The sequence below is a fragment of the Amycolatopsis sp. Poz14 genome, assembly GCF_006704225.1.
In the GTDB taxonomy this organism is placed as follows: Bacteria; Actinomycetota; Actinomycetes; order Mycobacteriales; family Pseudonocardiaceae; genus Amycolatopsis; species Amycolatopsis nivea.
In genome coordinates, this window is the sequence record NZ_JACLHD010000001.1 from 7,674,175 (window position 1) to 7,788,870 (window position 114,696).

Annotated in this window: 102 protein-coding genes (2 of these 102 cut by a window edge); 36 read left to right on the plus strand and 66 right to left on the minus strand. The window is 68.5% G+C overall.

The window, feature by feature from the left end; all coding sequences use genetic code 11:
- The 4 genes from FKO37_RS35610 to FKO37_RS35625 all read right to left on the minus strand — a co-directional run.
- A protein-coding gene (locus FKO37_RS35610; RefSeq protein WP_374204426.1) for a S8 family serine peptidase crosses the window boundary here: on the minus strand, positions 1-412 show its 5' end (the start). Its footprint begins 2,393 nt before the window's first position; 412 of the gene's 2,805 nt are visible here — the first part of the coding sequence; the start codon lies at positions 410-412; its stop codon lies beyond the left edge, outside the window.
- 264 nt (positions 413-676) lie between these two features.
- Positions 677-1,336: a barstar family protein gene (locus FKO37_RS35615; protein ID WP_238607367.1), complete on the minus strand. Its 660-nt coding sequence runs from the start codon at positions 1,334-1,336 to the stop codon at positions 677-679.
- A gap of 60 nt (positions 1,337-1,396) precedes the next feature.
- Positions 1,397-1,888 carry a GNAT family N-acetyltransferase gene (locus FKO37_RS35620; RefSeq protein WP_238607368.1) on the minus strand — a complete coding sequence of 164 codons (492 nt, stop codon included), beginning with the start codon at positions 1,886-1,888 and terminating at the stop codon, positions 1,397-1,399.
- Between the two features lie 40 nt (positions 1,889-1,928).
- Positions 1,929-3,491 (minus strand): deoxyguanosinetriphosphate triphosphohydrolase family protein, encoded by a 1,563-nt coding sequence (locus tag FKO37_RS35625; RefSeq protein WP_037814706.1) that lies wholly within the window; start codon positions 3,489-3,491, stop codon positions 1,929-1,931.
- 38 nt (positions 3,492-3,529) lie between these two features.
- Here FKO37_RS35625 and FKO37_RS35630 point away from each other — a divergent pair, with 38 nt between their 5' ends.
- Together FKO37_RS35630 and FKO37_RS35635 are read left to right on the plus strand one after the other, a co-directional pair.
- Positions 3,530-4,636 carry a lycopene cyclase family protein gene (locus tag FKO37_RS35630; RefSeq protein ID WP_238607369.1) on the plus strand — a complete coding sequence of 369 codons (1,107 nt, stop codon included), beginning with the start codon at positions 3,530-3,532 and terminating at the stop codon, positions 4,634-4,636.
- Positions 4,637-4,781: 145 nt separating this feature from the next.
- Positions 4,782-6,461: a GGDEF domain-containing protein gene (locus tag FKO37_RS35635; RefSeq protein WP_043833253.1), complete on the plus strand. Its 1,680-nt coding sequence runs from the start codon at positions 4,782-4,784 to the stop codon at positions 6,459-6,461.
- Here FKO37_RS35635 and FKO37_RS35640 read toward each other — a convergent pair.
- Positions 6,445-7,089, minus strand: a complete 645-nt coding sequence (locus tag FKO37_RS35640) for a response regulator transcription factor (RefSeq protein WP_238607370.1) — start codon at positions 7,087-7,089, stop codon at positions 6,445-6,447. The genes FKO37_RS35635 and FKO37_RS35640 overlap by 17 nt on opposite strands.
- Positions 7,086-8,285, minus strand: a complete 1,200-nt coding sequence (locus tag FKO37_RS35645) for a sensor histidine kinase (protein ID WP_238607371.1) — start codon at positions 8,283-8,285, stop codon at positions 7,086-7,088. The genes FKO37_RS35640 and FKO37_RS35645 overlap by 4 nt, the downstream gene beginning before the upstream one ends.
- A gap of 83 nt (positions 8,286-8,368) precedes the next feature.
- Here FKO37_RS35645 and FKO37_RS35650 point away from each other — a divergent pair, with 83 nt between their 5' ends.
- A complete protein-coding gene (locus tag FKO37_RS35650; RefSeq protein ID WP_238607372.1) occupies positions 8,369-9,094 on the plus strand; it encodes a class I SAM-dependent methyltransferase in 726 nt (241 codons plus the stop codon).
- 245 nt (positions 9,095-9,339) lie between these two features.
- On the opposite strand, the gene FKO37_RS35655 is transcribed toward FKO37_RS35650, so the two are convergent.
- The 19 genes from FKO37_RS35655 to FKO37_RS35745 form a co-directional block, all read right to left on the minus strand.
- Positions 9,340-9,852 (minus strand): toll/interleukin-1 receptor domain-containing protein, encoded by a 513-nt coding sequence (locus FKO37_RS35655; protein WP_238607373.1) that lies wholly within the window; start codon positions 9,850-9,852, stop codon positions 9,340-9,342.
- A 571-nt stretch (positions 9,853-10,423) separates the two neighbouring features.
- The gene (locus FKO37_RS35660) at positions 10,424-10,828 is read right to left on the minus strand and encodes a hypothetical protein (protein ID WP_238607374.1); all 405 of its coding nucleotides are present in this window, start codon (positions 10,826-10,828) and stop codon (positions 10,424-10,426) included.
- A gap of 155 nt (positions 10,829-10,983) precedes the next feature.
- Positions 10,984-11,313 carry a hypothetical protein gene (locus FKO37_RS35665; RefSeq protein WP_238607375.1) on the minus strand — a complete coding sequence of 110 codons (330 nt, stop codon included), beginning with the start codon at positions 11,311-11,313 and terminating at the stop codon, positions 10,984-10,986.
- Between the two features lie 149 nt (positions 11,314-11,462).
- Positions 11,463-12,020 carry a hypothetical protein gene (locus FKO37_RS35670; protein WP_238607376.1) on the minus strand — a complete coding sequence of 186 codons (558 nt, stop codon included), beginning with the start codon at positions 12,018-12,020 and terminating at the stop codon, positions 11,463-11,465.
- Between the two features lie 987 nt (positions 12,021-13,007).
- On the minus strand, positions 13,008-15,938 hold the full coding sequence (locus FKO37_RS35675) for a LysM peptidoglycan-binding domain-containing protein (protein ID WP_238607377.1): 2,931 nt from the start codon (positions 15,936-15,938) through the stop codon (positions 13,008-13,010).
- Positions 15,935-16,348: a hypothetical protein gene (locus tag FKO37_RS35680; RefSeq protein WP_238607378.1), complete on the minus strand. Its 414-nt coding sequence runs from the start codon at positions 16,346-16,348 to the stop codon at positions 15,935-15,937. Before FKO37_RS35680 ends, FKO37_RS35675 begins: the two co-directional genes overlap by 4 nt.
- Positions 16,345-16,797: a TadE family protein gene (locus FKO37_RS35685; RefSeq protein WP_238607379.1), complete on the minus strand. Its 453-nt coding sequence runs from the start codon at positions 16,795-16,797 to the stop codon at positions 16,345-16,347. The genes FKO37_RS35680 and FKO37_RS35685 overlap by 4 nt, the downstream gene beginning before the upstream one ends.
- Entirely contained in the window at positions 16,794-17,270 is a 477-nt protein-coding gene (locus FKO37_RS35690) for a TadE/TadG family type IV pilus assembly protein (RefSeq protein ID WP_238607380.1), read from the minus strand. Before FKO37_RS35690 ends, FKO37_RS35685 begins: the two co-directional genes overlap by 4 nt.
- Positions 17,270-17,704, minus strand: a complete 435-nt coding sequence (locus FKO37_RS35695; RefSeq protein ID WP_238607381.1) for a hypothetical protein — start codon at positions 17,702-17,704, stop codon at positions 17,270-17,272. Before FKO37_RS35695 ends, FKO37_RS35690 begins: the two co-directional genes overlap by 1 nt.
- A 19-nt stretch (positions 17,705-17,723) precedes the next feature.
- Positions 17,724-17,981, minus strand: a complete 258-nt coding sequence (locus FKO37_RS35700; RefSeq protein ID WP_238607382.1) for a hypothetical protein — start codon at positions 17,979-17,981, stop codon at positions 17,724-17,726.
- Between the two features lie 64 nt (positions 17,982-18,045).
- Entirely contained in the window at positions 18,046-18,951 is a 906-nt protein-coding gene (locus FKO37_RS35705) for a pilus assembly protein TadB (protein WP_238607383.1), read from the minus strand.
- Positions 18,948-19,880 (minus strand): type II secretion system F family protein, encoded by a 933-nt coding sequence (locus FKO37_RS35710; RefSeq protein ID WP_238607384.1) that lies wholly within the window; start codon positions 19,878-19,880, stop codon positions 18,948-18,950. Before FKO37_RS35710 ends, FKO37_RS35705 begins: the two co-directional genes overlap by 4 nt.
- Positions 19,877-21,364: a CpaF family protein gene (locus tag FKO37_RS35715; RefSeq protein ID WP_238607385.1), complete on the minus strand. Its 1,488-nt coding sequence runs from the start codon at positions 21,362-21,364 to the stop codon at positions 19,877-19,879. The genes FKO37_RS35710 and FKO37_RS35715 overlap by 4 nt, the downstream gene beginning before the upstream one ends.
- Positions 21,361-22,188 (minus strand): hypothetical protein, encoded by an 828-nt coding sequence (locus tag FKO37_RS35720; RefSeq protein WP_238607386.1) that lies wholly within the window; start codon positions 22,186-22,188, stop codon positions 21,361-21,363. Before FKO37_RS35720 ends, FKO37_RS35715 begins: the two co-directional genes overlap by 4 nt.
- A gap of 40 nt (positions 22,189-22,228) precedes the next feature.
- Positions 22,229-22,927, minus strand: a complete 699-nt coding sequence (locus FKO37_RS35725) for an SAF domain-containing protein (protein ID WP_238607387.1) — start codon at positions 22,925-22,927, stop codon at positions 22,229-22,231.
- A gap of 75 nt (positions 22,928-23,002) precedes the next feature.
- Positions 23,003-23,515 (minus strand): hypothetical protein, encoded by a 513-nt coding sequence (locus FKO37_RS35730; protein WP_238607388.1) that lies wholly within the window; start codon positions 23,513-23,515, stop codon positions 23,003-23,005.
- Between the two features lie 461 nt (positions 23,516-23,976).
- Positions 23,977-24,540: a hypothetical protein gene (locus FKO37_RS35735; RefSeq protein ID WP_238607389.1), complete on the minus strand. Its 564-nt coding sequence runs from the start codon at positions 24,538-24,540 to the stop codon at positions 23,977-23,979.
- Positions 24,541-24,608: 68 nt separating this feature from the next.
- Positions 24,609-25,313, minus strand: a complete 705-nt coding sequence (locus tag FKO37_RS35740; RefSeq protein ID WP_238607390.1) for a methyltransferase — start codon at positions 25,311-25,313, stop codon at positions 24,609-24,611.
- A 108-nt stretch (positions 25,314-25,421) separates the two neighbouring features.
- Entirely contained in the window at positions 25,422-26,282 is an 861-nt protein-coding gene (locus FKO37_RS35745) for a hypothetical protein (RefSeq protein ID WP_238607391.1), read from the minus strand.
- A gap of 407 nt (positions 26,283-26,689) precedes the next feature.
- Here FKO37_RS35745 and FKO37_RS35750 point away from each other — a divergent pair, with 407 nt between their 5' ends.
- Entirely contained in the window at positions 26,690-27,079 is a 390-nt protein-coding gene (locus FKO37_RS35750; RefSeq protein ID WP_238607392.1) for a helix-turn-helix domain-containing protein, read from the plus strand.
- Here FKO37_RS35750 and FKO37_RS35755 read toward each other — a convergent pair.
- From FKO37_RS35755 to FKO37_RS35765, 3 genes are all read right to left on the minus strand, one after another.
- A complete protein-coding gene (locus FKO37_RS35755; RefSeq protein WP_238607393.1) occupies positions 27,072-28,241 on the minus strand; it encodes a GGDEF domain-containing protein in 1,170 nt (389 codons plus the stop codon). The genes FKO37_RS35750 and FKO37_RS35755 overlap by 8 nt on opposite strands.
- A gap of 83 nt (positions 28,242-28,324) precedes the next feature.
- Positions 28,325-29,698, minus strand: coding sequence for an MFS transporter (locus tag FKO37_RS35760; protein ID WP_238607394.1), 1,374 nt, complete (start codon positions 29,696-29,698; stop codon positions 28,325-28,327).
- A gap of 241 nt (positions 29,699-29,939) precedes the next feature.
- A complete protein-coding gene (locus FKO37_RS35765) occupies positions 29,940-30,509 on the minus strand; it encodes a hypothetical protein (protein ID WP_238607395.1) in 570 nt (189 codons plus the stop codon).
- Between the two features lie 276 nt (positions 30,510-30,785).
- On the opposite strand from FKO37_RS35765, the gene FKO37_RS35770 reads away from it, so the two are divergent.
- Entirely contained in the window at positions 30,786-31,835 is a 1,050-nt protein-coding gene (locus FKO37_RS35770) for an NAD-dependent epimerase/dehydratase family protein (protein ID WP_238607396.1), read from the plus strand.
- A gap of 16 nt (positions 31,836-31,851) precedes the next feature.
- On the opposite strand, the gene FKO37_RS35775 is transcribed toward FKO37_RS35770, so the two are convergent.
- Positions 31,852-33,156, minus strand: a complete 1,305-nt coding sequence (locus FKO37_RS35775; protein WP_238607397.1) for a hypothetical protein — start codon at positions 33,154-33,156, stop codon at positions 31,852-31,854.
- A gap of 1,856 nt (positions 33,157-35,012) precedes the next feature.
- Here FKO37_RS35775 and FKO37_RS47815 point away from each other — a divergent pair.
- The 7 genes from FKO37_RS47815 to FKO37_RS35805 all read left to right on the plus strand — a co-directional run bounded on the left by FKO37_RS47815 (position 35,013) and on the right by FKO37_RS35805 (position 43,331).
- Positions 35,013-35,165 carry an FxLD family lanthipeptide gene (locus FKO37_RS47815; protein ID WP_374204427.1) on the plus strand — a complete coding sequence of 51 codons (153 nt, stop codon included), beginning with the start codon at positions 35,013-35,015 and terminating at the stop codon, positions 35,163-35,165.
- A 207-nt stretch (positions 35,166-35,372) separates the two neighbouring features.
- A complete protein-coding gene (locus FKO37_RS35780; RefSeq protein ID WP_238608385.1) occupies positions 35,373-38,228 on the plus strand; it encodes a lantibiotic dehydratase in 2,856 nt (951 codons plus the stop codon).
- Positions 38,225-39,316, plus strand: coding sequence for a lanthionine synthetase C family protein (locus tag FKO37_RS35785; protein WP_238607398.1), 1,092 nt, complete (start codon positions 38,225-38,227; stop codon positions 39,314-39,316). Before FKO37_RS35780 ends, FKO37_RS35785 begins: the two co-directional genes overlap by 4 nt.
- Positions 39,317-39,325: 9 nt before the next feature.
- Entirely contained in the window at positions 39,326-40,543 is a 1,218-nt protein-coding gene (fxlM, locus tag FKO37_RS35790; protein WP_238607399.1) for a methyltransferase, FxLD system, read from the plus strand.
- A gap of 169 nt (positions 40,544-40,712) precedes the next feature.
- Complete coding sequence (locus FKO37_RS35795; protein ID WP_238607400.1) at positions 40,713-41,645, plus strand: helix-turn-helix transcriptional regulator; 933 nt, start codon at positions 40,713-40,715, stop codon at positions 41,643-41,645.
- A 91-nt stretch (positions 41,646-41,736) separates the two neighbouring features.
- Complete coding sequence (locus tag FKO37_RS35800) at positions 41,737-42,618, plus strand: Scr1 family TA system antitoxin-like transcriptional regulator (protein ID WP_238607401.1); 882 nt, start codon at positions 41,737-41,739, stop codon at positions 42,616-42,618.
- A 413-nt stretch (positions 42,619-43,031) separates the two neighbouring features.
- Positions 43,032-43,331, plus strand: a complete 300-nt coding sequence (locus FKO37_RS35805) for a hypothetical protein (protein ID WP_238607402.1) — start codon at positions 43,032-43,034, stop codon at positions 43,329-43,331.
- A gap of 152 nt (positions 43,332-43,483) precedes the next feature.
- Here FKO37_RS35805 and FKO37_RS35810 read toward each other — a convergent pair whose 3' ends face one another.
- The 5 genes from FKO37_RS35810 to FKO37_RS35830 form a co-directional block, all read right to left on the minus strand.
- Positions 43,484-44,464, minus strand: a complete 981-nt coding sequence (locus tag FKO37_RS35810; RefSeq protein WP_238607403.1) for a hypothetical protein — start codon at positions 44,462-44,464, stop codon at positions 43,484-43,486.
- A gap of 707 nt (positions 44,465-45,171) precedes the next feature.
- Positions 45,172-46,152: a peptidoglycan DD-metalloendopeptidase family protein gene (locus FKO37_RS35815; protein ID WP_238607404.1), complete on the minus strand. Its 981-nt coding sequence runs from the start codon at positions 46,150-46,152 to the stop codon at positions 45,172-45,174.
- A gap of 36 nt (positions 46,153-46,188) precedes the next feature.
- Positions 46,189-47,136, minus strand: a complete 948-nt coding sequence (locus FKO37_RS35820; protein WP_238607405.1) for a replication-relaxation family protein — start codon at positions 47,134-47,136, stop codon at positions 46,189-46,191.
- Between the two features lie 55 nt (positions 47,137-47,191).
- The gene (locus FKO37_RS35825; RefSeq protein WP_238607406.1) at positions 47,192-48,454 is read right to left on the minus strand and encodes a type IV secretory system conjugative DNA transfer family protein; all 1,263 of its coding nucleotides are present in this window, start codon (positions 48,452-48,454) and stop codon (positions 47,192-47,194) included.
- A 183-nt stretch (positions 48,455-48,637) separates the two neighbouring features.
- Positions 48,638-49,870: a hypothetical protein gene (locus FKO37_RS35830; RefSeq protein ID WP_238607407.1), complete on the minus strand. Its 1,233-nt coding sequence runs from the start codon at positions 49,868-49,870 to the stop codon at positions 48,638-48,640.
- 238 nt (positions 49,871-50,108) lie between these two features.
- On the opposite strand from FKO37_RS35830, the gene FKO37_RS35835 reads away from it, so the two are divergent.
- From FKO37_RS35835 to FKO37_RS35845, 3 genes are read left to right on the plus strand one after another with little or no spacing between them, the layout of a single operon-like run.
- Complete coding sequence (locus FKO37_RS35835) at positions 50,109-51,194, plus strand: tyrosine-type recombinase/integrase (RefSeq protein ID WP_101434546.1); 1,086 nt, start codon at positions 50,109-50,111, stop codon at positions 51,192-51,194.
- Between the two features lie 4 nt (positions 51,195-51,198).
- Entirely contained in the window at positions 51,199-51,510 is a 312-nt protein-coding gene (locus tag FKO37_RS35840; RefSeq protein WP_101434545.1) for a helix-turn-helix transcriptional regulator, read from the plus strand.
- A complete protein-coding gene (locus tag FKO37_RS35845) occupies positions 51,507-53,282 on the plus strand; it encodes a hypothetical protein (protein ID WP_101434544.1) in 1,776 nt (591 codons plus the stop codon). Before FKO37_RS35840 ends, FKO37_RS35845 begins: the two co-directional genes overlap by 4 nt.
- Positions 53,283-53,310: 28 nt before the next feature.
- On the opposite strand, the gene FKO37_RS35850 is transcribed toward FKO37_RS35845, so the two are convergent.
- The 5 genes from FKO37_RS35850 to FKO37_RS35870 form a co-directional block, all read right to left on the minus strand.
- Positions 53,311-55,191 carry a VirB4 family type IV secretion system protein gene (locus tag FKO37_RS35850; protein WP_238608386.1) on the minus strand — a complete coding sequence of 627 codons (1,881 nt, stop codon included), beginning with the start codon at positions 55,189-55,191 and terminating at the stop codon, positions 53,311-53,313.
- Between the two features lie 12 nt (positions 55,192-55,203).
- Positions 55,204-56,199: a PrgI family protein gene (locus tag FKO37_RS35855; protein ID WP_238607408.1), complete on the minus strand. Its 996-nt coding sequence runs from the start codon at positions 56,197-56,199 to the stop codon at positions 55,204-55,206.
- Complete coding sequence (locus FKO37_RS35860) at positions 56,199-58,199, minus strand: hypothetical protein (protein ID WP_238607409.1); 2,001 nt, start codon at positions 58,197-58,199, stop codon at positions 56,199-56,201. The genes FKO37_RS35855 and FKO37_RS35860 overlap by 1 nt, the downstream gene beginning before the upstream one ends.
- 113 nt (positions 58,200-58,312) lie before the next feature.
- Positions 58,313-58,684 carry a pilin gene (locus FKO37_RS35865; protein ID WP_238607410.1) on the minus strand — a complete coding sequence of 124 codons (372 nt, stop codon included), beginning with the start codon at positions 58,682-58,684 and terminating at the stop codon, positions 58,313-58,315.
- A gap of 168 nt (positions 58,685-58,852) precedes the next feature.
- Positions 58,853-59,683 (minus strand): hypothetical protein, encoded by an 831-nt coding sequence (locus tag FKO37_RS35870; RefSeq protein WP_238607411.1) that lies wholly within the window; start codon positions 59,681-59,683, stop codon positions 58,853-58,855.
- A gap of 1,106 nt (positions 59,684-60,789) precedes the next feature.
- Here FKO37_RS35870 and FKO37_RS35875 point away from each other — a divergent pair.
- Both FKO37_RS35875 and FKO37_RS35880 read left to right on the plus strand, forming a co-directional pair.
- A complete protein-coding gene (locus FKO37_RS35875; RefSeq protein WP_238607412.1) occupies positions 60,790-61,590 on the plus strand; it encodes a hypothetical protein in 801 nt (266 codons plus the stop codon).
- Complete coding sequence (locus FKO37_RS35880; RefSeq protein WP_238607413.1) at positions 61,587-61,913, plus strand: hypothetical protein; 327 nt, start codon at positions 61,587-61,589, stop codon at positions 61,911-61,913. Before FKO37_RS35875 ends, FKO37_RS35880 begins: the two co-directional genes overlap by 4 nt.
- Before the next feature lie 247 nt (positions 61,914-62,160).
- Here FKO37_RS35880 and FKO37_RS35885 read toward each other — a convergent pair whose 3' ends face one another.
- Both FKO37_RS35885 and FKO37_RS35890 read right to left on the minus strand, forming a co-directional pair.
- Entirely contained in the window at positions 62,161-63,084 is a 924-nt protein-coding gene (locus FKO37_RS35885) for a hypothetical protein (RefSeq protein ID WP_238607414.1), read from the minus strand.
- Positions 63,085-65,025: 1,941 nt separating this feature from the next.
- Positions 65,026-65,352 carry a hypothetical protein gene (locus tag FKO37_RS35890; protein ID WP_238607415.1) on the minus strand — a complete coding sequence of 109 codons (327 nt, stop codon included), beginning with the start codon at positions 65,350-65,352 and terminating at the stop codon, positions 65,026-65,028.
- Positions 65,353-66,157: 805 nt separating this feature from the next.
- Here FKO37_RS35890 and FKO37_RS35895 point away from each other — a divergent pair.
- Together FKO37_RS35895 and FKO37_RS35900 are read left to right on the plus strand one after the other, a co-directional pair.
- Positions 66,158-68,035 (plus strand): ATP-binding protein, encoded by a 1,878-nt coding sequence (locus FKO37_RS35895; RefSeq protein WP_238607416.1) that lies wholly within the window; start codon positions 66,158-66,160, stop codon positions 68,033-68,035.
- A 385-nt stretch (positions 68,036-68,420) separates the two neighbouring features.
- Complete coding sequence (locus FKO37_RS35900; RefSeq protein WP_238607417.1) at positions 68,421-68,822, plus strand: hypothetical protein; 402 nt, start codon at positions 68,421-68,423, stop codon at positions 68,820-68,822.
- 48 nt (positions 68,823-68,870) lie between these two features.
- Here FKO37_RS35900 and FKO37_RS35905 read toward each other — a convergent pair whose 3' ends face one another.
- The 3 genes from FKO37_RS35905 to FKO37_RS35915 all read right to left on the minus strand — a co-directional run bounded on the left by FKO37_RS35905 (position 68,871) and on the right by FKO37_RS35915 (position 71,572).
- Positions 68,871-69,353, minus strand: a complete 483-nt coding sequence (locus tag FKO37_RS35905) for a hypothetical protein (protein ID WP_238607418.1) — start codon at positions 69,351-69,353, stop codon at positions 68,871-68,873.
- 49 nt (positions 69,354-69,402) lie between these two features.
- The gene (locus tag FKO37_RS35910; RefSeq protein ID WP_238607419.1) at positions 69,403-70,968 is read right to left on the minus strand and encodes a recombinase family protein; all 1,566 of its coding nucleotides are present in this window, start codon (positions 70,966-70,968) and stop codon (positions 69,403-69,405) included.
- Between the two features lie 61 nt (positions 70,969-71,029).
- The gene (locus tag FKO37_RS35915) at positions 71,030-71,572 is read right to left on the minus strand and encodes a snapalysin family zinc-dependent metalloprotease (protein WP_043833247.1); all 543 of its coding nucleotides are present in this window, start codon (positions 71,570-71,572) and stop codon (positions 71,030-71,032) included.
- 173 nt (positions 71,573-71,745) lie between these two features.
- Here FKO37_RS35915 and FKO37_RS35920 point away from each other — a divergent pair, with 173 nt between their 5' ends.
- Complete coding sequence (locus FKO37_RS35920) at positions 71,746-73,665, plus strand: AarF/ABC1/UbiB kinase family protein (protein ID WP_238607421.1); 1,920 nt, start codon at positions 71,746-71,748, stop codon at positions 73,663-73,665.
- 409 nt (positions 73,666-74,074) lie between these two features.
- On the opposite strand, the gene FKO37_RS35925 is transcribed toward FKO37_RS35920, so the two are convergent.
- The 9 genes from FKO37_RS35925 to FKO37_RS35965 all read right to left on the minus strand — a co-directional run bounded on the left by FKO37_RS35925 (position 74,075) and on the right by FKO37_RS35965 (position 81,378).
- Positions 74,075-74,296 (minus strand): hypothetical protein, encoded by a 222-nt coding sequence (locus FKO37_RS35925; RefSeq protein WP_238607422.1) that lies wholly within the window; start codon positions 74,294-74,296, stop codon positions 74,075-74,077.
- A gap of 117 nt (positions 74,297-74,413) precedes the next feature.
- The gene (locus tag FKO37_RS35930) at positions 74,414-74,839 is read right to left on the minus strand and encodes a hypothetical protein (protein WP_134730905.1); all 426 of its coding nucleotides are present in this window, start codon (positions 74,837-74,839) and stop codon (positions 74,414-74,416) included.
- A 58-nt stretch (positions 74,840-74,897) separates the two neighbouring features.
- A complete protein-coding gene (locus tag FKO37_RS35935; RefSeq protein ID WP_037814682.1) occupies positions 74,898-75,296 on the minus strand; it encodes a metal-sulfur cluster assembly factor in 399 nt (132 codons plus the stop codon).
- Complete coding sequence (gene sufU, locus FKO37_RS35940) at positions 75,293-75,742, minus strand: Fe-S cluster assembly sulfur transfer protein SufU (RefSeq protein ID WP_037814681.1); 450 nt, start codon at positions 75,740-75,742, stop codon at positions 75,293-75,295. The genes FKO37_RS35935 and sufU overlap by 4 nt, the downstream gene beginning before the upstream one ends.
- Complete coding sequence (locus FKO37_RS35945; protein WP_037814680.1) at positions 75,739-77,055, minus strand: cysteine desulfurase; 1,317 nt, start codon at positions 77,053-77,055, stop codon at positions 75,739-75,741. The genes sufU and FKO37_RS35945 overlap by 4 nt, the downstream gene beginning before the upstream one ends.
- A 50-nt stretch (positions 77,056-77,105) precedes the next feature.
- The gene (gene sufC, locus FKO37_RS35950; protein ID WP_037814678.1) at positions 77,106-77,876 is read right to left on the minus strand and encodes a Fe-S cluster assembly ATPase SufC; all 771 of its coding nucleotides are present in this window, start codon (positions 77,874-77,876) and stop codon (positions 77,106-77,108) included.
- A gap of 32 nt (positions 77,877-77,908) precedes the next feature.
- Entirely contained in the window at positions 77,909-79,081 is a 1,173-nt protein-coding gene (gene sufD, locus FKO37_RS35955) for a Fe-S cluster assembly protein SufD (protein ID WP_037814677.1), read from the minus strand.
- On the minus strand, positions 79,082-80,530 hold the full coding sequence (sufB, locus tag FKO37_RS35960; RefSeq protein WP_037814676.1) for a Fe-S cluster assembly protein SufB: 1,449 nt from the start codon (positions 80,528-80,530) through the stop codon (positions 79,082-79,084).
- The gene (locus FKO37_RS35965; protein WP_037814675.1) at positions 80,527-81,378 is read right to left on the minus strand and encodes a metalloregulator ArsR/SmtB family transcription factor; all 852 of its coding nucleotides are present in this window, start codon (positions 81,376-81,378) and stop codon (positions 80,527-80,529) included. Before FKO37_RS35965 ends, sufB begins: the two co-directional genes overlap by 4 nt.
- Before the next feature lie 398 nt (positions 81,379-81,776).
- On the opposite strand from FKO37_RS35965, the gene mptB reads away from it, so the two are divergent.
- The 5 genes from mptB to FKO37_RS35990 all read left to right on the plus strand — a co-directional run bounded on the left by mptB (position 81,777) and on the right by FKO37_RS35990 (position 87,202).
- On the plus strand, positions 81,777-83,345 hold the full coding sequence (mptB, locus tag FKO37_RS35970; RefSeq protein ID WP_235146566.1) for a polyprenol phosphomannose-dependent alpha 1,6 mannosyltransferase MptB: 1,569 nt from the start codon (positions 81,777-81,779) through the stop codon (positions 83,343-83,345).
- A 6-nt stretch (positions 83,346-83,351) separates the two neighbouring features.
- Positions 83,352-84,278 (plus strand): ABC transporter ATP-binding protein, encoded by a 927-nt coding sequence (locus FKO37_RS35975; RefSeq protein WP_238607423.1) that lies wholly within the window; start codon positions 83,352-83,354, stop codon positions 84,276-84,278.
- Complete coding sequence (locus FKO37_RS35980; protein ID WP_037814673.1) at positions 84,275-85,063, plus strand: ABC transporter permease; 789 nt, start codon at positions 84,275-84,277, stop codon at positions 85,061-85,063. The genes FKO37_RS35975 and FKO37_RS35980 overlap by 4 nt, the downstream gene beginning before the upstream one ends.
- Before the next feature lie 142 nt (positions 85,064-85,205).
- Positions 85,206-86,177 carry a heme A synthase gene (locus FKO37_RS35985; RefSeq protein WP_037814671.1) on the plus strand — a complete coding sequence of 324 codons (972 nt, stop codon included), beginning with the start codon at positions 85,206-85,208 and terminating at the stop codon, positions 86,175-86,177.
- A gap of 95 nt (positions 86,178-86,272) precedes the next feature.
- Positions 86,273-87,202 (plus strand): acyl-CoA desaturase, encoded by a 930-nt coding sequence (locus tag FKO37_RS35990; RefSeq protein WP_037814670.1) that lies wholly within the window; start codon positions 86,273-86,275, stop codon positions 87,200-87,202.
- 129 nt (positions 87,203-87,331) lie between these two features.
- Here the strand turns inward: FKO37_RS35990 and FKO37_RS35995 are convergent, their stop codons facing one another.
- Together FKO37_RS35995 and FKO37_RS36000 are read right to left on the minus strand one after the other, a co-directional pair.
- Positions 87,332-88,195 carry a RimK family alpha-L-glutamate ligase gene (locus tag FKO37_RS35995; protein ID WP_238607424.1) on the minus strand — a complete coding sequence of 288 codons (864 nt, stop codon included), beginning with the start codon at positions 88,193-88,195 and terminating at the stop codon, positions 87,332-87,334.
- Positions 88,192-88,509: a hypothetical protein gene (locus tag FKO37_RS36000; protein WP_009075903.1), complete on the minus strand. Its 318-nt coding sequence runs from the start codon at positions 88,507-88,509 to the stop codon at positions 88,192-88,194. Before FKO37_RS36000 ends, FKO37_RS35995 begins: the two co-directional genes overlap by 4 nt.
- 92 nt (positions 88,510-88,601) lie before the next feature.
- Between FKO37_RS36000 and FKO37_RS36005 the strand changes: the two genes are divergently transcribed.
- Positions 88,602-89,573, plus strand: a complete 972-nt coding sequence (locus FKO37_RS36005; protein ID WP_134730911.1) for a quinone oxidoreductase — start codon at positions 88,602-88,604, stop codon at positions 89,571-89,573.
- A 1-nt stretch (position 89,574) separates the two neighbouring features.
- Here the strand turns inward: FKO37_RS36005 and FKO37_RS36010 are convergent, their stop codons facing one another.
- The 3 genes from FKO37_RS36010 to FKO37_RS36020 form a co-directional block, all read right to left on the minus strand.
- The gene (locus FKO37_RS36010) at positions 89,575-90,090 is read right to left on the minus strand and encodes an FKBP-type peptidyl-prolyl cis-trans isomerase (RefSeq protein ID WP_238607425.1); all 516 of its coding nucleotides are present in this window, start codon (positions 90,088-90,090) and stop codon (positions 89,575-89,577) included.
- Between the two features lie 63 nt (positions 90,091-90,153).
- Positions 90,154-92,403 (minus strand): AAA family ATPase, encoded by a 2,250-nt coding sequence (locus FKO37_RS36015; protein ID WP_238607426.1) that lies wholly within the window; start codon positions 92,401-92,403, stop codon positions 90,154-90,156.
- A gap of 103 nt (positions 92,404-92,506) precedes the next feature.
- The gene (locus FKO37_RS36020) at positions 92,507-93,487 is read right to left on the minus strand and encodes a heme o synthase (RefSeq protein ID WP_238607427.1); all 981 of its coding nucleotides are present in this window, start codon (positions 93,485-93,487) and stop codon (positions 92,507-92,509) included.
- 439 nt (positions 93,488-93,926) lie between these two features.
- Between FKO37_RS36020 and tkt the strand changes: the two genes are divergently transcribed.
- Genes tkt through pgl form a run of 6 tightly spaced genes read left to right on the plus strand, consistent with a single transcriptional unit; the run spans position 93,927 to position 102,079 of the window.
- Positions 93,927-96,026, plus strand: a complete 2,100-nt coding sequence (gene tkt, locus FKO37_RS36025) for a transketolase (protein WP_134669669.1) — start codon at positions 93,927-93,929, stop codon at positions 96,024-96,026.
- A gap of 13 nt (positions 96,027-96,039) precedes the next feature.
- Entirely contained in the window at positions 96,040-97,152 is a 1,113-nt protein-coding gene (tal, locus tag FKO37_RS36030) for a transaldolase (RefSeq protein ID WP_037814657.1), read from the plus strand.
- 10 nt (positions 97,153-97,162) lie between these two features.
- A complete protein-coding gene (locus tag FKO37_RS36035; protein ID WP_238607428.1) occupies positions 97,163-98,782 on the plus strand; it encodes a glucose-6-phosphate isomerase in 1,620 nt (539 codons plus the stop codon).
- A complete protein-coding gene (gene zwf / locus FKO37_RS36040) occupies positions 98,779-100,308 on the plus strand; it encodes a glucose-6-phosphate dehydrogenase (protein WP_037814653.1) in 1,530 nt (509 codons plus the stop codon). The genes FKO37_RS36035 and zwf overlap by 4 nt, the downstream gene beginning before the upstream one ends.
- A complete protein-coding gene (gene opcA, locus FKO37_RS36045; protein WP_238607429.1) occupies positions 100,305-101,309 on the plus strand; it encodes a glucose-6-phosphate dehydrogenase assembly protein OpcA in 1,005 nt (334 codons plus the stop codon). Before zwf ends, opcA begins: the two co-directional genes overlap by 4 nt.
- Positions 101,306-102,079 (plus strand): 6-phosphogluconolactonase, encoded by a 774-nt coding sequence (pgl, locus tag FKO37_RS36050; protein WP_037814650.1) that lies wholly within the window; start codon positions 101,306-101,308, stop codon positions 102,077-102,079. The genes opcA and pgl overlap by 4 nt, the downstream gene beginning before the upstream one ends.
- Before the next feature lie 312 nt (positions 102,080-102,391).
- Here the strand turns inward: pgl and FKO37_RS36055 are convergent, their stop codons facing one another.
- Positions 102,392-103,051 (minus strand): GntR family transcriptional regulator, encoded by a 660-nt coding sequence (locus FKO37_RS36055; RefSeq protein WP_238608387.1) that lies wholly within the window; start codon positions 103,049-103,051, stop codon positions 102,392-102,394.
- 90 nt (positions 103,052-103,141) lie between these two features.
- Here FKO37_RS36055 and FKO37_RS36060 point away from each other — a divergent pair, with 90 nt between their 5' ends.
- Together FKO37_RS36060 and FKO37_RS36065 are read left to right on the plus strand one after the other, a co-directional pair.
- Positions 103,142-103,681, plus strand: a complete 540-nt coding sequence (locus tag FKO37_RS36060) for a YbhB/YbcL family Raf kinase inhibitor-like protein (protein WP_238607430.1) — start codon at positions 103,142-103,144, stop codon at positions 103,679-103,681.
- Positions 103,682-104,116: 435 nt separating this feature from the next.
- Positions 104,117-105,319 carry a sensor histidine kinase gene (locus FKO37_RS36065; RefSeq protein WP_199817742.1) on the plus strand — a complete coding sequence of 401 codons (1,203 nt, stop codon included), beginning with the start codon at positions 104,117-104,119 and terminating at the stop codon, positions 105,317-105,319.
- 513 nt (positions 105,320-105,832) lie between these two features.
- On the opposite strand, the gene FKO37_RS36070 is transcribed toward FKO37_RS36065, so the two are convergent.
- From FKO37_RS36070 to gap, 5 genes are all read right to left on the minus strand, one after another.
- The gene (locus FKO37_RS36070; protein WP_009075886.1) at positions 105,833-106,177 is read right to left on the minus strand and encodes an RNA polymerase-binding protein RbpA; all 345 of its coding nucleotides are present in this window, start codon (positions 106,175-106,177) and stop codon (positions 105,833-105,835) included.
- A gap of 76 nt (positions 106,178-106,253) precedes the next feature.
- Positions 106,254-106,484, minus strand: coding sequence for a preprotein translocase subunit SecG (gene secG / locus FKO37_RS36075; RefSeq protein ID WP_033292761.1), 231 nt, complete (start codon positions 106,482-106,484; stop codon positions 106,254-106,256).
- A 136-nt stretch (positions 106,485-106,620) separates the two neighbouring features.
- Positions 106,621-107,406 (minus strand): triose-phosphate isomerase, encoded by a 786-nt coding sequence (tpiA, locus tag FKO37_RS36080; protein ID WP_037814643.1) that lies wholly within the window; start codon positions 107,404-107,406, stop codon positions 106,621-106,623.
- Positions 107,407-108,621, minus strand: coding sequence for a phosphoglycerate kinase (pgk, locus tag FKO37_RS36085; protein ID WP_037814642.1), 1,215 nt, complete (start codon positions 108,619-108,621; stop codon positions 107,407-107,409).
- Positions 108,622-108,626: 5 nt separating this feature from the next.
- The gene (gene gap / locus FKO37_RS36090) at positions 108,627-109,628 is read right to left on the minus strand and encodes a type I glyceraldehyde-3-phosphate dehydrogenase (protein WP_037814640.1); all 1,002 of its coding nucleotides are present in this window, start codon (positions 109,626-109,628) and stop codon (positions 108,627-108,629) included.
- Between the two features lie 817 nt (positions 109,629-110,445).
- Between gap and FKO37_RS36095 the strand changes: the two genes are divergently transcribed.
- On the plus strand, positions 110,446-111,132 hold the full coding sequence (locus FKO37_RS36095) for a hypothetical protein (protein WP_037814639.1): 687 nt from the start codon (positions 110,446-110,448) through the stop codon (positions 111,130-111,132).
- A gap of 562 nt (positions 111,133-111,694) precedes the next feature.
- Here the strand turns inward: FKO37_RS36095 and FKO37_RS36100 are convergent.
- The gene (locus FKO37_RS36100; RefSeq protein WP_238608388.1) at positions 111,695-113,137 is read right to left on the minus strand and encodes a winged helix DNA-binding domain-containing protein; all 1,443 of its coding nucleotides are present in this window, start codon (positions 113,135-113,137) and stop codon (positions 111,695-111,697) included.
- Positions 113,138-113,191: 54 nt separating this feature from the next.
- Positions 113,192-114,082, minus strand: coding sequence for a LysR family transcriptional regulator (locus FKO37_RS36105; protein ID WP_238607431.1), 891 nt, complete (start codon positions 114,080-114,082; stop codon positions 113,192-113,194).
- Positions 114,083-114,197: 115 nt separating this feature from the next.
- Between FKO37_RS36105 and FKO37_RS36110 the strand changes: the two genes are divergently transcribed.
- Positions 114,198-114,696 carry the 5' portion of a YncE family protein gene (locus tag FKO37_RS36110; protein WP_238607432.1) on the plus strand. The gene runs 482 nt beyond the window's last position, so the window shows 499 of its 981 coding nt (coding positions 1-499); the start codon lies at positions 114,198-114,200; its stop codon lies off the right edge, out of view.

The window sequence follows — 114,696 nt, forward strand, 5'->3', positions numbered from 1 at the left end:
CCGCGGTTTCGACGTGCTTCACGTCGCCGCGCTTCGCGATCTCCGGCAATGCGGCCAACGGCACGTCGGCCCGGATGCTCGCCGCCGTGCTCGACACCGCACGCACCTCGGCCCCGGCCTTGCGCAGGTCGTTGACGAGCCCGTCGCTGACCTTCGTGACCCGGATGTCGACCAGTGCCTTGTCGGCGGTCTTGCCGATTCCGGGCAACGCGGCCGCGCTCAGGCTCCGCGTGCGCATCTTCTCCTGGACGAGCAGTTTGCTGTCTATTTTGGACTCAGTCGCGGTCTGTCCTGCTTTCACCGCTTGCAATGCGGCGATCTGACTGTTCGCAGTGGAGTCCACAGTAGACTCCTGCGCATCGGCCAAGGGCGGTGTCACCAGCCCGGCGGCAAGCACCGCCGCGGCGACCACGCCCGTCCGTCTTCTTGTCGAGGCTCCAGGTGAACGGGTACGACGCACGTGCGCCCTCCGATCTCGCACCGCGTGCCCCGACTCACGCTGGCCAACGCCGGTGATCACCGGCTGGATCCAGCTAAGTACCACTTCTGTCCGGGAAAAACGGCCGTTGGAGTGACGTTGGTGAGGCAATATCCGTTGCCCGCCGGACGTCGTAGGCCGTTCGGCGGAGCTGCTGCCGCCTCGGTTGTCCTGGCGAGGCTTTACTGGACAGCGGATTCACCGCTCGTGCAGTTCGATGCGGTGGTCGGCGAACACTTCCGCGACCGCCTCCACGAACGCATCGCCCAAGGTTCGGCGGGATTCCGCCGCGGCGTTCCAGACCACCGGATAGGGCGGAGTTGAAGCGGGTTCGCTGCGGAGACAGTCGTCGAGTGCGTCCAAGTTGCTGCCGAAGTAACCTCCCGGCCCGTTCGCCGCCTCGCCGAGGGCGCAATAGAACGAGTCCTCGGAGGACAAGCCCTGCCCGGCGATGACGATGTCGCCCGTGTTGTAGCGCATCGCGCGCTTCCCGGAGGTGAACCACGCGTTTTGCACGACGTGCAGCCAGTCGCCGTGCTGGGCCGCGGGATAACGCGTCCACTCGCCCGGCAGGATCGAGCCGCGGCGCCATCGCGACCAGATCGCCTGCGCGTGCGGATAAGGCCAACCGTCGGGAAACGAAACTTCGAGGCGCACCGATCCGTCCGGCATCCGGACAAGGTTCTTCGGCCGCAATTCCAGGCGGCCGAACCAGTAGTGGCCGATAGCCTTGCCAGCGCCGTCGACCACCTCGATTTCCGCGTCCTCGACAGTCACCGGTATCGCCTCAGCCGCGCCGACCACGTTTTCGAGAGTTACCAGCCCAGCAGCCCGGCCCTCGCTGAGGAAGCCGGACATCGATTCGAAGGCCAGCGCAAACCCCGGACGGTCCGCTTCGGACAGAAGCCGATACAACGCTCACAACTCCAGCCACATGATCCGCAACCCGACCCGCCCCTCGACCGGATGTTGAAACGCCCCCGGTGCGATCCCCAATGTCACGAACCCCAAACTCTCATACAACCGAACCGCATGAACATTGGTCTCCACCACCGCATTGAACTGAATCGCCGCGAACCCCGTCCGCCGGGCCCAAGCGATCAAGTCCACCACCAAGGCCCGCCCGACGCCGTGGCCTCGGGCGTCCCTGGACACCATCAAGCTTCCCGAAGCGACATGACTGCCCGGGCCCGGCCGGTTGGCGTACATGTTCGCCGTGCCCAGCACCCGATCCCCGTCGACTGCGACGACGACCCGCGCCGGGGCTGCGACCAGCCACTGCTGGCGGGCTTCGGATTCGCTCATCGCCGGGTCGTAGGGGAACGTCTGCTGCTCGGTCACCACGTCCCGGATGATCGGCCAGATCCCCGGCCAATCGTCGGCACCAGCGTCCCGGATCGTCAACGGCATCTGCCTACCGTCCTGACCAGCCCCGGCGAACGCAACCTATTTACAGCACAAAGGAATCCGACCAAGGCTGGCTCGACCGGCCTGACAGAGCGTCCAGCAGGGTCACCGCCTGCTTGTCGGTCAGCGAAGCCACGAAGTCCACGACCGCGCGTCCCCGGGCCAGTCCGCGCACCGCGTCCGCGCCCTCGATTCGTTCGCCCGTCGCGCCCACTAGCAGTTCCGGCGCGACCCGGGCGAGGTCCGAGTACTCGCCGTGCGCCAGTTCCATCAGGTCGTGCAGCCGGCGCGGCAAGCGGGAAGCCTCGTCGCGGTCCAGGAGCCACGCGTCCAAGGCGTCGACCAGCGTCGTGACCAGACTGGCCTGGCCGCGCTGGTGCAGGGCGAGATCGGGGCGCAGCAACACAAACCGCCGGTGGACGAACTTCAGGACCTGCACCTCGTGCCACTGCGCGGGACGCAGCGAGACGTGCCCGGACCGGGTCGGGGGCGACGACAGGACGAACACCCCGTCCACCAGCCGTGCCATCCAGTTCGCCGAGAAGGCGGCCGTCGCTTGTTCGGCTTCGGTCGAGCCGTCGAAGCCGTCCGCGAGGAGGCCGTCGACCAGTTCTCGCTGGACTCGCGCGACGGCCGCGGCGAAGGCGTCGTCGTCCACGATCCAGCTGTCCTTCAGGTGCATGCGGCGGCGCATCCGCTCCAGGGAACGGCCTGGGCGGCGAATCTCCGCGGTCAGCCGGGCATCGTCCAAAGAGGCCAGCTCGACCGCGTGCGCCAGCCACTCCCCCAGTTCAGCGGCGACGGGGGCGTGCTGCAGGACGCCGATGCGGTGGAAATCCTGCAGATCGTGGATCGCGTACGCGATGTCGTCGGCAGTGTCCATAACGGACGCTTCGACGGTCTGCTGCCACGGCTCGATTCGCCCGGCGAACGGGGCGCGCGACTGCTCGAAGTCGTCCAGTTCCGTGACATACGCGGAAAACTTGCTCGCGCCGGTGCCGGGAGCGTCGTCTGGCTCGGCAGCGCCGCGGGGAGGCAGCGGCATCGCGGTCGGATGCGGCTGCGGGTAATGCAGCCGCGCCCACGGGTACTTCAGGACCGCGGCGCGGACCGCGGTCGTCAGGTCCAGCCCGATGGCGGACGGGCCGCGCACGTCGGTCGTCGTGACGATGCGGAACGACTGCGCGTTGCCCTCGAAACCGTCGGCCAGGCCGAACCGGTGCCGGGCGATCCGGTCCAGGATCTGCTCGCCGAGGTGCCCGAACGGCGGGTGCCCGAGGTCGTGCGCCAGCGCGGCGGCCTCGCACGCGTCCGGATCGCAGCCGCCGAGTTTCGCCGCGAGTTCGGCTGACTCGCTCGATCCGGTGATCCGCTCCGCGATCCCGCGCGCGACCTGCGCGACCTTCAGACTGTGCGTCAGCCGGTTGTGCAGCAGCCCGGCGCCGCCGGCGCTGACCACCTGGGTGACCCCGCCGAGCCGCGCGAAGAACGGCGACGCGGTGATCCGGTCGCGGTCGACGCGGAACGGGCTGGTCGCCAGATCGGTGAACCCGCCGGTTCCGTCCTGCGGGTCCCGCCGCGCTGCCCTCGGATCGGTCTCGTCCATGTGTCCCACCGTATCCGGCCGTCCGGCAGGATTGCGGGATGACCGACGTGCTGGTGGCGGGCGGCGGCCCGGCCGGACGGGCGCTGGCGGCCGCGTGCGCCCGGCGGGGACTGGAAACGGCCGTGCTCGACCCGGATCCGTACCGAAAGTGGCCGAACACTTACGGACTGTGGGCAGACGAAGTGCCGGAGCTGCCGGATAAAGCGATCGCCGCGGCTCCGGCGACGACGCTCGCGTTCGGGACCCGCGAGCACCGCGTCGACCGGGCTTACCGGGTGCTCGACAACGCCGGGCTGCGCGAGTGGCTCACCGAACCGAAGGTCGAGGTCATCACGGGCAAGGTGACCGGCGCGGAACACGGTCCGCACGGTTCGACGGTCCTGCTCACCGACGGTCGACGGCTCGCAGCCGCTGTGTTCGTCGACGCGTCCGGTGCGCCCAAGCTCCGGGCTCCGCGCGCCGAGCAGACCGCGTACGGGCTCGTGCTGCCTGCGGACCAGGCCGAGCGACTCGCCCCACCCGACACTGCTGTCTTCATGGACTGGCGCGACGGCACCGACAGCTTCCGCTACCTGCTGCCCCTCGGCGACGGCTCCGTGCTGGTCGAGGAGACCTCGCTGGCCCGCAAACCCGGGCTCCCGGTGTCCGAACTGGCCCAGCGGCTGCACGCGCGGCTCAAAGCGGCGGGAATCCGTCCGGCGGGCCGGGTCGAACAGGTGCGGATCGTGCTCGACGTCCCGCTGCCGAAGCGCGGCCAGGCGGTGCCGTTCGGGGTCGCGGGCGCGCTCGTGCACCCGGCGACCGGTTTCAGCCTCGCGACCGCACTGCAGCTCGCGGCTCGCGTCGCGGAGGCTCTCGCAGACGCGTTCGACGCAGGTCCGGCGGCCGCGGCCGGCGCTGCCCGGAAGGCATTGTGGCCGCCGGAAGCCCGTGCTGTGCATGCCTTGCGCCGCCACGGACTCCGTGCATTGTGCGGAATGTCACCCGCTCAGTCAGCGCAATTTTTCGACCTGTTCTTCGAGCTCCCGATCCCGGCACAGCGCGCGTTCACCTCGGGCCGCGCCGACCTGCCCGGCACCGCCTCGACCATGGCAAACCTGTTCCGCGCCGCCCCCGCCCGGCTGCGCCGGCGGCTGCTCGGCTGAGTCCGTGCCGGGATTTTTGCCTTGCCCGATCGAGCGAACGGGAAAAGCATTTTGTTACTCCGATCCGGTGGCCGAAGTGCCGCGCCGGTGAACATCAGCTGACAACGGTTTCGCGGCCCCCTTCGGCGGTGCGAGTATCGCGTCCGTGACGACGCTGCGTGCGGTCCGATTCGCCTTCCAGCCGATGTACAGCTTGCACACCGGCGGGGTCGTCGCGTACGAAGCGCTGGCCCGGCCGGGCCGGGGCACGGCGCACGAACTGCTCGCCGAGGCCCGCCGCGCGGGCAAGCTAACCGAGGTCGACCTGGGGCTGGCCGCCGCCGCGGTGCGCCAGGAGGCCGAGCGGCCCAGCGCGCTCCCGCTGCACCTCAACGTCTCCGCCCGCACGCTCGCGTCGCCGCTGGAGGCGTTCGACGAGCTGATCGCCGAACTCGGCGCGGCCGGACGGCGCACCCGCGACGTGGTGCTGGAGGTCGGACCGCCGTTCACGCACCTGCCCACCGGCCGTCTGCTCGACGGCATGCGCGCGCTCACCGAACAGGGCTTCCGGCTCGCGCTCGACGGCCTCGGCCGCGGCGACCTGCCGCTGGCGCTGCTCGCGCAGTCGCCGGTGGACCTGGTGAAACTCGACCGCAGCGTGCTGCGCGGCCTGCCCGGCGACCCGGCGTCGACGGCGGTCGTCGAGGCGCTGCTGCACTTCACGACGCGCACGAACATCCGGCTGGTCGCGACCGGCATCGAAACCGAGTCGCAGCTGGACGCGGCGCAGAGCCTCGGCGTCCGGATCGCGCAGGGCAACCTGCTCGCGCCGCCCGCCGCGCACCGGTCCGCGCCCGCATCCGGCGCGGTCATCCCGGAGGACCGGCGCACGCCCGCGCCGCCGCAGGCCCCGCGCGTCGGAGACTTCCTGCGCCCGGCCACGACCCTGCCGGTCGACGCGACCTGCGACGACGTCCGCGAGGTGCTCGCCGCCGCGGACGCGCCGAGCGGCGTGGTCGGCGTCGACGCGGACAACCGTCCACAGTGGTCAGTCGACCGGACCCGGTTCCTCGTCACCATCACCGGTCCGTACGGACACGCCTTGCACGCGAAGCGGCCCGCCGCCCGGCTGGCGGACAAACCGCACCTGATCGAGGCGGGCGCGAGCGCGCTGGAATTCCTCGAACTGGTCACCGACGCCGACTGGGGCCGCACCGGCGACGACGTCGTAGTGGTCGACGCGTCCGGGCACTGTCTCGGCGTGGTGCTGGTGACCGAGGTCGTGCGCGGGGTCGCCGAGGCGAAGGTCGAGGAGGCGGTCACGCTCAGCCCGCTCACCCGGCTGCCGGGCAGTGAAGCGGCGGCGCGCGACGTGGAACGCCGGATCGCGAGCGGCGAGCAGTTCGTGGCTGCGTGGCTGGACGTCGACGCCTTTAAATCGGTCAACGACAACGCCGGTTTCGCCGCGGGCGACGACCTGATCCGCGCCCTGGGCGAAACGCTCACCGACCTCGCCCGGCGGCTGCCGCGGATGCGCGTGAGCCACGTGGGCGGCGACGACTTCCTGATCGTGTGCGACGTGGACGAGATCGGCACGGTCGCCGCGGCTTTGCTGGACACGCACTGGTCCGCCGAGGGCATGCCGGTCACGGTTTCCCTGGCGACGCTCGTGTGCGGCAGCGGCGCCATTCCGTCCTATCGGGACGCTTCCCGGCTCCTCGCACCGCTGAAGAAACGCGCCAAAGCGGTTCCGGGTTCGAGCTGGGTCCTCAGCCGCCCCGGCAGCGACCGCGTCGAAGTCCTGCGCGGCATCGGCCGGGACGTCGCGATCAGCCGGTCGGCCTGACGAATCCCGACTCGTAGGCCCGGATCACCGCCTGCGTCCGGTCCCGCGCGCCCAGTTTCGACAGCACATTCCCGACGTGCGTTTTCACCGTCTGCAGCCCCAGATACAGCTCCGCCGCGATCTCCCCATTGGACAGTCCCGCCGCCATCAGCCGCAGCACGTCGCGTTCCCGTTCGGTCAGGAAGTCCAGCGGGGCGGCGGCACCCGGCGCGCGGCGAGCCGCCATGCCCCGGATCGCGGCCGGGAACAACAGCGAATCCCCTGCCAGCACCGTGCGGATCCCGGCGACGATCTCCTCCGGGCGCGCGCGTTTCAGCAGGAATCCGCTCGCCCCGGCGAGCAGCGCGTCGTACACGTAGTCGTCGTTTTCGAAGGTGGTCACCACGATCACCTTCGGCGGATCCTCCACAGTGGACAGCAGATGCTCCGTCGCGCGGATCCCGTCCACCGCGGGCATCCGCACGTCCATCAGCACGACGTCCGGCCGCAGCTGCCCGACAAGACCCGGCACCTCCGCGCCGTCGGACGCCTCGCCGACCACGGTCAGGTCCGGTTCGCTGTCCACGATCGCGCGCAGCCCGACCCGGATCAGCCGTTCGTCGTCCACCAGCAGGACTCGCACGCTCACCGGTTCCCCCACGGCACCGTCACCACGACCTCCCAGTTATCGCCGACCGGTCCCGCGGACAGCTTGCCACCCACCAGTTCCGCCCGCTCCGCCATGCCCCGCAGACCGCGTCCGCCGCGGGCGCGCGACGGCCGGGCCGAGCCGAGCGGATTCGCGACCGCCGCCCGCAGCTGCCCGTCCGCGACCGCCAGCGCGACGGTGACCGGCACCTTGCCCGCGTACCGCACCGCGTTGGTGAGGCATTCCTGCAGGATCCGGTACACCTCGCGGGAAACCACCGCCGGCACCGCGGCGATGTCGCCGTGCACCTCGTAGCGGCACTCCGTCCCGGACTGCTGCGTCACGGTGATCAGCGCGGGCAGATTGGCGAGGCCCGCGTGCGGCGTCCGGTCGCGTGCTTCGTCGCGGAGCAGGCCGAGCACGTGGTCGAGGTCGTCGAGCGCGGTGCGGGCGGATTCCTCGATCGCGGTGAGCGCTTCCTCGGTGAAACCGGGGTCGGTGTGCAACGTCCGCCGCGCGGCCCCGGCTTGCAGCGTGACCACCGAAAGCGCGTGGCCGACGGAATCGTGGAGTTCGCGCGCGAGCCGGGTGCGTTCGGCGAGCTGGTCGGTGCGGCGTTCGAGCTGTGCGATGCGTTCGGCGGCGGACCAGCCGAGCAACCGGGCGGCCACGCGGCGCAGCACTCCGCCGAGGCCCCACACGACGTAGATCAGCACGACGAAAGCCGCCACGAACGCCGCGGGCAGCCACGCCGAAGCCCAGCCGCGCGGAACCGTCAGGTGGAAATCCGGCGTGTCGACAAGCCGACCGGTGAAGACGGCGTTGATCGCGAACCCGAACCCGGCAGGCACCGCGAGCGTCGCGAGACCGGTGCACAGACCGGTCACGACGTGCAGCACGAACATCGTCGCGCACCGCAGCCGTCCGCGTCCCGGCGCGGGCTGGGCGAGCAGTTCCCGAACCGCCGCCGCCTCCAGGACGCGCACCGCGGGCAGGAACGCGGTCGCGGCCAGCACCACGAGCATCACGACGAACCCGGCGAGGCTCGCCCACCCCATCGTCGTGGCGAACGGCACCAGCGCGGGCATCGCGACCATGGCGAGCAGCAGGTACGGCACGCTGAGCGCGGCGCCGAGGATCAAGTACACCCACCGGCGATAGGTGACCCCGCTGACCAGCGGACGGAAGAAACGCACCCGCCAATCCTGACAGGCGGCGCCAGCGGACGCCTCCCTCCAGGGCGGGACCCGGCGGCCGATTTTCTGGCACCGTGGACCGCATGCCGCCTGAAGAGAGCACCGTCGTCAACGACTACGACCTGCTGGCCGACACCTACACCCGATGGTCGGACACCGAAATCCAGAACGCCTACTACGAGCGGCCCGCCGTGCTGGCGCTGGCCGGGGACGTGGCCGGGCGGCGGATTCTCGACGCGGGCTGCGGCGCCGGGCCGTTGACCGTCGCGCTGCGCGATCGCGGCGCGGAAGTCTCCGGTTTCGACCTCAGCAGCGGCATGCTCGACATCGCCCGCGAGCGGCTAGGACCGGATGTGGACCTGCGCGTCGCCGACGTGGCCGAGCCGCTCCCCTACGCGGACAACGCGTTCGATGACGTCGTCGCCTCACTGGTGCTGCACTACCTCGAAGACTGGGGCCCGACGCTCGGCGAGTTCCACCGCATCCTCAAGCCCGGCGGACGGCTGATCGTGGTGGTCGACCATCCGTTTGCCATTCACCTGCTGCAGCGGCAAGCCGGGCAGCAGACCGACTACTCGGCCACCTACGAGTGGACCGAGACCTGGGAAATCGACGGCCGCACCATGCCGATGAGCTTCTGGAACCGGCCGGTGCACGCGATGACCGACGCGTTCACGGCGGCCGGGTTCCGGATTGCGGTGCTCAGCGAGCCGAAACCGGTTCCGGAGGCGGAGAAGCTGTTCCCGGAGGACTACCGGATGCTGTGCGTCAGCCCGAGCTGCCTGTTCTTCGTGCTGCACGCGGAGTAGGGGCATCGTGAGTGCTGGCACCGGTTCTAACCGGCGCCAGCACTCACGAGGTCCGGCTAGGACTTCCCGGCGCGGGCCCGGGTGCGCTGGGGTGTCGTGAGTGTTTATGCCGGTTAGAGCCGAACCTCAATTGGTTACCTACTTGTGACCTGCGAATTTGCTTCGCTTCGCAGCTGTCGGGCGGCGCGCTGGTCCCCCGCCTGCAGCCTCGATCCGCCGCTGCTAGCGGCACTGCGAGGCAATCCTCAGATGTTCGCAACGGTGACCGGATCATCCTCAACAGTGATCAGCTCGGCGATCTTGGTGGCAATGACTGCCATCGAATCCTCCGCTGTATCCAGCCCGTGTCGGGAGCCAAGCAGGGGGCTTGCCTCCCGAACGTTGTCCCAGGTCGTCTCGTGCACGACAGGGATCAACTGGTCGCGCGCCAAGAGCGCTGAGAGCTCCTTATCAGAGACCCCCCGGTTGTCGACGCGCTTCAACAGGGCGGGAGTGACAAGGACGAGACCCGCGCGCGACTTCGCCAAACCTCTGTCGATCTCTCGCATGAACGGCTGGCCGAGCACGATGTCCTTCTCGCTGAACCAGACCGACACACCCTCGGCTTCGAGGAGGTCGCTCAGCTCCCTAGCCGCACCGCGCCGATCGTCCCACGCATGGCAGAGGAAGAGATCGCATAGCTCAGGTTGCTGACCTCGCAACTCAACCGTACGGCGATAGGGACTCAGTGCTCGCACCTGGTCAGGCGTGTAGGTCACGGCCGAGCTGCTCGGCGACCACCTCGGCCGCGTCGTGCCGCCGGACCGGCTTCCACTGCTGAAACTGCCCCCGCCGCTGCTGCGCGGCGTGTAAGCCGAAGACGAGTACCTGTAGCTTCGTCGGCTGCATGCAGGGCAAGCCGCTGCTGCACTGGCGGTTCGATGGCCCCGAACCGGAGCTGTGCACTGACTCATGGCCAGATTGTAGTCACCACGGACGCTCAGTAGCTCCAGGTCAAAAGGCACTTCGCCGCGCAATCTCGAGATTGTGCGTCGGATCGTGATGTGTACAGGCACCGCGGAACGCGGGCCACGCGGACGAGGCGCTCACAAGTGCGGCGACCGGATCTCGCTGCTCGCGTCGCGTCTCCAGGACGAGGGCTCGCGCGCTGGCGTAAGTGGGCGTGATCCGGGGCGAGTTCCTCGGTCGCGCGCCGCCTGACGGCCCCGAACGGCGCGTTTGCGCCCCCGAGTCAGCGCGCAGCACCTGCTGACCAAGGTCCCAAGGATTCCCCCTGGTCAGGGGTCTAGCGAGACCGAAATTCGGCAGCTACCACGCTTGGCGCTAGGTTCAGTGAATCGGCTGGGCGTCCGGGTCGCGGCCGTAGCCGCGCTGTTTGTGGAGGTCCGCCAGGAATTCGTACTCGCTCGTCGTGGGTACACGTGCCAGCATCTTGTCCGTTTTGATCCGTTCGCGCATCGTGTGCGCGTTCACCAAGTCCGGTTTGCCGTCCGGACCGCCTTGGCATACTTCCAGGACCACGCGGGCCGTCGGCGTCGTGGGTTCCTCGACCAGCCGCACGTACCAGCTGGCGATCATCCCCCGATTGATGTAGCCGGACCAGCATCGCAGCTTACGAGCCCGCCGGAGTTCCCGGTATGAGCCGACCTTCGCCATTCCCCGGCCAATCCAGCCGGCCAGTCCGCCACCGCCAACCAAACCCACGACCCACACGGCATCCTGCAGCGCGCTCATCGGCACATTCTGCCGTCTGTCGGCACCATCCTCGACAACGGGGCGTGCTCGGCGTCTGCAGGCAAGAGAACCCGGCTGCCGTCACGGCGACTGGCCGCAGCGACAAGCATCAGTTGATCAATATCTAGCTGCCTGCTGGTGATCCCGACAGGTGGCTAACCTTGTAGCGGGTAGGTGCGACAGTAGCGGCCGTCGTCCGGGCCTAGTTCGCCGAGATCAACCAGCAGTTCCACAACCTGGCTGACTTCGTGTTCCGAAAAGTCGGTCATGACGTGGCGGAAGTCCGAGAAGTAGATGCGGTCCCTGCCTGCCTCGTTGTAGGCCTGGATGCGAGCGCGGGTCCGGGCGACCAGGTCAGGGGTGAATGCGGCGAGCGCACGACGAACACTGTCCTGCGGCTCGCGATGCAGCGAGTCTGGAACAGTCACCACGACCGTATCGTTCGTGGTCGCCGCAGTCTCGGGCAAGGTCGGTGTGAGGGTCATCGTTTGCCTCCTGCTGATCAAGGAACCTGCTTCTTCTGTCGGTCCGCGAGCAGTCCCGGCGCAGTCCCCGATAGTGGATCGCCGTTCTCGCCCTGGACCGCGAGCGCGCAGCTCGCGCTCCCGCATGGCGGAGCCTGCCCTCCTTCTCCTCAGGAGGCGTCGGCTCCGTTGCCAGAAAAGCCGGAGGGGCCGTTGACGTAGATGTTCGGCGAGTCCTTCGCGGCCTGGGAAAAAGCCTTGGATTCAGCAAGAGACGAAATATCGGACAGCGATGTGGGCGAACAGCCAGCAAACTGGATTGCGATAGCCGCACGCAGCGAATCCTGCACGGCGAGATTTTGAACCTGGTCAATTACACCAAGTGCACTGATGAATTGTCTGTCAGCTTCACGATCGGTCCGCAGGCGGTCGATCATGGCAATCATCAGATCTCTTGCTTTGTCAGCGCGTTGAAAGAACAGAAACCCGATTGCTTCGTTGACCGCTCCGGCAACCGTGGCGACGATGGCACCGCCTGCCTGGTCCGGGTTGTGCAGGTAGCTGGCTGCGGCGAGGCCGAAGACGACAAACCCGATGACAGCGAAGGAGATACTGAGCATAAAGCTAATAGCGGTTTGCCGACGAGCGTGCACGTAGTACTTGACTATGAGTCGAGCGTTGCCGTCGGAGTGCTCGCGTAGCGTCTCGGCAAGTTGCTCGGTCGACATAGTCCGACCGGACGATATGTTGATCTCGACTGACTGGTGAGCCGTCGGACTTGCTGGGGAAGCAGCGGCATCATCTTGGGCTTGCTCTTCGACCTCCTCTGTCGCCGGCGCGGCATCCCCTGGAGACATTGCAGGTTCGGCCTCGTCCGGCGATGGTTCGACGTTGAGGGCTCGCAGTGTCCTGCCCTCTCTGTTGTGGATTCTGCAGCGTTGCCAGGGTAGACGAACCGAATTCCGGCATATGATGCCAGAGCGGACGGTAGCGCCACATCGCCACATCGGCCGCAGTCGCCGTAATCGCATGAGGGAAGCTTGCCTTATTGCCCCGCCGACATCCAACCGGGCCAAGTCTGGAGCGGCCTTTGCCGCCTGGCGGCAACTGCTCCAGATTCGACACAGCTAGTAAGCCGCCAATCGGGGCGGGAACAGGCCGGTGTCTTGCGAAAGCTGAACCGAAAAGTCAAACAATCTTATCGTTGCGGCCTCGCGTATATTCTGTTTGACGGGTCCGTTTGGCGGACTTCCGTAAACGGCCTCGGCATGCTACAGTCCTATCACTGTGCGATCGACGCGGGTTCGACAGATTGGCCATGGTCGAATGCAATTTTCTTGCTCGCACACTGCGTGACGGATAATCAAAAACCATGGGTCACATCGCGAGTTTTCAGTTTAATGGAACTAAATTGAACGAGATTGTGCATGCCGATTCTTGGAAGGAATAAGTGCGGGCTGCTGCAGCTCAGGCGGTGTGGTTATCGTGACCAGTCGGGTTCGTTGGACGCGCGGGGCAAGACGAGCTGACCTGCACTCTTGCCGATGCAAGGGTGGTCAGCGAGGGGGCATCCTTAAGATGACGAGTCTCCGATCTCCAGGATGACGGCCTGGATGACCCCTGACGGCCCCTGGGTTTGCGGTCATAGCAGAGGTTTCCGTTCGATTGAACGACTTCCGGATGTGCACACGGTCAGTCGCGGAATGCGGATTTCGCTAAATCGGCAAAGGCGATTCATTTAGCAGTGCAGCGGTCCCGGGCGCTGGTTCCAGATCGATGTCACGAAGATTTGTGCACAATCGCTGGTAGGTGCTGTGGGCGGCCGGGTATCGGCCGAGGTCTCGTTGCAGTTTCATAGTACGCCGGTAGAGGGCTTCGATGTAAGGATCCCAGGTGATGGCGATGGCGAGCGCGTCGAGGGCTTCGTCCGGGTTGTGGTCGCGAACGTCGTCGGCGAGAGCGACGAGTGCGTCGATGACGTGGCTGCGCCAGTGCTCGGCCACTGTTTCGGCCCATGAGTAGCTGACGCCGTCCAAGGGTGCTCCGGCGCGGCACAGCTTCGCGAGGTGCCGCAAGGATGCCAGGCGGGTAGCCGGATCGCCGACGGTGCGGGCGCGGGTGAGGGCGTCGTCGAGGTCCCACACGTCGGCGGTGACGCTGGCCGGGTCGAGTCGGTAGCGGCCGGATTCGGCGAGGACGAACTGCTCGTCGTCGCGGCCGGTGGCGGTGCGCAGTGCGCTGCGGGCGAAGGAGACGGCCTCGTGCAGGCGCGCAGCGGGCTGATCGGGCTGGATCGCCTCGCGCAACGTGTCCGCGGTCGTGCCGTGCTGGTGGGCGGCGAGGTAGGCCAGGACTTCCCGGGCCCGGGACCGCAATCCCCGGACGTGATTCCCTCCGGCTTCCACGCGCACGCCGCCGAGCAGGCGCACCAGGGCGACCGACTCCCGTGTCGACGCCGGCCGTTGGTCGTCACGCGAGGCGTGGGCCCGTGTGGCGTGTCCGGCGGGCTCGTCGCGGTTGTCCGAGTCGGTGTGGTCGGTCGTCTCGGTGTCCGGGGCTCGGCGTGGGGCGGGTGCGCGGGCTGCGGCGAGCAGGTGCCATACCTCGTCAGCTTCGGCAGGGTTCAGGATCTCCGCACGGGCTCCGGCCTCGACACCGCTGTCGCCGAACACGGCCTCAACCGTGCCGTCGGTCTCAACGGACAGGCCCCTGAAGCCGCCGACATCGTGGAGACGCTTGTCGCCGAGGAACAAGATGTGGATGCCGACCCCGATTCCCTGGGCGAGGACCGTGGCCCACTCCCGCCAATGCTGCGGAGACGGGCGCACCAGCACCAGCAGCAGCGGTACCGGATCGGTGACCTCGGCGGGACTCGGACCGCGATCACGCGGAACGGTGCCGGACTGGAGATCGGCGTCGAGCTGGTCTTCGTCCCGCAGCCGGGCGCGCCGGGCGAGTTCGGTGTGCAGCTGCGCCAGTGCGGTCGTTTCGTCGGTGCCGATCTGGATGCCGGGGGCTTCGTGCAGAGGTGTCTTCCCTGGTCGTCCGGCGATGAGTTCAGCGGTGCTGGGGTCGGCCAGCAGCGCTTGGGCAGGGTAGCGAGTGTCGACGGCCAGCACGGCGGCCAGGACGGCTCGGGCTGCGGACGCCGCGCCGGGGCCGGCCAGTGCCAGCCCGCCGGATGCAGCCAGGTCCGTGGTCTGCGTGGTAGTGCCGGTGTACGCGGTCAGGACGGGGGCGGGGGGCGGCCACGTACGCCGGTGTTCGGCGACGACGACGTCGATTGGCTTGCCGCGTCCGGCGGTGTCCGCGCCGACGTGCCCGGCTTCGTCGTCCTCGGATGCGGTGTGGCGCGTGAGGACGGCCGTGGCGAGCGTTCCGACAGCGGGACCGGGCTGCGGCGGCTCGGTCCCGTCAGCATTGGGTGGAGTCAGGTCGCCGGTTGGTATGCGGCGGGCGCGGCGTCGGCGGCGGGCGAGGAAGAGCAGGACGGTCACGCTCAGCGCGAGGCCGAGCCCGACCAGCCCGCCCTCGGGCAGCGACACCGGGTCGGTGCCGGGCTGAGTGTCGTGGTCTGGTGCTGCGCGTGGTGTAGGTACCGCGGATGAACTGGCGCTCGGCGGCGAAGTTGCCGCTTGTGGCGGAGCAGCGGATGGAGGCACCGGTGCGGGCCGTTGCGCAGGTTCGGAAGGCCGTGTCGACGCAGCGGGCAGGTACAGCTGCCAGCCGGGGAGGAGTTGGTCGGGGTGGCGCAGCACGCGTCCGTCGGGCTGGACACGGCCTGCGTTGAGGTCGAAGAGCGTGTGCCAGGCATCCGGGTCGCCGAGTTCCCGTTCAGCGATGTCGGAAAGCGTGTCCCCGGTCGCCACGTTCACCGTGCGACCGGTCGCCTCGGCATCGACGGGCAGGGGAAGGCCGACCGCATCGCCCGGTAGCAGCAGAATCCAGCCAGGTTCCAGCTCGCCGGGGTCCTTCAGCAAGGCGGGATTGAGTCGCACGATCTGGTGGTAGCGGGTGCCGTTGCCTAGATGCCGTCCGGCCAAGCCCCAGAGTGTGTCTCCGTGCACCACGGTGTACGGCACGGTGTTCGCATGGTGCGGTCGATCGGAGGCCACGATGGCAGTGTCGAGGGTGCGGGCGTCGGCGGCTGGAGTTGCGGGTTGCCGGGTGGCGGTGCCTGGTTGGATGCCGGGCCACGGTGGCGCGGTCGCCGATGCCGGGGTGGCGGGCAGGCCGGAGGCGGTAGCGGTGCCTGCCGAGGCTGCCATGAGCACGGCGGCGACAAGACCGGCGATCCATTGGCCGCGCGGAACGCGGTTCAGCATTCCGCGCGCGGTGCGGATCCCTTGTCCTGTCTGGCGAATCACCTCGACAACGACAGAGAGGGTCAGCAGCAACCAGCCTGCCCACGCCGCGGCGACGAACAGCCAGTGCACGAGGTCTCCGGTCAGCCATGCCCACCGCAGCATGCTCCAGATCCGTTCGGGCCACTGGCTGATCGGTACCGGGTCGGGCCAGCGGTCCGGAACCAAGCGGGCAGGATCGGCACCGAGTGCAAGGAATCCGCAAGGTATCCCGGCGACGAAGGCGAGCAGCGCCAGCGCGGCCAGCGCGCCGCGGATCCGTTGCACTACCGCGGTGGTCATGGCAGGTTGCCGTCGCGCGTGCCGACGCCCAGGACGGCCACCGCGGTGCTGGTGGCTTCGATGCTGCGGCCGAACAATCCGATGGGAGCGGGTTCGGTGACGGTGACCGTCACGCCCACGGTGCGGGGTCCAGTGACGCTGACCGTTCCTGTCTGCCCGGCGCGGGCAAGGTAGTCGGAAGCCGTGCGCGCTGCTGTCGCGGTGTCGATTCCGATGCGGCTGCTGCGGGTGTCCACGGCGGTGTTGGCCGCGCGAGCGCCTTCAGCGGCGAGGGCGTCGGCGCGGGCGATCGCGCGCAGTCGCGCGGAACCATCGACCACCAAAGCGAAAACAAGCAGCAGGGCGGGTACCAGCACCGCGACCATGACGCTGATCGACCCTACGTCCTGCGGTGCTTTTCGATAGATCATGGGATGCCTCGGTACGGGTCTGCCGGGCTGGTGAAGCTGCCGGTGATCGTGTGTGTTCCTTCGGGGAGGGGGAGGCCGAGGTCGCTGAGAGCGACACGGCATTCGACTGTGGCCCGGACTTGTCCGGCACGGCCGAGGGCGATCTGGCTGGCATCCACCGAGACGCTGGACTCCTGGCAGGTCACGCCTTCGCGAGCGAGCCGTTCGCGGGCGACGCGGGTTCCGGCCTGTAGCGCGGCCGCCGGACTGCGGGCGATCGACGCGGCTCTCGCTGCGGCGCTGGCCGCGTTGTCGACCGCTTGCTGTGCCGAGCTGACCCGGGCGCCGGCGACGATCAGCAACCCCACGAACAGCACAACAGGCACGAGGACAGCGGCCTCGATGCTGACGGCGCCCGTGTCGCTCCAGCGCGACGTCCAGCCGCGTCCGATTCGGGTCGAGTAGCTCATGAACCGTCTCCCGCGGAGAGAGCGGGTGCTGTAAAACGTTCCTTCTCCGCGCGCGCGGATGCTGTCACGCGAATATCCAGGCCGGGAATGGGCACCAGCCGGACCGCGGTCCCGGACACGTCAACCTGGACGGTGTCTGCTGTGACCGTGGCCTGAACGTCGGGATCAGTGAGCATCCCGTGCCCGGCACGTGCGGCGAACAACCGGGCTGCCTCGGCTGCCGTGGTGTTCGTGCCGCCGACTGGACGTCCGGCATCGACACCGGCTTCGGCGGCTTGGGCAGCGACAGCGTGTGCATGCCACCACATACCGCCCTGCACCGCCGACAGGATCAGTACCAGGACGACCGGGAACAGTACTGCCAGCCCCACCGACTCCGACCCGCTGTCAGCACTGACCCTTGCGCTGCGGAAGGCCCGTAGCCGAGTCAGTACGGCACGAACTGCAGACCGGCCAAGCTGCTCGCGCAGCATCAGGAAACTCCCGCCGGAGTCCCTGCTGCGGCTTCCTGTGCACCCGGAGATTCCCCTGGCGTGGCGGGTTTCTCGATGCTCGGCGTGCGGACCGTCGCCGGTTTCTGCCGCGAGGCGTTGTTCGGGCCGGACCCGCGAGTCGGCTTCTTTCGCTTGGCTCGCTCGCCTTTCTGGTTCTTCAGCTGGTTTTCCAGCCATCGGGTGAGGTCGGCGGCAGCGACGTCGGTGAACCGCGCGAGTTCGCCGATCTCGATGACGGCGCTGGAGTCGACGAGAACCTCGCCCAGTTCTCGTTCGACGTCGTTGAGTTCGCTGACGATCGCAGAGCGGCGTTCTGCTAGCTCGCCGATTCGTTTCGCTGCGGCGGATCGTTTGGCGCTGCGGGCTGAGTCTTCCGATTCGACACGGAGTTCGATTTCTTCGCTGGTGGCCATCTTGCGTGCCTCCTTTGTGTTATTTCTTGATCTGGCCTTGGAATTCCTCCACTACGGCCCGGATCGCGAAGGCGAGTCCGATGGCCACCGCGAGGCCGATGGCAACGAGGACGGCCTTGTCCACGCTCTCTGACCCGCGATCGCCGGAAGCTCGCACCCGCTCCCAGCGGGTAGCGACTGCGGCGAACAGAAGCATCGCGAGACTGCCGACAGTTAGCCTGAGCTGCGCTGCACGGTGCCGTGCAGTGGCCAGACGGTGGTGCAGAATCTGAGGCATGGGTGGTCAACTCCTTGGTTTGGCGACGTAATATGCTGCGCTGCAACGGTTTCTGGTCATTGGGCTAGCCGCCTCCGGTCAGCAGGCGGATCAGCGCCGGATACATCGCCATCAGAAGAAACGCGATCAGCAGGACAGCGACGGGGAGCGCGAGTCGCTGCGAGCGAGAGTTGGCGTCGGCCTTGTCTGCGGCGAGCGCGGCGGAGCGCAATGCCGCCGCTTTCGCGACCAGCGTGCTGTAAATCGCGGCACCGTCAGCAGCCGTGGCCAGAATGTCAGCCAGGTCGGCGAGTTCGACCACTCCCATCCGTTTGCCCAGCCGGGACAAGGCTTCCCATGGGGTGTGCCCGGCGTGCATCGCCTGGCCTAGTGTTCGGCTGATCCGCGCGAACACCCACGAATCACCGACGACCGCTGCTTCTCCTAGCGCCTGGCTCGGCGCGCGTCCGGTTGCCCGTTCCTGGGCCACCAGGTCGAGATATGCAGCGACGGCACGGCGGAATTCTTCGCGCGCCCCGTCGGCGTCCTCCCGAACAGCCAGCACCGGCACGACCGATCCGCCGACGACGGCAGCCAGCACGGCCAGCACCACCGCCGTGCCGGACAGGCTCATGCCGCCGAACCACGCCAACCCCGCCACCGCAAGGACTGCGGCGGCCGCGCCGCTGGCCCACGCCAGGCGGCGGGCGAGGTAGCGTTCCTCGGTCTGGCCGAGCACGTCGAGATCGTCGGCCGGGATGCCCCACCAACGGCTCGACGATCGCGCCGAGTACCTGGCCAGGCGGCGCAATCGAGCCGCCCGCAGACCGCGCGGCAGCGCAGGATCCGTGCGGCGCGCGGCGAGATCGTCCAGCTCCGCCACTGCGGCAGCGAGGTTGACTGGGGCCGGGCGCAGCAGCGCCAGGAGCACACACACCAGCGCTAGTCCCCACAGCGCTCCGAGGACAGCGGCGGCAGTTGCGGGGGTCATTGCCGTGCCTCCGTATCCGGCTGCGCACTCGCAGTCGCAGTGCGTTTCGGCGTCGGCATGGCCGCGGGCGTGCGCGACGCAGCACCGAGCAGGCGAGCGGGTCGTCGGGTCCGGGTCAGGAGGTGCATCCACCACCCGGCCGCGCCGAGCAGACCTCCGATCCCGGCCATCACCGCCTGGCCCAACGCCCCGTCGAACGGCGAGAGGAACTCCCGGGCGAACAACACCAGCCCGACCAGCAGAACCACCGTGATCCCCAGGATCGCGCGCACGTCGGTGCGCGGCTTCGCACGGTCGGCTTCGATGTCCCGGCGAGCGACGACCTCTCGTTCCAGGGCAACGGCTTTGGCGTCGAGAACGTCGACCAGGCCGCGACCGCCCGCGCGTGCGCGCAGGATCAGGGCTAGGACGACCTCGTCGGCGGCTTCGTCGCCCACGTCGTCGGCGAACGCGCGCAAAGCCTGCTCCAACCCGCGGGTGCGCAGCCGCACCGCGAGCGTCCCGATCTCGGCGGCCAAGGCGTCGGGGGCGGTGCGGGCCGAGCTGGCGATCGCCTGTTCCAAACCGCCCGCGCCGGAAGCCAGCACGTCAGCCAGCCGACGCACCCAGCTCGCCAAAGCGTCCAACCGGGTGATCAGCCGCTGTGCGTCCTGCCCACGGGCCAGAACCGGAACGGTCACCGCTCCGGCGACCGCCACCGCCGCGGCGACCGGCCACCCCGTTGTCCACCACACCGCCACGCCCGCAGCCAGCGCCACCGCTGTCCGCCGCAGCGGCAGGCGCTCCTCGAAAGACCGCCAGTGGTCCCGTCGCCGCATCGATCGACGCGCCCCGGCCGGTGCCTGAGCGGGCGTGGAGAATGCCGCGACCGCACAGGCAAGCGCCAGCACCATGAGCAGACCGATCAGGCTCGGCCACACGCTTGTCATCGTCGGCCTCCAGCCGGGAAACCAGTGACATTTTCGGTGTCTGCCCGTGCATCGGCGGTGTCGAGACAGGCGCGGTCGAAACCGTGCCGCTCCAGACGCTCCAGCAGGTCGCGGCTGGGGGCGTACTCCGCAACCGCGCGGCCATCGGCCGGGCGTGGCGCGAAGATCCTGGTGGTGTCCGGGCGGCCGGAATCACCGACCGGGCCGACTTCGATAATCTCGGAGACGCAGCGCTGCCGGTGGTGTGCGCCGAGGTGGGCGTGGTCGGTGCGGGCGACGTGCACGACCAGGTCGATCGCCGAGGCGGTCCACTGGTGGGCAGCTTCGATCGCCAACGGCGGATCAGCCAGCTGCCCGAGTGCGCCGATCCGGTCGAACACCGCGGACGCGTTGGTCGCGTGCAGGGTGCACATGCCGCCAGTCGCGCCGTTGCCCAACGCACGCAGCATCGCAGTGACTTCTCCGGCGCGGACTTCCCCGACGATCACTCGGCTCGGCGAGTGGCGCAAGGTCTGCTTGAGCAAGTCGTCCAGGGTGATTTCGCCGATCCCCTCGCTATTGGCGGGCCGGGCTTCGAGCGGAGTGACCAGAAGACGCGCTCCGATGTGGAGGCCGAGTTCGTACTCCTCCTCAACGGTCACGACGTGCTCATAGTCCGGAATCTCGGCGCACAACGCGCGCAGCAGGGTCGTTTTCCCGGCCGCAGGACCACCGGTAACGATGACGTTGCAGCCAGCGAGCACTGCCGCGCGCAAGAACGACGCGATCCCCGGGCCGAGCGTGCCGTTGGCCACGAGATCGTCGAGGGTGACGTCGACCAGGCGGTGGCGGCGGATCGCCACTCGCGGCCGGTCGCTGACTTCCATCACGGCTGCGACCCGGGCGCCCAGCGGACCGCCAGCGCTGATGCGCAGGTTTCCCAACGGGCGGCCGGCGTTGAATTCGCGGCTGGTCTGGCCCTGTCGGGCGAACATCGCGGCCAGCATTTCCACGAGGTCGGCGTCGGTGTCGGCCACCGGGTACGGCCATCGCTCGACCGACCCGTCGGCCAGCTCCAGCAGAACGCGGTCGCAACCGTGCACATGGATGTTCTCGACATCCTCGCGATCCAGAAGTTCCTCCAGCGCGCCCAGCCCGGACAACGCGGCCACCACCGCACGGGTCAACCGCCGTTCGTCCTCAACGGACAGGGGCGCTTGCCCGTCGGCAGCGCGGCGCACAACCCAGGCAGCGACTTCCTCGGCAACGTACGCGCTCATCCGCGCTTGTTGTTCCGCCGCTGACAGCGGCACGTCCACATGGGTCTCCCCAGCCGCGACGCGTTCAAGCCGGGCCGCGACCGATTCCCGGATAGCACGAACGGCCTGCGAGTCCAGCTGCCCCTCTGCCGTGGTGCTCGATGGCAGTCTGCGTGCCTGCGGTGCCGGGACCGAGTAGCTTCCGGGTCCGTTGGACAGGCTATATCCGTTGTGGTGCAACGTCATCGTGTTGCTCCTGTCAGGACGTCATTGGACACGCGTGGTGCCGGAACGCGCAGCTCGGCAGGCGTGTAGTTGTGGTAGGTACCGTGCAGCCGGCGCGCTGCCCGTCGTGCGGTGCGCAACAGCGGCGATCGACGCGGCACAGCGCCCGCGTCGGTTCCGTCGGAAAGCACCGCCGCCGTCCGCTCGTCGGCTGGCAGTTCGAGAGCGACAGCCCGGCCCAACGCGACGTGGACCTCGTGAGCGCCTGCGGGCGATGACGCGCACACCGCCAGGCCGAGCCGCTCCGGCACGATCTGCTCGGCGAGTTCGGCCAGCACTGGGCGCGCGGCCAGTACGTGCCTCGGGGTCGGGCGGACTGCCAGCAGGACCAGATCGGCGGCCACCAGCAACGGCCACGGCGTGGCCGCGCCGAAGCGGCCGACGTCGACCAACGCGTCCGCAGGGCGTCCGGACCGGGTTCGGAACGCGGCCAGCGACGCGGTCAACCGCGTCCACCCCTCAGTGCTGATCGCGGAGTGCTGGCCCGGCGACGTCAGCCCCGCGAGCAGCCCCACGTGCCGTGCGGGCGGCACCGTCTGAACGTGCTCAAGCAGAGCAGCCGGGTCTCCCGCTGTCGCGTGCCTCGTTGCGGTCGCGTGGGACAACACGCCGCGATCGGCGCGGATCGCGCCGGCCACGAGCCACTGGCCCAGCCAGCCCGGTGCGAGATCGCCGCCCGCGGGGTCGCAGTCGGCCAGCAGCACCGGCGCGGGCCATGCCGCCGTTAGGGCGGCCAACGTCGTGGTCCCGCCGGGTGATCCCTTGCCCGAGACGATCGTGATCATCGCCAACACCCTCACCGCCCTTCCAGACGAATTCGCATTCCTACGCGCCCGGCCCGAGCTGGACCACGACGACCTGACCCGCAGCAGCACCGGTCGCCGCGGACGCGGCATCCGCGCCGACGACGACGTCGACCGTGACCGCGCCAGTCGAGTCCGGCGGACCGGTACCCACCACCCGTGCTTGAAACGGCCCGGACGCGCTCGCCGACGGCTGTCCGAGGTCGGCCCCGGTTCCTCCCGCGATCGGACTGACTTGGACCAGGTCACCGGGCGACAGGCCACGGGCGGGCAGGTGCCCCGGTTTCACCGCGAGCCCGACCAGACGCTCACCAGGACCAGGAACCGGCTGCGCGGACAGCTGGCCAGGTGCGAGCACGCTGCCGGCGGGCAACGCCGAACGTGCGGTTTGACCGACCACCTCCGCGCGGTCAGCGGCAGGAATCGCGGACAGTCCTTGGCCGGGAACCGCTTTCGCGATGCCAAGATCAGTGTCGCCGATTCGCTGACCCCAGCCCACATCCCGCGTCAGCACAACGACATCGACCCGTTCGTCCTGGCCCGCGATCAGGGCGTAGTTGCCGAAGGCGGCCCCGGTCGCCAGCACGACCGCGACGCCGAGCAGCCACCACCGCCGCCGACGCGGCACCCGCGGCTCGTCACCGTCCCGAAGCCGCTCATGGAGCGCCGCGTCGTCAGCACGCGCTGAGCGCGGCTGCGAAAAAGACAGAGCAGTACCCACCGGGAAACTCCTTACTCATTTCCGGAAGCGTGGATTTCGTATGTGCAACTGTTTGTCTGGCGAATTCTCGGTGCGCTATTTCGCGCGCAACGCCTGTACCTCGGCGACCGCGAAGCTGGCGCCGGCCCTTGACTGCATCTGCGGGAAGTCCCCGCCGACATCAGCGGTTCCGTCCGACCCGACCCAGCTAACCGACCACTGGATCGCCCACGACGCGCGGGCCTGGTCACCCGGCTGTCCGACAGAGCTGCGGGTGTAGACGAATCCGCAATCCGGACTGGCAGCGTGCAGGCCGAAGGACCGGTCGTAAGGTGCGCCCGGCCCCGAGCATGACGTCGATCCGCCCGTGCCCGAGTTGAACGTCATGCCCGCCGGGGTTGCGGTCACCTCCGCCCACACCGGCCCGACCTGAACTCGCCGCACCGCCGGATGCCATACCTTGCGATCAGTCCACACCCAGGTGTTCTCGCCGACGATCGTCGCGTCCCGCCCGTCCGGCAGCCGCACATCCGGCGAATGCCGCGGCACTGGCAAGGGAAGACGCAATTGCTCGAACGCCTGCGCCGCCAACTGCGCCGGAGTCGGCAACAGCGGGGGTGCAGGCGCGCCGCCCGGCGGTACCGGTGCGTTGTCCGCGGGCAGCGGAGGGAGACACCGTACTCCGAACGCGCTACCACCGGGCCGGCCAGCGCCGGGAGTGCCCCCTGCGCCGAAACCACCCACAAAACAACCCGGCGGAAGCCCGTTAGGCGAATCCTCAGAATCACCCGAGCCCTGTGCGGCCTGCCGATCTTGGCCACTGGCACCGGCCGACTTCTTCCCAGGACCGCGAGGCCGCACAGGTGCTTGGCCCCGTTGATCCAACGCCCGCATGTCGATGTGCGGCGGCGCAACCAGACCGGATACGTCTCCCGGAACGACGATGACCTGGCCATCGTCGTTGCTCGATGACGGCGGGTCGGCCAGGGCCGGTGCCGGCAAGCCAGTCACCGATAGCCCGCACAGGCACAGGACGCCGGTCGAGACAAGCGCAATGCGTCGGCGAACCATCAGCATGTCCCGCCGGGGAACGTGACTTGAGCAACCTTCCACCGACCGTCAGCCGTATCACGCTTGAGATCCGCATTGACTGGATTCCGCGGTACGCCAACGGTTTTCCGCTTGCCAGTCTTGGCATCCGCCTGGCCTGCTTTCGAAGCGTCCTGGCAGTCGACTACTTTCGCCGATACATCGGTGATCTGAACTGAGACTATTCGAGCGGTGACATCGCCGTACACCGTGATCCCGGCTTGCTTCTGCGTCTGCATCGCGCCCAAGGCCGTTGTGAGCTGTGGATCAACTGCGACTGCGGCGACCGCGTCATGCCAAGTGCTTTCAGGCTTGTCGCTGGTGTGGAACGTGCTGTGCCAGAACTGACGGTAGGCAGCTTCGACCGCTTGACGCTGCTCGGTGCCCGATGAGCTGGGGGCCGAGGACGGTTGCGTCGGAGCCGACAGGTGAGACGGCGAAGTCGGTGCTGGCACGCTTCCACCGCTGCAGCCCGCCAGCAGCAGGGCAGCCGCACTAGCCAGGACGACGCGTAGTTGCCGACGACCAGCACCGAAGTTGTTCACAAGATCCTCCCCGTCTCCTGTGGTGTCGATTCCCGTGGCAGTCTGCTCTTGCGACGGCTGCCACGCGACTAGGACAACAAGATGCTGACCAATGAGCCGACAATCAGTGGCGGGCCAGCGGGAAAACGCGAATTCACTCTCTTGGACGACAGCGCGACGGCAAGCGCTACCAGTGCGGTGAGCCCACTGGCGATCAGCAGGCCGCGCAGCAAACCGTCCCATCCGGACCAGCTGAGGTAGATCCCGAGCGCGGCATACAAGGCCGTGTCGCCACCTCCGGTGTGTTCCGGCGCGCACACCTGAACCAGCAGCGCAAGACCCAGCAACGTCACCATCGACGCACAGGCGAAGCCGAATCGAATCCAGGTTCCGTGCGCGATCGCGTCGAAGAGCAGGAGTGCGGCACCTCCGCCCGCCAGCGCTGCCACCATCGGAAACGGCAATCTTCGGCAACGCAGGTCGGTGAGCGTCAAGCCGCATCCCAGCGCGCACGCCCAGCACCACGCCACCCAGATCGGCGTCGCGCCGAGCTTGAGCAACCCGATCCAGCCGAGACTTGCCGTCGCCGTCGACATGCCCGCGGTCAATGCCGTGCGCGCGGACCGGCCTGCCGCCATGGTGGTGCCGGTCGTTCGTTCCGCTGCTGCCAGCAAGCATGGTCCCGCAACGACACTGGCGGCTCCGAGCACCGGAATTAACATCATCGACTGCTCCCCGGTTACGGAAAACGCTGTGAGGGTCGGCTGGGGTTGCTGAATGTTCGCCAATTCCATCGGGTTCAGCGGCCAGCTGATTGGTGTCGCAAGGTGCGATTTGCGAGCCTGCGGACGGGTCGATGGCGAGTTCCGACGGCTGGTCGGCCAGCGGTCCTGATTCCTGCATCACGACGAACCTTCCTCTCCTGCAGAACCGGGCAGGCGCTGCTCCCACGGAAAAGCTCCGGCACCGAGGAGATCTCGTGCGGCGGTGACGCGAGCGAATACGTTCTGAGGCAACGCCTCCGCGAGCTCCGCGAGGTGGCGAACATCGGCATCGGCCGGCAGCGCCGCAAGCGTGTGGTCCGTGAGGTCGGCCAATTCAGCGCGCCGGAGCTTTCCTTCCCACTCCCGGACCAGCACGAGGCAAGCATTCACATGCCAGACGACCTCGCTGAGCGCGCCATCGATCACGCCGACCGACTCGCGGGCCGCGGCCGCTAGGTGACCGACCGCGGAACCGGGATCTGCTGCCAGTTCGACGGCGAGGCAGCGGGCTGCCCGCGTTCGGTCCAGGCAGCACAACGCTTGCCACACGAGTCGATGCACTTTGCCCGGAATCGTCGGGTCGATCCAGGCTCGTGCCGGACTGCGGTGCAGTTCTCCCACGCCGTCGATCAAGATCCGCGCCGCGTGGTGCGCCTCGCCGAGTTCGCTGAAGTCGCGGCCGCGGAAGAAGAACTCTCCCCGTACCCGGTCCAGCCGACACGAACTCCCGGCATCATGACGATGATCGGTCAGGAAGTGGGCGACGTTGTCCAGGCCAGCGAGGATGCTCATGCCGACGACCAGAACGCCCGCGCACACTACGACCACACCGATTCCGGTCATCAGCCCGACGAGCGTAACGACAATGCCGCCTAGACAAGGGAGGAAGATGGCCGGACTGAGTGCCGCGCGGACACGTTCTCTACGCAACTCAGCTTCTGACACCGCGGGATTCAGAAGCAGGGAGTCCGGCCCGTCCGGGAAGATCGCGGTGCGCACTGGCCCTGCCAAACCAGGTGCGTTTCTGCGTTCCATCGTGTCTCCAAGGGTCTGAGAACGAACTGTCCGCCACGCATCTGGCTATCGCGTGCGAGCAGGCGAGCCGTAGGCGCAACTGCTCGTCAGGCGCGCCGCCGGGATGCTGGATCCGTTCCTCTCGGCGGGACGCGAGGCACCCGGCTTGACGCTCGGCTGCCGGGCACCTCGCTGCTTCCGTCCCCGGGGCAGTTGTCCCGGGTGATTCCCAGGTTTAGCCCGCTGACCTCGTGCGACTGCAACGTAAGAACCCGTGCGACTTTGGAGTAGCACGACGGGTTATCACCCGTTCAGTCCAATGTCGCCGGTCTCGGTCGAGCGGGTTCGCGCCGCGATGGCACGGCGTGCTGTGATCGTGTAGACACCGAGTAGTGAACGACTGGAACGTGTCGTACCGCCGGAGCCTTCATGAGCTGCTGACGCTTCTGAGCGGACAGTGGACAGTCGCGGTCATCGCCACCCTCGCGGTCGGCGAGCGGAGCTACACGGAACTCTTGGACGAGGTGAACAAAGCCGAGGAACAGCAGGGCTGGACTAGCCATGCGAAGCCGCTCAGCTCAAAAGTGCTGAGCAGTCATCTGCGGAGGCTCGAAGCCAACGCGCTGATCGAGCGTCGTGCCGAAGGCACCAGGTTCAACAAGGTCTGGTACCGGCTCAGCGCGGACGGCCAGGAGCTGCTGAGCATGTTGAGGCCGCTAGCCAGTTGGTCTGCCCAGCGGCACGTTATCGCCGCACTGGACGAGACCACGCCCTCTAGCTGACAACCACCTGGTTACGTCCACGGTCCTTGGCCGCGAAGAGGGCATTGTCGGCAGCGCGAAGCAAGTCGTCCAGGTCAGTTCCGGCGGCGGGGTATGCCGCTGTGCCGATCGAGACGGTGATCCGGGGCGAGTCTCCAGAGGCTGACGCAACCTCGACTGCGGCGATGCAGTCGCGGACACGATGCGCAATGGCGAGGACTTCGTCAGCGCTGCTTCCTGGCAGCATCACCACGAACTCGTCACCGCCGAGTCGCCCGCACAAGTCCGTGTTTCGCACGACCGAACTCAACGCCGCTCCTGCTGCCTTGAGGACACGATCGCCGACGTCCTCGCCGTGAACAACATTCACCAGAGCGAAGTGATCGACGTCAATCAGCAGGATGCTGAGGCACCCGTTGGTCTTCGCCGCTCGCCTCAGCTCGCTGTCCGCCAGGGCGCGCCAGCTGGCTATGTTCAATAACCCGGTCTTCGAGTCGCGAGTGGCCGCGTGTTCGAACTGCCGGACCAACGCCGAACGATGCAGCGCATACAAAGGGAAGACCAGGAAAAAGACCAGCCAGGGGGTCAGCGTGAGCAGCACCGCAGTAACCAGGCCCATGCACACCGTCGCCAGTTCGAGCAGGTTTTCGTTCGCCGGGCCGGTCAGCCGCCTCCGCGAGGATGCGCCGAGCGACAACCCGATAACGGCGCCGACCAGGGCCGAATTGACCGTGAAGAAGGTCCCGACGACCGCGGCCGCTCCGAGCAAGCTCATAGCACCAAGGTCGTGTCCGATCGGAACAACGGACACGCTGCGGGCGCACCATGCAGCCATCTGGCAGGACAAGATCACGTTGCAGGCGCTGAACAGCGTTCGGTGCAGGTGTACACCTGGGATGCCGCGCCAGCTCCGCAGCCACAGGTGCAGGTAGAGCGCCACCACGACAGCTACCGTCAGCACGCCCGGAAGCACGAGGGATGCTGCGAACGTCCAGACTGAGGAGAAGTTCACGTGCGGGGTGTCGGCGAACCGGCGGCGGCGGCGCTCGACCTGGCGTGCCATCTCGGCTGCGCAGATCCCGAGCCCGACGAGAACGAGGCAACTGCGGATGTCCTGGAACGTCACCCGAGCCGATACCGCGTCGGCGACCGTGACTGTCGTCGCGGCCAGCACCACGGTCATCACAAACGCACGGACACGCACAGGGTGTGACCAGAACTCCCAGCGCTTCACCCGGGTCAGTCCGCGAGGCTGCCCCGGATCGGTTACATGCTGCATACTGAACTCGCTTCCGTTCCCACGGGGAGGGCTGCGGCTACACGACCTGTCTGTCCCAGGCTCGGCCCTTCCTGCGGCTGGATGTCCCGGGAGGGGGTTTCATGCGCAGCAAGGACTGGTGACGGCGTTCGCGCTCCGGACGCGGGCTCGTCCTCGGCAGATCTCACCTGACGCGGACGGGCCCCCTTCCAAACGATCGCAGCACCAATAGCAAGCACAAACGCAATGAGCCCGGACGCCGCCACAGTGGTCACGGGCCCCACCTGGTCTGCAGCAAGGCCGGCGGCGACAATCGCGACTCCCTGCGAGGTCTGCAGGCAGGTGCTCATCCTGCCCATGACGGTCCCGCGGCTGCGGTCCGGCACGATCTCGGCAACGATTCCTTGCAGGCGGATCAGATAAACCGTGGACAGCGCGCCCGACATCGCCCACAGCACGGCAGCCCCGGCCAGCCATGGCATTATGGCTGAGGCCAGCAGCGGAAGACCCGCTGCAACCGCCGGAACCACCACTCCTCGCGACGAAGTTACCGGCTCCCCGCGGCTGGCCCACCATCCGCCCAGGACGCTGCCGACGGGATCCGCCGCCATCAGCACGCCGACAGCGAATGATGTCGCGCCGAACGTGCTTGCATACGGCGCGGCAATGCCTTCGGGAACGACCAACAGTCCGACAAGCGAAATCAAGATCACCGGCGCGACGAGCTGCCGGCCGGGCCGGTAATCGCGACTCGCAGCGGACAGATCCGCTGCCGTCGAGCGGTCCCGAGACGCCGGACGGGCTGCCACACCGAGCAAGACGCCCAGCGCGCTCAACAGGAACGTCGCACCGTTGAGCAGCAGGATTCCTTCGACTTGGACCGCGACGACAAGCACGCCGCCCAATCCGAAACCGGCTACCTGCGCAGTCTGCGTGGTGATCTGCCGTAAGCCCAGCCCCGCCTGGTACAGCCGTTCCGGAAGCACGTCGCGCAGAAGGGACAGCTGTGCAGCCTTGAACGGAGCGCCGGCCAACGTCAACACCCCGACGATGCACCACAACGCCGGCAACGGGAGGCCGGGAATCGCCATCGAGATCGCCAAACAGCCCCGGACCACATCGCTCGCCACGATCACCGTGCGACGCGGAAACCGGTCTGCCAGGCCGGACAGGAGGAAACCGCCCAACACCGCCGGCACGAAAGTCAACGCATAGCTCAACGCAGTGAGGGACGCCGAGTTCGTGCGACCGTAGACCAGCAACGCCAGGGCAACCCGGGCAAGTTGATCTCCAGCAACCGACGTCGTCTCGGTCACCAACATCGTGCGGAACTCACCGCACCGCAGAGCTGCCGCGAAGTTTCCGCGCACGCCAGATTGCATGTGCTCGCTCCCTCCCCGGAGCTAGCCAAACCGACCGACGGCTCTCCCGGACCGGCGATCTTGACTCACCAAGGTATGCCGGAGAGTGGTCAGGGAGACACAAACAGCGATAGGTTCACTCGTTTGAGGTAGTCCGGGCAAGTGCGGCTTGAGGCTGAGCCGAGCCGCAAGGTATGGGCCTTACACGTCGGGCTGAGCGGTCGGTTGTGCGTAACGCCGCCGACGCGCAGGCCCTGGGTGATCAGCCGAGATTGCGGCGGAACCACCGGCTCTTGGGAACACGGTGAACAACACCCCGAACAGCGCCGCGCAACGCAGTGTGCTGCTGGTCAGCCAAATCGTTCGCTGCCTGCCGGTTCTCCCGCAGCCGGGCGATCTCATCCCCGGAAACTGGTTGCTCAAGCCCCTGCCACGCGACGGCTTCCGTGTTCTGTTCGAACGCGAACTGCCGCGCTTGTTCGGAGGCGATCCACTGCCAGTGCGCATCTGCGTATCGCTCGAAAGCTGCCTGGACCTGCGGATGGCCGAACATCTCCAGACGGATCAGCAGGCTTTGGCGTTCGGCAACGTCCAGCGAGAGAATCTCGCGATCGGACTCGGTCAGTAAGGTCTGCATCGCCTTCTCGCGGATCGATGCCCAGGTGCGCGCTTGAAATAGAAGCTGCTCATAGAGGTCGACGGTTCGAGTCCAGATCCGTTGTCGATGATCGCTGCTGCGCGTCGCGACCAACATGATCCGTGCAGACCCCCAACTAAATCCGCCGCCGAGAGCCACGCCGATCAAAGTGGTCTCGGCTGTTGTCAAGAACATTCGCTCATCATGCCTGCGCATGGCTCTGCGCAGCACGAACGCGCCGGTGCGTGCGAGCTCGGATCGGGTGGACGACCCGCTGGCACCGTTCCTGGCGACGGCGCTGCTGGCTAGGGCGGCTGATCGTGGCCGGGAACGAGGTCGAGCCGCCAGCGGCGCGCGGGCTGCCGTGGCCGCAAGCGGCGACTCGTCCGCAGCCTCAACGGGTGGCGCTCACCGAGTGGCGGTGCGCATAGGCCTGTAGCGGGCCATCATGGCATCCGTCAGGATGGCGGCATGGCTCGTTTGCTGGTCCTTGGCGGCTCCTGGTTCCTCGGCCGCACGGTAGTGGAAGATGCTCTCGCCGCGGGGTGGGAGGTCACCACCTTCCGACGCGGGCAAGCCGGGAACGATGTCCCCGGTGTCACCCTCATCCGGGGGGATCGCACAAAGTCGGAAGACCTCAATCGACTCGCTGCGGCCGGACCGTGGGATGCCGTCGTGGATACCAGCAGCTTCGTCCCCCGCGAGACTCTCGCCATCGCCACGGCCCTCGCCCCAGCCGTGGGTCGCTACGTGCTGATCTCCACCGTGTCGGTGTACGAGGGCTGGCCGGTCGAACCGCTCACGGAGAACTCGGCTGTGCTGGAGTGCCCCAGCGATGCCGGACCCGACTTCGGTTACGACGGCGATCCCGGCCCCTCAACCTACGGCTTCGGCAAGGCCGGATGCGAACGCGCCGTTGCCGAGGTCTTTGGCCCCGACCGCACCGTGCTGCTGCGGCCCGGCGTGATCCTCGGGCCCTATGAGTACGTCGGGAGGCTTCCCTGGTGGCTGCACCGTGTCGCGCGCGGCGGCAGGGTGCTTGCACCGGGCCAGCCCAGCAGGAGCGTCCAACCTGTCGATGTCCGCGACGTGTCCGCCTTCGCCCTGCACACCGCGAAGGCGGACGGGCCGGTCGGCACCTTCAACGTAACCGCCAGCGGAGGGGAAACGATGTCTGACTTCCTGACCGCCTGCCAGCGCGTGACCGAATCGGATGCAACCTTCACCTGGATCACCGACGAGGACTGGCTCGCCGCCCAGGGCGTCGCGCAGTGGACCGAATTGCCGCTCTGGCGCACCTACCGTGGTGCTTGGGCCGTCGACTCCGCGAAGGCTCGTAAGGCAGGCTTGACTACCCGACCACTGTTCGACACCGCGACCGCGACCTGGGCATGGCTGCGCAGTGGCACAGGCACCGTTGAACACGAGCGCGCCAGCGAGCAAGGCATCGATCCGGACAAAGAGCGCACGATCCTCGATGCATGGGACGCGCACGAACGCAGCCGCAACTTCGCCAGGTAAGCCAGTTTGCTGTCCGCTAGTTCCCGGACGGCAAGGCCGGACGGGCAGTCATGCGGGCAAGGCTCGCGGCGGTGAAGTCCTCGATGTCCTCGCCGATATGCGCGGCCTCGATCGCGCCGCGGTAACGGGTTTGACCGAGCATGCGGCCAAGAGAGGACAGCCGTTGCGTGATGGCTTCGGTCCGCCGAGCTGGCTCAAGCGCGAACACTGGCACCAGCGCGTCCTGGGTGCCCGCGAGATTGCCGTGCAACGTTCGGGCTGTAGCAAGGTCTACCTGCGCACCCAGCGCACCTGCACCCCACCGCTGTTCCCTGGGCATCTGACCAAACAACGCGATCGCACGGCTAGCTTCGGTTTCAGCGCGCCGACCGTCGCCAAGCGCGACGTAGACAGCGCCACCGCACAATGCTGCGCGCGAGCGGTCGAAAGCGAGTTCGCCGCCGACCTCGTCCAGGAAGCTGTCATCACCCGCGCGATCAAGCTCAGTCGCCGCTGCGTCAAGTGCGGACTGTGCCTCGTCGCGAGCGCCGCTTAGCGCAAGAGCGCGCGCGTGAACGCTATGCAACCGAGCGCTGGCCGTCCCCGCCGGCGAGTCCTCCAACGCTCCCTCCGCAATGGCCACAGCGCGACGCGGGCGGCACCACAAGGCCACAGTGACCTGCAACGCACGTGCCCACGCGCGCAACGACGGGTGATCGATGATGCTGCCGTAGGTGTAGGCCGCGCGCGCCTGTTCTTCGGCGACGTCGGCATTTCCGAGATCCCACGACACCGAGGACAGCAGTCCGCATACTTGCCCTGCGAGCAGGTACAGTTCCGCTTGCTGCCGGGGTTTGTGCGTCCGGTCGAGCTGCTTGTAGATCGTGTCCCTTTGCTGCAATAACTCGGTCAGCATGGTCAGGGGCGGCGTCACGTAGTAATCACGGGCTGCTTGTCCGGCTGCAGCGTGCAGCTGTTCCAGCGCGGATGGGTCAATTGCCGAGGACGACTCGATAGCGTGCTCGGACGACTCGCGAGCGGCGTTCACCATCAGTTCCTGTTCGCTCCGTGGGGACTTGCGGTGAGAGGCAAGCTCTGCCTTCGGCGGACCGAGCAGCTCTTCCGTCGGCTCGTCGAACCAGCACTCCAGCACTCGGCGGGACTCCGCGCGAGGGCTGCCGGGATCACCTCGCAACCACCGCTTCGCCGAACGCTCCGAGGTGTGCGCACGAATTCCTGCATCATCCGCCTGCTCGGAGAACTGTCGTACGAAATCGCTCAGCGACAGATTCCGCGCGAACAGCAGCTGCTCCAACCGCGTACGCGGCGATCGATCGGCCATCCCGTGTGCCTCCTCTCCATCCACCGTAGCTAGCAATCATCGATCGCGCGCGAGTCAAGCGCCAGTGGCCCCGAATCGGCCGCAAGTGGCCTCTGTTTGGCCCGAAACGGCGGGAGGGCCCTGCCTGGCCTCAAACCAGCCGCAAATGGCCCCAGTTTGGCCTCCACATGCGCCCCGGCTTCGTCCGATGGTCATTACCAGCACGAACGCGACCGGACATCCGGAAGGAGGCTGTGGCATGCAGGCATTGGCTCAAGTGCTCAACGAGTCTGCATACGGCCTGTGCTCAGGCGACGCTGAGCAGCGTCGGGATGGCCGGGGCGCACTGGCTCCTTCGATACGTCCCGTGTGGGTGACCTGCCAGGACGGGCTGGACCATCTGGTCAACGACGACGATATGGGCAGGGCGATTTCTTCGGGCCAGGCACCTGGCTTCCGCACGCTTTGCGGTCGATCGGTGGTTCCCGCGCCGATGATCTGCCCTCCGTCTCCACAGTGCCTCCGGTGCGTGACCCGACGAGACCGCAGTCAGTGGCGGTTGCAGATGACGTCTGCCGCGCACGGGGCCGCGCGACACCGTGCGCCCGGCCTCATGAGCAAGATTCTTGAGGGCATTCAATGCCACCTGGCCTGTTCCTCGCCCGCTGGGCGGCACGCCGCAGACTCCAAGCGAAACAGCCAGGTCTTGCCCACGGCGATGTCGGAGTGCGGCTTCCTCCGGCTTCGCCGCGTACCAAAACCCGCTTCACCGAAAATCGAATACTTGATTGACAAACTGGCGAAGGTCGACGGGCACGCTACTTCTGACGTCGGAAACGGGTCCGCTGCCGACCAGCATGAATTCAGCGGCAACGATCATGACCATCGCTGGCGGCGTACCGCGTGGCACGCAGGTGCGTCACCAGCAGCGCATGGTGTAAGCGGGGTTGATCGCCTGCTGGGCAAGAGCGCTCCTTGCCATCGTGTGTTTCTGCGGGCGCGGACGAGCGCACGGCATGAATTCTCCCAGTTTGCCGTCAGCTCGCGCCCGCAGGGGGCCGCGCGGCCCGCAACGCCCACCGCGCGGCCCCCCGCACAGCAAGGAAGAAATCTGACCTTGCCTCTCGCCGAGCAATTCGCCGCCAGCAACCGAAGCCAGCGCCGGTCGTTCCAGGCGAGCAGAACAGCTGACCACGCTGCGGTTACAGCGCTTCCAACGGCGATGCAGGCGCGGCTGGAACGGACTGCCCTGGCAAACACCGGCCGAGTCCCTCCACGGTCGAACTCGACACCGGAGAAAAGGAGTCATGAATGTTAGAATGGGGTTTATTTGCTCTTTTCGCATTAGTGTTCGCGGTGCGGATCGTGTTGCTGGTCACGGATAGGCCCAGTCCGTCGGGGACCGATGCGCAGCAGCGTGAGCGAGCCCACCAATGACGGCAATGAATCCAACGCTCCCGAAAGAGGCTGATCTGGCTCCTGTCCGGACCGACAGCCCTGCGATAGAGGCACTCCTCGACTTCCTCTGCACCTCGGGGCCCGCGCCGCGCTGGCCGGGCGACAACGACAATGATGATCTCGTGCTGAGTGGCTCGACCCGTTGGCTTCCTGGATATTTCAGCCCATCATTACACGCTGTAGATCCATCCCCGGCACCTCATTTGCTGTTTCGCGGATTGTATATCCGGTGGGCAGTGTGCGGCGCTCCGGCCACCGATATCGAGGTCACTGCAGGCAAGCTGCAGTGTGAGAAGTGTCAGGCGATGGTCCGCGGTCGCTACCTTCAGCGCCACCTGATGCCGACCTGCTGATACCCACTTCGCATTATGTGAAATGCGAAGCAAAAACTGATCGAGAACAGTAAGGGGGTGACTTCGATGACTGCTAGTTTGATTGATGCACCAGAGAACGAGTTCGAGCTGGATGTGCGGGTCGAAACCGATCGGGTGCGGAGCGAGGCGATGGCCTGCCAGACAGATGACGGATGCGGCCAGACATGCCAGATTTCGGCATGCCATTCGCAGCGGTGACCCCGCGGGCGGGTCAGGCTTCCCCGACGCCTGCCCCGCCCGCGGCCATAGTCTTGCCCCTTCACATCCCGGAGGTGCTCAGCCTTGTTTGAAATGGACTATCAGCACTGCGGTGCCGCATTGCTGCGTGCCTCCGCGCAACAGATCAGCCCAGCTCGGTGGCCGGACCTGTCGAGCGAACCGGACTGCCGGGCGTGGCTGGCAGAAATGTGGCCCGCCGTCTCGGCTGCCGTGGCACACGCAAGCCCCGCACTCGCTGACGGAGTCGAAACAATCCTACGGGGGCGGCGGAGAGCGCCAAGAGAAGTACGCAGAACAACAATGGGATTGTTGCGGTACGTCCTGCGGTTCGGTCGCTCAACCCCGTTCGGTCTATTCGCTGGGGTCGGTCCTGTCACACTCACCAGCCGAGCGACGGTCCGTTTCGGCCACCATCATCGGGCATTAGCCCGACCGGATAACCGGTGGCTGCGCGAGGTGACCGCACGGTTAGAAGCATGCCCAGGCTTGCTGGCGCAACTGGACGTCGTCTTCGACGATGCTGCCGAGCACCGCGGCGACCGGATGGTCCGCACGGGAGCGGGCATGGTGAGCATTCGCTATAGCCGGGCCGTCGAGTTCGTCCGAACTCGCAGCAGCAGGCCGGTGCGCGTCGCTGAGCTGGTTAGCGAACTGGCCACGGAGTTCCCGAACGCGGGCAACCCTACCCGGCTGCTGCATTTGTTGCTGGAGAACGGCTTCATGGTGACGAGCTTGCGGCCACCGAGCACCGTGATCGACCCGCTCGGCTATCTTGCCGAAACCTTGCAAACGCTCGATACCCGTCACCTCCCAATCTCCGCGCTGGCGGCCGAATTGATCGGCATCCACGGTGCGCTCGTCGCTCACAACCGAGAGCCGGATAACGGCGCACGTGAGCGGCTGGTTGCGCGGATGAACTCCGCTGCGCCAGCGGCAAGGGGACCGTTGTCGCTGGATCTGCGCCTGGATGCCATGGTGAGTATGCCGCGGCCAGTGGTGCGCGAGATCGAGCGTACGGCCGCGGTGCTTGCTCGCCTGGTGCGTGAGCACACGGGAACCCGGGCGTGGCGCGATTTCTTCGCCGCATTCTGTGCCCGTTACGGGACGGGCACACTGGTTCCGGTGCGCAATGTGGTGGACTCTGCGGCGGGGGTGGGGTGGCCGCGAGACTATCCATGCAGTCCTTCTTCCAGCGGCCGGCACGTCTTCTCCGACCGCGACGAACTGCTGCTCTCCTGGATCGCCGAAGCAACCGCCCGCGGCGATCACGAAATCGACCTCGACGACGAGAAGGTGCAGACACTGGCCGCTGTCGGCGGCGACCCGGATGCAATTCCCCCGCACGTCGACCTCGGCGCTCGCATCCACGCGGCGGACCTCGCGGCGTTGGAGAGCGGCGAGTACTACTTCACTGTGGCACCGGGGCGGGCAGCAGGCACATTGTCGTCCCGGTTTTCCACGATGGTGCCCGAAAGCGGCCTCGCTGACGTGTTCGCTTCGCTGCCGACCATTACTGCGGACGCGATCCCTGCACAGCTGTCATTTACTCCGCCGTACCCGAGTGCTGAGAACGTGGCTCGCGTACCTCGCTACCTGCCGGATGTGGTCTCTGTCGGCGAGCATCACCAGCACCGCGAGGGCCTTATCAAGGTGGATGATCTGGCGATCACGGCGACGCAGCGACGGCTGCATCTGGTCAGCTTGTCTCGCCGCCGGGTGGTCGAACCGATGGTGCTGCACGCACTGGCCCCAAAGCAGCAACTTCCGCTGGCACGGCTGTTGGGCGAGCTGTCCCGTGCTTTGGACACCGGCTGGATCGGGTTTGACTGGGGTCCCGTCGCGAAGACCGTGCCCTACCTGCCTCGTCTGCGGTACCGGCACGCGATCCTGTCCTCGGCCCGCTGGCGTCTAACCCGTGATGTCCTGCTGGCCGATTCGCTCTCCGGAGACCACGTCGCGTTCGAACGGTGGCGAACAACGTGGCGTTGCCCGGATCGCGTCGAGCTCCGGGATTTCGATCAGCAGCTGCCCCTCGATCTACGGGTTCCCGCGCACCGCGAGGTGCTGCTGCACCACCTGCGCCAGCGCGCGGAAGCGACCCTTGTCGAGGCGCCCCAACCTGGCGCCGACGGCTGGCTAGAGGGCCGTGCCCACCTGGTCGTGCTGCCGCTGGTGTCGCGCCGACCGCCCGACCCCGCCCCGCCGACCGCGTCGATGCCGGTCTTCGGCCGCGACCATGGACACACGCCCGCCTCACCGCGTTCCAAGTGGCTATATGCCAAGCTCTATGTTGCCGAAGCCCAGATGGACTCGCTGCTGGTGCACGAGGTAACTGATCTAGTGTCCGAGTGGGGCGATCGGGACTGGTGGTTTGTGCGGTTTCCTCAGGCCCGAGAAGGGGATGAACCAGACCACCTGCGCCTGCGGGTGAACACCGCTGGGAGTTCCGACACCGCGTTAGCGGCACTGACCGAGTGGGCAGACAGGTTGCGTGCGGAGGGCTCACTCAGCCGGTGGGCGCTGGACACCTACTACCCGGAAATCGGACGGTACCGGGCAATCAGCGAAGCCGAGAGCGTGTTCTCCGCCGACTCCCGTTATGTTCTGGCTCGTTTAACGCACAGGTGTGGCGACGGTTCCTCACCCGTCGCCGTTACCGGCTTATCCCTCTTCAGCCTTGCTGCTGCTTTCCTTGGCAGCAAAGAGTTCGCCGCCGAGTGGTTGCGTGTCCATGCGCCGTCCGCAGTCCCAGATCGCGGCGACGTCGAGCAGGTCGCTCGTCTGGCACGTGCCCTGGCGCGCGCGGAGGCGACGGAACCGGTCGAGGTCGCCGAGACGCTGCGCGAGCGCGAAGAGATGGTGCGACGCTATCGGCTGGCACTGCCAGCCGATGCTGATGTCGATTCCTGCCTTCACGCGTTGCTGCACATGCATCACAACCGTGCCCTCGGCGTCAACCGCGACCGTGAGGCAGCCTGCCTTCGACTCGCGCGGCAAGCTGCGGGAACGTGGCGGGCCACCACGACGGAGCAACGCTCATGACCGCGCAATTTCTTGCCGACGGCCCTTCAGGGCAGGCGTTGTTGGCGATTGAACGTGGCCAGGACGCCCGCGCGTGGCTGACCGAGCTGACGACCGATCCGGTGCTGGCCCATCCCGACGAAGCGAGCCTGTTCGAGGGCGCACCTGCGGTCGCGTTCACCCTCGCCGCAACCCAGCATCAGCGACCGCTGGCGGTGCTCGATCAACACGTCGAACGGATAACCTGGGCCCGGCTGGAGGCCGCCTACTGCCGCATGCGCGCCGGCGAACTGGCCCAGAAGCGGGAATTCGACTTGATCAGCGGGTTGACTGGTCTCGGCACTTATCTGCTGCGCCGCGGGAACGCCAACGAGCTGCTGCGCGAGGTCGTGCGCTATCTGGTGCGCCTGAGCTTGCCGCGCCCCGATGGATTACCCGGTTGGTGGGCCGCAGACGGCCCCACTGGGCCTGGCCCTGCCTGGATCGGCGGACACAGCAACCACGGCATGGCACACGGCATCGCTGGCCCGTTGACCCTACTCGCGCTCACGCTCCGCCGCGGACTCGTCGTCTCCGGACAAGCCGCAGCGATCGACCGCATTTGCTGCTGGCTGGATCGTTGGCGTTGCGGCACGCCACAGCGAGCTTGGTGGCCCGAAGTCGTCACCCGCACCGACTATGACCGCACAGCTATCCGCCAACGCAGACCGCACCGGCCTAGCTGGTGCTACGGCACCCCAGGCATCGCCCGAGCACAGCAAATCGCAGGACTCGCCCTTGATGACCGCGGCCGACAGCGCACCGCCGAGAGCATCTTGGCCTGCTGCGCCACCGACGAAGCTCAGCTCACCCAGCTCGGCGACGTGTCGCTCTGCCACGGGTGGGCCGGACTAGTCCACAGTGTCTGGCGCGCAAGCCAACACAACGACGAACTCGCCGCCGCACTCCCTGACCTCCTCGATCGCCTCACCAGACACCTGGCGCGGCAACCACCGACGCAGCGCGGGCTGCTCACCGGCACTGCCGGGGTGACGTTGGCCCTGCGCGCTGCCCAAACGAACACGCCGCCAAGCACGCAGTGGGATGCCTGCCTGCTGCTCAACGAATAGAGGGAATCCATGAACGACAACGCCCCTTCTCCCGAGGAGCTGCGCAAGAACATGCTCGCCAACGTTCAAAAGCAGGGTTATGCGAAGCTTCCTGAGGTGGCGCGAGTGCTGCGTGAGGTGCCGCGGCACGAGTTCGTGCCCGACGCCAGCCTCGCCGACGCGCACAACCCCTGGCAAGCAGTCATCACCCATCGCTTCGCCGACGGCACCTCACTCTCGTGCGCCTCGGCCCCGTTCGTCGTCGCTCTCATGCTCGACCAGCTCGCCGTCGAACGCGGCAATAAGATTCTTGAGATCGGCGCTGGTACGGGATACAACGCCAGTCTCCTCGCCGAGCTGACCGGCATTGAGACGAACGTGGTCACTATTGACGTCGACCCCGCCGTAACCGAACAGGCCGAGCGGAACCTATCTGCAGCCGGATACAACGGCGTGCAAGTGGTCACCGGCGACGGTGCACTCGGTGTCCCTGAACATGCTCCCTATGACCGGATCATTGCCACCGTCTCCCCATGGGACATCCCCTCGGCTTGGTGGCGGCAACTCAGTCCCGGTGGCCGGCTGGTCCTGCCACTGCGCTGGCGTGGCCAAAGCCGCTCGGTTGCCTTCACCTACCGCGACGGACGGCTGGTCGCCGACTCGATCGAACTGTGCGGCTTCGTCTATCTTGTCGGCGACGACGAAGGCGAAAAATCGGCACCCATCACCGATGACGAGACCATCCAGTTGCATTGGGACCGCGACCAACCGTTCGACATCGACGCCTTGCAGGGAGTTCTCGACCAACCGCGCAGCACCGCCTGGTCCGAGGTCACGATCGCAGGCGACGAGCCGCATGACGGGATCTGGCTGCGGCTGACCGTCACCGACCCACAGGTCTGCCGCATCAACGTCCCCGCCGATGCCAAACCCTCTGTGTGCGACCCAATCTCACCTGGACGCGCACCCGCGCTGGTCGAAGGCGGGTCGCTGGCTTACCTCACGTCCCGCCGCCGCGAGGATGACGGCGGCAGTACGCGATGGGAACTCGGTGCCATTGCACATGGCCCGGATGCAGAACGACTTGCCCAGCGCCTCTGCGACGAAATCCGCGCCTGGTCCGTGCACCGCGACGCCCGCAAGCCCTCTCTCGTCGTCTTCCCGGCTGACACCCCTGACAGCGCCCTACCGGGACCGGCGATCGACAAAACCCACAGCAAACTGGTTCTCGCCTACGAGCCGGAATAACGAGCGGCAGTCCGAGAATCGACATTGGTAAGAATGTATCTACAAGAGGCGCGAGGCTCAGTCATTCAAATGTGAACGAGCGGCAAATTTTGCGTTCAGTTAGCGCGGGAGTCCCAACCCAGCCGCAAAAGATTTCATGGACGACTGACCCGCAGGCGAGGCATGGGGTATGAACGAAACCAAGTACGAAAATGAGCCCAACTGCGAAAGTGGCGCATTACAGCCCTTCACGACCGTGCTTGGCGCGGTCCTGCGCACCACCCGCATCAAGAACGGGTCAGGCTTGCGCGAGGTGGGTCGCGCGATCGGCAAGCACCCGGCGATTGTGTCGAATTGGGAGCGCGGCTCCCGGACACCGCCCTCCGAAGACGTGGCCGGCGTCCTCGGTGCCCTCAACGTCGTCGGCGAGGATAAGACGCGCATCCGTAATCTTGCGGCTGTCACCACGCCGGGCGTCATCGTCACCGGTCGCCAGGATGTACCCCACCACCTGGCGACTCTTATCGACTGCGAAGCCCAAGCCGCACAGGTAACGGTCTGGGAACCCCTCCTTGTTCCCGAACTTCTGTGGGACGAGGACTACGCCCGGGAGACCCTCCTTGCCCTCGGGTACGCTCCGGAGCGCGCAGCCCGGCTCGCTGAGCTGCAAACCGACAGACGTCATCTCCGGGAACAACCACTGCCGATCACCGCTTACCTCGGCGAAACCGCTCTCACCAGAAGGGCCGCCTCGGACCGCGCCATGTGCTCGCAGCTGCGCCGCCTCGCGCAGCTCAACGTGAGCGCAGACGAGCAAATCACCGTTCGGGTCGTACCCTTCAGCAAGATCGCCCTGCACCCCGGACTGTCTAGCCCTTGGGCGATCTACAGCATGGAAAAACGCGCCATCGTCTACCTCGGCCATGTCGAATCCGGAACATTCGTGGACGACCAAGACTGCCACTACAGTCGTGCTGCGGACCAGCTCTCCGACAAAGCCCTCAGTAAGGAGGAATCCACGAAGGCACTGCTGAGCTTCGCTGCGAAGCACGCCCTCAACCAACTCGAAGACAACGATGAACCGCCAGTCGTCTCCTCGGTCGCCACTCGGACTCCGCGGTGACGCCGCGTCTGGGCCACACGGGCGCGAAGGGGGCGGCTTCTCCATTGCGGACAAGCGCCGGCTGCTCGTCGGTCACACACGAGGACAACGAGTGAAGTCGATCCGTCCTCTCATCCGGACCGTTCTGCTCGGCCTCGAATTGCGGGCAGCTCGCGGGGACAAGTGGCGAGGCAGAGAACTGGCCCGCAGAATCGGCGTGAATCCAGCGCTGCTGCACAACTGGGAACGCGGAGAGCGCACCCCGCCGCTGGTGGACGTCGGCTGCATCGTGGGTGCGCTCGGCATCGTCGGCGAGCAGAAGGAACGGATCCTGGAACTGGCGCGGCTCGCCGACACGGACTCGATCCTTCTCGGCCGACGCGGCCAGCCGTACCACGTTGCGACCGCAGCCGTGTGCGCGCGAGCGGCGGCGGAGATCGTGGACTGGCACCCGACGCTCGTGCCGGACATCCTGCAAATACCGAGTTACTCCTGTGCCGTCGCCAAGTACGTCCTCCCGGAACGAACAATGGCCTCCGATCCGCACGCACGTTTCAATGAGAATACCGCTCACCTGAGAAAGATCGGCATCAGCGCCTACGTCGGCGAGTACGCGCTCGTCTGCCCCGTTGGCGACCCGGACGTTGACGTCGTCATGAGGCAACTTCATCACTTGATCAAACTCCAACGAGAATGCCGCGGCATCACCGTTCGCATCGTGCCCGCGACCGCCCACGCCCACTTAGGACATTCGGGTGCGTTCACGACCTTCCGAACCCACAACGCAGACCACCTGATCGTCCACCGATCCCACGGATACAGCGGCTCGTTCACGCTCGACGAAGACGGCTCCTACGCCGACGCCGATAGCCAACTCAGCAAGATAGCTCTCACCGCGGAGGACTCTGTACGAATCATCATCGGGCGTATCAAGAAGCTTCACTTGGCAAGGTCTACCAGGCACGGCGCCAGTCCCGGCAACTACCGGGCATGACCTCCTGGGTACAGACCGGAAGGCATCCCACTGCTTGGGGCATCGAAAAGTTGAACACTCAACCCGTTGATGCCCGACGCTTGTCCGGATAGCAGACGTGGCGGGCCGGACACACACATCCGAGGGAGCAGCATCCGAAGGAAGTCCGGCAGCTGTGAGGTTGGCCAGCCTCGGCGAGTACTTGGCACGGATGACGATCACGATCGATGTCGATGCGGCGGCGATCCTCGCTCATGATCAGTTCGGGGCCGGAGTGCTGCGGTCTGGCCTAAGGGCACAGAGGACAGGAAGATCCTTCGGTTGCGCGGTGACCCGCGGTCGAGGCTGTAGAGCGCGCGGGCCGAGAACGGTGCCAGTGCGGGCCGTCCGAACTATTCCGCGACGCCGAAAAGATCAGACGAGGAGTGGCTGCGATGTACAAAGCCGCGGATCTCGACGAGGACGCAGCAGACCTTTCGATGATGCGCACCGAGCGCAAATGCGGGGAACCGATCCCTGAGGCGGCGTTGGCGGCGGCCGCCCGTTACGTGCAACGTCGCTACCCGAAGGGCCGGATCCCAGAGCAGCTCATCAGGGACTTTCCATCGCAGGTCAACTGCCCGGCATGCCGGATGGAGACCGAATCGAGCAATACGCGGTGCCCCCATTGCGACGTTCCGATCTATCTCCACTGGACTGCGGGGCGCGACGACAACAACGAAATAAATGGATAGGCCCCACCTGTACGCGGGAGCAAGGGCTGGCGCACATGGCGGCTCGTCAAACGGCAGGTATCTAGCAGGTGCCTTGATCTCCGCGCGCGGGCTGCTGCCGACGGGCAGCGAAAGATCCTCATATGTGCGGCTCCGGGAGCCGCGCACCGACATCAGAGGTCATCAGGTTGGCTGGCTGATGGCGGCCTGCTGTCGGAGCCGAGGTCTTGGTCGACGGCGAACATGACCAGTCGTATCTGTGCTTCCAGCGAGGTCTCGACAGACGTCGCTCGATCCAGGAAGGCGAGCATCCGACTTCCGTCGGGCGACAGGATGCCTGGGGCATCGTCGTACTCCGCCGATGCGGCTTCTAGCTCGCCGAGTGCTGAGCGGTGCCGGTTGTCGAGGAGGGTGCTGCGCAGGACAGCTTTCTCCGCAGGTGTCGGACCACGACGCTCGCTTCGCATCCGTTCCAGGATGGCCTTGACGTTAGGCTGCAACAAAGGCATCGACCGATGCCCCGCGTGAGCAGCGACCATACGCGGTGTTGTCATTTCCTCTGCGGCGCGGAGATCGATGTCCGGCAGAGGGGCGTGACCGGTCACCGCCAAGCTGTCCAGGGCAGCCGCGTGACGCTCCTCGCGCTCGCGCATCCTGTCAAGCGGACTCTTTCGTCGACTGGCGGCAAGCGCGGCGATCTCGTCCCGTGCTTGCCGACCACGAACGCCCGGAGAACGAGGCTGACGGTAAGCACCGTTGTTCGCAGCCCGCTGCCGGTTGTTGGCATACCACTGTTCGAACTGCAGGCCAGTCTGCGGGGGTTTACGCGCCGCGGAGAACTCCTCCGCGTCCGATTCGTTGTACCACTTCTTCATCCTGGAGCGCAGGTACTCGGGCAGGGACTCGCCCTCCTGCCGCTGAGGCTGAGGGGTATTTTCCGGCGTCACGCTGAGGCAAGTCAGGATGGCTCGAACGCAGTATCCGGCGTCGTACCAGAACTCCAGCAGCCGGTCGATCTCAGGCTGTTGGCCGGGCGCCAACTTCTCTCCGGCCCGTCCCATTCGTTGCAGCAAGAGAGCAGTCGCCTGGCCCCGTTGGTAGTCATCGCCCGGGATGACGGTGACCGGCCACCCCTTGTCGTTGATCTTAACCACGAGGTACCTCCCTTTGCGCTCACCGCAACGGTATGGCAACGCGGTCTGACGACGACGACCGACACGCTCAGCATTCCTTGATCGTTGAATCGGCCGAGGATCGCGTGGAGAATGCCCAGGTGAATCAGCGCGACACGACGGCGACGCCAGGGCCCCATCAGCAGATCCGGATGCTCGTGGACGACCGGATCCGAGCGGGCGACACCCGTCCGGCCAAGTGGATACGAGCGCAGGCTCGTCGTCAGGTGCTGAACGCTCGTGCGGACTTGCTGGCAAAAGTCTACGGCGGCAAACCTCGGGCGTCGCTGTTCGCTTGGGTGTCTAGGCAGTTCGAGGAGTTGCCCGACGGCTCGCCATGGCCGGAACTGCCTGCTGTCGCGCCCGACGCGCAACCACGCCACCCGCGACGGGCGCAAGCACTTGAGCACGAATGCCCGTCCTGTGGTGCTTCGGTCTCTCAGCCGTGCCGCGGCGGTCGAGGGCCTCGAATCTCAGTCCATAAGGCGCGCCTCGACGTGTCGTCCGCTTGACCCGAACTGGGCAAAGACAGCGCGTTGCCCAGCAAAAGCGAACGACGTACACGAACGAGCTTGTCGCAGCCACTGTGGCGTTGACGATCAGTGACTTCGCGAGCTACTCGCTCGCCACGGTCTCCGCGTTTGGTACGTCGGACCCCGTGTCCGTTGGACGTCGCCGCTAGCGCCTCGCTACGGACCGCACAGTGGAGGCGCGTGTTGTTGCTGGTAGAAAACGACCGGATCTGCGGGCTTGCCGCCAGGCTCGACTTGGAAGTGCACGTGCGGCCCGGTGGATTCGCCGCGGTTGCCGACTTCGGCGATCGGTTGTCCGGCTTGGACGGACTGGCCGACGGCGACGAGATTGCGATTGTTATGCCCGTAGGTGGTGATGACGCCACCGGCGTGTTCGATCCGTACCCACAGGCCGTAGCCGTTGGCCGGGCCGGAGGCGATGACCCGGCCGCTGCTGGCAGCGACGATCGGCGTGCCGACGGGTGCCGCAATGTCCTGCCCTCGGTGGAATTCACCTCCCCTCGGGCCGAAACCCGAACTGCAACGTCCTTGGGCCGGAACGACCCAACTAGCGGCGGTGAGGGATGATGTGGCGGGGGTACAGGAAACACCGGTGAGTGCGCCGGCAATCTGCCGGGCTTCTTGTTCGTGCAGGGCGTATCGCTCGGGGAATCCGGAGCGTTGCACGGCTTGGGCTGCCGGGGCGAGCCCCGTCTGCTGCCAGTTCGGCAACGCGACCAGATGCAAGTAGAACTGCGTTGCAGCATAGGAAGGGTCGAGGATCTGCGCGCGGGTTCCCCATCCCATCGAGGGCCGTTGCTGGAACAAGCCGAGCGAGTCCCGGTCTCCGTAGTCGAGGTTGCGGAGCCGGGATTCGGTGATCGCGGTCGCAATCGCGATCACCCAGCCGTATTCGGGCACGCCGCGTTGTCTGCCGACGGCGACAATCGTTGCGGCGTTGGCGATCTGGTCGGCGTCGTATCCGGCGATGCTTCCGGTCGGCGTGCCAGTGGCAGTGCAGGTGAGTGCGTTTCCGGTGCTGCCGGGGTCGCGGATGCCGTCTGTGCCGAGGACTGCGCCGATGATGGCGGAGAGGAACAGCATCGGCGCGAGGGTCGCGCATCCCGCGGTGACGGCAAGCTTGATGCTGGCTTTCACCGGATCCCTCTCCTTCAACGGATGACAGTGTGGGTGTTAGCGCACGGGGGCTTGGGAGGCGGCGAGATCGGCCAGGCGTTGCCGTTGGTTGCCGCGAAGGGGCAGCCACACAGGTCCGGCTGGGTCGTGCAGTGCGTCGGCGTGGGTGGTGGCGATGTGCCAGCCGACGTCACCGGCGGTCAGCCCGGGCCCGGTCGGGTCGGCAGCGGTGAGGCGGTCGCGGAGATTGGCTTCGCGGATGGGAGATGGCAGGCCGAATAGGACCCAGAAGCCGTGGCGTTGCTGGGTTTTGCGGGCTGGTCGCGGTCCGCCTGCGCGGGCGAGTTCGGCGTATCCGTCGAGCTTCTGGGTCACACGGGTGAGGGGTTCGCTGCCGGTGTCGTGCTCGTAGCAGCCGACGAGCTGGTTGCCGTGCTCGCGGTAGACGATGAGTGCGTCGGGGCGGGCCAGGCCGCCGCAGTCTGCGGCGGCGGAGCGTTCGCCGTGCCACAGCCGGAGTTCGGCGTCGTCGCTGCGGCGGGCGTGCGCGGTCAGGGCAGCGAGGACGTCGTTGATGCCGAGGAGGTGGGCGAGGCGCGGGTCGGTGGCTAGGCGCAGCACTTGTTCGCGGACAGTGTTGGGTCGGGGCGGGGTCTGACCGCGCATGGCAGCGAGGACGCCGTGTCCGGCGGTGCCAAGGGCATAGCGCCATCCGGTGAGGGCTCCGTCGCCGCGCGGGTGACGGAATCGGTCGAGGACGTGCCAGTGCCACAGCCTGAGCAGGCGTCGTTGAGCCCGGTTGAGGCTTGGGTACGGGAGCAGGTCGGCGACCTGGGCGCTGGTCAGCACTCGGTGCTCGCTGAGCAGGTGCAGCAAGTCCCGGTCGCGTTCGGTCAGCCGGGAGGCGAGTTCAACCGGGTCGGATACCTTACCCCTGGGACGGTGACGCCGGACTCGTCCGGTGTTCACTGTGGCGCAGTTGGCGTCGTTCTTGTTGTCGGACATGGGAAACGTTCCTCCGATCGCGAAGCGCGGACAGGAAAGCGGCGGACGGTAGAGGTCAGTCGAATTCGTCGTGGCTGGAATCCGGGTCGGTTGCGGATGCACGGGTGGCGAACATGCGTCGGCTGCGGTCGCGGTCGCGAATCGCGCGCGCGATGCCGTGGGCGCGCGCGGCGGCGCGCAGTTCGTCGGCGCGGCCGTCGATGACCGTTGGCGGGGGCAGGGTCCGCATGGTGAATCCGGGGGTGTCGCGGTTGCCGATCGACAGCCGTACCGCGGCCTGATACGGGGCGAGCCGGGCGAGGTCGCTCGCGTCGAGGTGCGGGCCGACGTGTGCGGCGAGATGCCGGGCGTCGTCAGGGCTCACCCCGAAGAAAGACTTGTTGCGGGCGTTGGCATCCAGCGCTGTCGCGAGTTCGGGAGTGAGCTGGCCGAGGTGCTGGTGGGCGAGGACCCAGCCGAGGTGGTAGCCGCGGGATTCGGCCAGTGCGTCGCCGAGCGGGGTGGGCAGGTGGAGGAAGTTCTGCGCCTCGTCGATCATGACGGTCGAGTCGGCGCGGGTGTGCTCGGGCTGGTGCGACCGTCCGATCGCGGCCTGCCAGAGCGAGGCCACCAGCAGCGATCCGACCATCCGTGCCAAATCCTCGCCTAATTCGCCTTTCGGCAGCCGGGCGAGCAGGATCCCGCCGTCGAGGATGTCGGCGGGAACGAAGCTGGACGTGGCGGTGCCGAACAGGTCCGCGACGAACCGGCGCCCGGTGACCGCTCGCAGTTTGGACAGGACCGGTCCGGCTTGCGCCGCTGCGGCCGCGGGGGTGAGCCGGTCGTAGGAGGTCCAGAATCCGCCGATCCCGACCGGGTCCTCCCTCTTGATCCGGCCGGTGACTTCCTGCCGGTACCGAGCGTTGGTCAGCAGCAACGGAATGTCCGCCAGCGTGGATCCTGGACGCTGGGCGAGGGTGAATGCTGCGGCGCGGAGGGTGTCTTCCACCCGGGGTCCCCATGAGGCGGAGTAGATGCGGTGCAATGTGGACACCAGGTGTTCGGCGACGATCTCGCCGCCGAGTCCGGCCGGGTCGAGCACGTTGAGTGCCGGTGGGGCCTGGGTTTCGTCGGGGTCGATGAGCACGAGCCGTTCGCCGGCGTCACGGGGCATCCGGTCGAGCAGGTCGCGGATGAGGTCGCCGCGCGGCTCGATGACCGCGACACCTCGACCGGCCTCGATGTCGGCAAGAGCGAGCCGCAGCAGCAGGGTCGACTTGCCCTTGCCAGTGGCTCCGGCAAGGTGGAGATGTGTGCGGGCATCGGCGACTGGCAGCACGACTCGACGTGTCGGCCCGGCGTCGGTAACCCCGAGCTGTTTCGGTGTTCTCCGGCGCGGATCGTTCGGCGGGCGGAGCGTGAGCCGGGTCGGGCCGGTCGGGGTTGGGGACTTGGGTTCACGCTGGGTCACTGAAGGTTTTGCGTTAGTGGGCAATGGATCCCCGTTTTCTCCGGCGCTGTGTCAGAGGTGCCGGGTGGCGTCGATCGGCGCGGGAACGCGGCGGGCTTGGCCGTTGGAGAGCGCGTCGGTCCGGGGCGGCAGATGCGCCAGCGCCGCCAGTTCCGTGGCAGAGAGGAGCGCACCGCGCCGCATCCGCCGGGCCTCGATCGCCGCGCGCGGTTTCGACAGGCGGTGGCGCGCAAGGGCATTTCGTCCGGCCAAGAGAGCAAAGGCGCCGAACAGCGAGTCGGCCAGACCGCGAACCCGGTCGGCGGCGTCGGGGCCGTGAGCGGAGGTCGCGGCGTAGTAGCGCAGCGCGACTTCCCATTGCGGCTGAAGCTTTTTCGCTCGGATCTCGCGCAGTTCCTCGGTGTGCTGCGGGTCTAGCCGCCGCGCCAGACGGTCGTCGGCGCCGTGAGAGGCGGCTGTGGATTTGCTGCCGGTGACGATCTCCATCAGCTCCCGAACCAGCACCGACACGAAGCTAGCCAGTGCTGAGCGGCGACCCGGACGGCCGGAATGCAGCCGGTCCACGGTGCGGCGGTACCGGCGCAACCGTCGGCCGACTGCGGGCCGCGCCACGATCTGCACGACGGCGGACTCGCCGTCGGCCAACTGCCCGGCCACGGCCTCTAACACTCGCAACGGATCCGCGGCGTCAGTGCGGGGATCGGGTATCCGCAATGGCAGATGCTCGGGGCGTTCGTGGCGCACGATGCCGCCGGTGACTACCAGCTCTGCTCGTGGCGCGGAGTCCACCGTTGCCGGGCCTGCGCTTGTAGCGCGGTCGAGGACCAAGGTGCCGGGCCAAGCCGCGCGCAGGGCGGCGTCGATCCGGCTGGTCGGTATCGGTGCGGGCAGCCACATGCAGACGGCGAGATCCTCGCCAGCGGCAAGGTGGTATTCGACGGCCAGGTGCGGGAGTCCGGTGACGAGGCGTTTCCAGCGGGGCGGGGCCAGGCCCGGTAGGTCCCACCACAACCGGCGTGCTCCGGCGAGGGCTGCGGCGGGGTCGAGTCCGGCCGGCGGAAGCACGGCGACTAGCCGGGCACCTTTGTGCCAGCGGCGCTGCGCCGATCGCCGCGACTGAACTACTGCCGTGACGGTCACCGCTGCGAGCACGGCGGCCACGATCATCCACACGGAATACTGGATGATCCACGCGGAGGCACCGTCCCATGCCGCTGCAAGCTTGGCGGGCAGCGCCGGGACCGGGTCGAGGAGAGACGCGAGCAGGGGCGGCGGTGTGTTCATGGTTCGAGGTCGTCCTCGTCGTCGGCCGAGATTCCTGCCAGGAACTCGGGGTTGGTTACCGGAACTTCCCGGTGTTCGTCGGTGCTGGCTGTTCTTTGTCGACGCTGGGGCGCTGGCCAGCGCGCTCTCACTCGATGGTGTGGACTCTCTGACATGACGTCAGGATTTCCGACAGGCTGCCGATGTTGATGAGGCATTGTCGTTTCCGTTCAACTCGGGGACACGGTCGGGAGGCGCGGTGGGGCTGGCGGTGGTGCGGTCGCTGCGCGGGCCGCGGAAGCTGAGCACGACCCAGGACCTGGAGGACTTCGAGCAGGAGCTCGTCGATCAGTACCTGCTTGCCTCGATGGGGGCGGGAGTCTGCGACAGCACGGTGAACAACGACCGAGCAGCGATCTTCGAGTTCATCCAATTCCTCGGTCGTCCGGTGTGGACAGCCGAGCCTGCTGACGCGGACCGGTTTCTGGTTCGCCAGCGCAAGGATCTGGGCAGGTCCCGGTTGACGGTGCAGCACAAGGCGTGGGCGATCGGGCACTTCTTCGATTTCCTGATCGGCCGTTATCAGGGCGACATTCACGCGCTCGCCGGGTGTGTGGTGGCGCAACCGATCGACGAGCACAACCGGCCGGCCAAGGCCGACTACGGGACACCTCGAATACCGCCCTCGGACAAGGAAACCGAGCTGTTGTTCACCGAGTGGCGGGACTCGCTGGAGCACGCCCGGAAGTTCCGCACTGCGGCTCGGGACTATCTGGCGGCGTCGTTGTGGCGCCGGGCGGGGTTGCGGATCCAGGAGACCTACATGCTCGACATGCGCGACTGGCGCCGGGATCTGGGCGAGTACGGCAAGCTGCATGTCCGATTCGGCAAAGGAAGCCGGGGACGCGGCCCGAAGACGAGGCTCGTTCCGGCGATCAACTCGGTGGCCGAGTTGCTGGACTGGTGGCTGGTGGAAGTGCGTCACCAGTTCGGCGAGGACTGGGAGCATCCCGACGCGCCGCTGCTGCCGAGTGAGCGCCAGGACCCGCACACCGGATTCTGTGGCCGGGTTGGTGACCAGACGTTGCGGGACGGGTTGGCGGAGGCGACCGGACGATGGCTGCCGGACTGGGCAGGAAGGCTGACACCGCATACATTGCGGCACTACTGTGCATCGTCGCTGTATGCGCGAGGCATGGATCTTAAAGCTATACAAGAGGTTTTGGGCCACTCGTGGCTCTCGACCACGACCGCGTACATCCACGTGGAGTCCGAGCACGTCGAACATGCCTGGGCCAAGGCCAACCAGCGCGTGGCCGCCCGGCTGGGCACCGAGGAAGGGTAGCGCGATGCGCTGGAACCTGCGAATGAAAGCCGCCGAGGCAGGGATCTGGAAGTCCACGGAGATGCGCCGCAGGCTCGCCGAGGCGGGATTGGATATCAGCGCGGGCAAGATGTCGAACCTGTGGATCGGCAATCCCACCACGATCCGGCTCGATGATCTCGACGTGATCTGCGCGGTGCTGGAGTGCGCACCGACTGATCTGCTGATCCCCGAGCCGGAGAAGGTCGCCGCTCGTCGGCCCCGCAAGGCCGACACGGGCACGGTCGCGCCGATCACCCCGCGGCTGGGGCGACATCGATCGGTGCCGCCGGCGTGACCGGGCGTCCCCGCCGCTGCCGGGTGTGCGGGGTGCGTCCCCCGGCGATGCGGGAGGTCCCGTACTGCTTCCAGTGCTGGCCCGGCGGCCCGATCGCCCCGCCACCGTGCCGCAAATGCGGGTCCACAAACGACTATTACACGTCCGGGCTGTGCGCCCGCTGCCACAGCCACGCGCCCGGCGAGAAGTCGCCGCTGTGGCAGTCGCCCGGCACGCTCGCGCGACAAACGGTCGTGGTCGACTCGTGTCTCGACTGCCACGCCTGGGGCGTGACCCGCACCTACGGTTGGCTGTGCGTGGGCTGCCGTAGCTGGCGCGAGAAATACCGACACAAGGGTGTGTGCGACACCTGCGGGAACGAGGTGGCGCTCAACGAGGGCGGGTCGTGCCGGTTGTGCTGCAAGACGCGCAGCCTGCTCGCCCAGGACCGCGACCAGCGGCCCAGCAGCATCAGTCTGGCCGAGGCCAACGTGTTCGGGCAGCAGCTGTTCTTCGCCGGCATGTGGCACCGCGAAGGACAGGGCCAACGGCCCTACGTCAAGAAAACCATCCCACCGAACCTGTCGTTGCTGCACCCGGTGCCCTACGAACAGCTGGTGCTGCTCGAACTGCCGCGGGACCTGAAAGCCGGACTGCGCAAGGGATTCCCACCGCCGCCCGACCCGGCCCGCGAGGCCGCCTGGCACCAGTTCGTGCGCGAGCACGCCGCCGCGCACGGCTGGAGCAGGACCGTCACCGAACGCGCCCAGCGGGCGATCCGGATGCTGCTGGGCATGCAAGACACCCCCGGTGCCGCGATCCGCGCCAGCGACGTCCTGCCCCTCTCGCGCATCCGGCACCCCGTGCGCCCGGTGCTCGACGTGCTGACCGTCGCCGGCATGCTCGCCGACGACCGCGTCCCGCCCACCGAGCGCTGGTTCCAGCTGCAGATCACCGGACTGCCCGAGGACATCCGTCACGAACTCGAGGTCTGGTTCGACATCGCCCGCAACGGCAGCACCACCCCACCGCGATTTCGTCCCCGTTCCGACAACACGGTGCGTTCGCAGCTGGGCTACGCGCTGCCGATCATCCGCGCCTGGGCACGCACCCACCCCTCGCTGCGGGAGATCGGCCGCGACGACGTGCTCGCCGCCCTGCCGCCCAGCGGCAGTCCGCGCAGCAGCACCCTGCAAGGGCTTCGGTCGATCTTCCGGATCCTCAAGGCCCGCAAGCTCACCTTCATCAACCCCACCACGCGCATCAGCGTGCCCACCCCGGACAAACACGTGCCCGCACCGATCGATCTCACCGAGCTGCGCGGCGCGCTCAACTCCGACGACCCGACCCGCGCGGCGTTGGCCGCGCTGCTGGCCTTCCACGCCATCCGCATCTGGCAACTGCTCCAGCTGCAGCTCGCCGACGTGCGCGACGGTCGCCTCTACCTGCCCGACCGCATCGTGCCGCTCGCCGAGCCGGTCCGGGCACGAGTGTCGGCCTACCTGGACTACCGACAACGGACCTGGCCCGACACCGCCAATCCGCACCTGTTCATCCACTACCGCAACGCCAACACCACCACGCCCGCGACCCCGTGGTGGATCCGCAAACGGCTCGGCATGATCGCGCAAGCCATCCGCCAGGACCGCATCCTCGACGAAGCCCACGCCACCGGCGGCGACGTCCGCCAGCTCTGCGAACTGTTCGGCCTGTCCATCGCCGGCGCCTACCGCTACACCAGCAGCGTCGACCACCCCGGCATCGCCGAATACGAACAATCCACAAAGGAATGACGATTCCATAGTTCCCCAACTCCGGGATTCAGCTATCATCGTCAAGCACCAAATACCCAGAGTTCCGCTCAGATTCGGGTAAAGTTGCGAGGAACTCTGGGGAAGTCGTGATGAGTTCGTCTTCCTCGTCGGAGGCCAGGACATGGAATGCGACCCGGTACATGGCGGCGATCAGCAGCGCTTCGCCGATTCCGGCGGCGAGCAGGTAGGCGCGTTCTCCGTCGGAGAGGCGGAATGCTTCGGCGATGGCGTCGATGGCTTGTGTCGCCTGTCGCATGAGGACTTGGGTCGCCGCGTTGGACACGATGGCTTTGCCCAGGTCGCTGGCGAGCACGTCGGCGGCGTCCTGCGAGACGAACGCGAGCCCTGCCCAGTACTTCCGCGCGGTTTTGGCGAGCCGGTAGAGGAACCTCGCGGCTTCGGGCTGGTGCATCAGCAGCCAGGCCTCGTCCACGATCACCAGCCGCCGACGCCGGTGGTGCGGGTCGAGCACGCGCCGCCACACTGCGTCCAGCGCGATCAGGGTGCCCACCGACTTGAGTTCGTCGGGCAAGTCCCGCAGCGAGATCGCGACCAGATGCCCGTCCGGCGGGGTCGTGGTCGGCCCGTCGAACAGGTCGGAGAACGACCCGGACACATACGGCGCGAGGCGCGCGGCCAGGTCCGCCCCGGCCGGGTCCCCGTCCGCAGCACTGTCGGCGATCAGCGCGTCGGCGAGGTCGGCGAGCACCGGAGCGGGCCGGGTCCAGGTCCGGCTGTCGGCGGTGATGCCGACCGAGGCATAGGTGGCGGTGACGGCCCGGTCGAGCACGGCCGCCTCTTGCGGCGTCAACGATCCGCCGAACATCACCGCGAGCAAGGTGTGGACGAACAACGACCTACGCGTCAGCGCGTCCGGGATCCTCGGGGCTCCTGGGGGAAGATCGAACGGGTTCAGCCGCACACCCGGCGCGCCGAGATGCAGATAGGTGCCGCCGACTGCCTCGGCGAGGCGCTGGTACTCGTCCTCCGGGTCGATGACGAACACCTGGACCGGGACCTCGCCGTCGGGCGTGGGGCGGTGAGGGTCGGGGTAGAGCGAGCGCAGCGCTTCGAGTTTGGTGAGGTACGACTTGCCCGCGCCGCTGGTCGCGAGGAGGACAGAGTTGTAGTTGTCCTGGCTCCAGCGGTCGAACAGCACCAGCCCGTTGGAGCTGGCGTTGCCCCCGAACAGCCGGCCGGTCAACGGTGCGTGCGGTGAGGGGTCCGCGGTGGGAAGATCCGGTGAGGTGAACGGGAAACTGGCGGCCAGCGCCGGGGTGTCGAGCGTGCGGCGCATCCCGAGCAGGTCGACGCCCAGCGGCAAGGTCGAAGTCCAGCCTTGCACCGACCGCCAGGACGCGGGCTGGGCGTCGAGCAGCAGGCTGGAGGCCAGCGACCGGACCTCGGACACCTCGGCGTCGAGATCCTCCTCGGTGCCCGCGTGCACGGTGAGGTAGAGCCCGACGCGGAAGAGTTTCGACTCGCCGCGGGCCAAAGCGAAGGCCATGTCGGCGGCGTCGGCCGCGGCGGCTTCGGTCTCCGGGTCGTCCAGCTTCCCTTTCTCCGCCGACGAGGTGCGCGCGGACTCCAGGCGGCCTTGCTGTTTACGCAGCCGTTTCGCGGCGACGGCGGGGCTGATCGGGTCGATGTGCAAGGCGACGTCGAGGCGGCCCGGATAGGACAACAGCGGTTCGAGCCAGCCGGCCCCGACCTCGGCTGGGTAGCCGGTGACCGCGAGGGTGGCGGCGTAGCCGTCGCCCACGCGCAGCCACCGTGAACCGACTTCGACCGCGTCCGGCCCTGCGACGGCACCGGTGCCGCTCCCGGCCGAGGCAGGTGCAGAGCTGCTGCCGACAAGACGGCGGGCACCGCGCCGGAGAAGCTCCATCGTGTTCACTGGTCAGGCCTCCAGATCCTCGTCGGTATCCGGCCGGAACGGGGCGAGCTGCGCGGTGACGACGCCGGTGGCGATACCCGAGCGGGAAGCCAGCGGATCACCGTTCGGATCGGCGGCCGCGCTGAGCACCGCGTAGGCCGCCGCGCCGTCCAGCGGGGCGACGACGACTTCGCAGCCACGCAACGCGCGCGCTGCTTCGTTCGCCCGGCGAGCCACGGTCTGCGCCGCGCCCACATCCCGGCTTCGTGGCCCGCCGGCCGGTTGGCGGAACACGACGGTGACGTGGCGTCGCAACAGGTCCCGGCTGGCCGCCAGCTCTCGCAGGAACTCCACGTGTCCGCGACACGCCTGTTCCAGCGCGGGATGCGGGAGTCCGCCGGCCTCGTCGGAGAGCACGTCGAGGTAGGGCTCCAGGTCGAGGCGCTGGGCACGGACCACGATCTGCACGGGGCCGGACAGCGAGTGCAGCCACCGGGAAAACCCGGCGATGAGGCTGTTCTGCTCGCCCGCGCTGCGGAGTCCGAAGTTGACTGTGGAACAGGCCGCAGTGTGCGCGGTGCCGTGCTGGCCGAGGTCGATCGCACCGTCGGCCGAGATCGCTTCCGCCGGGAGTCGCAGCGGTGCCGGGAGCGGCCCGGCGTTGATCGCGACCCACGCGGGTGCGTCCGGTACCGAGTCGCCGCGCACGCTGTCGGCGGGCACCAGGCGCTTCGGGCTCCGGTGCTGTTTGAGCGCGGCGAGCAGCCAGGCATCGAGCGTGAGGCCGTCGCGGCGCATGGTCGCCAGCGCGAACGCACCGCCGGCGACAGGGATCGCGACCGCGGCGAACACAACCGGAGGCACGAGGGGGTTCGCGAGCTGGTAGCCGCCCCACAACAGCAGCGCGGTGACGCCGAGAATGGCAGTCTGCCGGGCGGTCAACCCGAAGAGGATCTTGTCGGGCTTCTCCACGTCGGCGGGCACGCGCGCCGACATCGGTACGTCCTCGTCACCGCGCATCAGCGGCCACTTCCTTTCCTCGGGTTCCGTTGCTTCGGCTTCGCCGCCCCGGAACCGGGCGCGCCGGATTGCTGTCTGTTCCGTGCGCCTCCGGTTGTTCGCCGTGCCTCGCCGCTGCGGCCCGCTGTGCTCGGCGACGGAGCGGCACCTGGCGCGGGGAATGCGGGCGTGTTCGCCCGCGATACCGGGGTGGTCGCCGGCTCTCGACGCGCGCTCGCGGCACGGGACGGAGTGCGCGGGGCGGCCCGGCCCGGTGGTTGGCTTGCGGTCGTCTGGCGCGGTGTCCTCGCTGGCTTCGACGTGCGCGCGCCTGCCGTTGAGTGAGGCGGACTGGACCGACGCCGAGGATCAGGCGATCCCCACCGGGTGGACTCGATCGGCGGTGCCATGGCTGCTGAGGTCGGCGTGCTCGACATCCGCACAGGCACAACGGCGCCGGAGGTGGGAGTGAACCCGCCGTCGCTCCACGGTTGCCTGCGCTCGCGCGCGGCGGCACGGGCGTCACGGGCCATGCGCGCAGGGGCGGCCCATGCACGGCTGGCCCGTTCCCGCGCCGCGCGCGCAGCACCGTGCGCCACCCGCCGGGTTCCCGCCCCGAACGCGGCACCGCGGCTGCGGGATGCCACACGCACGGGGCTCGGGCGGCCAGTCGGCCGACTGCCACGCGGCCGGGCGCCAGCGCCACTGTTCCTGCGGCGCCTGCCCTTGCCGCGCGCACCGGCGGCACCCGCGCCATTACCGATGCCGAGCAGCCCCAGGCCCTTAGCGATGGCCGCGTACTTCACGACGGACCCGATCGCCGACCGTCCGCCTAGCCCGACGTGCTGCATCACCCAGGACGGGATCTTGATCAGGATGAACAGCAGTACGACCGAGATGACGAGGTTCATCAGCCCGCCCGAGACACCGAGCAGTTGGGTAGCGCCGGGACCCGTTGTCCCCTGGACGAAGAACACCTTCACGAACACGACCAGAGTGAGCGCATCCAAGACCTGGATGCCGAGCACCCCGAACAGTCCGCGCCACCAGAGCTTGGCGATGCCATCGGTGTAGGGCGACGCGTGACACACGAGCGCGGGCGGCCCGGCCACGACGATCACGATGGTGACAGCCAGCCGCACCACGTACAGAGCGAGCAGGACGACGGCCAGGACCAGCACGACGAGCGCGACCAGTATCGTGAAAATCCCGCCTTTTTCGAGCTGGCGATGGATCTCGTCTTTCACTCCGGCGGTGACGCCGCCGGCCCCGTCGCCGGACAGGATCCCGATGGCGATCCCGTTCGCCGTGGTGATCGCCAGCCCGATCAGCGACAGCGACGCGTTGACGGCGATGAATCCGACGACGATCCGCGGCAGCGTCTCCTTGAGCGTGATCCGGGTTTGCAGCGTCTCGTGCGACGCGACCACGATCCCGCCGATGACGACGAACAAGATGAACAGCGAGTTCGCGACCCAGCGGGTGATATCCCACAATTGGCTGATCTGCGGGTTGCCCGCCAGATCCGGGGTGGTCATCGAGGTCCGGGCGACCAGGTCTAGCACCGGGTCCATCGCCGAGGTGACCAGGTCGGTGAACCACTTGTTGATCGCCTGCCCCGCTTTGCACACGACGTCGAGCCACCCGCAGTCGGCGGAGTCCGCCTGAGGTTGCGACCCCTCCTGCGGCGCGGGTGGCGCGGGTGCCACCGGATGGCTGGGGTCGACCTGAATCGGCGGCGGCTGCGCCGGACTCGACGGCGTGGGAGCCGGCGGGTTCCACGACTGGGGCGGCTGGCCGGGCTTAGGCAATGGCGGCAACTCTCTCGGCCAGCCCGGGTCCGGGTTCGTCGGCAACGGCAGCGGCGGCTGGCCCGAGTTCGGCACCGTCGCCAGAGGGGCTGCGGGCGTGGTCTTCGATGCTGTCGGGAACTGGATCTCCGGTCCGGGGGCGGACCCTGTGGGCAGCGGTAGCGGGGGCGGCTGTGCCTGCGCGTGCCCGGCCGCGGCGCCCAGCAGCACAGTCACGAAGGAACACACCAGCCCCGCCAGGGTGACGATGCGCAGACGGGCGGCGAAGCGCGGCGCCCGTGGCGCGGACGGGCGGGCGGGCCGTGGTGAGAAGGTCGTCATCCTCAGCCCACCAGGCTCTTGAGGACAGTGACGATGACCGGTGCGAGCATGGCCAGGCCGTATCCGATGGCGGCGTTGCGCAGACTCTTCTTCGCCCGCTCGACCTCGCCGGGATCCCCGTCCGCGGCCAGGTAGCGCACTCCGCCGATGGTCAGGAACAGCGTGGCCAGGCCGACCAGCAGACCGATCAGGAGGTTGCGCACGTTGGTGACGACCTGGTCCAGCGATCCCGGCGGCGCTGCGGTGACGAGCGTGTCGGCAGACGCCGGAATCACTGCGGCGAACAGGAAGAGCGCAACGACGCCGAAGACGGTGACGGCACGCAGCCGCCGTACCGACGTGACCCGCCGATGGCACAATGAGCGCAGAGACATCCAGGCCCCTTCCCGAGGACACCGGTGGCGGGTGGGCGAGACGGATGCGAGGGCAACCAGGGATCCGTCCACGGAGCCCGCGGCGTGCCGCGCCGGGCGCAGGCGACGGAAGACGGCCGCAGAGACGCGTGTGTGTCCGGTGCTCGACCTGGTTCCCCTCACACCGCTCTAAAGCGGGGGGCGGACCGACTTTTTGCAGCCGGGTTTCGATTTCTTTTCCGGGCGCGACACGCCAAGCCAGGAAATGAGCGCGGACTCGGCCCTTTCCCGAGCGCGAAACACCCGAAAATACGACTCGCCCAATGCTTCCGCGGCCTCGTGAACGCGCATTCCGTCCAGCCTTGTTGAGGCGATCAGCGACGCTTCGGCCGCGGTCAGCACGCCCTCGCGCACCGCCTCGGCGAGTACCAGATCCTCGTGGCCGCGCACAGGCGGGCGAGGTTCGCACGACTCCCACAAGGGCGCGGTGCGGGCCGCGTAGTCCCACTCCGCCGCCCGCAGTTTCGCGCCGGCGCGCTGGGCCGCCCACACCAGCCGCGCGGCCAGCGCGCCGACGTCCGGGTCGATCTGCTTCAGCCGGGCGGTGAATCCCGTCAGCAGTTCGGCGTCGATGTCTTCGACGTCTCCGAGGTACCCGGCGGCCAGCTCTCCGGCGGCCTTGCGCAACCCGGGCAGCGCGACCCCGACGGCGCCGACGACCCACGCGGGAGCACCGGTCTGCGCGGCCGTCACCAGCTCCCGCCACGCCGCTTCCCGCGCGGCCTCGGACGTCGCCCGATCCAGCAGGACGTCACGCAGTTCGGTCAACGGCACGCGCCGCGGCGGCAGTCCGAGCCCGATCCGCGCACAATCCAGCGCGAGCGGTTCCGGGCCGGTGCACAATAGACGGAACGCCTCCTCCGCAGTGTTCAGCACCGAGCGGTTGTGGACAGGCACGTTGCCGGTGCGCGGTCGGGTGCGGCGGCGAAACGGTTCCCCGCGGTCGGCGTGCGGACTCATCGGTGGCATCGCAGGACTCCCCGAGTGCGAGCGACCCGCGCCGGACACCGGCGCGGATCGGACAGGTCGATTGACGCCGTCCATCCCGCCGGAGACCGCTTGCCGAAACCTTCCTCCCCGGACCGTGAAACCCGGTCTGCAAGGAAGCCGTCAGGAACCGCGTCGCCTGCTCGGCACTGACCACCTGACGGCCTCGTACCTGACGTGACCTGCGCTGCAAGGAATCCGCAAGGGGAATTGCGCGGTCGCGCGGCCGAGCGGAAGCTCCGCGAAAAATGGCGGGCCGAGCCAGCGATGCCGCGCTTGCCGACCGCTTGCTCCAAGCTGAACGCGGAAGATCCAGGCCGGTGCTGCCGCGGATCACGCACTGCCGGAATTCGCGGACGTTCCCACCCGTCAAGCGCTGCGCGCGAGGGAGCATCGACGGTGCCCACAACACAGTCGGCGGTTCTCATCGGTGAGGGACAGGAGCGCCGGGCGTATGCGGCAGAGCGCTCAGCGAGACACTGCTGGTCGCAGCAGCGCGGCCCTCCCGCGACGGAGCCGAACACGCAGCGGCCCCAGCTGTTCCCGAGCCGAGTTCTGCTCTGACAGACGTCACGACAAGGTGGAGTCTCGACCCAACGCGCATGCGCGGACATGTAGCCGAATGGCAGCGCAGACGAAGGCGCGGGAGACCGGTCGCTCGCCGCGTCAATACGGCGCTCCAGCACGACGCACGCCCGAACCATCTGCCATCGCGGAACACCTCCGGGCAACCCCCAGAGCACAGGGCCCTGACGCAGCGACCGCACGCGATGCGGAGGCGAGGCGCAGCGTTCCCCGACGACACCAGGGGCAAGCGCGGGCGACGCCAGGACTACGTCGCCGGCACCCTCGGATGCGTTGGGACAGGGGCTATCACGGTTCCCGGGGGACGCGTCTCGGGTCAGCGTCCCGCTCAGGCCGCAAACTCGGCCTTGACGACGGAACCGGATCTTTGCCCACAGGCGAGGCGCAGGGCGACAGGACCCTCGACAGTTCGAACTCGCCTGCAAAATCCGGCGCAGAACCGCGCTTTAGAACAGTGTCAGAACCCGTCGCAGCGAATTGCGAGGACACTCACCATGGACATTGTTCCTGCCGCGCCGGAACCCTCGTCAGGAATCGAACAACAATCCGAAACGCAGGCGAAGAAAACCGCATCCGCGCCGTTGGGACTCTGGTTATGCCCGCCCGCTCCCGCCGACGAACACGGCCTTCCACCGTTGATCGAGGGCCTCACCCGCAGCCTTGTGACCCGGGCCGTGACCGCCCTTGCCGCACCCGGTGACACCATCGCCGTGACCGGCCCGGACGCCGCCCGGATCACCGCGGTCACCGACAGTGTGGGCGACCGCCGAGTCCTCTGTATCAACCCCGAAACCGTCACCGCCGAAGGCTGCCGCCGTCGGACCGGCGGCGGCGCGCGCACGCCCGAGGACGGCTCGGTGGACCTTCTGCTCGCCGCCGAACTTCCTTCCCCTTGGATCGATTCCGACGGCCAGCCGTACCGGTCCTGGGCAGGCTGGCTGGCACCGGACGGAGTGCTCGCGGTCGCCCTCCACGACGAGGCCGGACGAGGACGGTTCGCCGACTATGCCAGTGCAGTAACCACCGCGGCGACCAACGCCGGGATGCGCTACGCCCGGCACATCATCGTCACACTCGCCCCCGTCGAGCGCGACCGGCTTCTCCGGTCCCGTCCGCAGGCCTCGGTCACCGTGCCCGCCGAGGCAGTACACGCCAGCAAGCGCACCGACCTGCTCATCTTCCGGAACGACTCCGGAGCCGCCTTGACACAGGCGGACCGTTCCATTCCTCAGCACGCACCGGAGCCGATTCCGCGGATGCGCCGCGAGTCCTCTCCGGCGATCGAGGCGCGATGACTGGTCGCCCCGCCCGACGCTTCGCACCCTCTGCCGACCGGCGGCACGCCTGGCGAGGAAACGGCGAAGGCACTCCCGTCGACCATGACACCACCACCGCCGACGAGTCGGAGTCCGATACGGGCGACTCGGAATCGGCGGCGCGGGAGACCTACGCCGAGCAACAAGCGCGACTGGACGCCGAAGCGGTCGACCGGTGGGCCGCGATCGTGGTGGACTGGCCGCCGATGACCGAGGAACAGATCCGCGCCATCGCGGTGATCCTCAACCGGATTGAGGCCCGCCAGGAGCGGGAACGGGCTCAACGACAGCAGAGCGGCTAACCGCGCGGTACAGACGAACGGTGGCTCACTGTCCCATGGGACAGTGAGCCACCGTTCGTCTGTACCGCGGTCTGCCGGTCACGATTCCCTCGCCCGCGCACCACCCGACCGATATCCCGCCCGGCTGGTCCGCGTCGCCCGCCAACCCGTCCGCAACCCGGCGCGGCTACGCGCCGCGGAAGCCGTACACCACGGCGGGCCGCCGTCCAGATCTGCCGCGTCCTCGAATGGGATGCTCGACGACGGTTCACGCACGCCGGTCGGAGCCGTTGTCCTCGTTCCAGGTGGTGAGCGACCAGGGGCCGTCGATCCACAACTGGACTTCGGCGACGGGAACGCTCGGCGCGGACCAGAGCTTCCAGTGCCCGTAGCCGAGCCATCGGTCGCCGGGGCGGACCTGGGCGAAGGTGCCGGGGTTTCTCGACCGCACGACGACGCGCAGACGCCGTCGCTCGCCCGCGTGGTCGAGGTAGTCCTGGTGCTCGTCGCGCAACTGGTGGGTGTTGCCGGAGTGGGCGGTGCCGATGTCCCGGACGATGCCGTGCAGCGCGAGCGGATGCCGTGTCGCAGGTTCGTGTTCGAGATAGCCGGCGATCGCGACGGCCTCGTTCGCGCTGCGGCAGAATTCGTTCCAGCGCAGCGTCCTGCCTGCATATCGGGCGCGGAACCGGCTGCTCGCGTCGAGGTCGTCGTCGAACTCGCGCAAGAGCCGCAAGATGCCCGCGGCGGTGCTCAGCGCCGGGACGAGCCTGTACGGGGAGGCGGTCACGGCGAGCCGGGCCGTGGGTTTGCCGGGCTTGCCGGGCGGCAGCGGGTCAGGCGGTTCGATCGTGTCGGGGTCCGGGAGCCGCAGCTCGTAGTCCTCGCCGTCTTTGACGAGGGTGCCGCGGCTGTCGCGGATGAGGTTCTCGGCGCGGTTCTTGAAGTCGTAGGGGCAGCCCGCGTCGTGCTCTCCGTTGGGGGGCAGGCGGTACAACGCCGTCACCTGGGTCGTTCCGCCCCGGGGTCTACGGCGAGGATGGGTCGCCACCGCGACCACAGCCACAGTGCAACCTCCGCAGTGCAGCGGCTTGAACGCCTCGAACGGAGGCGGTGCCGCGTCGATCGCTGCCCGCCCGTGCAGCCGGTTGCGGCTGTCCCGCGCCGCCGGAATTCCCACCCGCTCAGCCATGGCCCCCCTCGGCACCGACTCGCCAGTCAAGACCAACACTACCGGAGGCCAAGCCCGTCACCTGCGAAATCCGCAGACCTGAAGCCGCTTCGACCGCTGCAGCAGACTTTCTGAGCGCGCTGTCAAGCCTCAGTTCGGCCAGTAGTCGTTCTCGATCAGACAGGCGCGCCGCGAGCGCTGGAGCGGTCTGGCTCAGGCGCTGATCCAGCCGGGAGGTCCTGCTCGGCGGCGCGGCGGTGCCACACCCGCCTGGATGGTAGCGCGCCTGCTCGGCTGTATTGAGCGAGGCGGGCGGGGGTGCTGGGTGTCGGGCAGGAAACGGCTTTTGACAGGGTGCCGCCCGACGCAGGTGGAGCTTGATGCGCACGAGCGATGCTGGCGATTGGTGAACGCGCCGCCTCCGTCGGCTTCTTCGATCGGCTCCAACCGCTCCGCTGTGCAGCTAGTGCTTTTCGTCGGCAGCGAGCGGTCATGCGCGGGCTGAACGCGCAAGCGCGGCGCTCGCCGTCCCGAGGCCGTCCGAGCGTTCCGGCAGTGCCAGAAACCAGGCCGTGTATGTGTTCGTCTCGTCGAGGTTGCACACGAGCCTCGGCCCAGCATAGGGACCTTTGTCCGGCTCCGCCGCTGTCGAATCACGGTCTGTCACGCATGGCGACGGCGGAACGGTCAAAGCTTTGCAGTCCTGAACATGCGGACCGGGGTCACGTGCGCTGCATCGACGGCATCGCCAACGCTTGTCGTGGTCGGCCGTGTTCGTCAGGCTTCACGTTTGCCGGCGCATGCCCACGTGCGCAGTGCGTTCGCCGATGGTTCGCGGCCGGGCAACGTCGGAAACGCGGCGGCGACCTTTGCCGTGGTCGCCTCGACGTGCTGGCCGCTTCGAGAAGTTTTGCACCGAGTCTCGTCGTCGTCCTGCGTTCCGCACTCGCGGCAGGCGACGACGGTCCCGTCCGAGTCGGGAGCGGAGGTCGACCGGCCAGGGTTCTGAGACTTGCGTCACTTTGCGGGGAAGGGCCGGCTTCCCGTATCACGTGCGCGCACGCGTCGCGCCGCTTAGGTTGAGGTTGCGTGACATATTGCATTGATTTGTAACAGCGAAGCGCAGTCAACACGTCTGGCGGTGTTATTTGCGCGGCAGTCCAGGTGCGTTCTTTAATGGCCGAGTCGATTTCGTCGTGACTTTCTCAGGGAGGCAGACGGGGCGTTCCCGATCGAGAGATCGCCTCCGGATGTCGGAGGCGATGCGAACGGGTACGAGAAGGGAAGCGATGTCAACTCGACACAGAGGGAGACCTTCGCGGGAGCCGCGTGGGGTGTTGCCTGAACTGCTCGATCACGGGGCAGCGGGAGTCGATGCCGTCAGCTTGGCTGCTGAAGCTCTCGGCCTGAGCGGCCTTGCCGCTTGGGCAAGGCCGCTCGCCGGGGTGCTCCGTATTGCCGCTCGCGTGGTGCGTGGCCGGAGGTAACCCTAGGCGGTAGCTCAGCCGTTCTGGTGATTGCAGCACCTGCGGTTGAGCTGCCGCCGCTTTACCGTTTTGACACTTAAGTGCCAAAGCAGCATAGCAGCAAAACTAGTGCACTAGTGTGTTATGTGCGGGGCTGTTCGACTTAGCTGCGTCGTCGATCTGCTCGTTCGGGGCGAGGAACGGCCCCTTGTTTCGGCCCCGGAGCGCGGGGAGTTCGGAGGGGGCGCGACGACGCCTTGACCGCTGCTCGCGCACGGACAGCCGCAGCGGCGTTCCCAATACGGTCACTCGCGCTCAGGGGCCTCTTTCATCTCTCCTGTTCAAGGCCGGGCCTGCTTGGGGCCGCGCTGCCGAGACAGGCGCCCTGGGCATGCAGCCTGGCGGTCGAGTCCGAGGCCGAGGCCGAGCGCAACCACAAGCGCGACGAACTCCTGATCTGGCAACTCTCCTCCACCTCAGTTGCCCCGGTGCCAGCTTACGGTGCCCTCGACCAGGTCCGCGTCCCACGTTGGCGCGTCGGCGTCGGGTTCCAAGACGGTTCCGGCTCGTCGGCGGCCAGGTAGCCGCAGGTGACACTGCCGTGCAGGAACGCGCCGGCGGCACCGTGCGGGCGCTGGGTGACCCAGTCCGGGAACTCGGCCCGTGGCAGCTCCCGCGTGACCCAAGCCCTTGCGGCCTCTTCTGTGGCGTGGTCGGTTTCCTGGCCGACCCCGCCTATCGTGTCGTCGTCCCCGATTCCCAGGCCAATGGCCGCTCGCCAGATCACCGCTCCGGCCTGGCACAGCTCATGCTCGTTTCCCATGTTCGCCAGGATCACCCCGCTGACTGAGTTCCGGCTACTGATCTTGTCGACCAGAAGCAACGGCGCAGACGGTCTTCAGTCGCGGCGTGCGCGGCCGCAGCACTGGCGCTAGGTGAGGACCGCCTGGTGCAGCAGTTGCTTCCAGGACTGCGGGTCGTCGCGGGCGATCTGTTCCCAGATCCGGGCGTCGACCGTGGTGAAGGTTGTCGATCCCGGCAGTGAGCGCATGCCGCCACCCCGAGATGGCGGGGCCTCGGCTTCCACACCCGCTGCGGCGTGGCCTTCGGCAATCAGCCACAGCGCCGCGTACACGGGGTCTGTCCAGGCGGTGCCGAGGGCGGGCCTGGCCCAGTCCGCAAGCAGGGTGGGCCCCAGTGACGAGGATGTTGCGCAGGTTGAGGCGGCATGCAGCAACTGCGGTCCCGGCCAGCGCCAGGCTGCGCTCGTCGGCGTGTCCAGTCTGGCACTGTGAGTGCGGCCAGATCAGTGGTGCCGGGTCCAAGGGTCCGCAGGACGGCCGGTGAGGTGCTCGAAGTCAAGCAGGTTCCAGTCGCCCGGCCAGCGCAGAGCCAGGCCGGTGCCGGTGACTGCGCGGATAGGGCAGCCTCGCGGGACTGGGTGGCGGTCCAGCGGTGATCGGCGGGCAGGCCCTTGACGAACATTGACGGGTGGGTGGTGTGCAGGACTGCGGCGGTCCCGGAGTTCAGTCCGGCGCTGATCACTTCGACGGCGCGGACCGGCAACGAATTGACCCGCCTCAACGGCCAGCGTGCAACGAACGACCACCAGCCTGCGACTATCGAACGTGACAGAACTGCAGCACGCCGACATCCCTGAACCTCTCCCTGACGGAGCCCTGCCCCTGATGGGAGAAAATTCAGGCCTCGGCTTGTCGGCTACTGACGACGTGCGTCCGCCGATCACGATCAGGAAGGTGAGTTTTCAGCGGTTCAAGCAGTTCAAAGACACCACGATCACCCTTCGGCCCGGTGTCTCGTTGATCGCTGGCGGCAACAACTCCGGGAAGACCTCCCTTCTGCACGGCCTCGCTGTCTGGGAGTTCTGTCGAACGGCTACGCGCATGGAACGTGGCGAGGAAGGGCTGCTACCCGAAGCAACCGATCGGCAGGGGTTCGGCTTGGGCGACGAGCAGTTCTCGCCAATCAATGTCCCCTCGCTCAAGCACCTCTGGACAAACCTCAAGTCCGCTAAGGAACCCGATGCCGCAGATGGTGGCTACACCTTGCACCTGACCTGCGAATGGGAGCAAGACGGCAAAGCGCGAGAACTTGGTTTCGGGCTTGCGCTAGTGAATGACCGACTTTTCATCAAGACCGCCAGCTCTAATCTTGCGTCCGGCGATCCGGCACCTCGGATAGCCTACCTGCCTCCGTTTGCCGGCATCATGGCTAGAGAAGAACGCATTAACGGCGCGATTCGTCGCCGACGAATCGGCGAGGGACTGGCCGGAGCAGTGCTACGCAACCTCCTTCTAGACATGCAGCAGGCCAACCTGGCAAAACGTGCCGCCCTGCGTGAACGGCCCGCCCATGAGTCCGGAAAACGTCGCACAAAAATTAGCGACGCCGACCTGAAACGGCTGCGCGAAGAAGATCCATGGGAACTGCTGCTTCAGGCGCTACGCGGGGTCTTCAACGCTGAACTGCAGGTGAAGGACTTTCGCGAAGAGTACCACTCCTACATCGAAGTTCTGGTCGACAAGGGAACGGTCGACGGCTACAAGTTCAAACGTCATCCCGGATACAACCTGCGCGATCTCATGGTCGAGGGCAGCGGATTTCTGCAATGGCTCAGCGTCTACACCCTCGCTACCTCACCTGACGCAGACGTACTTCTTTTCGACGAGCCCGACGCGCACCTACACCCAACACTGCAGCAAGAGATGCTTGGACGTTTGGAGGATCTCGCCTCATCGGTCGGCAAACAAGTACTTCTGGCAACCCATTCCAGCGAGATTCTACGCAACGCTGAGCCGTCCAAAATCCTGCAGATCAAACCGGGAGGATCCACCCGATACCTGTCCGAGCCCCACCAAAAGATCGGGCTCCTGGAAGGACTCGGCTCTGACTACGCACCGCGGATCGACCAAGTCCGCAAAGCCAAACATATCCTGTTTGTGGAAGGGACGTCTGACATCCCGATCCTCAAGCATCTTGCCCAAGCAGCCGGCCTGACCTGGCCAACAGACTGGGTGGCATGGCACACCACAGCATCCCACAAGGAGCGCAAGAATCTATGGAGGGCACTCATCGAGGACATCCCAGGAATAGTCGCCGTGAGCCTGCGCGACCGCGACGATGAAGCCCTCAACACCGTCGGCGACCACCTCCAAGACGCCAACTGCCCAGACCTCGAAGGTTTCCACGCCCGCAAATGGCGGCGCCGCTACATCGAGGCATACCTACTCTGGCCACCCACACTCGCCGCCTGCTCCGGCAAGACGGAAGACGAGGTGACCGACTACCTGCGAGACCACCACGCCATCGCCATCGGCAGCAGCTTTGTTGACCGGGACGCACCACAGACACTGATCGACGTCCGTGCCAAGAACATTCTCACAGGACTCGGCCTGAACGCGATCGATGTCGCGAAAAACCTGCCAGCGGAAGCCATCTGTGAAGATGTGCTCGCCCTGCTCAAGTTGCTCAACGATCTGGCATGACGCCGGGCCGCTCGTCCAGATACCAGGCTTCCAATGGATCGCAGAGCCGAACAGACCACGCCCATCCCTACACTCGGCTTGCCTAGTGAACGCAGTCGTTCGTTGCGGCCGAGATTCAGCTCATGCGAGGCGCGCCCGTACCCCGTAGTGCGAATGCGCCCAGACCAGGACTGCGTCGGAGGGCGCGATGAGTTTCGATTGGGTTCAAGCTGCCCCCTGGGGAATATCGGCCACGAGCGCGGTACTGGCTGGTTGCGCGCTCTGGCGGACATCCCGGAGCGTCCGGCGTGAACTGCCTGCCAACTTCGGAGTCTGGCTCCAGCGGGACCGTGTCTCTGGGACCGATCGCGTCTCCCTCATGTACAACAACCGAAACTCCGCTCCCATGACGAGAGTCTTGATTTGCATCAAGGTTCGGCCCGCAGGACCGGTCGTGCTCAGTGCCGACGCCTTGCCCCCAACCGCCGAGCCGCAGCGACTCGATGGCCTGCTTGACCACCTGTCCTCTTCTGTCCGCATGGCCGCCGTTCTCAAGGAGTGGCCGGGCCCGAAATTGTCCACGCACGACGCCGTCGCGAAGGGTCTCCTCACCGCCTATGTCGATCTGGTCCTCTTCACCGATCCGGCCGGCAAGCAATGGAGTCGTGACCTTGACGGAAACCTGGCTCCTCTTTCACGCGCGAGTGAATCGGAGCTTCGCGAACTCAGGCAGGACGTCATCGAGATGAGATTCGACATGCCCACAAACGTGATCGAACCGGCAACCGGCGAGTCCGAACAGCTCTGAACCCGCGCCCGAGCGGCGAGCCACCGTCAGCGGATCCGGTCCGTCCGATCAGGACACCATGCGCCGAGACCCGGGCATGCCGGCGGTCGTGTCGCTACGCGTGCGCCTCTGAGCCGCCTGGGCTTGGTCGCGCAGCCACGTGTCGTGGTCCGGGTGTTCGGGATGGTTGACGTCGTCAGGGTTGCGATCGAAGTACGCCGCCGCGATACCCACCCCGAAGTCCCACACCCACGACTCTCCGTCCACGTACAACCGCGGCTCCGGGAACATGAGCGCGTCACCGCCCTCGGCGTAGTCGCGCGGAACCCCGAACATGGCCACCTGGCACGTGTGGTGCTTCCCGTTCGGGCGCCGGAACTCCAGATCACACACGTACCGGCCGTCGTCGCGGTCGTCCTCGGGGCGGCGGGACGCGACCAGGGTGTAATCCCACCGCGCGCACGCGTCCGCGACGAACGCGTCCAGGTTGGCGGCAGCGGTGTCTTCGGGCGCAGTCGGCAACGGTCCGCTGCCCGGACTGAATATCGCCATGGAAGGACCTTCCTCGTCGCTGGTATTCCCGTTAACGTCGTCAGCGCGGTCAGCCGCCGGGACCGGGGTCCGTATCGGCCCGGCCGCGCTTGGTCTCGTACGGCTCGATGCGGACGCGTTTCGGGTCGAACGTGCGGAACCCCTTGCGGGCGGACGGGTAGACGCAGAGCGTGTCCCGGCCGAGCGCGTCGCTGAGCATGGCGCGTCGCTCGCCGACATCGGCCGCGTCCCATTTCGCGGCGGCTTCATCCAGGGTCATGGCCTCGGTGGGGCCTTCCGGGTTGCCGCCGGTCAACTCCTCCCGCTCCGCCTCCAGGCGCGCGAGATCCTTCAGCAGGGGCTCGTTCGCCTTGTCGTACGCCTTGTCCGACATCTGCCGCGCGCCCCACTTCGCCGCGATCGCTTCCTGCCGTTCCTCGCACTCGGTGATCTCCGCCTCGACGGCAGCCAGCCGATCGGAGACCAGCGCCCGCGCGGCCTTGATCGCCGCCGCGTGGTTCTTGTCCGAAAATCGCGCGATCACCAGGGCGCGGATTTCCCGGTCCACCGCACGCATGTCCGCCGCGACCTTGCCGCAGCCCCCGCGCGCTTTCGGGCAGTGGTATTGGCGCCGCCGCTGTCCGTCCGGGTATTCGCCGACGTGCGGGCGGGCGGACAGCTTCTTGCGGCACTTCGGGCAGGTCGCAATCCCGGACCCCACGTAGGTATTGCCCGGTTGCCGTCCCCGGGTGCGTCCGGCGAACAGCGCTCGCAGTCGCTTGAAATCGTGCGGGTCCACGATCGGCTCGCCCGGCATGTGCCCGACGATTTCCCCGTCGTGCTCGATCAGTCCCGCGTTGCGCGGCCGCAGCAGCACGTCCCGGACCTGCGTCGGGCGGAACACCCCGCCGGTGACCGTGCGCAGCCCTGCCGCGTTCCATTCCTCGGTCACCGCTTCCTGGGTCACCTTGGCCAGGAGAGCGCGCGTCCCGGACCGCAACGCGGCACGCTCCCGCTCCACTAGTTCCGCCGGAACCGGCTTCCGGGTGTCCTTGCCGTCCTCGTCCAGCGCCTGTTCTTTCGGCACCGTCCGGTCCAGCCCGGGGAACCCGAACGACCGGCCCTGCAAATGAGGGATGCCCCGGCGGCGCAGCGTGTCGAACCGGCGGGAAATCCGCTGAGACGCTTCGTCTGAGTTGCGCTGGTTGTGCGCGACCTCCTGCCGCAACTGGTACCGGTCGTTGTAATCCGACAGGTCATAACGACCGTGCGAGGACCCCACCGTGACCGAGTCGAAGCCCTCGACCAGCTTGAACAAGTCCTCAAGATCCGAGGACAGGCGCCAACCCCGGTCGGTGTTCCACAACACCACGCCATCGGACGCCCGCGACGCGATCCGCTTGATGATCCGTTCCCACCCCTTGCGGCGGACCTTCGGATTCCACGCGGACAGCTTCGGGTCGGAAATCTCCTCGCCCAGCACGCCGCCCAGCCGCGCGATCGTCTCGCGGTTGTCAGCGTGCTGAGTCTCGCACTTCTCCAGCTTCCCGGCCTGGTTCCTGGACAGCCGCGCATACGAGTCCAAGATCGGCTGCCGACCGCCCCAACCAGCAGTAACCTCGTAACCGTGACCCATGCCACCACGGTAGGTCACCAAATGAGAGTCCGCTAGAACCGGCACAAACACTCACGAGTCCTCAGTAGACAGTCGTCGTGACCCGCGTGCCCGCGGCCCGGACCCCGTTGGCCCACAACTGCTGCACCTTCGCCGACTCCTGCGCGTCCGGCTTCGCGTTGGTGCACGACGTGCCCGGACCGTGCCCCGACATCAGCTCCGTGCACGGCCCCTCGTAGTGGTCCGGCAGCCCGAGGTTGTGCCCGAGCTCGTGCGCGGCGATGCGGGTCGGGTCGTAGCCCTCCGCGACCTGGCTCGTGTCCAGGTAGACGTCGCCGTTGCCGTGGCCGTCGGTCTGCGTGTACGAGCCGCCGCTGTGCACCTCGTGGATGGTGATCGTCGCCTTGCCCTCGTCCTTGACCAGCTGCACGTCGGTGACCGCGGCGTTCCAGTTCGCCGCACCCTGGTCGATCTGCGCGACGTAGTCCGGCGCGCCTGCCGAGCTGTAGTAGACGGTGGTCGCCGCGGCGGCGGAGGCGGCGGGTGCGGTCGCCAGGCCGAAGCCGAGCGGCACGGCGGCGACCGTGGCCAGTGCGGCGATCCGCCGGAACCCTCGTGCGTGCATCGTGTCCTCCGTACTCATCGGGGAAAGCAAGCAACCCTTTGTCCGCTCGATGACGTTAGAAGTTCACCACCGGGGCCGACTACGTCCGAAAGTAGGGCGCTCCCCCGCGAGAGGGAGGCCCGTCCCGCCCCGGCTGGATCCGCGCGCGCCGCCGTGCTGGTGTGCTCTTCGGCATGCAAACGCTGCTGCTCGGCCTGGTGGCCTACGTCGTCGTGCTGTGGCCGCTCGTCGCCGCGGCCCGCAAAGTGCTCGGGGTGCGTGTCGGTCTCGTCCGGGCGCTCGGCGCCGCGCTGGCCGGCTGGCTCGTCGCGGGCACCGCTGTCCGGCTGTTCCCGATCGCCGTGCTCACCAACGCCGGGGTCGCGATCGGACTGCTGATCCCGTTGGCGGGCAGTGCGCTCGCGGTGACCCTGCTGGTCCTGTTCGTCGCCGAACTCGCGGTTCCGTCCGGCGGACCGGGACTGTTCGCCCGGATGCGCTCGCTGCGATCCCGCGCGTCCCGCGCCCGTCGTTACTCGCGGATCATGCGCATCGCGATCCGCCACGGCCTCGGCTCGTTCCTCACCGGCCGGCGCACCGCGGGACCCGACGGCTCGGCGAAACTCGCGCGGTCGCTGCGGCTGGCATTGGAAGAAGCGGGCGTGACGTTCGTGAAGCTCGGCCAACTGCTCTCGACCCGCGCCGATCTCCTGCCGCCGGTGTACATCCGCGAACTCAGCAAGCTGCACGATCAAGTCCCGCCCGCGCCCGAAGACGAGGTGCGCGCTTTGCTGCGGGAGGAAATCGACGTCACCGCCTTCGCCCACATCGACGACGAACCCCTTGCCGCAGCGTCGATCGCGCAGGTTTACGGCGCCCGGCTGCGGTCCGGCGCCGAGGTGGTCGTGAAGGTGCAGCGGCCCGGGATCCGCGAGCAGGTGGAACGCGACATCGACATCGTCCGCCGCCTCGCCGCCGTGCTGTACGAACGCGCCGGCTGGGCACGTTCGCTCGGTGTCCGGGAACTGGCCGACGGCTTCGCCGAGTCCCTTGAGGACGAACTCGATTTCCGCACCGAAGCCGCGAACATCGAAGCCATCGCCGCACATCCAGTCCCCGGCGTCACGTTGCCGACTGTCCACAAAGCACTGTCCACAGAGCGCGTTCTGGTGATGCGCCGGCTGGACGGCAAACCGCTCGCCACAGGTTCCGCGCACTCCCGCGAAGAACTCGCCCGCACCTTCCTGCGCAGCCTGCTAGACCAAGTACTGCTGGGCGGGGTGTTCCACGCAGATCCGCACCCTGGCAACGTTTTGCTGCTCGAAGACGGCACCCTCGGCCTGCTCGACTTCGGCTCCGTCGGCCGCCTGGACACCGGCCTGCGCGCCGGCCTGCAAGCCCTGCTGCCCGCCATCGACCGCGGCGACCCAGCCGGCGTCCGCGACGGTTTGCTGGAAATCGTCAACCGCCCGGACGATCTCGACGAACAACGCCTGGAACGCGCCCTCGGCGCCCTGCTGGCCCGACACTTCGGCCCCGGCCGGAGCCCCGGTCTCGACCTGTTCACCGGCCTGTTCCGCGTCGTAGCCGACTTCCGCCTCGCCGTCCCGCCGCCGATCGCCGCGGTGTTCCGCGCTTTGGCAACCATGGAAGGCACCCTCGCGACGCTAGCCCCGGACTTCGACCTGGTCGCCGAATCCCGCGCATTCGCCACCGAACGCATCGGCCTGCGCTCGGACACCCTGCGCCGCACCGTCACCGACGAATTCACCGCCTTGCTGCCGGTGCTGCGCCGCCTCCCCCGCCGCGTCGACCGGATCGGCGCGGCGCTGGAGGAAGGCAGACTGTCGGTGAACATGCGCCTGTTCTCCGACGAACGCGACCGCGACCTGGTGACCGGCCTGGTGCACGAGGTGCTACTGGCCCTGGTCGGCATCGCAACCGGACTTATGGCCGTACTACTGCTGTCCAGCTCGAGCGGTCCGCAACTGGTGCCCGGACTAACGCTCAACCACGTGTTCGGCTACAACCTGCTGATGATCAGCGCACTGGCGGGGCTGCGACTGCTTTTCGTCGTCTTCCGACGCTCCGGACGACGGCCCCGAACCCGCTGACCCTCACCCCAACCCTGCTCGGCGAAGTACGTGAGGGGAACCCTCACGAACCCAGATTCCCCCAGGGTTCCCCTCACGACCAACTCCGGTGCGCCCCAATGCGGCATTGGGTGCGTCAGACGCACCGAACGCCACATTGGGTGCGTCCCACGCACCCAATGCCACATTGGGGCGCTATCCCACCCACCAACCGCAGCCGACGCACCCGACAAGCGAGACACTCAGCCCGGCTCCCGCAGCCGACGCACCCACGCATCGAAACACTCAGCCCGACCCGCAGCCGATGCACCCAACCATCGAGGCACCCAGCCCCTCCCCCGCACCCCGATACGAAGCCTCCCTGCGGGCGGTGGGTGCTTGTCAAGGCATCTTTCCCGCCTTGACAAGCACCCACCGCCCGTCAGCACAATCAAGCTTCGGGGTGCCCCACGCAACCAACGAGCGCAATGTCGCCGCCAGGCGACGAGCCGCCCGAAACCACGACGCCCTCACCACCGCGGCAAGTCATGCCAACCATCACCCGGCCCAGCAAGGTGAAATACCCCTGCGCAACGGCATACGCGCCAGCACCGCCGAAAACCGGCGAAGCACGCAGAAAACCAGCGACGGCGGCCAGAAACCCGTCGATCACCGAGCGAGGATCGACACCAGCCGCGGACCCGTCACACGACCGAGGACCGCCCAGACAGATAACGCCCCTCTATCCACAATGGACTCACCCACCCCCGTATAGGCCGTTATACAACCCCTACTCCCGAAGGATCGAATTAAGCGGCCGCCCAACATCCCCATAAACAGGCATCAACCCAGGACTAACCGTGAACGCGACCGTCCCGGCCAGCGCCACCACCACCGTCAGCCCGCCCAGCAGCGCGCCTTTGCGGGCCAGGTCGCCGCCGTAGCGCAGTCCTCCCCCGAGCCGCCCGAGCACCACCGCCAGCACCCCGGCCAGCAGCGCCAGGAACCACAACGCACCGAGCACCAGGACGAACACCTCGGCCACGAGCGGATACACCCCGGCGGTCAGCATCCGGGGCCGGACCAGCAGCCAGGCCAGCCAGGTGAGCACCGCGAGCGAGAAACTCACCGCGGCCACGGACACCGCTCCCACGGCCAGGCCGCGGCTGGGTCTTTCCTCGGAAGAACGCACGGATTCGGAGTCGGGTTCGGTCATTGACCAGTAATAGCACCCGCCCCCGGCGAACCGGGAGCGGCCTTCTCGAAGCACAACGTCAGACAGTGAAACCGAGCGCCCGCAACTGCTCGCGACCGTCGTCGGTGATCTTCTCCGGGCCCCACGGCGGCATCCAGACCCAGTTGATCCGGAAGTCGTTCACGAGACCGCCGGACGTCAGCGCGGCCGACGTCTGGTCCTCGATCACGTCGGTGAGCGGGCACGCCGCGGACGTGAGCGTCATGTCGATCGTCGCGGTGTTGTCGGTCTCGACCCGGATGTCGTAGACCAGGCCGAGGTCCACGACGTTGATGCCGAGTTCCGGGTCGACGACGTCGCGCATCGCTTCCTCGACGTCCTCGATCTTGGCGATGTCGGCGGGGACGGCGGCGGACTGCTCGGGCAGGTCCGCGGCGGTGCGCCCCTCGCGCGGGTCGGTGGCCGTCTCTTCGCTCATGCCTTCTCAGCTCCTGTGGTGGTGCTGGACACCGCGTCCTTGAACGCCATCCAGCCGAGCAGGGCGCACTTCACGCGCGCCGGGTACTTCGCGACGCCGGCGAACGCGACGCCGTCCTCCAGTACGTCCTCGTCCGGTTCGACCTTGCCCTTGCCCTGCATCAGTTCCACGAACGCGTCCATGGTCGTGAACGCCTCGTCGACCGTGTGCCCGACGACCAGGTCGGTGAGGACCGACGCGGACGCCTGGCTGATCGAGCAGCCCTGCCCGTCGTAGGACACGTCCTCGACTTTGCCGTCGCTGACCTTCACCCGCAAGGTGATCTCGTCGCCGCAGGTCGGGTTGACCTGGAACGACTCCGCGTCGAACGGATCGCGCAGGCCGCGCCCGTGCGGGTTCTTGTAGTGGTCCAGGATGATCTCCTGGTACATGCTCTCCAGGTTCACTTCTCGGCCCCGTCCTGGGCCACCCCGAAGAACTTCTGCGCCTCGCGGATCCCGGCGACCAGAGCGTCCACTTCGGACAGCGTGTTGTACAGGTAGAAGCTCGCCCGCACGGTGGCGGGCACCGAGCACGCCCGGTGCAGCGGCCACGCGCAGTGGTGCCCCACCCGCACGGCAATGCCGAGGCTGTCGAGCACCTGGCCGGCGTCGTGCGGGTGCACGCCGTCGATCACGAACGCGACGGTAGCGCCGCGGTCTTCCAGGTCGGTCGGCCCGACGATGCGCACGCCCGGGATCGCGCTGATCCCCGCGATCGCGGCCGCGGCCAGCTCGTGCTCGTGCGCCGCGACGCGGTCCATCCCGATGGCGGACAGGTAGTCCACCGCCGCGCCGAGGCCGATCGCCTGCGACGTCATCGGCACCCCGGCCTCGAACCGCTGCGGCGGCGCGGCGAACGTGGTGCGCTCCATCGTGACGAGCTCGATCATCGAACCGCCGGTCAGGAACGGCGGCATCGCGGACAGCAGTTCGGTCCGGCCGTACAGCACGCCGATCCCGGACGGGGCCAGCATCTTGTGCCCGGAGAACACCGCGAAGTCGACGTCCAGCGCGTGGAAGTCCACCGGGAAGTGCGGCACCGACTGGCAGGCGTCCAGCACGGTCAGCGCGCCGACCTCTTTCGCCTTGGCCACCAGCTTGGCCACCGGGTTGACCGTGCCGAGCACGTTGGACTGGTGCGCGAACGCGACCACCTTCGTGCGCGGCGTGATCACACTGTCCATGTCGGACAGATCGAGCCGGCCCTCGGCGGTCACCTTGAACCACTTCAGCGTCGCCCCGGTGCGCTGGCACAACTGCTGCCACGGCACGAGGTTCGCGTGGTGCTCCATCTCGGTGATGACGATTTCGTCGCCCTCGCCGATCCGGAAACGCTCCGCTTCCGGTCCGGCGGTGGCGGCGTTGCTCATCGCGTACGCCACGAGGTTGATGCCCTCGGTCGCGTTCTTGGCGAACACCAGCTCTTCCGGGTCCGCGCCGACGAATTCCGCGGTCTTGGCACGCGCGGATTCGTAGGCGTCGGTGGCCTCTTCGGACAGCTGGTGGGCGCCGCGGTGCACGGCCGAGTTCGACGTGAACACGTACCGCCGTTCCGCGTCGAGCACCTGCACCGGCCGTTGCGAGGTCGCTCCGGAGTCCAGGTACACCAAGGGTTTCCCGTCGCGCACGGTGCGCGTCAGGATCGGGAAGTCGGCACGCAGTGCCGCCACGTCAAGGGGAACAGAGTTGGTCGGGCTGTTCGAAGCCGTGGTGGTCATCGAGCCAACTCCTCTCTCTCGGTGTCGTCGGGAACGGGGCGCGGGGAACGTCAGGCCTTGGCCGGCTCGGCGGAGCCGACGTACTTGACGTAGCCGTTCTCCTCCAGCTCGTCGGCCAGTTCGCGGCCGCCGGACTCGACGATGCGGCCGTCGGCGAAGACGTGCACGAAGTCCGGGGTGATGTGCCGCAGGATGCGGGTGTAGTGCGTGATCAGCATGACGCCGACCTCGTTGCCCGCCTTGTACTCGTTGACGCCCTCGGACACGACGCGCAGCGCGTCGACGTCCAGGCCGGAGTCGGTCTCGTCGAGGATCGCGAACTTCGGCTTGAGCAGCGCCAGCTGCAGGATCTCGTGGCGCTTCTTCTCGCCGCCGGAGAAGCCCTCGTTCACCGAGCGCTCGGCGAACTCCTGGGAGATGCCGAGCTTGCCCATCTCCTCCTTGACCTCCTTGACCCAGTGGCGCAGCTTGGGAGCCTCGCCCCGGACCGCGGTGGCCGCGGTGCGCAGGAAGTTCGACATCGAGACGCCGGGCACCTCGACCGGGTACTGCATGGCGAGGAAGAGGCCGGCGCGGGCGCGCTCGTCGACGCTCATCTCGAGCACGTTCTCGCCGTCCAGCAGCACCTCGCCGGAGGTCACCGTGTACTTCGGGTGGCCGGCGATCGCGTAGGACAGGGTGGACTTGCCGGAGCCGTTCGGGCCCATGATCGCGTGCGTCTCGCCCGACCGGATGGTCAGGTTGACGCCCTTGAGGATCTCCTTGGCGCCTTCGTCGGTGGTCACCGACGCGTGCAGGTCCTTGATTTCCAGGGTAGCCATTCTTCGTTTCCTAAAGTCTGCGGTGGAGGGCGTCAGGCGCCGACGGCTTCGAGTTCGGCCTCGATCGCGGCTTCGAGGCGCTCGCGCACCTCGGGGACGTCGATCTTCACCAGGATTTCGTGGAAGAACCCGCGCACGACCAGGCGGCGGGCGGCTTCTTCGGCGATTCCGCGCGACTGCAGGTAGAACAACTGCTCGTCGTCGAACCTTCCCGTCGCGCTCGCGTGGCCGGCGCCTTCGATCTCGCCGGTCTCGATTTCCAGGTTCGGCACCGAGTCCGCGCGCGCCCCGGGCGTGAGCACCAGGTTGCGGTTGAACTCGTAGGAGTCGGTGGACTCGGCCGCGGCCCGGATCAGCACGTCGCCGATCCACACCGCGTGCGCGCCCTCGCCCTGCAGCGCGCCCTTGTAGCCGACCCGCGACTTGCAGTTGGGCACCGCGTGGTCGACGAAGAGCCGGTGCTCCTGGTGCTGGCCGCCGTCGGCGAAGTAGACGCCGAGCATGTCGACGTCGCCGCCCTTGTCGGTGAAGGTCGCGGTCGGCGAGATGCGGACCAGGTCTCCGCCCAGGGTGATCACGGTGTGCCGCAGCGCGGCGTCGCGGCCCAGCTTGAGGTGCTGCTCGGAGACGTGCACCGCGTCGTCGGCCCAGTCCTGGACGCTGACCACGGTGACCTTGGCTCCGTCGCCGATGACGAACTCGACGTTGTCGGCGTAGGTGCCGGACCCGACGTGGTCGAGCACGATCACGGCTTCGGCGAACGCCTCGGCGCGGACCTGCAGGTGCCCGTAGGCGACCTGGCCCTCGCCCGGGCCGTGGATGCGCAGCACCGACGGCGTCGACGCCTTCGTCTCCTTCGGCACCGTCACGACGGTTGCCTTGGCGAAGGAGGAGTACGCCTGCGCGGCGATGCGGTCGCTCGGCACGCCCGCCTGGCCGAGCCGCGAGTCGTCGCGGCCGACGGTCTCGATCTTCAGCTCGGGCGCGGCCTCGGTCTCCAGCGTGATCTCGCCGGAGGCGACGGCGGAACCGTCGTGCAGGCCGCGCAGGCGCTTCATCGGCGTGAAGCGCCAGTTTTCCTCACGCCCGCCGGGGACCTCGAAGGCCTCGACGTCGTAGGAGGTGAAGCGCTCCGCGCGGGAGGCCGCCGGAACGACGACCCCCTCGCGGATGGCTTCGGAAACGTTGTTCTCTGCCACGGACATTTAGCCGACGGACCCTTCCATCTGCAGCTCGATCAGGCGGTTCAGCTCGAGCGCGTATTCCATCGGCAGCTCGCGCGCGATGGGCTCGACGAACCCGCGCACGATCATCGCCATCGCCTCGGCCTCGTCGAGGCCGCGCGACATCAGGTAGAACAGCTGCTCTTCGCTGACCTTGGACACGGTGGCCTCGTGGCCCATGGACACCTCGTCGTTGCGGATGTCCACGTACGGGTACGTGTCCGACCGCGAGATCGTGTCCACCAGCAGGGCGTCGCAGACCACGCTGGAGCGCGAGTGGTGCGCCCGCTTCGCGACCTTGACCAGGCCGCGGTAGGAGGTCCGGCCGCCGCCGCGCGCGACCGACTTCGACACGATGGTCGAGGACGTGTGCGGCGCGAGGTGCTCCATCTTGGCCCCGGCGTCCTGGTGCTGGCCCTCGCCCGCGAACGCGACCGAGAGGACCTCGCCCTTGGCGTGCTCGCCCATGAGGAAGACCGACGGGTACTTCATGGTCACCTTGGAGCCGATGTTGCCGTCGACCCACTCCATGGTCGCGCCCTCTTCGCACTTGGCGCGCTTGGTGACCAGGTTGTAGACGTTGTTCGACCAGTTCTGGATCGTCGTGTAGCGGCAGCGGGCGCCCTTCTTCACGATGATCTCGACGACCGCGGAGTGCAGCGAGTCCGACTGGTAGATCGGCGCGGTGCAGCCCTCGACGTAGTGGACGTAGGCGTCCTCGTCGACGATGATCAGCGTCCGCTCGAACTGGCCCATGTTCTCGGTGTTGATCCGGAAGTAGGCCTGCAGCGGGATCTCGACGTGCACGCCCTTCGGCACGTAGATGAACGAGCCGCCGGACCACACCGCCGTGTTCAGCGCGGAGAACTTGTTGTCGCCGGCCGGGATCACGGAGCCGAAGTACTCCTGGAAGATCTCCGGGTGCTCGCGCAGCGCGGAGTCGGTGTCCAGGAACAGGACGCCCTGCTCCTCCAGGTCCTCGCGGATCTGGTGGTAGACGACCTCGGACTCGTACTGCGCGGCGACGCCGGCCACGAGGCGCTGCTTCTCCGCCTCGGGGATGCCCAGCTTGTCGTAGGTGTTCTTGATGTCCTCGGGCAGGTCTTCCCAGCTGGCCGCCTGCTTCTCGGTGGACCGCACGAAGTACTTGATGTTGTCGAAGTCGATCCCCGAGAGGTCGGCGCCCCAGTTCGGCATCGGCTTGAGGTCGAACAGCTTGAGCGCCTTCAATCGGGCGTCGCGCATCCACTCGGGCTCGGACTTCTTCGCGGAGATGTCGCGGACGACATCCTCGTTCAGGCCGCGGCGGGCGCTGGCGCCAGCCTCGTCGGAGTCCGCCCAGCCGAAGGCGTAGTTGCCAAGGGACGCGATGGTCTCTTCCTGGCTCAACGGCTCGGTGGTGGGAGTGCGCTGCTCGGCAGCGGCAGTCATGCGGGTTTCCCTCCATTCGGGATCCGTGGTGCGTGCCCTTCGGGCGGCGGGGCCGCTGGTCCGGGCGTCGTGCGGTCCGGCTCGGGATGGGCCGGGATACCCGCCGGTCCGGCGGGTACGTGTGTGGTGCACGCGTTGTCTCCGCGCGCGATGGTCGCCAGCCGCTGGACGTGGGTGCCCAGCAGCTTCGCGAACGCTTCCGTCTCGGCCTCGCACAGCTGCGGGAACTCCGCGGCGACGTGCGCGACCGGGCAGTGGTGCTGGCACAGCTGCGCGCCGACGTTCGCGGCGGGGGTTCCCGCCCCGACCTGACGGGTCGAGGCAGCGTAGCCCTCCCTGCTCAGCGCGGTGGCGAGGGCCTCGGCGCGCTCGACCGGATCAGCCGATCCGGTGATCGCCTGCCGGTGCGGCCCGACGAGCCCCTCGACCCGGCGCTCGGCGAACGCGCGCACCGCGTCCGGGCCGGCGTGCTCGGCGAGGAAGCGGATGGCCGAGACCGCGAGGTCGTCGTAGGCGTGCCCGAACCGGGCGCGGCCCGCTTCGGTGAGCAGGAACAGCTTGGCCGGGCGGCCGCGTCCGCGCGGGCCCTTGCGGGGGGCGTCGCGGGTCTCGGCCTCGCCGTCGGCCTGCAGCGCGTCGAGGTGCCGCCGGATCGCGGTCGGGCTGATCCCGAGCTGCTCGGCGACCACCACGGCGGTCATCGGGCCCTGCTCCAGCAGCAGCCGGGCGACCTCGTGCCGGGTGCGCCCCTCGGCCACGTTCGCGGCGCTGACCTGCACGGGAACGCCGACAGCCGCGGTGCGCGGCTGCTCGCCGCGCCCCTCGCCGGTGGTCCCGTTCTTTTTCACAACACAAGTGTGTCTTATTTCCGGCCGCCGGGCAAAGGCGGGGTGTCGCCCAGTGACCCGACTCACGCGGAACGGGCCTCGCCCCGCACCCGCCCACACCGTTCCCGCCGGACTCCGCACGCCGACCGGACTCGATCCTCCCCTCCGCTCGAACCAGACCGATCCGCCCCTCCGCGCCGCCCGCCAAACCCGCCCGCGACCCGCCGCCCCGCACCCGTCCACAGCCTTCCGGCCGGACTCGCCACGCCGCCCGTACCGGACTCGATACGCTTCCGGGCGTGGCAGTCGGCGAACACCCGGACCAGCGGGCACCGGAACCGGACGTATCCGGCGGCGCCGACAGCGCTGACCACCCGGCGGCCGCGCCGTCGCCGGTCGGCCCGCGCCGCACCGATCCGCTGAACGCCGCCGAGACCCGCGGCCTCGACGCGGTCCGCCGCTTCGGCACGGTCGGCTCGCTGTTCCTCGCGCTCGGCTCGCTCGGGGCCGGCGCCGCGCCGGTGATCAACCCGGTGCAGGACCTGCCGGTGCTGCGGCTGTTCATCCGGATCCCGACGGTCTCGCTCGCGATCGCGTTCTCCGGGATGGGCATCCTGGTGCTGAGCTGGCTCATGCTCGCCCGGTTCGCCCGTCCGGCGAGCGCGCGGCTGGCCACCAGCGGGCAGCTCGCCCGCACCGTCGCGATGTGGGTCGCGCCGCTGCTGCTGATCCCGCCGCTGTTCTCCCGCGACGTCTACAGCTATCTCGCGCAGAGCGAGATCGTGCACCGCGGCATGGACCCGTACCAGCTCGGCCCGGCGCAGGCGCTCGGCGTCGCGGATCCGCTCACCGCGGGCGTCACCAACATCTGGCGCGAGACGCCCGCCCCGTACGGCCCGCTGCTGCTGCGGCTCGGCGGGTGGCTGGCCCCGGTCGGCGGCAACAACATCGTCGTCGGCGTGCTGCTGCAGCGCGGCCTCGCGATGGTGGGCGTGCTGCTGATCGTGTGGGCAGTGCCGCGGCTGGCCCGGCGGTTCGGCGTGCAGCCGGCCACCGCGCTGTGGCTCGGCGCGGCGAACCCGTTGCTGATCTTCCATTTCGTCGCGGGCGCGCACAACGATTCGCTGGCCATCGGGCTCATGGTGGCCGGGCTGGAGATCGGCATCCGGCGGCTCCCGGTGCGGGTGAAGGGAGACAGTCCGCCGCCGCTGGCGAAGGGCGAATTGCTCTTCATCGCGCTCGGCGTCGTCATCATCACCGTCGGCGCCACCGTGAAGATCCCGGCGGTGCTGGCGCTGCCGTTCCTGTCGGTGATGGTCGCGCGCAGATGGCACGGGCGGCTGAAGGACCTGGTGTGGGCGGGCGCGCCGATGGCGTTGCTGTTCGGCGTCGTGCTCACCGCGATCTGCGTCGGCACCGGGCTGGGCTTCGGCTGGATCGGCGCGACGGCGAGCACGCCGGGGCTGGTGCGGTCGTTCATCTCCCCCACCGCGGAGATCGCGAACCTCAGCGGCGTCCTCGGCATCACGCTCGGGCTGGGCAACCACACCGACGCGCTGGTGCCGATCCTCGGCACGCTCGGCAACGCGATCACCGCGGCCGTCACGATCAAATTCCTGTGGGCCAGCTTCAAATGGCGGTACCGGCCGATCATCGGGCTCGGCGTTTCGCTGGGCGCGGCGATGATCCTGCAGATCAACCTCCAGCCCTGGTACCTGCTGTGGGCGGTGATCCCGCTCGCCGCCGCGGCCGGGACGTCGCGGTTCCGGGTGGTCGCCACGGTCATCAGCGCCGGGCTGCCGTTCCTGCTGCCGCCCACCGGCGGCACCTTCGACGGCCGCTCGTACGTCCTGCCGTGGGCCTACGGCGCGGCCGCTCTGGTGACCCTCGGCGGCCTCGCGATCGTGTACCGGGTTTCGCCGCTGCTGTTGTCCAGGACACCTCCGGCGTCCCCAGCACCGCGCGCGCCCGCCGACGTCGTATCGTGATTCGTTGTGGACAACCCCGCCGTCGAGATCTCCGGCTTGGCGAAAAGCTACGGCTCCACCACCGCGGTCGACGGCATCGACCTGCGCATGGAGCGTGGCTGCCTGCTGGCCCTGCTCGGGCCGAACGGCGCCGGAAAAACGACCACTGTCGAGATTTGCGAGGGTTTCCGCAGACCTGACGCGGGCCGGGTGCGCGTGCTCGGCCTCGACCCCGTCGCGGACAGCTCCCGGCTCCGCCCCCGCGTCGGCATCATGCCCCAGGGCGGCGGCGCGTACCCGGGCGTGCGCGCGGAGGAAATGCTGCGGCTAGTGGCTTCCTGCGCGGCGAACCCGCACGATCCGGCGTGGCTGCTCGACGTGCTCGGGCTGGCCGGCGCGAAGCGGACCCCGTTCAAACGGCTCTCCGGCGGGCAGCAGCAACGGCTTTCGCTGGCGTGCGCGCTGGTCGGCCGCCCGGAGCTGGTGTTCCTGGACGAGCCCACCGCGGGCATGGACCCGCAGGCGCGGCGGCTGGTCTGGGACCTGCTCGCGGCCCTGCGCGCGGACGGCGTGAGCGTCCTGCTCACCACCCACCTGATGGAGGAAGCGGAAACGCTGGCCGACCAGGTGGTGATCGTGGACCACGGCAAGGTGGTCGTCGAAGGCACGCCGCATGCGCTGACCCTGGAGGCGGGCGAGGCGGCGCAGCTGCGGTTCCGCGCCCGCACGAAACTCGACACGACGCTGCTCGCGGCCGCGCTGCCGGAGGGCTACCGGGTCAGCGAAACCGCGCCCGGTTCGTACCTGGTGGAGGGCGCGGTCGACCCGCAGGTGGTTTCCGCCGTCACCGCCTGGTGCGCGCAACAGGGCGTACTGCCCGAACAACTGCAAGTCGGACGGCGGACGCTCGAAGAAGTGTTCCTCGAACTCACCGGACGGGAGCTGCGCGCATGAGTTCTCCGTTCCCCGCGGGCACTTTCGCCCCCGCGCCCGGCCGCGGTTCGCTCGGCAAGATGCTGCGCACGCACGCGCGCGTCGAGGCCGCGCTGACCCTGCGGCACGGCGAGCAGCTGCTGCTCACCCTGATCATTCCGCTCGCGCTGCTGATCGGCCTGAGCCTGCTGGACATCCTCCCGGCGAGCCAGCTCGGCTCGACGTCCAAAGTGGACTGGATGACGCCGAGGATCCTCGCGCTGGCGGTGATGTCGTCGGCGTTCACCGGCCAGGCGATCGCGCTCGGCTTCGACCGGCGGTACGGCGTGCTGAAGCGGCTTTCGGCGACGGCGCTGCCGCGCTGGCTGCTGGTGGCCGGACGGGTCGTGGCGGCGCTGGTCGTGGTGGCGCTGCAGTCCGTGGTGCTCGGCATCGTGGCGGCTTTCCTGGGCTGGTCCCCGTCGGCCGCCGGGATCGGTTCCGCGGTGGTCCTGCTGGTGCTGGGGACGCTGGCTTTCGGCGCGCTGGGCGTGCTGCTGGGCGGCGCGTTGCGCGCGGAAGCCGTGCTGGCGCTGGCGAACATCGTATGGTTCGTGCTGCTGCTGGCGGGCGGGATTCTGCTGGCCCCGTCGGCGCTGCCGTCCGGGGTCGGGTTCGTGGTGTCGCTGCTGCCTTCCGGCGCGCTCGCCGAAGGCATGCGCGCGGCGCTGGTGGACGGCCAGTTCCCGCTCGGACCGGCCGCGGTGCTGGTGGCGTGGGCGGCGGCGGCCGGCGTGCTGGCGACGCGAACCACAAAACTCACCTGAATCCCACACCGCGATTTCCGCGCGGAATTTCGCGCCGGAATGTGACCGCCGCCGCACCCGATTCCTTGCGCACGCTGGCGAATCCGGGCGGAACAATACCGCCGCGTGCAGGCGGGAAAACGCGCGCGAGTATTCTTTCGGCGTGTCCCTTCGCAGTTTGATCGCCCGCCTGCCGTATCCGTCCGCCGCGGTTCAGCGCGCGGTCGGGATCGCCGCGGTGGTCGCGCAGGCAGGCATCGGCGTCACCGGGTCCGTGGTGCGGGTGACCGGGTCCGGGCTGGGATGCCCGACCTGGCCGCAGTGCGTCGCGGGCAGCCTCGTGCCGGTGCGGCACTCCGGCATCGACGCGGTCACGCAGTGGATCGAGTTCTCGAACCGGATGCTGACCGGCGTCGTGATCGTGGTGGCCGCGCTCGCCGTGCTCACCGCGTGGCGGATCCAGATCGACCACCCGGAGCGCAAGCGGCTGGTGAAGCTCGCCTGGACGATGCCCGGCGGCGTCGTGCTGCAGGCGGTCATCGGCGGGCTGACGGTGCTGGCGAAACTGGAATGGTGGACGGTCGCGATCCACTTCCTCGCGTCGACGCCGCTCGTGTGGCTGGCGGTCCTGCTGCTGAAGGCCTTCCGCGAAGGAGACGAACCGGCGCGCCCGCTGGTCCCGAAGCTGGGACGGCAGATGCTGGTGCTGCTGACGGTGCTGATGTGGGCGGTGCTCATCGCCGGCACCACGGTCACCGGCGCGGGCCCGCACGGCGGCGACGTCAACACGCATCGCCTCGACGCCCCGATCGAGCAGCTGGCCCGGATCCACAGCGGACTGCTGATCGCGTACCTCGTCGTGCTGGGGGTCTTCGGGCTCACGCTGATGCGCGTCGGCGCGCCGAAGAGCGTGTGGCGGCGGTACGCGTGGGTGTGGATTGTCGCGCTGCTGCAGGGTGTTCTGGGGACGGTGCAGTACGCGCTGGGCGTGCCCGAGGCGATGGTGTCCTTCCACGTGCTGGGCTCGGCGCTCGTGATCGTGGTGACGGCGGTGCTGTGGACCGGCACTCGCGACCGGGGCCCGGTCACGTCGCTGGAGCCCGCCGAGAAGCGGGAACTCGCCACCGCGAACTGACGGTCATCCGGGCGTAACTGCGCGTCGGCCCGGCGGACAGGTCGGCGGCTTACCGTCGTCACCGTCCGGCTTTCCGAAAAGCCCGAGGTGCCGCCATGCCGACCGCCCCTGCCCGTGCCGCCAAACCCCTGCTCTCCGGCCGGCGCGGGACCGCCGAGATGCTCGTGCTCAAGACGTTCCTGCTCGTGCCGTTCGCCGCGTTGATCGCCGCCGTGCCGCTGGTGTGGGGATGGGGCATCGGCTGGACCGACCTGATCCTCGCGACCGTTTTCTACGTGCTCGCCACCCTCGGCGTGACTGTCGGGTACCACCGCTACTTCACCCACGGCGCGTTCAAAGCGGGCCGCCCGCTGCGGATCGCGCTCGCGATCGCGGGCAGCATGGCGGTGCAGGGTTCGGTGATTTTCTGGGTCGCGAGCCACCGCCGCCACCACGCGTTCTCCGACCGCGAGGGCGATCCGCATTCGCCGTGGCTGTTCGGCACCTCGCCGGCGGCGCTGCTGCGCGGGTTCTGGCACGCGCACATGGGCTGGATGTTCCAGCGCGAGGTCACCAACGCCGACCGTTTCGCGCCCGACCTCGTCGGCGACCGCGACCTGCGCCTGGTGAACCGGTTCTTCTGGCTGTGGATCACGCTCAGCCTCGCCCTGCCCGCCGCCCTCGGCTGGGCCTTCAGCGGCACCTGGCAGGGCGCGCTGACGGCGTTCTTCTGGGCCGGGCTGGTGCGGATCGCGTTCCTGCACCACGTGACCTGGTCGGTGAACTCGGTGTGCCACCTGATCGGCGACCGCCCGTTCGCGAGCCGCGACCGCGCCGCGAACTTCTGGCCGCTGGCGCTGCTGTCCATGGGAGAGTCCTGGCACAACTCCCATCACGCCGACCCGACCTGCGCCCGGCACGGCGTCCTGCGCGGCCAAGTGGACGTCTCGGCGCGGGTGATCTGGACCTTCGAACGCCTCGGCTGGGCGACGGACGTCCGGTGGCCCCGAGCGGAACGGTTGGCGGCCAAGCGGCGGACGGCTTGAGTTAGGCCAGTTGCTGCCGCATCGCCGACGCGAATCGAGCGTGCGTAACGCGCGGCTCAAGCGGGCGACTCACATCCGCTCAGCTTGAGCGCAAAGTCTCCCCGGGAAACGCCGCGTAGCCCGCCCGAGCTAGGCCAACTGCTGCCGCATCGCCGACGCGAACCGCAACGGCGCACCCGCGTCTGCGTGCCGGAAACCCAGCGAAGGCTCGGTCAATTCCAGCTCCAGCACCAGCGGACGCCCGTCGTCCCCGCGGACCAGGTCGACCCGTGCGTACAGCAGTTCCGCCCGCAAGATCCCGAGCAGCCCGCAAGCGGCGTCCAGCGCGTCCTCCGCCACCGCGCGCACCTCCGGGGCCGGGACCGCGGCCGCGAGCCGCTCCTCCCGGTACAGCCCGGAACTGTCCATTGAGGACTCCAGCGGCGCGAATTTCGTGAAGGCGTGCGAATAAACGCCGCCGAAATACGTCACCGCAATCTCGCCCTGAGCGTCCACACTGGACTGATACGGCTGCACCAGACCCGTGCGGCCCTCGTCGTGCAAAGTGCGCAGATGCTGCTCCGCGTCCGCACCGGCGGCGGAGAACCGGGCGGCGCCGCGGCCTCCCGCGCCCACCGAAGGCTTCACCACGAACGGCTTCTTCGGCCAGCGCGGCTTCTCCCCCGGCGGCACGATCTCGACCGGCACCGTCGGCACCCCGGCGTCGAGCAGTTCGCCGAGATACGTCTTGTCCGTGTTCCACCGCACGACCGCGGCCGGATTGCTCAGCCCGGGCACGTCCTCGCACCAGCTGAGGAATTCCTCGCGCCGCTCCGGGTAGTCCCAGGCGGCGCGCAGCACGACGATGTCCGCCGAGGCGAAGTCCGCGGCCGCGTCCCAGGCCGCCCAGCTCACGGTGAATCCGAGGTCCGCGAGCGCGGGCAGCACCGCGGCCTCGTCGCCGTCGCCCTCGGGCAGCGCGGCGCAGCCGACGAAAATCGCCGAGCGGGTCACCGGCCTGCTCGCGGCCCGGCCATCTTGCGCCGGTGCGCGGCACCGATTTTGACAGTCTTCACGGTTTCGCTGTCCCACTCCGCGGCCTCGAGGTCGTCGACCTGCTCGACCAGCGCGTTCCCGGTTTCGACCCCGGCGACCAGCACGTCGCCCATCGCCCCGTCCGGGCCCACGAGCACGACCCGCGCGCCGGCGAGGCCGATGTTCTCGACCACGGCGCGCGACGGTTTCCCGTGCTTCGCCACGAAGTCGCGGGCGGACGCCAGCTGGCGGGCAGTCGGCGCGGTCGGCGTGTTTTCGGTCTCCTCAGCCACGTCCGGAGCTTAACCCGAGACCCCCGCCCCCGCGGCCCGACCGTGTTCTCGGCCATAGTGGACGCCAGACGCGCCCATCTCGAGGAGGAACGATGCCGACCGCAGTGCAGGTGACCCGGACCGGCGGCCCGGAAGTGCTGGAACTGGCCGAGATCGAGCCCGGCCCGCCCGGCGCGGGCGAACTGCTGGTCGACCTCGCCGCCGCGGGCGTCAACTACATCGACACCTACCAGCGCCAGGGCATCTACCCGATCGACCTGCCGTTCGTCCTCGGCTCCGAGGGCGCCGGGACCGTCGTGGAGACCGGCGAGGGCGTCACCGAATTCGCCCCCGGCGACCGCGTGACCTGGCAGGGCGTGCTCGGCAGCTACGCCCAGCGCGCGGTGGTCCCGGCCAGCGCCACGGTGAAGGTGCCGGACGGCGTGTCCGACGAGCTCGCCGCCGCCACGATGCTGCAGGGCATGACGGCGCACTACCTGGTGCGTTCGACCTACGAAGTCCAGGCAGGCGACGACATCCTCGTCCACGCGGCGGCCGGCGGCGTCGGTCTGTTGCTGGTCCAGCTAGCGAAGGCGCGCGGCGCGCGAGTGCTGTGCACCGTGTCCACCGACGAGAAGGCCGAACTGGCTCGCGGCGCCGGCGCGGACCACGTGATCCGCTACGACCGCGAGGACTTCGCCGCCGTGACCCGCGAGCTGACCGACGGCGAAGGCGTCGCCGCGGTCTACGACGGCGTGGGCAAGAGCACCTTCGACGGCAGCCTCGCGAGCCTGAAGATCCGCGGCACCCTGGCGCTGTTCGGCGCGGCCAGCGGCCCGGTGCCGCCGGTCGACCCGCAACGGCTCAACTCCGGCGGCTCGCTCTTCCTGACCCGCCCGACGCTCGGCCACTACCTGCGCACGCGCGAGGAACTCGACTGGCGCGCCGGCGAACTGTTCGCCGCCGTGCAGGACGGTTCGCTGAACGTCCGCATCGGCGGCCGCTACCCGCTCGCCGACGCCCGCAAGGCCCACGAGGACCTGCAGGGACGCCGGACGACCGGGAAGCTGCTGCTGATCCCCTGACTCAGGAAACCGAGAGGGCGTCGGTCACGAACACCAGCGTTTCGTTGGGCGCGATGCCGCGTCCGCCGTCCTTGTAGGCGAGGGCGGGCGGGATGATCATCAACCGCCGCCCGCCCTGTTTGACGCCGACGAGGCCCTGGTCCCAGCCCTCGATGACCTGGCCGGCGCCGAGATCGAGGCCGAACGGCTCGCCGCGGTCGAACGAGCTGTCCAGCTTCTTCTTGTTCGACCAGGTGACGACCAGGTAGTTCATGGACAGCTTCGACCCGGCGGCCGCGGCCTTCCCGGTGCCCTCCGACAGATCCTTGGTGAGCAGCTTCTTCGGCGGGGCACAGTCGTCCGGGATGGTGATCGTCGGCGCCTGGCCGAAGTTCCCGGTGGTCTTGATGTCGTCCGCGGTGCACTCGCGGCTCGGGGTCGCCGGAGCCGCGCTGCTGTCGCCGCCGCAGGCCGTGAGGCCGAACGCGGCGACCGCCACGACCGCGCCGAGGACAGCTGTCCTGCCGATGTTCTGCATGCCCGGACTTTATCCGCACGGCGCAGCCGTTCCGTTGAGGGCGGTGGTGGGGCGGGGTCCGGGTTAACCAAGCCCGCCGAGCGCGGGCACCGCCGGACCAGTCCGCACCACGCCGAGCCGCTGCGTCGCCCGGGTCAGCGCCACGTACAGGTCGTTCAGCCCGCGCGCCGAGCCAGCCACGATCTCGTCCGGCGACACCAGCACGACCCCGTCGAACTCCAGTCCCTTGGAACGATCGACGGTCAGCACGCTCAGCCGGTCGTCCTCCGGAAGCAGCTTCCGCACCTCGTCCATGCGCGAACCCGGCACCAGGACCGCGACCGTCCCACCGTCCACAGCGGACAGTTCCGCGGCCACCAGCGGCGGCAGTTCCTCGTCCAGCGAGGCGACCTCCACGCCCCACGGCGGCACCCCGGTCTCCCGCACCGATGCGGGCGCGGCCAGGTCCACGTCCAGTTCAGCAAGCACGCCCGCCGCGACCGCCATGATCTCCGCCGGGGTGCGGTAATTCACCGTCAGCTGCTCCAGCCGCCAGCGGTCCGCGACATAGGGCGACAGCACCTCGTCCCAGGTCCGCGCTCCCCCGGCGGCACCGGTCTGCGCGACGTCGCCGACCAGCGTCATCGACCGGTTCGGCGTGCGGCGCATCAGCAGGCGCCAGTCCATCGCGGACAGTTCCTGCGCCTCGTCCACGATCACGTGCCCGAACGTCCACGTCCGGTCCTGCGCCGCCCGTTGCGCCGCGGTCAGCTCGCTGCGCGCCTGCTGGCGTTCGGCGAACAGCTCGGCGTCCAGCACGTCGGACACCCGCAGGATCTCCTCGTCCTGGATTTCCTCGTCCTGCTCAAGGATGTCCAGCACGCCCTCGGCATACGCGCGCTCGACGCGTTCCTGGCGCTTCTGCTCGGCCTCCTCCTCGGAGTCGTCGCTGCCGAGCAGTTCGGCCAGTTCGTCGAGCAGCGGCACGTCGGCGGGCGTCCACTTCGCGTCGCGGCCGCTCTCCAGGTGCTTCCGGTCCTCTTCGGACAGCAGCTCGCCCGCCGCCCGGTCGAGGTGTTCGCGCTCGGCGAACAGGTCGTCCAGCAGGCCCGCGGGCGTGAGTTTCGGCCACAGCGAGTTCAGCGCGGCGGCCACCGCGGGGCTCGACGCGAGCTCGGCACGGATGTCCTGGACGTCCTGCGCGTCCAGCAGGTCCTCGCCCAGCGCGCGGGCGGCCTGCCGGGTGAGCGCATCGAGCACGTCGGAGACGAACAGCCGCCGCGCGAGGTTGTGCGGCCGGCGCGAACGGCGAGCCCGGGTGCGGGCCTGCGCGCAGGTCTTCCGGTCGAGCTTGAGGATCTCGCGTTCGTGCTCGATCTCGATCACCGGATCGGGTACACCTTGCCGGTCGCGGACCGCCTTGGCGAGCACCTCGGCCATCACCAGCCGGCCCTTCACCTCGGCCGCTTCCGGCGACTCGGCTCCGTCCGCGTCCAGGCCCGGCCACAGCTGCCCGATGGTCGACAGCAGCACGCCGGTCTCGCCGAGCGACGGCAGCACCTGGCCGATGTAGCGCAGGAAGGTCGAGTTCGGGCCGACGACGAGCACGCCGCGCGTGGTCAGCTGCTGGCGGTGCGTGTAGAGCAGGTACGCCGCGCGGTGCAGCGCGACCGCGGTCTTGCCAGTGCCCGGCGCGCCCTGCACCACCATGACCCCGCCGAGCGGCGCGCGGATGATCCGGTCCTGCTCGGCCTGGATGGTGGCGACGATGTCGGCCATCTCGCCGGTCCGGCGGCGCTCCAGCGCGGCCAGCAACGCGGCCTCGCCGGCGAGCCCGAGGTCCTGGCCCTGGTCGGCGGCGGTCAGGTCGAGGATCTCGTCGTCGAACCCGGTGACGCGACGGCTCAGCGACCGCAGGTGGCGACGGCGGCGCACGCCGTCCGGCGAAGCGGCGGTGGCGAGGTAGAAGGGCCGCGCGACCGGCGCGCGCCAGTCGATCAGCAGCGGCCGGTAGTCGTCGTCCTCGTCGAACAGCCCGAGCCGTCCGATGTAGGCGGTTTCCTCGGTGTCTTCGGAGGCGCTGCCGGGCCCGAAGTCCAGCCGGCCGAAGCACAGCCCCTGTTCGACCGAACCGAGCTGGGCGAGCCGGTCGCTGTGCAGGTTCGTGGCGGCTTCGCGTTCGGTCCGCGCCTGCGGCGTCCCGCCGGTCTGGCGCAGGGTCTCGTCGAGGCGGCGCTGGGTCTGGGTGCGTTCGGCGTCGAGCTTCGCGAACAGCGCGTCGACATAAGCCTGCTCGCGGCGCAGCTCGGCTTCGTAGGCCGGTTCCTCGGGCAAGGAAAGGTCCTGCTTTCAGGTCGGGATCGGGGCCGGAAGAGTGCAACCGGCGAGGATCCCGGGCCATTCCTGCCCGGCGCGGATCGGGTGCGAACGGGTCGGGTCAGAAAGGCAGGCCGAGGACCGGCAAGCCGATCGCCGAGTCGACCGCCAGCGCGACGAACACGATCATCAGGTACGTGTTCGACCGGTGGAACAGCGCCATCGGCTTGGTCTCCTCGCCGCGGTGCACGGAGGCCTGCAGCCGGTGCGCGTAGAAGAGGAACCAGCCGCCGGCGAGGATCGCGAAGGTCGCGTACAGCCAGCTGGTGACCGGGAGCAGCAGCAGCGTCCAGGCGACCATCACCCACGAGTAGATGACGATCTGCCGGGCCACGTGCTCGGCGGTCGCGACGACCGGGAGCATCGGCACGCCCGCGCGCTCGTAGTCGTCGCGGTACTTCATGCCCAGCGCCCAGGTGTGCGGCGGCGTCCAGAAGAAGATCACGCCGAACATCACGAACGCCGGCCACTGCACGGTGCCGGTGACCGCGACCCAGCCGATCAGCACCGGCATGCAGCCCGCGGCCCCGCCCCAGACCACGTTCTGCGACGTCCGCCGCTTGAGGCCGAGGGTGTAGACGAAGATGTAGAACAGGATGGTCGCGATCGCGAGGACCGCCGCCAGCAGGTTCACCGTGAAGAACAGAACGGCGAACGAGGCGATGCCCAGGACGAGTCCGAAGATCAGCGCGTTGCGCCGCGGCACCGCGTCCTTCACCAGCGGCCGCCGCTTGGTGCGGTTCATGACCTTGTCGATGTCGCTGTCGATCACGCAGTTGAGCGCGTTCGCGCTGCCCGCGGCCATCGTACCGCCGACCAGCGTCGCGACCACCAGCCACGGGTTCGGCACCTCGCGCCCGGCGAGGAACATCGCGGGGATCGTGGTGACGAGGAGAAGCTCGATCACGCGCGGCTTCGCCAGTGCGGCGTACGCGCCGGCCACCTGGCGGAAGCTTCGCCGGGCCCCGCTCGGCCGTCCGCCGTCCGGGGGTACGGCGCTGGTGTCTTCACTGCGTCCGTGCGCAGCGTTCACCAACGACATTTCTCTCCCTGAGTCAGTCCTGGGCCGGGCGGCGCGGAAGAAGAGGCGGTGCTCATGGAGAACTTCCGTGCCTGGCCCGCGATCGATGTTAGACGTGACGGACCGGCCCGACGCCCGCGGGTCCGGGACACGCCCGGCGGTGTTCCCTCCGTCACGTCCGCCGCGGCGGGCCGCGATGAGTCGGGACGGCCCGCGGCGGGTAGCCGGAGACAGACAGGCGGGCAGGATCACCTCACCCGCAGGGTGCGCGCCCGCGCTCGCGCGCACGCGTACGCACTAGGGTGACAGCGACGGGCCGCTCGCTCCGCCTGCACAGCGCCGCCAGCAGGAATATCGTCCCTTCGGGATCGATTGAGATAACTGAGGGCGCACACCGCAGCACTTGAGCGGCACGCACGGAATACAGCCACCACTTCACCGACGCAGGAGTTCGAGTTCAGTGTCCGAAACCTCTAGCAGCGAGACCAACCCCTTGCTCCGGCGCAACGTGCCGGCCGACTGGACCGAGACCGACACCCGCGCCGTGGACACCGCCCGCGTGCTGGCCGCGGACGCCGTCGAAAAATGCGGCAGCGGGCACCCGGGCACTGCGATGAGCCTGGCGCCGCTGGCGTACACGCTGTTCCAGCGCACGATGCGGCACGACCCCGCCGACCCGGAGTGGCCCGCCCGCGACCGGTTCGTGCTCTCCGCCGGGCACTCCAGCCTGACCCTCTACATCCAGCTGTACCTGGCCGGGTTCGGCCTGGAGCTGGAAGACCTCGAGCAGCTGCGCCGCTGGGGCTCCAAGACCCCGGGCCACCCGGAGTACCGGCACACCAAGGGCGTCGAGACCACCACCGGCCCGCTGGGCCAGGGCCTCGCGAACGGCGTCGGCATGGCGATGGCGGCGCGGCGCGAGCGCGGCCTGCTGGACCCGGACGCCCCCGCCGGCGAGAGCATCTTCGACCACCACATCTACGTGATCGCCTCCGACGGCGACATCGAAGAGGGCGTCACCTCCGAGGCCTCGTCCATCGCGGGCCGCCAGGAGCTGGGCAACCTGATCGTCTTCTACGACGACAACAAGATCTCCATCGAGGACGACACCAACATCGCGCTGTCCGAGGACGTCGCGAAGCGCTACGAGGCCTACGGCTGGCACGTGCAGACCGTCGAGGGCGGCGAGGACGTCGTCGCGATCGAGGCGGCCATCAAGGCGGCGCAGGCCGAGACCACGCGGCCGTCCTTCATCCAGCTGCGCACGATCATCGGCTACCCGGCCCCGACGAAGATGAACACCGGCAAGGCGCACGGCGCGGCGCTGGGCGCGGAAGAGGTCGCGGGCGTCAAGAAGGCGCTGGGCTTCGACCCGGAGAAGAACTTCGACGTCGACGAGGCCGTGCTCGCGCACACCCGCCAGGCGATCGAACGCGGCGAGAAGCAGCGCGCCGAGTGGCAGGAGCGCTTCGAGGCGTGGGCCGCGGCGAACCCGGAGCGCAAGAAGCTGGCCGACCGGCTGTCGACCCGCACGCTGCCCGAGGGCTTCGCGGACAACCTGCCGTCGTGGGAGCCCGACGCCAAGGGCATCGCCACCCGCAAGGCCTCCGGCGAGGTGCTCAACGCGCTGGCCGAGCCGCTGCCCGAGCTGTGGGGCGGTTCCGCGGACCTCGCGGAGAGCAACAACACCACCATGAAGGGCGCCGACTCGTTCGGCCCGGCCGCGGCCGGCACCGACATGTGGAAGACCAACCCGTACGGCCGCACGCTGCACTTCGGCATCCGCGAGCACGCGATGGGCTCGATCCTCAACGGCATCGCGCTGCACGGCGGCACCCGCCCGTACGGCGCGACCTTCCTCACCTTCTCCGACTACATGCGCCCGCCGGTCCGGCTCGCCGCGCTGATGAAGGCCCCGGTCATCTACGTGTGGACGCACGACTCGATCGGTCTCGGCGAGGACGGCCCGACGCACCAGCCGATCGAGCAGATCGCCGCGCTGCGCGCCATCCCGGGCCTCAACGTCGTCCGCCCGGCGGACGCCAACGAGACCGCGTACGCGTGGAAGGCCGTGCTGGAGGACGTGCACCACCCGTCCGGCTTCGCGCTGACCCGGCAGAACGTGCCGGTGCTGGAGGGCACGAACGCCGAGGGCGTCAAGAAGGGCGGCTACGTGCTGGCCGAGGCGTCCAACGGCGCCCCGGAGGTCGTGCTGATCGCGACCGGTTCCGAGGTCCAGCTGGCCGTCGAGGCGCGCAAGACCCTCGAGGCCGACGGCATCCCCGCCAGCGTGGTCTCGATGCCGTGCGTCGAGTGGTTCGACGCGCAGGACCAGGACTACAAGGACGCCGTCCTGCCGCCGACGGTCAAGGCCCGCGTTTCGGTCGAGGCCGGGATCGCGATGCCGTGGCAGCGCTTCACCGGCGACGCCGGCGAGAACGTGTCGATCGAGCACTACGGCGCCTCGGCCGACGCCGCGACGCTCTTCCGCGAGTTCGGCTTCACCGCCGAAGCCGTGGTCGACGCCGCCCGCCGCTCGATCGCCAACACCAAGAACTGAAGGGAGAGCAACCATGAGCACTGATCGGCTCGCACAGCTGTCCGAAGCAGGCGTCTCGATCTGGCTGGACGACCTCTCGCGGGAGCGCCTCAACTCGGGCAACCTCGCCGGGCTCATCCGCGACAAGCACGTCGTCGGCGTGACCACCAACCCGACGATCTTCGCGAACGCGCTGTCGAAGGGCGCCGCCTACGACGAGCAGGTCAACGACCTCGCCGCGCGCGGTGCGGACCTCGACGGCACCGTCCGGGAGCTGACCACCACCGACGTGCGCAACGCCGCGGACCTGTTCCGCGACGTGTACAACGCCACGAACGGCGTCGACGGCCGCGTGTCCATCGAGGTGGACCCGCGCCTGGCGAAGGACACCGACAAGACGGTGGCCGAGGCCAAGGACCTGTGGAAGACCGTCGACCGGCCGAACGTGATGATCAAGATCCCGGCGACCGAAGAGGGCCTGCCCGCGATCACCGCGGTGCTCGCCGAGGGCATCAGCGTCAACGTCACGCTGATCTTCTCCGTCGAGCGCTACGAGGCCGTCATCAAGGCCTTCTTCGCCGGCCTGGAGCAGGCGAAGGCCAACGGCCACGACCTCAAGGGCATCCACTCGGTCGCGTCGTTCTTCGTGTCCCGGGTGGACAGCGAGGTCGACAAGCGGCTGAACGCGATCGGCACTGACGAGGCCAAGGCGCTGCTGGGCGAGGCGGCCATCGCCAACGCGCGGCTCGCGTACGCGGCCTTCGAGAAGCTGTTCGCCACGGACCAGTGGAAGGCGCTCGCCGAGGCGGGCGCGAACGCGCAGCGTCCGCTGTGGGCCTCCACCGGCGTGAAGGACCCGGCCTACTCCGACACCCGGTACGTCGACCAGCTCGTGGTCAAGGACGTCGTGAACACGATGCCCGAGAAGACCATGGACTCGGTCGCCGACCACGCCGAGATCACCGGCGACACGGTTTCCGGAAAGGGCGAGCAGGCGCAGGCGATCTTCGACAAGCTGTCGGCGGCCGGCATCGACGTGCCGGACGTGTTCGTGACGCTGGAGACCGAAGGCGTCGAGAAGTTCGAGAAGTCCTGGCAGGAACTGCTGGACACGGTGACCGGGCAGCTGAACAAAGCGAGGGGCTGAACCAGAGACCATGAGCGGGGACGAAACCGGCGTCGTGATCGTCGACGCCGAACTGGCAGAAAAGGCAGCGCCGCTGGCGCAGCGGCTGGCCGCCGACGGCGCCGCTGCCAAGCTCGCCGCCAAGGACTCCACCCTGTGGGGTCCGGACGCCGAGTCCGAAGCGTCGATCCGATTGTCCTGGACGACGTTGCACAAGTCGTCGCGTCCGTTGATCGGGGAAATCGAAGCGCTGCGCGCGGAACTGCGCAGCGAGGGCGTGGACCGCGTGGTGCTCGCCGGCATGGGCGGTTCGTCGCTCGCGCCGGAGGTCATCACCGCCACCGCCGGCGTCCCGCTCACGGTTCTCGACACGACCGACCCCGGCCAGGTGGCCGACGCGCTCGCGGGCGACCTCGAGCGCACCGTGATCGTGGTGTCGTCGAAGTCCGGCGGCACCGTCGAGACCGACAGCCACCGCCGGATCTTCGCCAAGGCGTTCGCGGACGCGGGGATCGACGCGGGGCGGCGCATCGTCGTCGTCACCGATCCCGGCTCCCCGTTCTCCGAGCTGGCGGAGAAGGAGGGCTACCGCAAGACCTTCCTGGCCGACCCGCACGTCGGCGGCCGCTACTCCGCGCTGACCGCGTTCGGCCTCGTGCCGGCCGGTCTCGCGGGCGCGGACGTCGCGCGGCTGCTCGACCAGGCGGCGTCGGTCGCGGAAACGCTCGCCGAGGACGCGCCCGAGAACCCGGCCGTGCAGCTGGCGGCGGCGTGGGGTGCGGCGCACGAGGCGGGCGCGGAGAAGGTCGTGCTGGCCGACACCGGTTCGGGCATCAAGGGATTCCCGGACTGGGCGGAGCAGCTGATCGCCGAGTCCACCGGCAAGCTCGGCACCGGCCTGCTGCCGGTGGCCGTCGAGGGCCCGGACGCACCCGGGTTCGCCGACCACGGCAAGGACGCGACCGCGGTCGCGATCGGCGCTCCGGAAGGCGCGGCGCAGATCTCGGTGACCGGCCCGCTCGGCGCGCAGTTCCTCTTGTGGGAGTTCGCGACCGCGCTCGTCGGCCGGCTGATCGGGATCAACCCGTTCGACCAGCCGGACGTCGAGGCGGCCAAGAAGGCGGCGCGTGCGCTGCTGGACGACCCGGAGAAGCTGAAGGGCGGCGAAGCACCGGCCACTGTGGACGGTGCGGTCGAAGTCTTTGGCAGCGAAGGAGTTTCGACGGACGGCAAGCTCGCCGACGTCCTGCGCGCGTTCTTCGGTTCGGTGGCCGACGGCGGGTACATCGCCGTGCAGGCCTACCTCGACCGGCTGGACGACGCGTCGACTTCGTTGCTGCGCGGCGAAATCGCCAAACGGACCGGCGTGCAGACCACGTTCGGCTGGGGCCCGCGGTTCCTGCACTCCACCGGGCAGTACCACAAGGGCGGCCACCAGAACGGCAGCTTCCTGCAGATCACCGGAGCCGTCGAGGACGACCTGTCGGTGCCGGACCGCCCGTACACGCTGGGGCAGCTCCAGCACGCGCAGGCGCTCGGCGACGGCCAGGTGCTCGCCGAGCACGGGCGCCCGGTGCTGCGGCTGCACCTGACCGACCGCGCCGCCGGGCTCGCCGAGCTCGTGCGGGCAGTGCAGGAGGCCGCTCAGTGACCACCTGGCGCAACCCGCTGCGGGACCCCCGCGACAAGCGGCTGCCGCGGATCGCCGGGCCGTCGAGCCTGGTGATCTTCGGCGTCACCGGCGACCTGGCGCGCAAGAAGCTCATGCCCGCCATCTACGACCTCGCGCACCGCGGGCTGCTGCCCGCCGGGTTCTCGTTGGTCGGCTTCGCCCGCCGGGACTGGGAACACCAGGACTTCGGCGAGCTGGTGCACGATTCGGTGCGCGAGCACGCGCGGACGCCGTTCAAGGAGTCGGTGTGGAACCGGCTCGCCGAAGGTATCCGGTTCGTCCAGGGCACTTTCGACGACGACGACGCCTTCGACCGGCTCGCGAAGACCGTGCGCGAACTGGACGAGGAACGCGGCACCGGCGGCAACACCGCGTTCTACCTGTCGATCCCGCCGGGCGCGTTCCCCGTGGTGACCAAGCAGCTGGCGCGTTCGGGCCTCGCACAGGCCGACGAGAACACCTGGCGGCGCGTGGTCATCGAGAAGCCGTTCGGGCACGATCTCAAGAGCGCCAAGGAGCTCAACGCGATCGTGAACGACGTCTTCCCCGAGGAGTCGGTGTTCCGCATCGACCACTACCTCGGCAAGGAGACGGTGCAGAACATCCTGGCGCTGCGCTTCGCGAACCAGCTGTTCGAGCCGATCTGGAACGCGAACTTCATCGACCACGTGCAGATCACCATGGCCGAGGACATCGGCCTCGGCGGCCGCGCGGGGTACTACGACGGGATCGGCGCCGCGCGCGACGTCATCCAGAACCACCTGCTGCAGTTGCTCGCCTTCACCGCGATGGACGAGCCGCTGTCGTTCGAGCCGAAGGCGCTGCGGTCGGAGAAGGCCAAGGTGCTGGCGGCGACCAAGCCGATGCTTCCGCTCGACCAGACCACCGCGCGCGGGCAGTACGCGGGCGGCTGGCAGGGCGGCACGAAGGTGCCGGGGCTGCTGCAGGAAGCCGGGTTCGCGAAGGACTCGAAGACCGAGACGTACGCCGCGGTGACGCTGGAGGTGCAGAACCGCCGCTGGGCGGGCGTGCCGTTCTACCTGCGCACCGGCAAGCGGCTCGGCCGCCGCGTCACCGAGATCGCAGTCGTGTTCAAGCGCGCGCCGCACCTGCCGTTCGACTCCACCTCCACCGAGGAGCTGGGGCAGAACGCGCTGGTCATCCGCGTGCAGCCGGACGAGGGCATCACGCTGCGGTTCGGGTCGAAGGTGCCGGGGACCACGATGGAGGTCCGCGACGTCACGATGGACTTCGGCTACGGCCACGCGTTCACCGAATCGTCGCCGGAGGCCTACGAGCGGCTGATCCTGGACGTGCTGCTGGGCGAGCCGTCGCTGTTCCCGGTGAACGAGGAAGTCGAGCTGTCGTGGGAGATCCTCGACCCGGTGCTGTCGCACTGGGCGAAGCTCGGCACCGCGCCGGAGCAGTACCCGCCGGGCAGCTGGGGACCGAAGTCGGCTGACGAAATGCTGGAGCGTACCGGCAGGCACTGGAGGCGTCCGTGATCATCGACCTGCCGTCGACCACGACGTCGGCGCTGAACAAGAAACTGGTGGAGATCCGCGAGCAGGGCGGCCAGGTCGCGCTCGGCCGGGTGCTGACGCTGGTGATCGTCGCGGACGACGACGCCAAACTCGAGGACGCCATCGAGGCCGCGAACGACGCCAGCCGCGAGCACCCGTCGCGGGTGATCGTCGTGGCGAAGGGCGCGCGCACGGCCGCGCCGCGGATAGACGGCCAGATCCGCGTGGGCGGCGACGCCGGCGCGAGCGAGGTCATCGTGCTGCGGCTGTACGGTCCGCTGGCCGCGCAGGGGCAGAGCGCCGTGGTGCCTCTGCTGCTGCCGGACGCGCCGATCGTCACCTGGTGGCCCGGCGCCGGCCCGAAGGCTCCCGCGGAGGACCCGCTCGGTCAGCTGGCACAGCGGCGGATCACCGACTCGGCCGCGGAAAAGAGCCCGATAAGGTCTCTCACCACGCGCGCGAAGTCCTATGTGGAGGGTGACACCGACCTGGCGTGGACCCGGCTGACCCGCTGGCGGGCGCAGCTGGTGTCGGCGCTGGACCTGCCGCCGTACGAGAAGATCACGAGCGCGACGGTGACCGGCGAGGCGGATTCGCCGTCCACCGAACTGCTCGCGGGCTGGCTCGCCGAGTACCTCAAGGCCCCGGTGCACCGGGTCAAGAGCTCGAGCGCGCAGGGCATCATCTCGGTGAAGCTGGAGCGGAAGTCGGGCGCGGTGGAGCTGACGCGGCCGGACGGGCGGGTCGGCACGCTGACCCAGCCGGGCCAGCCGACGCGGCGGATCGCGTTGCAGCGGCGCAGCAACCCGGAGTGCCTCGTCGAGGAACTCCGGCGGCTCGACCCGGACGAGATCTACGAGGCGGCGCTGCACGGGCTGCACAAGATCGCCGCTTCCAACGGGTCGAAGCCCGCTGCCGCTAAGCCCGCTGCCGCCGCGAAGCCGAAGACGGCCCGCAAGACGGCGGAAAAGAGCAGCTCATGAGCCGGACCGAGGTCGTCGTCTACGAAAACCCGGACCTGCTCGCCGCGGCCGCCGCGGCGCGCCTGGTGACCCGGATCGTCGACGTGCAGGCGGCCCGCGGCGCCGCGTCGGTGGTGCTCACCGGCGGCGGCACCGGCATCGCCGTGCTGCGCGAACTGCGGGAGTCGAGCGCGCGGGACGCGATCGACTGGTCGCGGCTGGACATCTACTGGGGCGACGAACGGTTCGTCCCGGCGGATTCGGACGAGCGCAACGAAAAGGGCGCCCGCGAAGCCCTGCTCGACCACGTGCCGCTGGCTCCGGAACGGGTGCACGCGATGGCCCCGTCGGACGGCGAATTCGGCGACGACGTCGACGCCGCCGCCGAGGCCTACGCGAAGGTCCTCTCCGACGCGGCGGGCCCCGGCGCGGACGTGCCGGAGTTCGACATCATGCTGCTGGGCCTCGGCGGCGAGGGCCACACGGCGTCGCTGTTCCCGGAAACCGCCGAGGTGCGCGAAACACAGCGCTCGGTAGTGCCGGTCCGCGACTGCCCGAAACCCCCGCCGACGCGCGTATCGCTGACGCTGCCCGCCATCCGCCGCGCCCGCGAGGTGTGGCTGATGACGGCAGGAACCGCCAAGGCGGACGCGGTCGCGCAGGCACTGGCCGGTGCGCCGGAAACGCAGATCCCCGTCTCGGGCGCCCGGGGTTACCGGCGGACGCTGTGGCTCCTCGACCGCGAGGCGGCCGGGAAGCTGACGAAGGTGTATCAGCCGCCAGCCGAGTAAGACGGTTTGCCGGGAAGGGCTCCTCGCGCGTGTGGCGCGGGGAGCCTTTTTCGTTGCGGGACAAGGCGGTTGCTGAATGGCTCGCCAGCGACTTCCCGCGCATTGCCGCTGAGTTCTTCTCCGCCGCGCAGCACCGAATTCGCTACTCCCCCGCCGCGCAGCATCGCCGCCGAATGGTTCGCCAGCAACTCCCGCACATTCCTGCCGCGCCTGAATCCGTTGCGCGGCAACGAATCCGCCGCCTTCCCTCCGATTGGCATCGCCTGCCAGCAACTCCCGCCGGACCCTCTCCCTCGCGCCGTAAGGAATCCGCTACTCCCCCGCCGCCTCCGCCCCCGTCAGCAGCGCAGCCGTCGCCCCGAGGTGGTCCGTCAGCAATCCCGCCGCCTCCTCCGGGTCCCGGCTCAGCGCGGCCCGTTCCAAGGCCTCGTGCTGGGCGAGCACGTCCTCCACCGGCAGCCGGTACGCCGGGTGCACCGTCCAGCGCCGGGCCAGTTCGCTCGCCATCCACATCCGGTCGAAATTCTCCAGCAGCACCGCGTTCCCGCAGCCGTCGAGCAGCGTGCGGTGGAACAAGCGGTGCGCCTCCGCCCAAGCGGCGGAGTAGTAGCTGCCTTCGTCCGGCACATACATCGGCGTCCGGGCGAGCCGATGCCCCGCCGCGCGCACCCGCGTCTCCCACTCCAGGTCTCCGCGCGCGACCGACATCCGCAGCATCGCGGGCTCGACCGTCTGGCGCGCCTCGACGATCTCCTGCCACCGCCGATCCGCCAGCGAGGGCACCGCGAACCCGCGGTTCGTCAGCCGTTCCGCCAAGCCCTCCCCGACCAGCCGCACCAGCGCTTCCCGCACCACGGCCAGGCTGACCTCGTACCGCGCCGCAAGTTCCTGCGGTTTCAGCGCCTGCCCCGGCTCGACCTCGCCGCGCATGATCGCGTCGCGGACCTGGTCGTAGATCTGCTCGGACAGCATCTGCTTCATGCTCTCAGGATAGACGATCCCTCAAATCATCGATTATTAGTGTTATAGTCGATGACGTACCGCTTCTCTTGAGAGGAACCCATGTCCGCCAACTCCCCGTTCGCGCGCCTTCCCGAGGTGCCGAGCTTCACCGTCACCAGCACGACCGTCGCCGACGGCGCGGCCTGGTCCGCCGAGCAGTTCTCCGGGATCTTCGGCGTGCCCGGCGGCAAGGACACGTCGCCGCAGCTGTCCTGGTCCAGCGCTCCGGAAGGCACGAAGAGCTACGCCGTCACGGTGTACGACGCCGACGCGCCGACCGGCTCCGGCTTCTGGCACTGGGCCGTCGCCGACATCCCCGCCACCGTCACCGACCTGCCGGAAGGCGCGGGCGACGACACCGGCTCCGGACTCCCCGAGGACGCTTTCCAGCTGCGCGGCGACGCGGGCGCCGCCCGTTTCATCGGCGCGGCCCCGCCCGCAGGCCACGGCGAGCACCGCTACTTCGTCGTCGTGCACGCCCTGGATGTCGCGTCGATCGGCGTCCCGGCCGACGCGACGCCCGCCGTCCTCGGGTTCACCATGTTCGGCCACGTGCTCGGCCGCGCGGTTCTCGTCGCGACTGCGGAGACGCCCGCTTAAGCCTCAGCCCGTCCGCTTACCCGGCCGCCGCGTCCGTGCTCGCCACGACGCGGCGGCCTTCGACTGCGCAGCGACACTTCCCACCCACCCGCACGGGTGATCTCTCCCCTGTACGCGTGGCGCGGACCCGGCGTCGACCTGGGCGGCAAACGGAGTAACTGACACTGCGCCAAAAAGCGGCTCACCAGTATGTGGGAACCGCCGTATGGTGAACATAAGGTGATGTGATCGACACAAGGTGATGTCGACCGCGCTATGTTCATCCTGTTGGAGCAGTTGTGGAGATTACAACACCACAAGAACCACTCTGGGTGAAACTTACTGGCAACACACACGTTCCCGTTAGCATCCGCACATTTGTTCACCGCCGCGCGTCCCGATCGGGTGGCCGGAGCATCTCATCACTAAGTCCACAAGACGAATGGGGTCGCCGCGATGAGCACTGAGGGACTCTCGATTCCTGGCATCTCGATGAGCAGCTCCGCCGCGGGAGCCGCCCGGCGGGACAGGCGAGTCAGCCTGACCGGGGCGTTCGCCGTGTTCCGGAAGCCCCTCGTCGCGACGATCGCCGTCGAAGCGGTGGTCGTGCTGCTGGCGGTGCTCGACGTCTGGCTCGTCGTGCCGCCGAAAGCACAGCCCTATTCGCTCTACCTGTCGGCCGCCGCGTGCCTCGCGGTCGTGGTGCGGCGGCGGTTCCCGTTCCTCGCGGTGCTCGCCGCGGTACCGGGGTTCTTCGCCGGATGGGCGCAGCTCGCGTCGATGCTCAACCTCGGCATGCTCGCGACGCGGCGCCAGCTGCACTGGCAGACCTGGGTCGGCGCGGGACTGGTGTTCACCTGCCGGTTCGTGCGGTGGCCGCTGTCGGAGTTCGCGGAACTGAGCTGGCGCGAACACGTCCTCGACGGGATCTACGGCGTGCTGGTGGCCGGAATGCCGATCGCGATCGGCCTGCTGATCGGGGCGCGTGCGGAGATCTCGGCGAAACTGCGCGAGCTGGCCAAGAGCCGCGACCGCGAACGCCGCTTCCACGCCGACGCGGTGCGCGCCGAGGAACGCGCCCGGCTGGCCCGCGAGATGCACGACGTGGTTTCGCACCAGATCACGCTGATCGCCATGCAGGCCGGCGCGCTGCAGGCGCAGGCGAAGGACGGCCCGGCGCTGGAGACGGCGCAGGTCATCCGCCAGCTGTCGACGCGAACCCTCGAGGAACTGCGCTCGCTGGTGAGCGTGCTGCGCTCCGGTTCCGGGGACGACGGCCCGCGGCCCGGCATCGGCGAACTGGACCACCTGATCCGCGAGTGCGACGTCCCGGTGCAGCTGACCGTCGAACAGCTCCCGGACACCCTGCCGAGCCAGGTCTCGGCGGCGGCGTACCGGACGGTGCAGGAATGCCTGACGAACGTCCACAAGCACGCCCCGGGCGCGACGGCCACCATCCGCATCCACGCGGCGAGCGGCGCGCTGGACATCGAGGTGGAGAACGCCCGCGCCTGCCGTGCGGGCGAGGCCTTCCCGTCGGGCGGCCACGGGCTCACCGGACTCGCCGAACGCGCCCGCCTGCTGGGCGGAAGCTTCGAAACGTCCGGGACGGAGGACGGCGGATTCCGGGTGCGGGCGCGGTATCCGCTGGACCGCTGAACCTGACGGGGATTGGTCTGGACCGGTCAAGAGCCTTGGCCGCGCCGGGTCTTGCTGGTGCCAGAGCGGGAATCGGGCCTTTCCGGAGGTCTAGACCTGCTCCTGGGCGGTCTGGACCACTTGGGCGGCATCCAGTTCCGGCGGTCCGAACGGGAGCGTCTCCGCCGGGCTGAGCCGCCCGGGCGACAGCCACTCCCCCGGCGCAAACCGAGGGTCTTCGGGCCCGCAAAGGTCCTGAAGGTCCGGACCACGCAGGCGACGCCCCGCGCTCCGGACCGCACCACAGGTCCCCACCCGTCTTCTCGCCCGGCTGGACCGCCCGGACGACAGCCAATCCCCACCGAACCGAACCGCCGGACCCGGCCGCGGTCCAGACCGCCGAGGCATCCCCACCGCACGGGAACGCCCGGGGGTGGTCTGGACCTGCCTCGGTCCAGACCACCCCGGGAACTAAAAAACCACCGGCCCTCGCCCTTGCGGACGGGAAGCCGGTGGTCCCGGAGAAACCGTGCCTCAGATCAATTCGCGGCGTTGGCGGAGGCGCTCGAGCGCTTCGGCGAGGATGGCCTCGCCGTCGGCGTCGCTGCGGCGTTCCTTCACGTAAGCCAGATGTGTCTTGTACGGCTCGGTACGAGGCGCGGCGGGCGGATTCTGCTCGTCCTGACCGCCCGGGAGCCCGCAGCGCGGGCAGTCCCATTCGTCGGGGATTTCCGCGTCCATCGCGAACGACGGGCGAGCTTCGTGCCCGTTCGCGCACCAATACGACACCCGGCGCCGTGGCGCCGATTCACCCCGCTCCGATTCGCCCGAAGGACCGGCACCCACGCGGGTGCCGCGAATCGCGTTACCGCCAACCATGAATCCTCACCCGTTGGAATCGGCGGCGCGCCCCCCAATAGGCACGCCGATCGCAAGTCCCCTTCCGGGGACCCGGTCATACCTTGAGCAGGAGGCCGAGACCCACGATGCTGATCAGCCAGATGGCCCCGAGCAGCAGCGTGATCCGGTCGAGGTTCTTCTCGGCGACGCTGGACCCCGCGAGGCTCGACTGCATCCCGCCGCCGAACAGGGACGACAGGCCGCCGCCCCGGCCGCGGTGCAGCAGCACGGCCACCACCAGCAGGACGCTGGAGGCGATCAACAGGATTTGCAGGAACAGCTTCATGTCATCCTCTGTGCTTGTCGGAGCATGCAGGGGTACGGCCGAACCCGCACAGCGTGCGGATCTTCACCGTACCCCTGGACTCGTCCACTGCTCTAGTGACGGACCGAACACACAGGCTACCCGGTAGTGCCCACGATCAGGGCAGCGGGCCACCGGCGGCGAGCGCGCAGAGCTTGGTGAACTCCTCGCCGTCGAGGCTCGCGCCGCCGACCAGCGCCCCGTCGATGTTGTCCGCGGCCACCAGCTCGGAGACGTTCCCGGACTTCACCGAGCCGCCGTAGAGCACGCGGACCGCGGTGGCGACCTCGTCGCCGTACTTCTCCGAGAGCGTCCCGCGCAGGGATTTGCAGACCTCTTCGGCGTCGGCTGCGGTCGCGACCTTGCCGGTGCCGATGGCCCACACCGGCTCGTACGCGATCACCACGGCCTGCACCTGCTCGGCCTTGAGCCCCTTGAGGCCCTCGATCAGCTGGTTGCGGGTGTGCTCGAGGTGCTCGCCCGCCTCGCGGATCTCGAGCTCCTCGCCCACGCACAGGATCGGCGTGATGCCGTGCTTGAGCGCGGCCTTGACCTTCTTGTTGACCAGCTCGTCGGTCTCGCCGTGGATCGCGCGCCGCTCCGAGTGCCCGACGGTGACGAAGCTGCAGCCCAGCTTCGCCAGCATCGGGCCGGAGATGTCGCCGGTGAACGCGCCCGAGTCCTGCGGCGACAGGTCCTGCGCGCCGTAGGTGAGGGAGAGCTTGTCGGCGTCGACGAGCGTCTGCACGCTGCGGATGTCGGTGAACGGCGGCAGCACGGCCACGTCCACCTTCGCGTAGTACTTCTCCGGCAGCGCGAAGGCGATCTTCTGCACCAGGGCGATGGCCTCGAGGTGGTTGAGGTTCATCTTCCAGTTGCCTGCCACCAGGGGCTTGCGTGCCACTTAGTTCTTCCCCTCCAGCGCCGCCACGCCGGGCAGCTCCTTGCCTTCCAGGTACTCCAGCGAGGCGCCGCCGCCGGTGGAGATGTGCGAGAAGCCGTCCTCGGGCAGGCCCAGCTGCCGCACCGCGGCGGCCGAATCGCCGCCGCCGACCACGGTGAACGCGTCGCTCTTGACGAGCGCCTCGGCCACCGCGCGGGTGCCGCCGGCGAACGCCTCGAATTCGAAGACGCCCATCGGGCCGTTCCAGAAGACGGTCGCCGCGTCGGCGAGCTTCCGCGCGAACAGCTCGGCGCTGCGCGGGCCGATGTCGAGGCCCATGCGGTCGGCCGGGATGGCGGTGACGTCGACGGCCTCGTGCGCCGCGTCGGCGGCGAACCCGTCGGCCGCGAGCACGTCGACCGGCAGCACCAGTTCGACGCCGCGCTTCTCGGCCTCGGCGAGGAAGCCCTTGACCTGGTCGAGCTGGTCCTCCTGCAGCAGCGACGTGCCGACCTCGCAGCCCTTGGCCTTGAGGAACGTGTACGCCATGCCGCCGCCGATGAGCAGCCGGTCGACCTTGGTGAGCAGGTTCGCGATGACGCCGAGCTTGTCGGACACCTTCGAGCCGCCGAGCGCGACCACGTACGGCCGCTTGACGTCGTCGGTGAGCTTCTTCAGCACGTCCAGCTCGGCCAGCACGAGGCCGCCCGCGTACGCCGGGAGCACCGCGGCGATCTCGTAGACCGAGGCCTGCTTGCGGTGCACGACGCCGAAGCCGTCGGAGACGAACGCTCCGCCCGGGGTCAGCGCGGCCAGCTCGGCCGCCAGCTCGGACCGGTCGACGGCGTCCTTGCTGGTCTCGCGCGCGTCGAAACGCACGTTCTCCAGCAGGACGACGCTGCCGTCGGCCAGACCGGCGGTCAGCGCCTTCGCCGACTCGCCGACGAGGTCGCCGGCCAGCGGGACCTCGGCGCCGAGCAGCTCGCTGAGCCGCTTCGCGACCGGGGCGAGCGTGAACTTCGGATCCGGCTCGCCCTTGGGGCGGCCGAGGTGCGCGGTGACGACGACCTTCGCGCCCGCGTCGGCGAGCTTCTTGATCGTCGGCAGCGCGGCGCGGACCCGGCCGTCGTCGGTGATGGCCGACCCGTCGAGCGGGACGTTCAGGTCGCTGCGCACCAGCACGTAGCGGCCCTGAACGCCCTCGCCCAGCAGGTCGTCGAGGTTCTTGACGCTCATCAGGTTCAGAGCTTCGAGCCGACGAGCTTGATCAGGTCGGCGAGGCGGTTGGAGTAGCCCCACTCGTTGTCGTACCAGCCGACGACCTTGACCTGGTCGCCGATCACCTTGGTGAGCGGCGAGTCGTAGATGCAGGACGCCGGGTCGGTGACGATGTCCGAGGACACGATCGGGTCGACCGAGTACTTCAGGATGCCGGCCAGCGGGCCTTCGGCGGCGGCCTTGTAGGCGGCGTTGATCTCCTCGACCGTGGCGGACTTCTTGAGGGTGACGGTGAGGTCGGTGGCCGAGCCGGTCGGGACCGGGACGCGCAGCGCGTAGCCGTCCAGCTTGCCGAGCAGCTCCGGCAGCACGAGGCCGATCGCCTTGGCCGCGCCGGTGGAGGCCGGGACGACGTTCAGGGCGGCGGCGCGGGCGCGGCGCAGGTCCTTGTGCGGGCCGTCCTGCAGGTTCTGGTCCTGCGTGTAGGCGTGGATCGTGGTCATCAGGCCCTGCTCGATGCCGAAGGCGTCGTTGAGGACCTTGGCCAGCGGGCCGAGGCAGTTGGTGGTGCAGGACGCGTTCGAGATGATCGTCTGCGAGCCGTCGTACTTGTCGTCGTTGACGCCGAGGACGACGGTCAGGTCCTCGCCCTTGGCGGGCGCGGAGATGATGACCTTCTTCGCGCCGCCGGCGATGTGCGCCTTGGCGGCGTCGGCGTTGGTGAAGAAGCCGGTCGACTCGACGACGACGTCCACGCCCAGGTCGCCCCAGGGCAGGTTGGCCGGGTCGCGCTCGGCGAGGGCCTTGATGGTCTTGCCGTCGACGACGATGCCCTCGTCGGAGACGCTGACCTCGCCCGGGAAGCGGCCGAGGATCGAGTCGTACTTGAGCAGGTGGGCCATGGTGGCGACGTCGCCGAGGTCGTTGAACGCGACGACCTCGATGTCGTGACCGCTCGCCTTCACGGCACGGAAGAAGTTGCGGCCGATCCGGCCGAAGCCGTTGACACCTACGCGAACGGTCACTGCTGCCACTCCTCTGGTGTTGATCACGGCGGCGGCGCGCCGGCCGCCGACCGCTGAAGTTGGTCACTGCGGAAGTTCCCCGGGGCGCCCGCCCCGGACGACTTCTGCGACTTCCGGAATCGGTGCAACCCTAGCGTGCGGGCCCCGTTGCCCCGGACTGCCCTGACGAGACTTCCACCACTGCCGGGAGACGTCAAGAATCGATTAAGAACCCAGCTCAGCCGGGTGAGGACCGAAAACGGGGCGGACGCTCCCGCGGTGTCAGGGGGAGGGAGCGGACCAGTGGCTTGATCGGTCTTGGTGCCCCGGTTCACGCTGTCGGGCGGGTGGCCGGGACGGTCCCCGACGGACTGCGGCCTTCCGGACTCCCCGTGGCCGCCGGTCCGTGGCGCCCGGCGCGGACCGCCCCCGGTTGCCTCCGGCCCGGGCGGTGTCGACTATCGCCGAACGCGGTACAGCCGGTTCCCGGACCTCATAAGCTTCCTTGATCAACACGCACTTCCGCGATGCGCCGGAAGGCGGCCAGGGGAGGAATCGCGCAATGCAGCCAAGCGGGTATCCGCCGTATCAGAACCCTCAAGGGCAAGCCGGCCGTCCGGGTTATCCGGAGCCTTCCGGGCATCCCGGGTATCCCGGTCAGGGGCAGGGCGGGTATCCGGGACAACCGCCGACGCGGCCGCACTTCCCCCAGGGACCTCCCGGGCCAGGAGCGGAACAGTGGAATCCCGTCGGAGTTTCTTCGCCGCACGCCGGTCCGGAGGGCGATGAGACCGGCAAGAAGCCGCGGAAGAAGTGGAGCCGCAAGAAGAAGCTGTTGGTGTTCATCCCGTCCGGCCTCGTATTCGCTCTCGGCGCGGCTTTTCTCGCACTCGTCGTCGTGGTCAACTGGACGCACATCACCGGAGTCCAGCCGGTCGCGGACGACGCGGCCGGCCTTCAGTACGAGGTCAGCGACGAGTGGACCCCCTTCTCCGCCCGGCTGACCATGGGCGGCGGCGAATGGAAGATGCTGCAGTACGGCATCGGCGACTGCCACGGCACCAAGGACGGGAAACCCTCTCAGGCCCAGGTCACCAAGGCGTCCATCTTCACCGCCGCGTACCCGGCCAGCGCCAGTGCCGGCAAGGACGCGGCGCTGAAGCTGTTCCAGCAGATCATCCCGTCGTTCTACGAGATGACCACCGGCTTCAAATTCCAAGACGTCAACAACGGCGAGCACGGCCAATGGGGCGAGGTGAACATCGACGGGGTCCAGGGGTACAAGTATTCCGTCCGTCCCGCGCACCACGGAGTCGCCGACTGCGACGGCGGTGTCAACACCGATCCCGATTTCGACAACGGCATGGTCTTCGTGGCGCTGCCCGCCAAGGATTCCGGCGGGAAACCGGTGACCGCCGTGATCTGCTACTACCTGATGGATCCGACCTTGACCATCGACGGGTACCGGAACCTGACCGCGGCGGACAAGGACGAGATCCTGAAATCGTTCAAGGTGAATAAATAAGGGGCTGTTCCGGCAGGGTCTGGCTGGCCGGATTTCGGTGGGGCGGCGCGGGCTGGTCGGCGGGGCCGGTTGATCGGAAGGCAGATCGAAGTGCCGGGCGAGCCCGGGCAGCTGGCGGGCCCGGGCGGCCGCGGACCTGGGCGACCGGGCTAGGCAGCTGGCAGGCCCGGGCGGCCTCGGGCCTGGGCGACCGGACTAGCCAGTTGGCGCGCCCGGGCGACTGCGGACCTGGGCGACCGGACTAGCCAGCTGACAGACCCAGGCGGCCGCGGGCCTGGGCGACCGGACTAGCCAGTTGGCGCGCCCGGGCGGCCGCGGGCCTGGGCGACTGGCCTAGGCAGGTGCGGGCCCGGGCGACTGCGGACCTGGACGACCGGACTAGCCAGCTAGACAGGCCCGGGCGACCGCGGACCCGGGTGACCGGCCTGGGCAGGCGCGGGCTTGGGCAGGTGGCCTCGGCCGCCATCGGGGCCCGGCAGCGGGACCCGCCATCGGGGCTCGGCAGCGGGGCCCGGCGCATTCTCGGCCCGGCCACGGTTCTCGGCGGCGGAATGCGACCCCGCTACCCGGCCAGTTCCTTGCCTCCCTGCTCAGCCAGCTCCTTCTCCACCGGCGTGCGGAACTTCGGCACCACTCGCGCCTCCCCCAGCCAGGCGCTCAGCCGGGCTGCCTCGGCGTCCACCGCGGCGGTCTTCTCGGTTCCGATGTCCTCCAGCAGGCGGACCGCGACTTCTCCCGACGGGCGGTGGCACCAGGCTCCGACGATGCGGCCGTCGCTCCAGACCGTCGGGCCGATGTTGCCGCTGCGGTCGAACAGGGAGGGACGGTGCGGGCCGACGTACCAGTCTCGGGACTGCCAGCCCATCGCGGTCGGGTCCAGCGCCGGGAGCAGGGCGATCCACGGGTCGGGGGCGGCGACGGGGGCCAGGTCGTCGGGCAGGGCGATCGCTGATTCGCCGTCCAGGTCGACCTCGGCGGGGGCGACGGCGGTCAGGGCCTTTTTCGTCTGACCTGCCGTCCAGCCAGTCCACCAGCGGAGGTCGGCGACCGGGGCGGGGCCGAACGCGTGCAGCCATCGGCGGGCCAGGGTGGCTCGGGCTTCGTCTTCGGAGAGGCCTGGCCAGTCGTGGGACCCGCCGATGGTGCCCAAGTCCGAGCCGTTTGGTTGTCCGGCGGCGCCGAGTTCGGAGCGGCCTGGCCCGCTGGTTCCAGAACCCGAGCCCGCGACGTCGGGAACGGAGTGACGCGGATTCCCAGCAGCAGAGCCCGGCGAGTCGGCGGGAACGAGGGCGGGGCTGCCGGACCCAGCGCCGGGGCCAGAGCCAGCGCCGGTTTCGGCTCCACGGCCAGCGCCAGAACCAGCCGACCCCTCAGCGTTCGCCAGCCAATCCGTCAGCGGGGACCAGTGGTACTGCGTGCTCTGCCAACTCCCCCGCGGGCGTCCGCGCACGATGTGGCCTTCCGCAGCCAGCTGGAACAGCACCCGGCTGGTGACGTTGCCGATCGACTCGTACGGTTTTCCCTTCGCCATCAGCAGTTGCTGCCGCAGGCGCGGTTCGTCGTCCGCCAGTTGCTGAGCGGTCGCCGACCCCCTGGCGTGCAAGGCTTTTTCGACGCTCGCCATGACCTCGTCCAGCCATTCGCCAGGACGCGCGACGTTCTCCGGATGGCCCAGGGTGCCCAACTGCTTCTCCAGCAGGCGGCGTTGCCGGGCGGCGACGTCGTACGAGCACGCGGCTTGCACCACACCGGCAGTGGCGACGTCGGTGACGAAAACGGTGCGCCGCATGCCGAGGATGCGCAGCAGGGTGCGCCGGGAGTACAGCGCGTCCTCGACGTCGGCGATCGAGACGTCGCGCACGCGCGACCAGGCGGAAAGGTACACCGAAGCGGGATCGGTGGCGTGCAGCGCGACGACGCCGTCGACTGCTTCCTCGACGGTCGTCGCCCGTGCCGCGAGGTGGTGGCGTATGCCGAGGCGGGCCCGGCGTTGGGCGAGGGTCATCTTCACGGCTTGATTCCTACCAGCTAGGTCCGACAGAAAACGCATCCGCGCTGGTCAGGAGGATGCGAGCAGGGTGGAGCGCACGTGGTTCCGGAACCAGGCCTGGGCCGGATCGGCGGCGGTCCGGGGGTGCCAGGCCAGGCCCAGTTCGACGGGCGGCAGGTCGAGCGGGATGGCGAACGTCAGCAGGCCCAGAGCGGCCAGCAACGGGTCCAGCCAGCCTGCGATGCCGATGGTCACCAGGTCGCTCTCGCTCGCCAAAATCAGGGCGCTCGGGTGGCCGGGGACGACCGCGGCGACTCGGCGGTGCAGGCCCAGCCGGGCGAGAGCGGCGTCGATCGGGCCTTGTTGCTTGCCTCGACGGGAGATGCCGATGTGGTCGGCGGCGGCGAAGCTGACCGGATCGATGGGGGCAGAGAAGAGCGGGTTCCCTTGGCGCGCAATGCCTAGGACCGTCGAGTGCACCAACGACTCCGTGCGGGTTTCCGGGTCGTGGTGACCGGCGGCGCCGATTTCCAGGTCTACCCGGCCGTCGCGCAAGGCTCCGCTGTCCTCTGTGGACTCCGGGACGAAGATGACCTCGACGTGCGGAGCTTCGGCGCGGAGGCGGGCGGTCAACGAACCAGCCAGGCCGCTCACGACCAGGTCGGTCGCCTGGACGGTGAACGTGCGGCGGAGGTCAGCGGGGACGAAACCAGGGCCGGGGCCGAGGATGCGGTCGGCGCGGTGCACCAGGGTGGCGACTTCGTCTTTCAGTTCCAGCGCGCGCGGGGTCGGTACTAGGCCTTGACCTGCGCGGACCAGCAAGGGATCGCCGGCGGCGCGGCGCAGTTTGGCGAGAGTTCGGCTCACCGCGGCGGGCGAGCTGCCCAGTCTGGCCGCGGCGCGCGTGACGCTGCCTTCCTGGAGCAGGACGTCCAGCACGCGCAAGAGGTTCAGGTCCATGGCCGTCCCGGAAGGTTTGCGTTCAGCGGAAGAATTCCATGCCGATTCTTGCATCGACGCGCAATCCGCGGCCGCCCAGAGTGGATCTCGTAGCCGAACACAAAGGAGAGAGCCAATGCGAGAAGCGATACTCGCGGTCGCTGGAGCGAAGGGGCCGGCGGTCGCCTTCTTCGACGTCGGGTCCGGGAAGCATCTCGGCACCGTCGAGGTGCCTGCGCAGCCGCACGACCTGTGCTTCGACCCCGTCCACCGCCTCGTCTGGACCGCGAGCGCGTACCGCCACGGGGCGTACCACAGCCATGGCGAACGAGCGACCGAGCTGACCGCGATCGATCCGGATTCGCGCGAGGTCCTGGAGGTCGTCGATCTCTCGCCGGATCACGCGCCGCACGGTCTGGCAATCGATGCGACGCGAGGGCTGCTGTACGTGACGGTCGAGGCCGGTCCGGAAAGCGAGGGCGCCCTGGTGGTCGTCGATACCGCGACGCGGCGGCCGGTCCGGCATCTCGCGACCGGTGCGCCGGGGCCGCATTGGGTCGCGATCAGCCCGGACGGGCGGCGCGGGTTCGTGACCAACAAGGAAGCGCCGTTCGTGTCCTTTGTGGACCTGGACA

Excerpts from the sequence above, each read along its gene's own strand:
- FKO37_RS35775 (WP_238607397.1), bottom strand. The coding sequence starts at position 33,156 with ATGGCCGATCGATCGCCGCGTACGCGGTTGGAGCAGCTGCTGTTCGCG.
- FKO37_RS35695 (WP_238607381.1), bottom strand. The coding sequence starts at position 17,704 with ATGGCCACCAGCGAAGAAATCGAACTCCGTGTCGAATCGGAAGACTCA.
- pgk (WP_037814642.1), bottom strand. The coding sequence starts at position 108,621 with ATGAGCGTCAAGAACCTCGACGACCTGCTGGGCGAGGGCGTTCAGGGC.
- FKO37_RS35630 (WP_238607369.1), top strand. The coding sequence starts at position 3,530 with ATGACCGACGTGCTGGTGGCGGGCGGCGGCCCGGCCGGACGGGCGCTG.
- FKO37_RS36065 (WP_199817742.1), top strand. The coding sequence starts at position 104,117 with ATGAGCACTGAGGGACTCTCGATTCCTGGCATCTCGATGAGCAGCTCC.
- sufC (WP_037814678.1), bottom strand. The coding sequence starts at position 77,876 with ATGGCTACCCTGGAAATCAAGGACCTGCACGCGTCGGTGACCACCGAC.
- FKO37_RS35680 (WP_238607378.1), bottom strand. The coding sequence starts at position 16,348 with ATGATCTATCGAAAAGCACCGCAGGACGTAGGGTCGATCAGCGTCATG.
- FKO37_RS35990 (WP_037814670.1), top strand. The coding sequence starts at position 86,273 with ATGCCGACCGCCCCTGCCCGTGCCGCCAAACCCCTGCTCTCCGGCCGG.
- FKO37_RS35660 (WP_238607374.1), bottom strand. The coding sequence starts at position 10,828 with ATGAGCGCGCTGCAGGATGCCGTGTGGGTCGTGGGTTTGGTTGGCGGT.
- FKO37_RS35830 (WP_238607407.1), bottom strand. The coding sequence starts at position 49,870 with ATGAACACACCGCCGCCCCTGCTCGCGTCTCTCCTCGACCCGGTCCCG.
- FKO37_RS35710 (WP_238607384.1), bottom strand. The coding sequence starts at position 19,880 with ATGACAAGCGTGTGGCCGAGCCTGATCGGTCTGCTCATGGTGCTGGCG.
- FKO37_RS35870 (WP_238607411.1), bottom strand. The coding sequence starts at position 59,683 with ATGAGTCCGCACGCCGACCGCGGGGAACCGTTTCGCCGCCGCACCCGA.
- FKO37_RS35820 (WP_238607405.1), bottom strand. The coding sequence starts at position 47,136 with ATGTCCGACAACAAGAACGACGCCAACTGCGCCACAGTGAACACCGGA.
- FKO37_RS35865 (WP_238607410.1), bottom strand. The coding sequence starts at position 58,684 with ATGTCTCTGCGCTCATTGTGCCATCGGCGGGTCACGTCGGTACGGCGG.
- FKO37_RS35765 (WP_238607395.1), bottom strand. The coding sequence starts at position 30,509 with ATGTTCTTGACAACAGCCGAGACCACTTTGATCGGCGTGGCTCTCGGC.
- FKO37_RS35935 (WP_037814682.1), bottom strand. The coding sequence starts at position 75,296 with ATGAGCGAAGAGACGGCCACCGACCCGCGCGAGGGGCGCACCGCCGCG.
- FKO37_RS35915 (WP_043833247.1), bottom strand. The coding sequence starts at position 71,572 with ATGCACGCACGAGGGTTCCGGCGGATCGCCGCACTGGCCACGGTCGCC.
- FKO37_RS35665 (WP_238607375.1), bottom strand. The coding sequence starts at position 11,313 with ATGACCCTCACACCGACCTTGCCCGAGACTGCGGCGACCACGAACGAT.
- FKO37_RS35945 (WP_037814680.1), bottom strand. The coding sequence starts at position 77,055 with ATGACCACCACGGCTTCGAACAGCCCGACCAACTCTGTTCCCCTTGAC.
- FKO37_RS35720 (WP_238607386.1), bottom strand. The coding sequence starts at position 22,188 with ATGATCACGATCGTCTCGGGCAAGGGATCACCCGGCGGGACCACGACG.
- fxlM (WP_238607399.1), top strand. The coding sequence starts at position 39,326 with ATGAACGACAACGCCCCTTCTCCCGAGGAGCTGCGCAAGAACATGCTC.
- FKO37_RS35675 (WP_238607377.1), bottom strand. The coding sequence starts at position 15,938 with ATGACCACCGCGGTAGTGCAACGGATCCGCGGCGCGCTGGCCGCGCTG.
- FKO37_RS35785 (WP_238607398.1), top strand. The coding sequence starts at position 38,225 with ATGACCGCGCAATTTCTTGCCGACGGCCCTTCAGGGCAGGCGTTGTTG.
- FKO37_RS36035 (WP_238607428.1), top strand. The coding sequence starts at position 97,163 with ATGAGCGGGGACGAAACCGGCGTCGTGATCGTCGACGCCGAACTGGCA.
- FKO37_RS35890 (WP_238607415.1), bottom strand. The coding sequence starts at position 65,352 with ATGGGAAACGAGCATGAGCTGTGCCAGGCCGGAGCGGTGATCTGGCGA.
- FKO37_RS36100 (WP_238608388.1), bottom strand. The coding sequence starts at position 113,137 with ATGACCCTCGCCCAACGCCGGGCCCGCCTCGGCATACGCCACCACCTC.
- FKO37_RS36060 (WP_238607430.1), top strand. The coding sequence starts at position 103,142 with ATGTCCGCCAACTCCCCGTTCGCGCGCCTTCCCGAGGTGCCGAGCTTC.
- FKO37_RS35700 (WP_238607382.1), bottom strand. The coding sequence starts at position 17,981 with ATGCCTCAGATTCTGCACCACCGTCTGGCCACTGCACGGCACCGTGCA.
- FKO37_RS35780 (WP_238608385.1), top strand. The coding sequence starts at position 35,373 with ATGTGGCCCGCCGTCTCGGCTGCCGTGGCACACGCAAGCCCCGCACTC.
- FKO37_RS35885 (WP_238607414.1), bottom strand. The coding sequence starts at position 63,084 with ATGGCTGAGCGGGTGGGAATTCCGGCGGCGCGGGACAGCCGCAACCGG.
- FKO37_RS35760 (WP_238607394.1), bottom strand. The coding sequence starts at position 29,698 with ATGCAATCTGGCGTGCGCGGAAACTTCGCGGCAGCTCTGCGGTGCGGT.
- FKO37_RS35715 (WP_238607385.1), bottom strand. The coding sequence starts at position 21,364 with ATGACGTTGCACCACAACGGATATAGCCTGTCCAACGGACCCGGAAGC.
- FKO37_RS35620 (WP_238607368.1), bottom strand. The coding sequence starts at position 1,888 with ATGCCGTTGACGATCCGGGACGCTGGTGCCGACGATTGGCCGGGGATC.
- FKO37_RS35795 (WP_238607400.1), top strand. The coding sequence starts at position 40,713 with ATGAACGAAACCAAGTACGAAAATGAGCCCAACTGCGAAAGTGGCGCA.
- FKO37_RS35755 (WP_238607393.1), bottom strand. The coding sequence starts at position 28,241 with ATGACCGTGGTGCTGGCCGCGACGACAGTCACGGTCGCCGACGCGGTA.
- FKO37_RS35905 (WP_238607418.1), bottom strand. The coding sequence starts at position 69,353 with ATGGCGATATTCAGTCCGGGCAGCGGACCGTTGCCGACTGCGCCCGAA.
- FKO37_RS35875 (WP_238607412.1), top strand. The coding sequence starts at position 60,790 with ATGGACATTGTTCCTGCCGCGCCGGAACCCTCGTCAGGAATCGAACAA.
- FKO37_RS36055 (WP_238608387.1), bottom strand. The coding sequence starts at position 103,051 with ATGCTGTCCGAGCAGATCTACGACCAGGTCCGCGACGCGATCATGCGC.
- FKO37_RS35920 (WP_238607421.1), top strand. The coding sequence starts at position 71,746 with ATGCAAACGCTGCTGCTCGGCCTGGTGGCCTACGTCGTCGTGCTGTGG.
- FKO37_RS35615 (WP_238607367.1), bottom strand. The coding sequence starts at position 1,336 with ATGTCCGGCTTCCTCAGCGAGGGCCGGGCTGCTGGGCTGGTAACTCTC.
- tal (WP_037814657.1), top strand. The coding sequence starts at position 96,040 with ATGAGCACTGATCGGCTCGCACAGCTGTCCGAAGCAGGCGTCTCGATC.
- FKO37_RS36070 (WP_009075886.1), bottom strand. The coding sequence starts at position 106,177 with ATGGTTGGCGGTAACGCGATTCGCGGCACCCGCGTGGGTGCCGGTCCT.
- pgl (WP_037814650.1), top strand. The coding sequence starts at position 101,306 with ATGAGCCGGACCGAGGTCGTCGTCTACGAAAACCCGGACCTGCTCGCC.
- FKO37_RS35625 (WP_037814706.1), bottom strand. The coding sequence starts at position 3,491 with ATGGACGAGACCGATCCGAGGGCAGCGCGGCGGGACCCGCAGGACGGA.
- FKO37_RS35685 (WP_238607379.1), bottom strand. The coding sequence starts at position 16,797 with ATGAGCTACTCGACCCGAATCGGACGCGGCTGGACGTCGCGCTGGAGC.
- FKO37_RS36020 (WP_238607427.1), bottom strand. The coding sequence starts at position 93,487 with ATGTCGTTGGTGAACGCTGCGCACGGACGCAGTGAAGACACCAGCGCC.
- FKO37_RS35770 (WP_238607396.1), top strand. The coding sequence starts at position 30,786 with ATGGCTCGTTTGCTGGTCCTTGGCGGCTCCTGGTTCCTCGGCCGCACG.
- FKO37_RS35910 (WP_238607419.1), bottom strand. The coding sequence starts at position 70,968 with ATGGGTCACGGTTACGAGGTTACTGCTGGTTGGGGCGGTCGGCAGCCG.
- FKO37_RS35850 (WP_238608386.1), bottom strand. The coding sequence starts at position 55,191 with ATGGAGCTTCTCCGGCGCGGTGCCCGCCGTCTTGTCGGCAGCAGCTCT.
- FKO37_RS47815 (WP_374204427.1), top strand. The coding sequence starts at position 35,013 with ATGACTGCTAGTTTGATTGATGCACCAGAGAACGAGTTCGAGCTGGAT.
- secG (WP_033292761.1), bottom strand. The coding sequence starts at position 106,484 with ATGAAGCTGTTCCTGCAAATCCTGTTGATCGCCTCCAGCGTCCTGCTG.
- FKO37_RS36105 (WP_238607431.1), bottom strand. The coding sequence starts at position 114,082 with ATGGACCTGAACCTCTTGCGCGTGCTGGACGTCCTGCTCCAGGAAGGC.
- FKO37_RS35840 (WP_101434545.1), top strand. The coding sequence starts at position 51,199 with ATGCGCTGGAACCTGCGAATGAAAGCCGCCGAGGCAGGGATCTGGAAG.
- sufD (WP_037814677.1), bottom strand. The coding sequence starts at position 79,081 with ATGTCCGTGGCAGAGAACAACGTTTCCGAAGCCATCCGCGAGGGGGTC.
- sufB (WP_037814676.1), bottom strand. The coding sequence starts at position 80,530 with ATGACTGCCGCTGCCGAGCAGCGCACTCCCACCACCGAGCCGTTGAGC.
- FKO37_RS35855 (WP_238607408.1), bottom strand. The coding sequence starts at position 56,199 with ATGCGCGGTGACGAGGACGTACCGATGTCGGCGCGCGTGCCCGCCGAC.
- FKO37_RS35690 (WP_238607380.1), bottom strand. The coding sequence starts at position 17,270 with ATGCTGCGCGAGCAGCTTGGCCGGTCTGCAGTTCGTGCCGTACTGACT.
- FKO37_RS35740 (WP_238607390.1), bottom strand. The coding sequence starts at position 25,313 with ATGGAATTGGCGAACATTCAGCAACCCCAGCCGACCCTCACAGCGTTT.
- FKO37_RS35880 (WP_238607413.1), top strand. The coding sequence starts at position 61,587 with ATGACTGGTCGCCCCGCCCGACGCTTCGCACCCTCTGCCGACCGGCGG.
- FKO37_RS35900 (WP_238607417.1), top strand. The coding sequence starts at position 68,421 with ATGACGAGAGTCTTGATTTGCATCAAGGTTCGGCCCGCAGGACCGGTC.
- FKO37_RS35805 (WP_238607402.1), top strand. The coding sequence starts at position 43,032 with ATGTACAAAGCCGCGGATCTCGACGAGGACGCAGCAGACCTTTCGATG.
- FKO37_RS35930 (WP_134730905.1), bottom strand. The coding sequence starts at position 74,839 with ATGACCGAACCCGACTCCGAATCCGTGCGTTCTTCCGAGGAAAGACCC.
- FKO37_RS35670 (WP_238607376.1), bottom strand. The coding sequence starts at position 12,020 with ATGTCGACCGAGCAACTTGCCGAGACGCTACGCGAGCACTCCGACGGC.
- FKO37_RS36010 (WP_238607425.1), bottom strand. The coding sequence starts at position 90,090 with ATGCAGAACATCGGCAGGACAGCTGTCCTCGGCGCGGTCGTGGCGGTC.
- FKO37_RS36005 (WP_134730911.1), top strand. The coding sequence starts at position 88,602 with ATGCCGACCGCAGTGCAGGTGACCCGGACCGGCGGCCCGGAAGTGCTG.
- FKO37_RS35980 (WP_037814673.1), top strand. The coding sequence starts at position 84,275 with ATGAGTTCTCCGTTCCCCGCGGGCACTTTCGCCCCCGCGCCCGGCCGC.
- FKO37_RS35650 (WP_238607372.1), top strand. The coding sequence starts at position 8,369 with ATGCCGCCTGAAGAGAGCACCGTCGTCAACGACTACGACCTGCTGGCC.
- FKO37_RS35705 (WP_238607383.1), bottom strand. The coding sequence starts at position 18,951 with ATGACCCCCGCAACTGCCGCCGCTGTCCTCGGAGCGCTGTGGGGACTA.